The following is a 115,343-nucleotide window of genomic DNA, read 5'->3' on the forward strand; positions in this document are numbered from 1 at the left end:
TCATCTCGACCTGCACTTCAGTTTTCTGGGCAGTTTCGGCAGATTTCTCTGTGAAAACCTCCTCTTTGAAAACATTGATGTGCTTCTCCTCTATCGGTGCGTTTTGTGCATCAGCATCCTGCGAGATGATGAAATCGTCTTTCACTTCTGTGTTAGGCACGTTTTCAACAGGTTCCTCTTCCATCTTGGTGCGGTTAGCCTTAGCTGTGAACACAGCATCAATATACTGTGGTTCTTTACGCAGTTTTTCCAAGCTAGTCTTAGAAGCCACCTGCTGGCTTTCCTTCTTGGAATAGCCCTTTCCGACTCCACCTTCAACACCTTCGAGTACAACCTGATAGGTGAAAATCGGGCTACCATTCTTGTCTTTTTGCTGGTCTAGCATAACGAAATCCAGCTTCACGCGGTTTTTCTGGCTCCATTCGATGAGTTTGCTCTTGAAGTTAACCTCCTTATAAGCCACCTTATCGATGTTTATCATTTGTGCCAGAATACGTTTCTGCATAAAATACATGCAGGCATCGTAACCACGGTCCAGATAAATGGCACCTACCAAAGCTTCGAACGCATTTCCTCCCATATAACTGTTATGAGAAGAACTGTGGCCATTAGAAAGAATCAGCTGGTTGATGCCCATTTCCTGTGCCAGTTTATTCAGCGTATCACGCTGCACTAACTTGCTTCGGGTATTGGTAAGAAATCCCTCACGCTTGCCAGGGAAATGCTGGTACACGATATCTCCTACTACAGCATCCAAAACCGCATCACCCAAGAACTCCAACCGCTCGTTGTTCACTGGTTTTCCCTTAGAATTGCGGTGCATGATGCTCTTGTGCAACAGCGCCATCTTGTAGTAGCTGATGTCGTGAGGATAAAAACCGAGGATTTCATATAAAGACAAATAAAGCTCTTTATCCTTGCGGAAAGAGAGCTTTATCCTATCTATAAAATTATTCAGCATACTTCTTGAATACTACACAGCAGTTGTGACCGCCGAATCCGAAAGTATTACTCAATGCAGCACGAACCTCACGCTTCTGAGCTTTGTTGAAGGTAAAGTTCAAGTTGTAATCGAGCTCTGGATCATCATCACCCTCTTCGTGGTTGATAGTAGGAGGAACGATATCGTTCTTCACACTAAGAACACAAGCCATAGCCTCTACTGCACCAGCAGCACCAAGGAGGTGACCAGTCATTGACTTGGTAGAACTGATGTTAAGCTTGTAAGCTGCATCACCGAAGACAGCCTTGATAGCCTTAGCCTCTGAGATATCACCTACGTGGGTAGATGTACCGTGAACATTGATATAGTCAATGTCCTCTGGCTTCAGATTGGCATCAGCAAGTGCACGCTCCATAACGAGCTTAGCACCAAGACCCTCAGGATGAGATGCTGTGATGTGATAAGCATCGGCACTCTCGCCCTCACCTACCATCTCAGCATAAATCTTCGCACCACGAGCCTTAGCGTGCTCAAGTTCCTCGAGAATCAAGCAACCTGCACCCTCGCCCATAATAAATCCATCACGGCTTGCGCTGAACGGACGTGAAGCATGCTCTGGGTCATCATTACGTGTTGACAATGCATGCATAGCATTGAAACCACCTACGCCACAAGCGCAGATAGCAGCCTCTGCACCACCGCTAACGATGATGTTTGCCTTACCCAAACGAATCAGGTTGAAGGCATCAGCCAATGCATTGCTTGAAGAAGCACATGCAGATGTAGTAGTGTAGTTTGGTCCGTGGAATCCAAAGTGGATGGAAATCTGACCAGAAGCGATATCTGCAATCATCTTAGGGATGAAGAATGGGTTAAACTTAGGACCATTCTCCTCGTGAGTACCATAGTACTTCACCTCATCCTCGAAAGTCTTGATACCACCGATACCTACACCGAATACAACGCCAACGTTGTTCAAGTCTTCCTTCTCAAGATCGATATTAGCATCCTTTACACCCTGCATGGCAGCAATCATAGCCAACTGGGTATAACGGTCAAGCTTGCGAGCTTCCTTACGATCAATCCAATCATTGATGTTCAGGCCTTTAACCTCGCAAGCGAACTTGGTCTTGAAAAGGGTTGTATCGAAATGAGTAATAGGCGCAGCACCGCTCTTACCTGCAAGGAGGCTCTCCCAAGTTTCCTCAGGAGTATTACCAACTGGAGTCACAGCACCGAGACCTGTTACAACAACTCTCTTTAATTCCATTTAGTATAATTTAGCTGCTAAATTACTTAGCGTTCTCCTCAATGTAAGAGATAGCGTCACCTACAGTAGCAATCTTCTCAGCCTTATCGTCTGGAATAGAGATAGAGAACTCCTTCTCGAACTCCATGATCAACTCTACAGTATCCAAAGAATCTGCACCAAGATCATTTGTGAAGCTTGCCTCTGGCTTAACTTCAGCCTCATCAACACCGAGTTTATCAACGATAATTGCCTTTACTTTGCTTTCAATTTCTGACATAATTGTAACTTTTAAAATGTTTATAAATCAATTTCTAATTAAAAATCTGGGTGCAAAGGAACACTTTTTTTTTGAGATAAACAAATATTTTGGCGAAAAAAGTGCATTATGGTGCACAAACACCCCCTAATTGTGCATATTTTTGGCATTTTTTTCCTTTTTTGTTGGTCGTTTCAGATTATTTTGTTACTTTTGTACGGTATTAATTAAACATTTAAATCCATTATGACATTTACAGAAAAAGCCAATAAGATATTTAATCAGGCGATAGCCGATTATCATATCAAAGACAACATTGATACACCAATCAATAATCCATATCAGGAAGGTAGCATCGAGAACTGCCTTTATCTGAAGTGCTGGATTGACACTGTACAGTGGCATTTCGAGGATATAATCCGTGATCCTCAGATAGACCCAGCTGAAGCACTCATATTGAAGCGCAGAATCGACAAGAGCAACCAGGACAGAACAGACCTCGTTGAGCAAATCGATACTTACTTCCGCGAAACATACAAAGACGTAAAGGTTCTGGATGATGCACGCATCAACACTGAGAGTCCTGCATGGGCTGTTGACCGCTTAAGTATTCTTGCCCTCAAGATTTATCACATGAAGGAGCAGGTGGAACGCCCGGAAGCTTCGGCTGAGCACAAAGCGAAATGCCAAGCCAAACTGGATGTACTCCTGGAACAGCAGGTAGACCTTTCTACAGCTATCGACCAACTCTTGGAAGATATCGAGGCTGGACGCAAATACATGAAGGTTTACCGACAGATGAAGATGTACAACGATCCTTCAACCAATCCTGTACTCTACAAGAAATAAAAAAACAGAATAGGAGAGCGCATATACCTTATTATATAATAAGAGGTATGGCTCTCTTTTTTCACCTTATAATATATATAGAAGAAAAAACGATGAAAACTGAGCATATCCTGGTAATTAGATTTTCAGCCATGGGCGATGTAGCCATGACCGTACCTGTAATTCAATCTTTGGCCAAACAATACCCGAAAGTAAGAATTACTGTGCTCAGTCGTCCCTTTGCCCGTCCTTTCTTTGAAGACTTGGCTCCTAACGTTGGCTTTATGGAAGCTGATATCAAGGAGGAATACAAAGGGGTGAAAGGACTCAACGCACTCTATCGCCGATTGATAGCCAAACAGTTTACAGCAATTGCCGATTTACATAGCGTGCTGCGTTCCGATTATCTACGTATGCGCTTCAACCTGGATAACTTCAAGGTTGCACATATTGACAAACATCGCAAGGGAAAACGTAAGCTGGTAGCTTCTAATGGTAAAAAACTTGTGCAGCAACCTACATCGTTCCAAAACTATGCTGATGTTTTTGCACAACTTGGATATCCTATCCACATGGATTTCACATCTATCTATGGGGATGGAAAACAAGGAGATTTAAGTATCTTACCACAGGAGGTATTCGGAGTAGGAGAGAATGCTATCTCACTAGAAGACAAGCGCATAACAGAGCCGTGGATTGGTATTGCTCCCTTCGCTGCACACGAGGGAAAAATATATCCGATACAACTGATGGAAAAAGTTATCCAGCGACTTATCCACAATCATCCACACGCTCATATCTTCCTTTTCGGTGGAGGCAAAGACGAAACACCAGTGATGAACGCCTGGGCTGAGAAGTATCCACAACTCATTAACGCTTCTTCTCATCTTAACGGATTGAAACAGGAACTCATCCTGATTAGTCATCTGCACGTTATGGTGAGCATGGATAGTGCCAATATGCACTTGGCATCGCTTGTTAACACTCCTGTAGTAAGCATCTGGGGAGCTACCCATCCATACGCAGGTTTCATGGGCTGGCATCAGGATCCTGCCAATGCCGTACAGCTTGACTTACCTTGCCGCCCTTGCAGTATCTATGGTAACAAGCCTTGCGCTAGAGGAGACTTCGCATGTATGAAGAATATCTCTCCTGAACTGGTAACAGAAAAAATTGATTCTGTTTTGAACAAAAGATAGGAAATCAGAACTTCTATATATAATAATATATCTGAAACCTATATATAAATAGGTATAGAATAGAAAGAAACAGATGAAAATCCTATAACCAAAACCAACCATATAAATAACTCAGACCAGAGAGCAGAATATCTTGATGGATTTCTGCTCTTTTTTGTTTTCCACAAAAGCGTGGATAAGTGTACGGAAAACCCCAATAATAACTTTTTAATAAGTTTGTAAATATCCACACATACCTATCTCAAACTAACGAAAAGAGGATATCCACATAGATATTATTAAGTTTTTAGAAACTTTTTCGCAGTTTTTGACCGAAAAAAGATATAAACTTATTAACTTTGCACCGAATTGGGGAAATGTTGATAAACCGGTTAATGCATTAAGAGACAAGAAAAAGATTTCAAAGGCCTCTGCGGATAACCTGGATTGAGACTTGGATAACGAAATACGCAATTTTTTATGCAGAATGTTATCCACTTATCCACGGCATATCATCATCTCTATATTCTCTTTTTAAAAAAATAAAAAATAAGAAATATAATATGAATGTTATGGTGAAAAAAGAATGGATTGAGAAAGGATACGTTGACGAACCCGTTGACGAAGCCTTGGACTTGAAAGCTGAAATCAGAAAGCTTTGCAAGGAGAAAGATGCTATTATCCTCGCCCACTACTATACGGTAGGTGAGATTCAGGACATCGCCGACTTTGTTGGCGACTCTCTGGCTTTGGCTCGTAAAGCTGCAGAAACCGATGCCCAGGTTATGGTTATGTGTGGCGTGCACTTCATGGCTGAGACATGCAAACTCTTGAGTCCAGACAAAACCGTGATCTGTCCTGACTTGGATGCTGGTTGCTCGCTTGCTGACAGCTGTAAGGCTGAGGATTTGAAAAAGTACAAGGAAGAGCACCCAGGATACAAGGTAGTGAGCTATGTAAACACCACAGCTGCTGTGAAGGCGCTGACTGATTGTGTCGTGACAAGCGGTAATGCTAAGAAGGTGATTGACAGTTTCCCACAGGACGAAAAAATCATCTTTGGTCCAGACTATAATCTCGGTAACTATATAAACAGCGTTACAGGCCGCAATATGTTGCTTTGGAACGGTGGTTGCCATGTACATGAGAAATTCTCTGTAGAGGCTATAGTTAAACTGAAGCAGAAGCATCCTGAGGCTGTTGTGATGGCTCACCTGGAGTGTAAGGCACCAGTACTTGCTGTAGCCGATGTAAAGGGCTCTACAGCCACCATGTTGCATTATGCCCAAGAGCATCCTGAAATCAAGGAGTATATTATCGCTACAGAGGCTGGTATCCTGCATGAGCTGGAGCGTAATTGTCCTAACGTATTTTTCTATCCCGTACCTCCAGAGGTAAGCGAGGGTGGAGTAGGTTGCAGCTGCAACGAGTGTGAGTATATGAAGATGAATACGCTCAAGAAGATATACAATGCATTGAAATTTGGTTGGCCAACAGTTGAAGTGGCTCCTGAAATAGCGAAAAAAGCAGTCAAACCAATAGAAAAGATGTTGTCACTATCGTAGGATGATGTGGTGAAAATTATAAGATTAGTGGTGAAATTTGTTTTTTTTGTGGGTAAAAAATCATATTTCGCTACCATAAAATATAGAATTTACGACTTTATAGACAAAAATCGTCGTATCTTTGCATCAGTTAAAACAAACGGACGTTGTGAAACGTCATTTCATCATCTTTTACTTATACAAATAATATTAGAAAATTTAATCTAATTATAAAGATAGAGCGTTCAAGTGATTTGAATGCTCTATTTTTGTTTATCAACATTTTCCTTTGATGATATTCTTATTTTCCCTTATTGGATAAGCAGTTTTTGATAGAATGCTTCATATCTTTCAGCAACCTTGATGTAGTCGTGATGCTTGTTGATGTATTCGATGCTTTGCTGCTTGAGTAAAGGAATAAGTTCTGGATGCAATACAAGGTGCTCCAGTTCTTGGTAAACGCTTTCGTAGTTAGGAAGTACATTGATGATAGGGCGTAGTTTATCCTCGTGTATAATCTCATAATTTTCAGGTTCTCCGCCACCTATGCAGATGATTCCTCTTGCCATTGCCTCCAGTGGATTCATGGATGGTGTGTAGCTGTAGAGTTGGTCGAGTATAGCATCGCTTCCATTCATTATTTTTACATATTCTACAAAAGGGATGTTTTCGGCTATCTGGAGTTCCGTTTTGTCTGGATATTTCTTTGCAATGGCTTGTGCAGCCTTCAGCATGATATCGGTGCCCTTATATTCGCTTCTGCTTTTGTTGATACCGATGAAGAGTTTTACCTTCTTGGGAGTATTCAATGGTAAGACCTGATGATTTTCCACATGAATATACGAGTTGCTGTTTTCTGAAGTTATAAATTGCGGTTTGATAGGAAAGGGGATAAACGTGGTTTTCTGTGGAAAACTAGGTTGATAACATACCCAGTATTCATACAGTCCTGTCACGATTCCGTCGCAGTCTTCAGCTATCATGCGGTTTAGACGTTCCTTGGCAGTACCCAGCCAGTCTTTCTTTTCTTTTTCAGCATCAGCAGTGATGCGCAATTTCTCTCCCATGTTAAAATCGCTGTATCTCAATGGCTTATCATTGCAACATACTTTTACCCAATAGTAATCCATGCCATATCCCCCCAATATCACTTTCTTGTTATGACGGCGCAGATAGCGATAAATAGGGAAGATACGCTCGGCCTTCAACTCCAAGAACATAGGGTTGATAAGTTGCACGATGTCATATCCACGCAGTTTATGCACAATTGTGTATAACTTCAGTAAAAGTAAGATTCCGCCCAGCTTTCCTGGACGTCGAGCCATGTTGAAATCTCGTGGATAATTCTTCCAAAAGTCACCATTGGATACTACAGTAACTTGATGCCCCAGCTTCCGGAGTCCATCGGCCAGAGTAGCATGTACATTACTGTATTCTCCCATTAATAGTATTTTCATATCAGCGAAGTCTTATTTCTTAATGAAAAACAAGAGGGTTATTCTTCCAACATAAGTACCTATCATCTTTCTGAACATAGTATATTTCTTGGTATAATCCTTGTCGGGAAGTGGATAAAGTCCATGTTGTCTTAGTTCAGCTATGGTTCTATTGAGGGCTATCAAACTATGTTTCATCCTGATGTTGTTGTAGAGATAGTCCATAGTGAGTTGGGCTATTCTGCGATTGAGAGCTTGGCGCTCACCAACAGGGATGGCATCTAGCTTGCTTTGCAGTTTGAGGATAACCTGCAGGTTATTGTTCATGCGCAGATTTACCATTTCCTTATCTATCTGATGGCTCACAGAGTCTGGGTTTTCCCTGTAGAAATAAGCAGCAATATCCATCTTGAAGATTCTTTCGGCACGCAGGAACAGCTGAGGGGTAAATTCCTCATCTTCTCCATATACGATGCCTGGAGTAAACTGGAGGCTACCGATGATGTTGTGTCTAAATATATAGGAACAAGCAGATCCGTGCAGATTGTGCTTATTTAAATATTCCGTTCCTGAGATAGGAGTAGGGAGTTCGTAGGGAACTTCCTCTTTAGCCTTGCTATTGGCAAAATTGAAGGTAACTATATCTGGTTGGTGGTATCTAACGATATCCAGACAATGTTCATAGGCAGTTTGAATCAGATAGTCATCACCATCCACAAACTGTATAAAGTTACCTTTGGCTATTTGAATACCATAGTTTCGAGCCACACTAACTCCCTGATTAGGTTGGCGCAGATAGATGATATGCTGCAAGTACTCTGCCATTTCGTCGAGCGGACAGATGTCGCTGCCATCATCTACCAAGATGATTTCTCTCTCCTTGGCATTTAGTGAGAGCTGGAGAATGCTGTCAATGCATTCTTTGAGATATTGGATAGGCAGGTTGTAAGTGGTGATGATAAAACTTACTAGTGGTGCCTGTATATCTTGTGTATAAGTCTGTTGAGTTTGCATAATCTTTTATATCCTATAATTAATAATAACTTGAGTTTTAGAGAATTGATTAGTCTTTTGTTATTTATCAACTTGGTATATTTGATAAGTGGAGCACAATTCTCATATTTTCCCGATACTTCGAAGAGATCCATCAAAACATTTAATATCTGCGTCAGATAAATGTTGATAGAAAGTTGATATTTCTGCATAATATCATCTCGATTACCTATTGTCTTGAATGTGTGGATAAGTGCCATGCTCTGTCCTATGTATAGACTTAGCAAATCTTCGTATTTGGCGCTAGCTGTTATTCCCTTATTGTTCCAGTAATATAGATAGCAGCCTTTGTTGGTAACTCTTATCTTTACTTTCTGTTGGAAAGTTCCTTCCGTAGGGATTAGACCTATTAGAAAGGGGATGGTTTGTACATCCTCAAAGGTTTTGCCTTTTGGAAAGTAGACGTTCTTGAATAAGCATCTTCTGAATATTTTGTTGCAAGCATAGGTATGAAGGTATCCTTGTTCATTGAGCCAATATTCCCAGCAGTTGTTGTAATTGCGAGGAGTGAATGCCAGCAGTTGTTCTTTGTATGGATGCCCTATTCTTTCCATAATGGGATATTCCAAAACATCTGTTTCTGGATATTTGTTGATTTCGTCCATCAATGCTTGCAATGTGTAGTTTTGGATAGCATCATCGCTGTCGATAAAGGTGATATACTTTCCTTTGGAATGCTTGATTCCTGTATTTCTAGCATCGCTTAATCCGCCATTTTTCTTATGGATAGTAGTTATTCTCCTATCTTTTTGCGAATATTTGTCGCAAAGCAGAGAGCATTCGTCATCTGATCCATCGTCTACGAGGATTATCTCATAGTCGGTGAATGATTGTTGCAAGATACTCTCTATACATCTATCAATAGTGTCTTGCGTTTGATATACTGGTATGATGATACTCAATTTCATAGATGCAAAGATAGTTATAATTCTTTGAAAAAGATACTATTTTCTATAGTTTTTTCTTATAATTGTTGAGTTTGCTATTTATCCACATAATACAGTATGCTGAGAGCATCATGACAAATGGCATATAGGGAGCCTTAAATCTTGTTTCGCCCTGTACTAGCAAAACTAGGCTGAGCGTACCAAATATGGGTATAAATAAAGGCAGGAATCCCTGTTGCCATAACTTTTTATAGATGACGTAAACTCCGCCAAGCAAAGCTGTCAGTAAGATAAGATAATAATAAACAGTACATAATAATGCCAGGTATTGAGCATTGCTCAGATTGCCTATTTCTTGTATGATATTTCTGTAGGGTAATACTATATAGTTATCTTCAGCTTTTTGCTTATTGGGTAAGAATGCTGCCATATTATCTATGTCGTTCTGATACATATAATATAGTCTATATGGAATCTTTGAAAGATATTCCATTTTATGGTTCAATAGCCATGGTATGCATCTTTGCTTCCAAATCTCACGACATTCAAAACAAGTTTTGTCTTGCATATTTTCTATATATCTAGGTGTGCCTTTTTTGAAGAGAGGTTCACCAAAATGTGGATCAGGAGTGGCGCCACTATAGGCATCATCTGCCATATTATACCAGAATGATTCACATTGATATACAAAGTAGCCTGTTCGGTGATAGCATTCTGTGCCAAACAATATTAGCATACTTCCACATCCTATTAAGAAAGGAATGTTTTTCTTCCATATCTCTTTTCTTTGAAATAGGAGGATATAGATGAATAGGGAAATGATGAAGAGTACTGCTATAGGGCGAAACCAGTTGGCCCAAGCCATGATAACGCCCGAAAGGATGAGTGTGTATACTTTGTTTTTGCTCAATAGAATATATAGTGAAAGCAAAGCCAAGAATATCATGGGTATTTCACTAAGCAATGTGGTGGATTGCCCCCAGTTGTTGGGATATAGAATATATATAAAGAGTGTAGCAATGGCTATTTTGTCATTGCTTATATATTGGGCAATTTTGGCTATCAGCCATGCTGTCAGAGCTTTACATATACACATCAAAACAAGTATCGGATAGAAACTACCAAACAACCAAAGTGAAAATACTATTAAGTTGATGGAGCCAATGTTCCATATAAAAGGAGTGCCCTTAATAAGAGTACTACATGGATATGCTTCTCCTTGATGCAGGCATACTTGGGCATATTCCAAATATCCATCTGTATCATTCGTTGGAGTATAGCCAAATATGGCTAGAATGATAAGCAGAAAAACCAAGTATGCTATGGTTGCGATATTGATGATTCTATTATTGCTCATTTGATATACTTTTTACCATTTATGATGTAAACTCCTTGTGATGGGATTTTGTCTAGTCTTTGTCCTTGTATATTGTATATGTATTGTTTTGCTTGATAGTCTAAAATTGTATTATTGATACCTGTAGATGCAGGAAGTAAAGATTGGTCTAGATAGGCTAATCTAGCTTCTATCCATAGATTGATATATGATATTTCCTGCTCAAAGTTTAGTTCATTACCATTCAGGTCGGTATCTTTGCTCCATCTATTTTCTTCTCTTTTGGCTGCGCCACTTTGAGCTAACTTCCGATAGTAGCTATTATATCTATCTAGTAAAGCGCTCAAACTCAATTTGTCTTGTCTCAACTCTTTATATCTGAGAGCTACTTTTTCCTTAAATCCATCAACATTAAGTGATAAGAGTCTGTTATAGATATAAAAGTTCATGATGGCTAAGTTATTATCTGGCTTAACATAATCTGGATGAAGTGGATTGGTAGACCAATTACTGCCTACTGTTGCGTCCAAATCCCATACAGCCAGTGTCATTTTCTTGTCTTGAGCTTGGTCATAGATAGCCCAGTATATATTCTTGCCAGTATTATCTACAGCATTGGTAAATTGCAGGAAGATGTAATAGTCTATAAGAACAGGAATGTCGAAGTATTGGGCAACTTGTGATTTGAAAGTATCGTCATCACTAGTTGCCACAAAATCTATAGCCTGAAATAGTAGGCTGTAGTCGGTAGGACATACATCTTCTATATCTGGATATTTTACCTCGAAGGCATTCCATGTTTCTGAGTTGTTGTCATATTCACCTTCTGTTCCCCAGAACAAAGCATTTCCCCATTCGCTGGCTTTCCAAAACATACCATGAAACTCTTGATTTTTGTTATCATATTTTTTTAGTTTCATTTGCTTTCTGTCCATAGCTTCTGTCAGCGAATAGATTCCTGCATATTGATGGTTGAGAATCACCTCTACTACTTTTCCATTAACCGCACTTTGTGCCTTTGGTTCCTTGTCTGCATAATAAGGCTTGGTGCTCATATCTTGCCATATCTCGGTAGCTATTCTGTTTCTCAGCCTGAACAAGTCTATTTGTCCTGCATCTAAAATCCAGTTGTTGTCTTCTCTTAGTCCAAGGAATGATATATCCTTGCTTTTTCCTTTTTCGTTTAATGTCTTAATTTTATAGTTTCTTTTATGTCTGTCATAATAGTTTGTGGATCCTCCTCTCCATTTTGCTTTGATGAGAGAATGTTCACTATTTGCTGATGTGGGCAGCATGATTTCTATGCTACCATTGGCATAATCATATCCAAAATCTCCCGCTAAGTTGATGATAGGGAGAGATGTAAAGGTAATATATGAACTAAAGGTAACTTCATTTCTTTTACCATTCAGTGAATATTTCTTGCCACCTTCTATATTCTTAAAGGTGTAACTGTCATTCACAGGAATATTATCAATAGATATTTCTGTCCAGAGAGAATCTTTTTCTAGAGTAATATCTGATTGAAAGTCAGTTTGAAAACTTTTTTCCCCAATACTGATGAGATAAGTATTGGTTGATGCGTCATATACTGCTTGGTGTCCATTCACCATAAATTGGGCATGCATTGTTATAGTCAGCATGCAGAATGTATAGAGACTAATTATTCTTTTCATAATGATGTTTTTAATTTATGATTATTTAATGACTGTTACTTCTTCTTTGTTTACTATCCAAACAGCTTTATAGCCATGTTTTATTTTATGGTTGGCTATACTATAAGCTATTTCTTTAGCCTTATGAGTTCTGTCGATGGTAGTATCGTTTACGTATTGGGGCCATTTGTATCCTGTGGCATGCCAAATAGACCTTCCCCAACCTATAGTTTCATCTTTTGGTACGCAGAAGGATGAGTACTTGGGATAATCATCTTTTATCAATATGCAGTATGCTTTATCCACAGGTTTTCCTGTCTTTTGAACGATGGCTTGTGATATGCTCTTTTCAGGAAGAGAAGTTTGCCATGCGTTATACCAATGGTGAATATCTACAATGGCTGCAGATAAAATATATAAATATAATAAGGTAGATATCTTTTTCTTTGATAACTGACTTTTCTCTATTAAGTAGGCCATAATAATAGCAGCTATGCCCAGTGAGCCATAAGCGTTCATGATGGTCATGCTGATGAGTAGATTAGGAGATACTACTAGAGTGAAAGCTGCCAATAAGCAAAAGATGGTCTTACCTTGCCATATATTTTTGTTTTTCCACAATATTATCATAAGTGGAAGAGACAGGAATAGAGTTAATGTTGCCACAAGAAGATTTCTGCTAGGCTGATGTACAATGCATATATAATCAGCAGAAAACCATGTATATCCTATCCAAGTAACAAATCCTTTAATACGGCTGTGTAGGCTGACTATATCATCAGCATAGCTGGCATTGATAAATAGGTTATGGGGAATGGTGAGTCTTATCACGCCATATATGATGGCAATGGCTAAGCCTATCATCAAGTCTTCCCTTAATGTTTCTTTCTCTATTTTTAGGAAGGCAAAGCTTACGATAGGGGGAATAATGGCCCAGGCTATGCCATTGTCCTTGAAGGCTGCTGATAGATAGACGCAAATGGTCCATGCTATATATTTATATTTGTTGTTGATACTTAAATATAGATATACAGATAGGATTCCAAAGAAATGTGCAAAACTTTGGTTGGTAGCATCGCAACTAAGGATATTTCCTAGTACACAGGGGGATATATAGAAAAATATGGTGGCGATATTTCTGGATATTGGCTTAAATCCTAGCTTTTGTATGATAAGATATACCATAATCATACTTCCTATATGTGAGGTGAATACAAGGATATGATTCAAGGTAGGAAAAAACTTGGGGCTTAATCCATTGACATAGCCAATGAGGGCATCTCCTGGTCGCCAAGTCATTCCATAAGGAAGAAAATATTGTAGGAAATTTGGATCTCTGTTGGGAGCCGACAAAGTTGTCCAATCATCAAATGTTGGTAATATCTGCAAAATTCCCAATAAGATGATTGGTGCGCTTATGATGATAAATGTTATGAATCTTTTGTTATTATACATTGTTATGTGAATTATTAAGAGCCGATTATAATATTTCCAAGTTTTGACTTTTGCAAGATGTATGTGATGAACCAAGATATGCCAAGGCTCATAATGAATAGCACGATGGGATAAAGGATGTAATGCTCCATAGATTGCTGTCCTAGGGTGGAACTATTGGTCTCCAGTATGATGATATGGTGTATGATATATATACCCATCGCATATTTATCCAGTTTTAATATTCTTTTTCTGCCTACCAGCTGTGTTTCATTTTGTTTGCTTAGGATGGTGATGCAGATAATGAGGAGGAGGCTCAATCCTGCGAGTATGAATTTGTTGTTGTCTAATACATACTCTAGTGCAAATAGAAGTGAGCATGCGATTGCTGTATAAGAAGCAACCTTTTTCTTTATGATGTCTCTTTCTAAGATGAAGTATATATAATAGCCTATGATGAAATAGGGCATATATCTAACAAAATAACCTATTCCCATAAAGGGAGTCGGATTATAATAGTTGATAATACAACACGCTGAATATAAGGATATAAGTAAAATGTATTTGCTCCAATGAGGAATTTTATTGATGAAATGGAATATGATAAAGGCTTCAAATAAAAAGAATAAGTACCATAGATGTGATATTCCACATAGTAAATATGTCAAGTCCCATTTTTGAATGATACAGATGAGTAAGCCCCACACGATATATGGTATAAGGAGGCGTTTTGTCTTTTTACAGATAAAGGAACACGAACTTTGGTATCTGCCTGAGCAACTTAAATGTCCGTATAAATATGCACTCATTAGGGTAAAAATGGGTATGTGGAAATATACCAATATATGGGATAGATGATACCATGTGGGTACTGTTTGCCAAGAATATTCTTCCCCCCATATATTGCTATAGCCGCAAAGGCAATGATAAAATACCACGATTATCATTGCCCATATTTTTATATAACTTACATACGTCAGTTGTCTCATTATTACTTTATAATAGCTATTTTGCAGACAGTGCCTTTTTCTACATCATTAGTGGCAGTAGCAACCATATATATGCCACTGGCTACTTTTTTCCCATTAGCATCACAACCATTCCAGGTGTATGTACCGCCATTACTCTTGCCTTCATTTACTATCCTACCATTCGAAGTAAGTATCTTGACATCGGCGTTTTGGCTCAGTCCTACTATGGTTATAAGTCCTGTGTAGTCAGGTTTTACAGGATTAGGATAAGCCCACACATTATCAGAAGTCATGCTTTCGTTTGGAGTACTGGAGTCAGACATATATGAGCATAGACCTTTGTCTGTTCCAATAAATACTTCGCCCGTTTTTTCATTGATGGCGATAGATTCTATTCCGTTGGAAAGCAGAGGACTATTAAGTGTGGTGAAATGATGTATTTCTGATAGATTATCCTCACTGATAAGATATATGCCATTTTTTTTGGTACCAAACCATTTGCGGTTGGCTCCATCTACAGCTATACAAGAAACGTCTATTCCACTCAGCAGATAGTCTGCATAGTTAGTGCCATCATTTCTAGGTACTTTCACTTGGGTAAATGTTGGTGCAGATGCTGTTATCTGGTTAGGATCTAATAATAAAGGACCAGCACTGGTGCCTATCCAGATATTGCCATCCTTGTCTTCTGCTGCGCATCTCACAGCACCTACTGATACTTCTGTTCCATCTTCATTTACAAAACTAGTGAAAGCGTTAAGTCTTTCTTCCGAATAGTCTTCAGAAAACTGATAACAATAGAGAGAAGGTACAATCCAGTGGTTATTGACAAACCATAAGAGGCCTCTGCTATCAATCAGCATATTTCCCAATAAGCCAAGACTCTTATTGGTAAAACCTGCATCGTCAAGTTTCATCAAGTCGGGTAGCTGATGGCTTATCCATTGCTTATCTTTAGTAAATTCTATAAGCGATTGAGTCGGAGCTTGACTATTCAGCATCCAAAGATTGCCCTCTTTGTCAAATTTCACTCCCGTTATGAGCTCGTATTCTTTGCTTCTGTTATTATATCTTTCTATTGGAGAGTTCTCGTAGTTATAATAGTTTTCGAAGTTTCCATTTTTGTATTCGTAGAGACCATTTCTGCCTCCTACAAAGATATGACTTGTATCAGTAGGGTCATAGTCCAGACATTCCAAATTTTCATAAGTTACATTTGTCTTAGAGCTTATGTTGTCGTCTGGATAGATGTTCCATTCTTCATTCTTTAGCATCTGGATACAGCCTTTTCTAGAGATGCCTACTGCAAATCCACCATCACAAGTATACAGTTGATTGTTGGCAAACTTCATGAAGCCAAAATAGTTATACTTTGGTCCTCCAGGATTCAGCGTGCTTACCATCTGCTTGAGTTCGCTCTTGTCTGCTTGCTGTTTTGCAGCATAGCCTCCCACCTTGCTCCAGTTGTTCTTATCGAGCAAGTTAACTGAGAGGGGAGCGCGATATTGACCATCTGTTTGGCTATAGGCATAGATGCAATTATCCTTGATTTCGCACCAGTTTACCTTGAAGCCTAAGTTGTATGTATCGCTGATTTCTCCATCTGCCACGTTTACTTTTACGATGCCGAAACCATTGCTCATGTAGGCATATTTGCCGTTTACATAGATATCATAGATGGTCTTGTCGCCTGTGGTAGAGGCATTATAGTAATCTGCCAGATTGGTAACCTCATAATTACTCGTGTTCATGAGGTCGATGTTGGAGTTGCTATAGAGGATGAGCAGGCGATGGGCAGCTTGGCAGTAGGCGATGTGCTCGATGTCGCAATCGCTCAGATAGTCTATCTTGCTGAATGTCTGGATGCTCTGGTCGTTCTGATTGTAGACATATAGGTTGTTGGAAGCCTGGACAAATACCAGGTTTCCGGCTAGTTCTATCTCCTGTACGTCGTGGTACGCCATGTAGGCTTTCCAGTCGCCTATGGCTGCTTGCAGTTGTACTACCTGAAGCAGCAGCGCTATGATGATGACTGATATCTTCTTGTTCATATTGGGTTATGCTACGTTTTTATATGTTTCTGTCTAAATGTATATAGTATAATAACTTATATATATTAAACCAGAAAATGCTGGGTTTATTGCCTGTGAGCCTAGCTTTTATTGGCAAACTGAGCAGGGGATATAGTTTTTGGCAGAATGGATAGAGATGCCAGCGTTTCATTTTCAGGGCATAATCCAGTACTTTGGAGTAGCCCTGCAGTTCTTCCTTAAACTGGTTGAGGGTGCGCAGGCTCTCTTCTGTCTTATAGAGGAAACTCATGTTGCCGATGAAATTCTCATATCCCAATGTATTGTCTATATGCAATATCTTGATTTGGTTTTCTTGGAGCGTTTTTCCCCATAGCACGTCTTCGTAGCCATAAGTGATAAATCGCTCATCCAGTGGATATTGCAGCATAATGTCTTGCCTTACCATAAAGTTGGAGGTATGGAAATCTCCGTATGGATTGGCTTGGCGCTGCTTGTAGTCAGCATTCTGGGTACCGATGCACTCAAAGATGTAGCGCAGATTGTGTTGGTATTTCTCATCGTTTCGCTTAATCTGGTATCCACCATAGATAACGTCGCTTTCTTCTGATTGCAGGTATGTGGTAAGATATTGAGGATGAATTACTTGCATATTGCTATCTATGAACAGCAACCAGGGATGCAGGGCTTCTTCTGCCAGAAAGTTGCGGATGGCAGCCCTGCCCACGTTCTTTTCTCTTTCGATATAGCGGCAGTAGGGTAGCGAGCGTATCTCGCGGTTTTCATAGATGGTGAGGCGGTCGGTGCTGCCATCGTCTGCCACCAGGATTTCGTACTCGAAATCGGGCAATGCAGCGGCTTGAGCTTGTAAGGACTTTACAAGCTCAAGGCATACATTATTATATGTAGGGATTAGTATCGAAAGAGAATTGATCATATTATTTCTTCAGATATTCCACGAGTTTCTTCACGGCTCTGGCTCTGTGACTGATGCCGTTCTTGATTTCCTCACCCAGCTCAGCAAAACTCTGGTCATATCCTTCCGGAACGAAGATTGGGTCGTAGCCGAAGCCTTCGGTACCATGCTTCTCGGTGGCGATATGGCCGTTTACGATACCCTCGAACTGGTGAATTTTCTTGATGTTGGTGCAGCCGCAAGGACATACATTCTGCTTTTCGATGTAGCAGATAACGGTGCGGAAGCGGGCTTGGCGGTTTTCTTTACCATCCAGTTCTCTCAACAGCTTAGCCATGTTAGCCTCACTGTCGTGGTCGGTACCCTCAGCATAGCGGGCACTGTGAACGCCAGGGGCACCATCAAGTGCCTCTACCTCCAGACCGGTATCATCGGCAAAGCAACTTACGTGGTAATGGTCATAAACATACTGCGCCTTCTGCAAGGCATTCTCTTCCAAAGTGTTGCCTGTTTCTGGAATATCCACATCGCATCCTATCTCCTTCAGCGATACTACCTCGTAGCTGCTGCCCAGGATGTCGCGAATCTCCTGGAGTTTATGCTGGTTATTTGTTGCAAAAACTATCCTTTTCATAAGTTTATAATTTATAGTTAATAGTTTATAGGGTATTCTTGCAATAGTGCTTCTTGCTATACGGCGAAGCCGCTATAAACTTTTAACTTTTAATTGTTTTAATGTCTTTATCTTTGATTTTCACCTTCATTTCATCAAATCCCTCGCCATACACACCGATGACAGCACTCTGACTTACAAAGGCATTCGGGTCGATAATCTTGACGATACGGAAGATGGTGACGCTCTCGTTCTTCTTTGCCAGGATACAGAGCACCTTCATCTCGTTGCCCGTGTACCAGCCATGGCCATCGAGAATGGTTACGCCATGATCCATCTGCATACCGATGGCATTGGCTATCTCCTGATATTTCTTGCTGAATATCATAAACTGCACACTTTCTCGCTTGGCATTCATCACATAGTCGAGTACCAGGTTTTCTATCACCATCGTACAGAGACCGAATACTACCTTTCTAACAGCGTCTATCGTGGTAAACTCTGGTTTTGCATTGAAGACGAAGAATGAACTGCCCACGATAAGGAGATCCACGAAGATAAGCACACGGCCCAGCGAGATGTTGTGATATTTGTTGACGATGGCAGCAATGATATCCGTTCCACCTGTACTTCCATTATGCAGAAAGACGATGGCGAGTGATAAACCCGTAAACAGACAGCCGATGATGAGCGACATGAAGTCCTGTCCCTCTCCCAATATCTGCACCATCTTGCCATCTTCACCTATCATCCAGTCTTGCGCCAGAGCCAGGAATAGGGAGAGCATGATGATGGCATAGATGGTCTTCACCATGAATTTGAATCCCAGAATCTTCAGCGCGGCAAGCAGCAAGGCTGCATTGATGAGAAAATAAGACAAATAGATAGGTATCCCCGTGCCGTAGTAAATCACGGCTGCGATACCCGTTACGCCACCCGTTACTATCTGGTATGGAAGCAGAAAGATGGTCCATCCAAATGTGTAAAGCAAGAGTCCAAGGGTAATGTAGAAATAATCCTTGCACTCATTCTTAATTGTTTGACTGATTGCTATTTGCATAATATTTTCCTTGTATTTTAAAGCACAGAAGGTCGCCCATTTTTAGATGAGACGACCTTCTGTATATTATCAGTAAATTACTTTTTCAACACAACGTTGACGATCTTCTTCGGTACGATGATTACCTTCAATACGTTGAATCCCTCCAAATACTTCTGGCTCTTCTCGTCTGCCAATACCTGCTTCTGGATTTCCTCGTTAGGAGTATCCACAGGGAAAGTCATCTGGAAACGAGCTTTACCGTTGAAGGAAATGGTGAGCTGCATGTCGTTCTCCTTCAGATACTGCTCATCATACTTAGGCCATGCTGCATCGCAAACGCTGCCCTGCTCGCCAAGTGCTGCCCACAACTCTTCTGCGATGTGTGGAGCGAATGGAGCGATGAGGATGACGAGATCTGTCAGGAGTTCCTTGTTGCGGCACTTCTGCTGACCGAGTTCGTTCACGGCAATCATGAAGGCTGAGATAGATGTGTTGTAAGAGAACTTCTCGATATCCTCGCTTACCTTCTTGATGAGCTTGTGAACGCTCTTCAGGCTCTCTGGCTTCGCTGCCTCGTCGGCTGAAGGAAGGAAGTTGTCGGTGCGGTTCTCGTAGAACAGACCCCAGAACTTCTTCAGGAAGCGGTGACAACCGTCGATACCATTGGTATCCCAAGGCTTGCTTGCCTCTACAGGACCCAGGAACATTTCGTAGAGACGCAGGGTATCAGCACCATACTTCTCGACAATCATATCTGGATTTACCACGTTGAACATACTCTTAGACATCTTCTCGATAGCCCATCCGCAGATGTACTTGCCATCCTCCAGGATGAACTCAGCGTTCTGATACTCAGGGCGCCAAGCCTTGAATGCCTCGATATCCAAAACATCGTTGCTTACGATGTTTACATCTACGTGGATAGGAGTTACGTCGTAATCCTTCTTCAGATTCAAACTTACGAATACAGGAGCCTTGTCGTGGTCATCGCTGTTGATGCGGTAAACGAAGTTAGAACGGCCCTGAATCATGCCCTGGTTCACCAGCTTCTGGAATGGCTCTTCCTTGCAGCTTACGCCGAGGTCGAACAGGAACTTGTTCCAGAAACGGGAGTAAATCAAGTGACCGGTAGCATGCTCGCAACCGCCTACGTAGAGGTCCACGTTCTGCCAGTACTCATCAGCCTCCTTGCTTACGAGTGCCTCATCGTTGTGAGGATCCATGTAGCGCAGGTAGTAAGCAGATGAACCTGCAAAACCTGGCATGGTGTTGAGTTCCAGTGGGAATACGGTCTTGTTGTCTACGAGGCTCTTGTCAACCACCATTTTCTTCTCGGCATCCCAAGCCCACTTCTTAGCGCGACCCAATGGTGGCTCGCCAGTTTCTGTTGGCTTATAGGTCTCAATCTCAGGCAATTCGAGTGGCAGGCACTCCTCTGGAACCATCTGTGGCATTCCGTCCTTGTAATATACAGGGAATGGCTCGCCCCAGTAGCGCTGACGGGAGAAGATGGCGTCGCGTAGACGATAGTTTACCTTTACTCGGCCGATGCCCTTCTCGGTAACAAACTTCTTGGTAGCTGCGATAGCCTCCTTCACGGTGAGTCCGTTCAGAGAGAAGCCATCCATGCTGCTCTTGCCTGCTACAGGTGAGTTGGTTACGATACCTTCCTTGGCATCGAAGCTCTCCTCTGAAACATCAGCACCCTCGATAAGAGGAATGATAGGCAGGTTGAAGTGCTTGGCAAAGGCGTAGTCACGGCTATCGTGAGCTGGCACAGCCATGATGGCACCTGTACCATATCCAGCCAATACATATTCTGAAATCCATACTGGAATTGCCTCGTCAGTGAATGGATTGATGGCATAACTTCCTGAGAATACACCGGTTACGCTGTGGTTAGCCATACGGTCCAACTCGGTACGCTTCTTCACGTAGTCGAGATATTTCTCCACCTCTTCCTTCTGCTCGGCAGTAGTTACCTGCTGAACATATTCGCTCTCTGGAGCCAGAACCATGAAGGTAACACCAAACATAGTATCGGCACGGGTGGTGAAGATGGTGAACTTCACGTCGCTGTCCTTTACAGAGAATACTACCTCTGTACCCTCAGAACGGCCAATCCAGTTTTTCTGGGTTTCCTTGATACTGTCGCTCCACTGGATGGTCTCCAAACCGTCGAGCAATCGCTGAGAGTAAGCAGATGTTCTCAGGCACCACTGCTGCATCTTCTTCTGGATTACCGGATAACCGCCACGCTCACTTACGCCGTTTACTACCTCGTCGTTGGCAAGCACAGTACCCAGACCTGGGCACCAGTTTACCATCGTCTCACCGAGGTAAGCGATGCGGTAGTTCATCAGAATCTGCTGCTTCTTCACGTCGTCGTAGCTGTTCCACTCCTCGGCTGTGAAGTCAATCTGCTCGTTCTGAGCCACGTTCAAGTCAGCAGAACCCTTCTCCTCGAAGCGCTTGATGAGCTTTTCGATAGGCTGAGCCTTCTGGCAGCCGTTGCAGAAGAATGAGTTGAACATCTTCTGGAAAGCCCACTGAGTCCAATGGTAATACTTAGGGTCGCAGGTACGAACCTCGCGGTCCCAGTCGAAAGAGAAGCCGATTTTGTCGAGCTGCTCACGATAGCGGTTGATGTTGGCTACGGTAGTAACCTCTGGGTGCTGACCAGTCTGGATAGCATACTGCTCTGCAGGCAATCCGTAAGCATCGTAACCCATAGGGTTCAGTACGTTAAATCCGTTCAAACGCTTGTAGCGTGCATAGATATCGCTAGCGATATAACCAAGTGGGTGACCTACGTGCAAACCTGCTCCTGATGGATAAGGGAACATGTTGAGTACATAGAATTTCTTCTTGTTTTCATCCTCTGTCACCTTGTAGGTCTTGTTCTCGACCCATTTTTGGTGCCATTTCTTCTCGATTTCTCTGAAGTTGTATTCCATTGTTTTATCTAATAATTATGTTTCTTTTCTTAAATATAATAAGGTATACCCCTATTCAAGGTGCAAAATTACATTTATTTTGGCACATAACAAAATAAAATGCAAGTTTTTTATGAATTTAATGTCTTAGCATGCACACACTTCATGTTCTTTTCCAGCTGGGCGGTAGAGCTGGCTCCTACCAATACGCTGGTTACACCTTTCTGCTGCAATATCCAGGCAAGTGCCATTTCGGCGAGTGTTTCGTCTCTTTCTCCTGCTTCTGCGTTCCATTTCTTGAGCTGTTCCAGCAGTTCTGGAGTTAGAGCAGAGTGTTTCAGAAAATGCTCTTTTGCCATACGGCTGTCTGCCGGTATTCCGTTGAGATATCGGTCGGTGAGAAGTCCCTGTGCCAGAGGTGAGAACGAGATGAAACCGATGCCGTTTTCTGCGCAATAATCTAAGGTTCCATTCTCTTGTGGCGCATGGTCGAGCATGTTGAGTCTGTCCTGAAAAATGAGCAGCGGACAGTCGCGTTCCTTCAGATATTGGTCAGCAAACTTCAGGGCTTCCAGTGGCCAGCGGCTGATGCCGAGATAAAGAGCTTTGCCTTGCTTCACGATGTCTACCATGGCTTGAAGAGTTTCTTCGAGCGGTGTGCTCGGATCGTAGCGGTGGCTGTAAAAGAGGTCAACATACTCGAGATTCATTCTCTTGAGACTCTGATTCAGACTGGCCATCAGATACTTACGGGAACCCCAGTTTCCGTAAGGACCTTCCCACATATCATAACCTGCTTTGGTTGAGATAAAGAGTTCATCGCGATAGGGTTTGAAATCATCTTTCATCAGTCTGCCCATCGTTTCTTCCGCACTTCCGTATGGAGGTCCATAGTTGTTAGCCAGGTCGAAGTGGGTAATACCATGGTCGAAGGCATAGTGAGTGATGGCACGACTTCTTTCGTAAGAATCTACCTCTCCGAAGTTGTGCCAGAATCCCAAACTTATTTTAGGCAGCAAGATACCACTCTTGCCGCATCTCTTGTAGAGCGCTTCTGCATCGCTATAGCGATTGGCGTCAGCATGATAAATACCTTTAATGTCCATTATTCCTTATATTTTTTATTACGGCGAAGAGCCAGAAACTCTTCACTCTTCACCGGTATGTGGTTAGGAGCCTGTCGGCTCTTCCTATTCTACATCGCAAAGGTAATAAAAATATTCAATATAATCGTTGTATTGAATAAAAATTATATTTTTTTCGATATGGAAGAGTAAGTGGGGATGTAGTAAAGGTCGATATAGAGATTGGTTATGGAAAAAACATTCTGTTTATATGTTTGATATACTTTATCAAAATACATTTTTAAGGACGACTTTTTGTGATTTTCTACACTTTTAAGGACGACTTTTTGTTGTTTTATACATTTTTAAGGACGACTTTTTGTGCTCTTTGAAATAAAAAATGTATCTTTGCATTCAGAAATATCAAATAATCAGATAGTTATGAAGAGAAATGCCATCAAATACCTCTATCAATGGAAAGCAAGCAACGACCGAAAGCCGTTGATTATGCTTGGAGCCCGCCAGGTTGGCAAAACCTGGCTGATGCAGGAATTTGCCAAAGAGGCCTATACCCGTAGTGCGTATGTAAACTTCGAAGACAATGAAATGCTCCGGGAAGTTTTTGCACATGACTTTGATATTCCCCGTATTATCAATAGCATACAATGGAGTACAGGAGTTTCTATTGATGAAAATACGCTTATTATCCTTGATGAGATACAAGAAGCACCCAGGGGTATCACCGCATTAAAGTATTTTGCAGAAAAAGCACCTCAATATCATGTCGTAGCTGCAGGTTCATTGCTCGGAATTGCGATGCATCAGAATGACTCTTTTCCTGTAGGTAAGGTAGATTTCATGCATTTATATCCCCTTACATTCTTTGAATTCCTGGATGCAATCGGTGAAAGCCGTATGGTAGAACTGCTGATGTCAAAGGATTGGAATATGATAACCATGTTCCGGAATAAATTTGAGGAATGCCTGCGACAGTATTATCTGGTCGGGGGAATGCCGGCTGTAGTACAGTCTTTTGCCAGCGAGGGAAATCTGTCTGAAGTCAGAAGCATTCAAAAAGGAATCCTTGAAGCGTATGAGCGTGATTTTTCCAAACATGCTCCGGCCATAGAAGTTCCACGTATCCGAATGGTATGGAAATCCATCCCATCCCAGCTTGCCAAGGAAAACAAGAAATTCATCTATGGTGCCGTAAAGGAAGGAGCCAGAGCAAAGGATTTTGAGCTCGCTATCGAATGGCTGAAAGATGCAGGGTTGATCTATAAGGTAAACCGCTGTAAGAAAGCCCTGTTGCCATTGGCTGCATACGAGGATTTTTCTGCTTTCAAGTTATTCCTGTCTGATGTGGGACTGATGGGAGCCATGAGCAATATTCCTGCCCAAAGCTTGCTGGAAGGAAATGTGCTGTTTTCAGATTTTAAGGGGGCGCTGACAGAGCAGTATGTCCTGCAGCAGCTTAAGGAGAAATCTTCCTTGTCTATCTATTATTGGTCGGCAGAAAATTCACGTGGTGAAATAGATTTCCTGGTGCAGGATGAAGAAAGAATCATTCCGATAGAAGTAAAGGCTGAGGAGAATTTGCAGGCTAAGAGTCTGAGGGTGTTTGTAGAGCGCAATCAGGGATTGAAAGGTATGCGCCTATCCATGTCACCTTACAGGGAGCAGGATTGGCTTGCCAATTATCCTTTATATTCTATATCTGCAATATTCGGATAATGATTATAGGTATAGTATGCAGATAATCAGCGCTAACGTGCTTTTTTCATACCGTTAGCGCAGATTATCCGCGAATAATTTGCGCTAACGGTATGAAAGATAAGTTTTAAATGATAATATAATCTTTTAGATGCCAAAATACTTGTTTCCGGGTAACAATGATAGCACCTTGCTGGTAATCACGCAGCACAGATAGGTAAGCAGAGCTATGCTGGGGATAGCTGCCCAAACAGGTATGAGCGGCTCTGCCTGGTTGCCATTCACAAAGAAACTGGCAATAGGAGCCAGAAAGAACATATGCATCAGATACATGCTGAATGAGAGGCGGGAAATGCCAGTAATCCATCGGGGTGCTTCTTTCTGCTCAATGCAGGTGAACATCAGGAAGGCGCCAAAGGTGGCCAGTAGCACGTTGGGCGTACAGAATTCCCACGACCATTCAAGTAGAGGCGTCTCTATGAGCTGGTTAGGAGTGCCCTTCCACCAGAATGACCAACCTGTAAAGGCTGCACCTATGACAAGACAGGTCAGGCCTATCTTCATTTTCTTAGCCCGATTCCAGGTAAGGTGCTTTCGGATGTAATGCGCCAGCACCAGATAACCCAGGTAGCCCGAGCAATACCAGAGCATTGTAAATCTATTCCAGAAACATTCGCCCCAAAGCTCGGGGGTGATAAATGTGTGAAGCCATGGGATGAAGGTTGAGAGAATGAAAATACCTATGAAGGTAAGTTCCTCTTTGGCTGTTGATTTTTCCAACCAGGGCGAGACGACAGGAATGATGAGGTAGAGTGAGATGAGTGGATACATAAACCACAGGTGTCCTGCCATAGGTGAGAAATTGAATGGCAACATCCACAGACCGTGCAAGGCCTCATCCCATGTCCATTGACCAAGCATGGCGGGGATGAAAGTATATAGAAGCTGAAAGACTATGAATGGTGGCAGGATGCGCATGAATCTCCGTTTGTAAAATGCATGCATCGTCAAGCCCTCCTTCATAGGCACGAGTAAAAAAGCACTTACCACCATAAACAGAGGCACGCAGATGCGACCTAAGGCTCCGTCGTAGAACGAGACCCAGAAGCGATTGCTCTCGTTGGCCAGCATCGATACATTGCCTGCCAATCCTGAGGCATCGGCAGCATAGAAGTTCTCGCTGGCATGAACAAGCATGACCAGAAAGCAGGCCACGACGCGGATGTAGTCAATAAAGACAATCTGTTTCTTTTCCATATTTTATCTATTTCTAAAAGAGTTATTTCACAATCACGGCAACATGATTCTGATATTTTGGGAACGATACCTTACCATCCTTCACAACGGACTTTAATCCTGTATAAAGATCAGTAACTTCTGTACCATCGGAAAAATATCCACTCACATTGATACCTCGATTCGGATTTGGTTTTACACGTATCACCACCGTTTCTTCGCCTAAACGCGCACAGGTGTGCACATCTATGGTAGCCTGTCTTCCGGTAGCAATGGTTGGGTGCTGCTTTCGGATGGTGCCCAGACGATGGAAGTGCTTGAACACCTCCTCATCAATGCTATTCCAGTTCATATCGCTACGGAAAGCCTGATTGCTATCCACGTTGAATTGGGCATCACTCAGACCACGACGAGTTTCATCTCCATAGAATACCTGAGCCACACCCGGAGTCAGCAATAATGTGGTGGCACAATCTATGATGTTGGTCATGTCGGTCTCTCGGTTGTACGAATTGTTTAGATAACTGAACGGATGCCAGTCAACGTGAGCCGACAGGCTATCTGCATACTGCTGCCATGTATAGACGATGTTGTCGAGGTCGCCATGTTTCGGAAAATAGAAATTCACCATGCTCTGGAAGCCAGCTTCGGCATAATCTTTCTTATAGTCGATAGATGCGTAGTCGAAATCTCCTGTAAAATAGATTTTGTCTGTCCATTTGGCTGCAGGATCCTCGGGGTGAGCCTTACGCCATTTGCCCAAAGCCACATTGCAAGCATCATAGAGCTGACGCCAGCGAGGTATATGTGAATACTCCACAATGTCGCATCGGAAGCCATCGATTCCAAACTCCTCAACCCACGAGGCAATCCAAGCCACCATGTAATCTGATGGAGCCCATTTGTGGTCTTTACGCAGTTTGCGAGCCGATGGGTTGACCCACGCATCGTTGCTCTTACCCTCGCGCTTCCATTTTTTCTTCAGAAAATTAGGAATCTTCACGCTTTCGGTCTTCTCGGTCTTTACATCTGGCAGATCGTAGAGCGACATGGTAAGCGGATCGGTCTGGTCCCAGCCCTCGTCATTCATTCTGATCCATTGGCGGGTCCACCAGTCTTTCCAGTTGGCACACTCCCCATACCATTTAATGTAATCCAGGTCACGTCGGTGTTCTACAGCCTGCTTTTCGTTCATACCAAAGGCATCGGCATAGCCACATTGTACAGCATCGAGATAGGTAGGGCAGCCTGGATCGTTCAAATTAGCACCTAGCATCACACGGATGCCCTGAGCGTGAAGGGTATTCACCAGTTCTCGCATCTCTTCGATTGTGCCATAGTTTTTATCCATCTGGGTATAGTCAAGCGGATAATATCCGTGATAGCCGTAGTGAGGAAAATCGTTGATTTTGCCCGAACCTGCTATCCATCCATGCAGCTGTTCATATACATCGGTCATCCATAACACATCGATGCCCATCTGGGTGAAATACCCCTCACGCGCCTTTTGCAGAATACCCTTTAGGTCGCCACCATGAAATGTAGCTGCATTCATCTGTTCGCTACCATAATCGACCTTGCGACCATAATTTACATCGTTTGATGTTTCGCCATTGGCAAAGCGGTCTGTGACAAGGAAATACACCGTAGCGCCACGCCATGAAAAGTTGTCTGCAGCTACTGAATTTACCGAAAAAGTTAATGCCATCATACAGATAGCAAGAGAGAGAAAAAAGCGTCTCATAATCTTATTAATATGTTAGTTTATACTATATTGCATCCGTCCGTATTTCTACAGTCGTCATAATCCGGGTGCAAAGGTACGTTTTTTTCTCACCTTTCGCAATAGTGATTTTTCATCATTTTTGTGGTAGGAGCCCTAATCTTCGGGCCACATCTATAGCCTCGGTTGTGTTTTTGCAATGTAACTTGTGCATAATATTCTGTCTGTGATTATTCACAGTATTTGCACTGATACACAGCTGGTCAGCTATCTGCTTGCTGGCTAATCCCTGGCGTATTAGCTCTAGTATTTCACACTCACGGCCAGTGAGCAAGCCGTGCATTATGATGTTCGACTCTTTGACCAGCGTGTCGTCCATCGAACAGATAATTCCCGTCGGGCCAGCATTCTCTTTGATTACATTATAAAGGCAAAGCGTCAGCAGCAGGTTGCCCGAATCGTCGTAATCCAGATAGAAGATTCTGTGGCGGAGCGTAAGATAATTGCCTTGGCTTGTCTCAATGCGCACCAGATGCTGCATATAGTAGTTCGGACGCTGGTTTATGGGCTGCTGCATGATGAACGAATGAAATTGAAGCTCGCGTGTGATTTTTTCTGTGACATCATCGGGGTGAACATGGTCGAGCACCTTCTTCTCCCAGATGGAATCCACCTCTTCATTGGTCTCACCAAGTCCCATGGCTCGTCCCAGTCTGCCATAGCAGATGTAACATACATCAAGCATCATGTTGCTTAATACCACGAGAGCATTTTCAACCGATGCGTAGTTTTCGGCCATTCTCTTAGCCGAGGCATACGCCTGAGTATATCTCTCTTTGCAGCTGAAATCATGCTTAAGCAGTTTTTCATCCAACTGCTTCTGCTTTTCAATTTGTACCACATTCAAACGCTGATACATTGATTCGCCCATCTTCTTATTCTGATTCATATCCTTATTCTTTTTACATCATTTCTCTCTTAAACCAAAGCTCGAACACGCAGTCGGCGATGAAGATGCCATCCTTCTCCAGGGTGATCAATTCCTTGTCGATGAGGGCTTTCTTGATGCGGTCGATGTTGGATTTGCTGCCCAGCGGATAGGTTTCTGCTACTGCCTGGGCGGTGAAGCCGGAGTGAACGCCACTGCAGAGGAGGCGCAGAAAGTTGAGCTGATAGGTGGTTAAGCCCTCGGTTTGCTGTACGAAGAGACCATGACATTGTTGCAGCAAGGCGCTGATGCCGCTTTGCAAGGTTTCTTCGTTTACCTCTTTCTCGGTCTCAGCCATCACGTTCCATGCCAACTGTTGCACATAAGAAGAATAGTTCTTTACGGTTTCACAGATTCTTGTAGCAAAATCCTTAGATATGCTCTTGCCGTATTTCTCGAATCGCGAGCAGATGAAAGGTACCCAATATTCTGTAGGAATGCAATCCAAGTGCAGCATCTCGCCAAACATATAGAAAGGCATGCGTCGGTTTTGGAAAATGTTTTCCATCAGATGCTTCTTGCTTCCAAAGAAGCAGTATGATACATTCTGATGATGCTGCCAGGCACCACGCAAGCGTTTCTGCACCGTCAACGAATCTGGAAACTCTCCGATTTGCTGGAATTCGTCGATGCAGACTACCAGGCGGATTCCCTTTTCCTGAGCTATTCTTTCCGGAAGATTCAGAATATCTTCTGGGGAATAGTCCTTAGGAGTAATTCCCAGGGATAAAGAATATTCGGATGTAGGATCCGGACTAAAAGAGATTTTTGGTGAAACTCTTACCAAGAACTGCTTAATGTTTTCCACGACTTGTTCCAGTTTATTACCCATAGATTTCATAATGGCTTCTGCGAAGCGATTATAGAAATCATATTCGCTTCGGCAATCGTAGATGTCCATATACACCACTTTAATCTTTGGGTTGTCTATTTCGCCTATTACCTTTTTAACGAGAGAAGTCTTGCCCATGCGTCGGGGAGAGATGAGAATGACGTTGATGCCATGCTCAAAGTCTGCTTTCATGCGCTTGGTTTCTTCTATTCGGTCGGTGAAGTTGTTTCCGGCAACCGACATACCATATACGAATGCCTTTTCCATTGCTGTTTCTTTTTACTTGATTACGGATGCAAAGATAAGCAAAAAAAACAAAGTTCACAAGGTTGTGGACCACAAACTTGTGAACTTTTAATATTATTTTGTAAATCAGGCATTTAAATGTGAGGAGAATTTACAGGCCAAGAGTCTGAGGGTGTACTTTGTCTCATTAAATAAACAAATCGTTCATCGTAATCTGTTTCTGTACGATGTCGCTATGTTTGTTCTGTTTCAATCCGAAAGAAGTAATCAATGTGAGAAGAAGCGATTTGGAAGTCTTTGTCTCTTCTGTGAAGATACGCAGTTTCTCCAGCAACTTCTCCTCATATTCCTTGCTGATTTCGAATTCGCTCTTGTAGAACTTCATCTCACAGATGTTGATGGTTTCATCTTTCCGGTCTATCAGCAAGTCTATTTGAGTTCCTTTTTCTGTGTTGCTGCTTCTCCATGAGCAAACCAAGGTTTGTACTCCCGAAATTCCCAGGGCGTGCTTGATTTTGTCTATATGGTTTAGACAAAGCATCTCGAAAGACAAGCCAGCCCAAGTATGGTATAGCTGACTGTTCTGGGAGGATGACCAGAAACAGGAATCCTGATACTTGTTGTGTCTGATGAACCGGAAGTAGAAGAGCGTATAGAAATCTACTAACTGAAATAAGGTGTTTCGTTTTTGGCGAATGTCGGAAGTCATCTTGTTGGCTGTACAGAATGGTTCATACAGACGTATGAATCCGCATTGTTCCAGTTCTTCCAGTACAGTAGAGAAGGCTCCGTTATCTTTTCCTCCCGATGCCTTGACCAGTTCCTGTCGGGTCATACCCATTCCTTTGGTAGCAAGGGCAGTAACCACGGCGATATGGTCGGCTGATTTCTTAAACAAAGCTCTGTATAAATCGTTGAACTCATCTTTCAGTTCTGCATTGTCTGCGAAAAACAGCTGGTCGATGTTCTGTGCCAGACTTTTCGATTTATCCATCATAGACAGATAATAAGGTATTCCTCCCATAACCATATAGCATTCTGCTATCTGTTTTCGGCTGTAGCCGAAGTGGTAAGCCTTGAAGTATTCTTCGCATTCGTGTAGGGTGAATGGTTTTACAATCAGATGATGGGTCAGTCGGTTGTGTAAGCCACCACGGTTGCGAATCAGGTTGTTGATCATCCAGGAGGTGGCGGAACCGCAAACGATGAGTTTGATGTCGTTGCGCAGTACAGCCCAGCTATTCCAGAAGTTTTCCAGTGCAGGTATGAATCCCGATTTGGCGGTATCCATCCATGGTAATTCATCGATGAATATTACTTTCTTGCCTTCCGGAAGTGTTTCTATGTATTGTGATAGGGCATAGAATGCCAGCAGCCAGCTCTTGAATGTCTGCAGAGTGGTGGAGTGGGTATATTTTTGCAGGGCAATGCTGAAGTTGACAAGCTGTTCGCCTTTGGCAACTCCATTCATTCCTGTCATGAAGAAGGCAAAATGGTCCTCTACGGCTTTTCTGATGAGAAAAGTCTTGCCTACACGTCGTCTTCCATAGACGGCGATAAACTCTGATCTATTGGAGTTTATATATTCATTGAGCAGTTTGAGTTCTGCTTCTCTTCCTATCAGTCTCTGTTCCATATCTTTCGTTATTTTCTGCGCAAAGATATAAAAAAATACCCATTAGCGCAAATTATTCGCGGATAATCTGCGCTAATGATATAAAAAAAGCACGTTAGCGCAGATTATCTCGGAAGGCGTTCTTCCTTATTTTACATCATTTCCTTCTTAAACCAAAGCTCGAACACGCAGTCGGCAATGAAGATGCCGTCCTTCTCCAGGGTAATCAATTCCTTGTCGATGAGGGCTTTCTTGATGCGGTCGATATTGGATTTGCTGCCCAGCGGATAGGTTTCAGCTACAGCCTGGGCGGTGAAACCTGAGTGGACGCCACTGCAGAGGAGGCGCAGAAAATTGAGCTGATAGGTGGTTAAGCCCTCGGTTTGCTGTACGAAAAGACCATGACATTGTTGCAGCAAGGCGCTGATGCCACTTTGTAAGGTTTCTTCGTTTACTTCTTTCTCGGTTTCTGCCATCACGTTCCAAGCTAGTTGCTGCACGTAGGAAGAATAGTTCTTTACGGTTTTACAGATTCTTGTAGCATATTCCTCAGATATTTTCTTTCCGTATTTCTCGAATCGGGAGCAGATGAAAGGCACCCAATATTCAGTAGGAATGCAATCCAAGTGCAGCATCTCGCCAAACATATAGAAAGGCATGCGTCGGTTTTGGAAAATGTTTTCCATCAGATGCTTCTTGCTTCCAAAGAAACAGTATGATACATTCTGATGATGCTGCCAGGCGCCACGCAGTTTTTTCTGAACCGTAAGAGTATCAGGGAATTCTCCAATTTGCTGGAATTCGTCGATGCAGACCACCATGCGGATTCCCTTTTCCTGAGCGATTCTTTCCGGAAGATTCAGAATCTCTTCAGGGGAATAGTCCTTTGGTGTAATTCCCAGAGATAATGAATATTCGGATGTAGGATCTGGACTAAAGGAGATTTTTGGTGAAACTCTTACCAGGAACTGCTTGATGTTTTCTACTACTTGTTCCAGCTTATTACTCATAGATTTCATAATGGTTTCTGCAAAGCGATTGTAGAAATCATATTCGCTTCGACAGTCATAGATGTCCATATACACCACTTTTATCTCTGGATTATCAATTTCGGATATTACCTTTTTGACGAGTGAAGTCTTGCCCATGCGTCGGGGAGAGATGAGAATGACGTTGATGCCATGCTCAAAGTCTGCCTTGATGCGCTTGGTTTCTTCTATTCGGTCGGTGAAGTTGTTTCCGGCAACCGACATACCATATACGAATGCCTTTTCCATTGTTTTTTTGCTTGATTACGGATGCAAAGATAAGCAAAAAAAATGAAAGTTCACAAGGTTGTGGACCACAAACTTGTGAACTTTTAATATTATTTTGTAAATCAGGTATTTAAAAGCTATTTTTTATGCATAAAACAAGCCTGAATCAGAGGCTTTTCTTATCAAACACACCATTCATCGTGATGCAGAGATGCTGGAACTTGCTGAGGAGCTTGTCTGACCATTTCGTCATGTTGTAAAGGTCCTTGATTTCCTTAAACTTCTTTTCATCCCATTGCGGATAATCTATCTCTGAGAAATAACGGCGGTAGTCGCGGAGATTGTCGCCCGAGAAATGGAGATAATCGTCAATGTCGCCAAACCATTCGGGAGTCATCATCTGGGTGGCAAAGGCTTCGAAGTTCTGATTGTCCTGAAGCATGCAGTTGTGATTCAATACACACCATACGCAGAACCAATGGTTCTTGCGGGTAACAAATTTCAACATATTGGCTATCTGAGCCTTCAGATTCTGCATGTCGATGTATTTGCCGTCTTTTACTTTGTAGAAAACCTCGTTGGGAAGGGTTTCCGGAATGCCTTCGGGATGTTCCAAATCGTAGATTTCCTGCTCGATGATGTGCCATTTTACGGTGGCTGATACCAGCTTGAGATATTCTTGTGCTGTAAAATTGACGTGGGCAAGCTGGGCGCCCAGCAGTTGGGTGTCTCTTATATATTTCATAAAGTCGAGGCGCAGATTTTCCGGTACCTCGTCTTTTAGCGTTTTTCTTACTTCCAGCAATTGACTGACGGAGAGCTGCTTTCCGTTGTTGTCATATTCCAGGGTTGTAAAGTATCGGTCTATGTCGCTGATGCCCTTTTGTTCTTCCTGATATTCCTGTAGCGACATTTCGAAGAGGCGGGTGGTCTGCTCTTCGCTCATGGCGAGGTTGGTAAAATGGCTCAGCTGGCGGAAGTGGAGCATCAGATAACATGCCATGCTGTAAAGCTGGAAGAGATTCCAAAGGCGCTCTACGGGTTTTACGCCGGGGATATGAGTGGGTTTTACCTGGCGTAACAGTTCTTTCTGGAGTTTGGTTACTTCGTTTACGTCGATAGTACTTCCTTTGCCAAGTTCATCGGTTTCGAAAAAATCGTTGAGTTTCGGCAGGATGCGGGTCATATCCAGCGGCGCCACTTTCATCCGTTTTCCTTCTATCTGTTTTCCCTTTTTCATGTCTTCCATGATATGCGCCATCAGGGGTGTAAACTTCTGCATTACGATGATGCTGATGCTTACTTCGTGGGTTTCGTTCTGCTCCTTTCGCTGCTTGGCTATGTCATTGTGCTGCAGTACCATATCTTTCTCTGCCATATAGCAGAGCCGGGTGGCTTTAGTGCAGAGCGAACGGATATCGAAGGTAAGTTCCTGCGGACTGTAATCTTCCCATGCATCTACCAGAATGCTGAGCATTCGGCAGAAGTTGTCGAGCTGTCGGTCGAAGACTTCGTAGCTGAATTCTATTTCATCTTTATCTTCATTCATTGCAGTTTGTTTTTAAGAAAACCTTATTTCCGCAACACTATAATTTAATATTTTTATAAGCACCTGAGCAACAATAAGTTGCTCTGGATTTTGGCATATCAGAAATTTCACTTATCTTAGTGTTGCTTTTTAAAACAAATAAAACTCTGAATGACATGGCAAAAATACAAATAAAATCTGAGAAACTCACTCCTTTTGGAGGAATTTTTTCTATTATGGAGCAATTTGATTCTCTTTTAGCTCAAACCATAGATTCTACCTTGGGATTGAGATGCACATTGTTTGGTTATCAATATAGCGAGATTCTACGTTCTCTGATGTGCGTATATCTTTGTGGTGGCTCATGTTCGGAGGAAATCGTAGATATGGTAGAGGCTTATTGCAGGCATTTTTATATTCGTGCCAACAGATGCTCTTCTTTCTACGATTCCATGTTTACCTTGACTGGATGGAAAACTGTTGAAATCAACGGTATTGAGTTTGAGTTGAATTCCATCCTTGTTGAGAAATGGAAAGGAAAACCGTATCGTCTTGTCATACAGAGACAAAGGCGAATAGATGGAGACCTTGACATTTGGGAAGGCGAATATACCTACAGATGTATACTGACTAACGATTACAAGTCGAGTGCAAGAGACATCGTGGAATTCTACAATCTTCGTGGTGGCAAGGAACGCATCTTCGATGACATGAACAATGGCTTTGGCTGGAATCGATTGCCAAAATCGTTCATGTCACAGAATACTGTATTCCTGCTTATGACAGCTCTCATCAGAAACTTCTACAAAGCTATTATGCAGAGATTGAAAACCCATGAATTTGGATTGCGTGCCACCAGCAGAATCAAGACCTTTGTTTTCAAGTTCATCTCTGTTCCTGCGAAATGGATTAAGACATCACGTAGGCATGTATTGAACATTTACTCAGACAACAATGCTTATGCCAACCTGTTCAAGACAGACTTTGGTTAAAGACCATGCTTTTCTGGTTAAACCAGCGTATTACCTCAAGTCGCTTTATGGGGTAAGGGGATTTTGTGTCTGCGACATTTCTGTTGTGCAAGAAATATGTACAATAAAATGAATTTTGTCGCTTTGCAAGCAAAATCCCACTAAACCCTATAGGTTGCGGATTTGAGGGAAAGAAGAAATGTTGGAAGCCATCTATGGCACAGTTGAGAGATTGGAGCAGAAAGTCGATGAACTTTCTGCTTCACCAAAGAACGCAGGAGCGGAAACAGTTTTCAGCCCTGCAAGTGTTGACACAAGCAAACTTGAAAAAGCCATCCTTTCTGTATCCGCAAGAGAAGAGGAAACTATTGGCAAATTAGCAAAATTAAGAGAGGCGATATGCGTCTATATCGACCTTACCAAGAAAGAAGTAAGCAAAGAGGAACAGCGAAGTAAGCTCTTGTTTGATACCATTAATCAGGTGAAACAAGAACTGAATGACACATCAAAAGTTGTGCAGGACAAACTTCACGCAATAGGTTACACACCTCAAAAGAAGGTTGTCACCCACCGCTTAGAACCAACTTCAAAGTATGTTCTTCTTTTCATCGGGGGCTTGGCTCTATCCCTTATCTTCTCTATTTGGGGCAATTTCACCCAATGGCGAGAGCACCAAGATTGGGAGGAGGCAGACTTGAAGTATCGGGCATTGAAGATGGTTCTTCCATCTGACGACCCAAATGTTCGATACATCGAAAAGAACTTCTCTGTATGCCCTAATAAAGAAGTTATTGAGAATGTGAGAACTCGTGTAAATATTTATGAGGACTCAATTCGCTACCATAACGAAATGATACAGATGGCAACAATTAAGGATAGCATGGCTAATAGCCTATTTAAAGAGGCGAATGAAATTAAAAAGAAAATTAATAAGAAATAATAGACAACGGTCATCGGCTACAAGCGCATCCTTCGCTTCGATAAAGTAAAGACGAACGGTCTCCGTATCGTGTTTGATAGTGCAAGAACTTGTCCATGCATCAGCAACATAGCAGAATACTGACTTTTCATTAACTCTCAACTGTTCATTCGTGTCCGTGATGCCACTTGCTTGACATTGCGGACACTTTTTCTTTTATGGTAGCTATGAAGAGGAAATTGATAATTATAGCAGTTTTGGTTATCTCACTTGTTGTATCTTATATCTTATGTGAAACGAAACAAAATGATGCCGATATATTGATCCTGTTAAAGTCGAAGAATATACGGCAGTCTTAGAAAACAGTGTTGACTTGGATTCCATTGCAGGAACATATTGCGGTGTATTGCCTCCTAATGTTGAAACAATACTCACGCTAAATGCAGATGGCACCTATCGTTTGAAGCGGAAATCTGCAAACGAATCGGATAGTTGTGAAGTGTTGAATGGCATCTTCAAAGTAATTGACGGCAGTATTTTGATGCTTGAACATCCGTCAAGTAGTGACAACATATTTTATAAGGTGAAGAATGACAGCGGTATTATTCTGATAGATTCGTTTGGGAATGAGCCAAAAGCAAGAGACTCTAAATTATATATCTTGAAAAAATAAAATGGACTTCATTTTTGAATTAATATCAGAATATAGTTACATATACATAACTTATATCGTATTATTGCGTTAAAAAATAGCTTTTCCTCAGAAAAATCTTACATAAAATATATTTTTATCAAGGATTTGCTCTATTTTTGCAAGTAGATTTAGTAATTAACATAATTATGGTGTATATGAAACTTAAAAGATTATTAAAAATCACAGTTTTTGCATGCTTACTATTTTCTGTTGTGAGTTGCCAAAATGATTCGCCAGAAGAAGTGATGTATAGCAAAACTTCAATGGAGCAACAGACAGAACAAAAGTTGCAATGTCTTTATGAAATGTATAAAGACAAGCCTATTCAGTCTCTTTTCAATACAACACGAGCAACTCGAGAAGTATTAAATGGAGAATGTGTTATCGGTGCGATACAATATTGTGGAAATCATTTTAACGAGAACATCTCAAAGAATGAAATTGTGAGATATTTCGGAGACAAGGTTCAAAGAGACGAAAATGGCAACATCACAGGAATAGCCTTAAATACGTCTGATTGGGATGCCGCATTAAACAATTGGTTTACGGCTACATATCCTTATAGCCAAGCTTACCTGATAAAAGAAATAGCCAATGGTAAAATAGCTTGCTGTAGATTGGGGAGTGATAGAAGTCATGCCGTTGTTTTATTGGGAGTTGATGCAGATGCGGGGAAATTCATATATTATGATCCTGTTCTTGGTGGCGAAAATAACAAGGCGGCTTTTACTGAAATATATGATCCTAGAATTATTACAAAAAAGTAAAATGTATAGCTTAGAAAGATGCAGTTGAAACTCTATATATTTTAAACCAAAGAGTCATGGATGTTATAAAAATATCCAGGACTCTTTGATTATTTATAAGAATACTTAAACTATTTCATCAATATAGGTATGTCATAACTTCCATAACCAATAATTTCAACATCTGTAAGAGGATGGATCGGGGTCAGTGAACCTTGTATTTTATACTGAAAATAAATGGTGTCTGTTTGTTGAAGTTTATTAATTCGGATATTCTTTACTTTATCAAAAGCCTCCAATGTTGCACTCTTGAATTTTTTATTGTTGCAATCCACAACTTTTCTTTTGACAACATTTCCCTTGTTATCTGTTTTATATTCAATAGCAACAATTGCCTCTTGGTTACTGGCTTGAAGCTTTATAGGATATTTACAGATATGGCTTAATTTTGATACAAGCAACTGCTTATCTTCACAACTGCGATACCCTTGAGCACTGGCTTGTAAAAATAATAATACCGCTATAATAATCAATATTTTTTTCATACCCCTTAATTCCGCAACACTATAAATTTTAACTTTTATAATACCCTGAGCAACAAAAAGTTGCTCAGGATTTTGCCATGTCAGAAATTTCACTTATCTTAGTGTTGCAAAATAAAAACAAACAAAATTCTGAATGACATGGCAAAAGTACAAATAAAATCCGAGAAACTCACTCCTTTTTGGGGAATTTTTTCGATTATGGAGCAATTTGATGCTCTTTTAGCTCAACCCATAGATTCCACCTTGGGATTGAGATGCACTATGTTTGGTTATCAATATAGCGAGATTCTACGCTCTCTGATGTGCGTATATCTTTGTGGTGGCTCATGTATTGAGGATGTTACAACTCACCTGATGAAACATTTGTCTCTTCATCCAACTCTTCGCACTTGCAGTGCAGACACCATATTACGTGCTATCGAAGAACTGACTTTTAAGAGCATCACCTATAAGTCTGCTTCTGGCAAATTCTATGATTTCAATACTGCAGACAAGATTAACTGCTTACTGGTCAATGCCCAGCTTGCTACTGGTCAATTGAAATCCGGTCAAGAGTATGATTTATTTTCGGATTATGCAAGGATATGCATCTGTTTTTCCTCTTTTTTCCCCATACTTTTCCCCGTAGCCCCCTTGTTTCTTCCCTGATTTCAGAAAAGTAGCGGGAAGGTGGCGGGGAAAATTTGGAATCGGCGAAGGGAAGTATTAACTTTGCAATCGAAAACAAAAGAGCGGCGAAATGCTGAGCCATGAATGAGCTGAAACTCTTCACTCTTCACCTGAAGCCCGGAAATGCCCATAAACAGAGGGGTTTCGGGGGGTGAAGAGATAGAGACAACTCTTCACCCACTCTTCACCACTCTTCACCTTATTATATATAAGGGCAAAAAGATGATTATTATTAACTAAAAAAATTAATATATGAACAAAGTTACAGCTTTATCGTCATCAGATAAGATGACAAACGAAATTTCTGCACTCTCTCTTGTTGAGAGTTTTCTCGATGAGTATTATCTCTTCCGTAGAAATGTGCTAAGTGGTAAAACCGAGTATTTCACTCTCTCAAAGAATGAGGACGAAACTGAGGAGCCCGTAGAAGAGGAACCGGAAACCGGCGGGGAAGAGGAGGAATCTTCTGACTCAACCTGGAAGGTGCTGACTCCGGAGGCTTTCAATTCCGTCGTCCGTCATGCCAAGCGGTTGGGTGTGGGAGGCAAGAAGTCGCCCCGACAGGATATTGAGGAGTTCGTACGTTCTGAAGAGGTTCCGGAGTTTGACCCTATCAGGGAATATCTCGAGAACCTGCCGGAATGGGATGGTAAGAACCATGTGGCTGAACTCTTTGGCAGGATTCCGGGGCTTACAAGTGAACAGTTGGGATGGTGCGCCACCTGGCTCCGTTCGGCTGTCGCCCACTGGTTGCAGATGGATATGTTTCATGGCAACGAAACCACTCCTGTGCTTATCGGCAAGCAGGGTTGCGGCAAGAGTACCTTTGCCTATCGCCTGCTGCCGGATCATCTGCGCCAGTATTTCCTCGACCACATCAACTTTGCCAATAAGTTTGACTCCGAGATGGCGCTCACTCATAATCTCTTTGTCAACATAGATGAGTTTGCGAATATGGGACCATCGCAGCAGGGCAAGCTGAAGCAGATGCTTTCGAAGGTGAAGGTGAACGGGCGCCCTATCTTCGGCAAGTGTCAGGATGATCGTCCGCGTTATGCTTCCTTCCTGGCAACTACCAATGATGAGCATCCGCTCTGCGACCCTACGGGTAGCCGTCGATTCGTCTGTCTGCACATTCCGGCAGGTGAATATATCGACAATGGTTCACCCATCATTTATGACCAGCTTTATGCACAAGTTATGTATGAGCTTTGCCATAAGAAGACGCCTTACTGGTTTACCAATGCCGAGGTGGATCGTATCCAGAAGTGCAATCTTCCTTTCTTCAAGGTAGATGATTTTGAATCGATGCTGAAGAGCTGCTTCCGTGTTCCTGAAGATAATGAAACGGGCGAATGGCTTATCTGTTCGGATGTTTTCGAGGTTCTGCACGAAAGATTTCCGATGCTGATCAGTAATCTGAGTACCAAAATTCGCATCGGCCAGTCGCTCAAACTCCTGGGGTGCAAGATGAAGCATACCAAGAAGGGTCAGGCCTATCTGCTTGTAAGAATCTGAATATATAGCTAAGCGGCAGATGGGTGAAGAGTGGTGAAGAGTGGGTGAAGAGTGAGAAACAACTCTTCACCCTTCGAATCCCCTCTGTTTATCGGCATTTCCGAGGGTTAGGTGAAGAGTGAAGAGTTTTTCGCAGTTCCTTTCTTAAAATTCTTTCTCAGGCTTTTCCGATAGCTGTCTGACTAGAACAGCCCACTGTTCTCATAGCGGCTAGTTGGCTGTCTGTGGTTCGCCAGTTGGCTGTTTGCCGATAACAGCCTCTCAATCTTTCGAAGAAAAAATTATTTATCCAACTAAAAAAGTAATGAGTATGAACAATATTTCAATCCATTCCATTGATACGGTATGTCTCAAGGAGACGTGCCCGGTACATCACCTTTGTGCTCGTTTTGAGCGTTATCAGAAGTTGCGTAAGTCGGAGAAGGTATTCAGTATTCTGAACCCGGACCATATAGCCTGCAGCGAGCAGGGCTGCGCCTATCGTCTTCAGAAGAAGATCATACGCATGGCACGCGGATTCCGCCGCATGTTCGGCACGATACCTTCTGCCAATACGCCTCATTTCTGGCACTTTTCGCCCTATATCAGCGAAAGCACCTATTGCAAGGCGAAGCGCGGCGCCATCCTCATCGCACCCGATATGCAGCAGAAATTACTGCGTCTCTTCGAGCAGAATGGCGCCGATATCAGCATCGGTTTTGATGAATATGTAGAGCAGGAGGGCTATGAAGAAGTAGATACCGCAAACTGTAAAAAAATATAATTTTTGCCATCTTTTAGCGGTAATGAAACAGATTTTTATTACTTTTGTTTTCTGAATTTTACAACTAAACAATAAGAAATAGATTATGCGTGTTATTATCGAAAAAGATTATGAGAAGCTGTCAAAGTGGGCAGCTGATCATGTAATTGAAACAATTAACAGATTTCAACCAACTGCTGAACGTCCTTTTGTTCTGGGTTTGCCAACCGGTTCTTCACCTCAGGGCATGTATGCCAATCTGGTAAAGGCGGTAAAAGAAGGCAAGGTTTCGTTCAAGCATGTCATCACCTTCAATATGGATGAATATGTAGGTTTGCCGGAATCTCATCCTGAGAGCTATCACTCTTTCATGGCTGCCAATCTCTTCAATCATATCGACTGTCCTAAGGAGAATATTCATATTCTGAACGGTAATGCCGAGAATCTGGAAGAGGAGTGCCGTCATTATGAGCAGATGATAGAAGAAGCGGGTGGCATCGACCTCTTTATCGGTGGTATCGGTCCTGATGGTCATATCGCTTTCAACGAGCCATTCTCTTCTCTAACCTCCCGCACACGAGTAAAGACGCTCACTACAGACACCAAGATTGCCAACTCCCGTTTCTTCGATAATGATCCTGAGAAGGTACCTAGTCTGGCTCTGACCGTAGGTGTGGGTACCGTGATGGCTGCCCGAGAGGTAATGATTCTCTGCAACGGTCATAACAAGGCCCGCGCCCTGCAGGCTGCCATCGAAGGCCCTGTTACCCAGGCTTGGACCATCAGCGCTCTGCAGCAGCACCAGCATGGCATCATCGTTTGTGATGAGATTGCCTGCGATGAACTGAAGGTGGGTACTTACCGCTACTTCAAGGATATCGAAAAGGATAACATCTAAGTTATCTGATGCCTATAAAAAAGAATAAGGATGATGACTATTCGTCATCATCCTTATTTTCTGCTATTACCTGAGGACCGCGAACCTTGTCCTTGAGTCCCAGACCTTTCTTGATTTCAATATTTACTCCATCGCTCAAACCGGTGGTTACCTGTTTGCGCTCATAAGTCTTCTTCTTGTCGCTACCTTTTATGATATATACAAAGGTAGAATCGCCGCTAAACTCGATGGCACTCTCCGGAACGGTGAGTACATGGGTAGCCTTTGCCAGTACAATCTCGGCATTGGCGCTGTAGCCTGAACGGATTTTGCCGCCCTTGGTAGAACGGATGGCTGCCTTTACCTCAAACTGGTTGGCACCATTGTTTTCTACAGCCTTAGGAGAGATATACTCCAGGTTAGCTTCGAAGTTGAGGTTCTGCAAGGCTCCGATGGTAATCTTCATCGGCATTCCTGTAACGAGACTTCCCACTTCGGTTTCATCAATATTGCCACGGAAGATGAGGTCGTTCATGTTGGCCACACTGGCGATGGTAGTACCATCGTTGAAAGTGTTGGCAAGAATCACCGAGTTACCCACCTTGACCGGAATATCGAGGATAATGCCCGAGATGGTAGAACGGATGAGGGTGGAAGAAGCGCTGGCATTGCTCTTGCTTACACCATCGCGAACTACTTCGAGCGCATCCAGGGCGGCAACCTTCTCCTCCTTTGCCTGTTGTAACGACTGTTTAACCTTATCAAACTCATCGGCGCTGACCAGCTGTTTCTTGTAGAGTTGTTCCTCGCGTCCATAGTTTACCTGTGCCTGCTTCAGGTTAATCTCTGCAAGGCGCACGCGTGCCTGAGCCGAACTGAGCTGTCCCATATCCGGAATCACCTTTACCTTGGCGATAACCTCGCCCGCCTGAACATAATCACCCGCTTCTTTGCAAATCTCGGTGATGATACCGCTAATCTGAGGCTTTACGCTCACCTCGTTGCGAGGCTCAATCTTGCCCGTGATGACGGTAGTTTTCAAAACATCAGCCATCTTAGGAGTAAACTCAGTATACTCCACAGGCTTAGGCTGCGATTTCTCATAAAGGAACACGAAGGTTCCGATGAAGATCAAGGCGACAATCGCCGCAACAATCAACTTTGAATACTTTTTCATATCGTAAGTTTAAGTGAAGAGTGAAGAACGAAGAGTGAAGAATTCAATTGCTTTACTTTCGTCTTTCATTCTTATTTCGTTAATATTATTATTATCAAGAGTTATCATTTATCAGGAGTTATCATTTAGAGGACAAGTGAATTCTTCACTCTTCACTCTTCGTTCTTCACTCCTATTCGTCTCTCATCGCATCTACCGGTTTGATGCTCATCGCTCGCCATGCAGGGGCGAGTCCGGCTAGGCCGCCGAGAATGCAGATGAGGATGGCTGAAGAGATGGCCGTCCAGAAATCTACCTGGAAGTGGGCGGTAAGAATGCCGTCCTTGGTACTTCCTACTTCCAGCATCTGCAGGATGGCAACACCGAAGAGAATGCCGCTCATGCCGGCTACCAGGGTGAGAAGAATACTCTCTGAGATGATTTGCGAAAGTATCATCTTAGGCGTGGCTCCGATGGCTCGGCGGATGCCTATCTCGGTGGTTCGCTCCTTTACCGTTACCATCATAATGTTGGAAACTCCGATGGCGCCGGCAAGAAGGGTACCGATGCCTACCAGCCAGATGAGGAAGTTGACGCCCTTGAACAGGTTGTCGAGCATCTGGAAGAGAACTTCGGTATTGAACACCATAATGCCCTTTTCGTCCGTAGGGTCTATGCTGTGGGCTCTTGCCACGGTTTCTCTCATCCGCTGGGCAATGCTGCTCATCACTACGCCCGGTTTGCCGGTGGTGGCTATGATGTCTACTGCCTTACCCCGGTTATAAGCGCTGCGCAAAACCGATTGGGGCAGGGTGATGGTTTCATCGGCACGACCGCCGAAATTGATGCCGTTGCCCGAACGGTAATCTACGCCTATCACCATATAATAGGTAGAGTCAACTCTTACACTCTTGCCGCACGGATCACCGCCGCCAGGAAAGAGATTCTTGTAAATCTGTTTGCCGATGACGCAAACCTTGCGCTGCTGGCGCACATCCATCTCGTTGATGTATCTGCCGTAAAACATTTTAGGCGCAGAAACCTGTGCGTAGTCAGGATTTACGCCCTGGGTGCTGCCGCTGAATTTCTTGTCGCCAAACACTACCGACTTGTTGCCGCCGAAGAGCAGCGGAGTAATGACATCGAGTTCGGGCACCTGGTGGCGCAATCTGTCCAGGTCTTTCTCTTCCATCTGCCAGGAGCGCCCCTTGTTGAATCCCTTGTAGGGTTTGGTGGTGTTCTGCGCCCAGATGATAGCGGTGTTGGTGGCAAAGCCTGTGAAGTTGTTTTGCAGCATCTCCTTCAGTCCCTGTCCGCCACCCATCAGGGCGATGAGCATAAACACGCCCCAGAACACGCCGAAGCCCGTAAGCAGACTGCGGCTCTTGTTCCTCGTGATGGTGTCGAGAATCTCTTTATATGTATCTAAATCTAATCGCATAATAATAATTTATAGTTTATAGTTTAGTTGATAGTTTAGAGTTAATAGTTTATAGTTTATAGGGCAATCTGGCTAAATGGCGTAGCCGCTATTAACTATTAACTGTTAACTATTAACTAAACATTACTCCGCTCTCAGCGCTTCTATCGGTCGGATTCTTGCAGCCTTGATGGCTGGGATGAGTCCGGCGATGGTGCCTGCGATGACGATGGTGATGGTGGCGCCGATACAGGTGCCGATGCCCACCGTAGGGTTCACAAACATGGCGGCTTTAAACAGTCCGGTATCTATGGTGGTGTGGCCGATAGTTGCATCCATGATTTCGTTTGCCGCCACGCCACATACCATTCCGATGTAGCCGAAGAACGAGGTGATGATGATGCTCTCGGTAATGATGAGCTTCAGTATCGACCAAGGCTTGGCGCCGATGGCTTTTCTTACGCCAAACTCTCGGGTTCGCTCCTTCACGGTGATGAGCATGATGTTGCTTACGCCCACGATTCCGCTCAGCAGGGTGAACAGACCCACAATCCAGAGGGCTGTCTGCATGATGGCGATTCCCTGGTTCATCTGGATATTGTCCATGTATCGGTTCCAGAGCCAGATGGTTCGTTCGTCATCAGGTGCTGCCTGATGGTTGTTGTTGATGCTGGCGCGGTAGTTCTTTTCAAACTGCTTATTGTCCTCCCTGGTCTTCAGGTTCTTGATGGTAAACTCCAGACTTCCCGCATCATCGCCCTTGGCGTAGATGGTCTTTATGGTGGAGTAGGCGATGAAGGCTTCGGTATTGTTGCGCGATTCATCATCCTTGTAGATTCCTACCACCTGGAAGTTGAGGTTGCTGATCTTTACGTTCTTGCCCACCAACGAACGGTAGTCTTTGCAGAGTTCCTTGGTCTGGCTTCGGCTCAGCACCACATTCTTGCGCTGCTCCTTCATATCGATTTCGTTGATGAATCGTCCGGCTATCATCTCCGTCTTGTCGATTTTGGGATGTGTAGGAGCCACACCCACCAATGACTGGCTTGCCACATAATTATCACCATAGTTGATGTTCACGTTATACTGTTCCAGTCTTCCACCCACATCATCTACGTACTGGCCGTAGGTCTTGTTACTGATGAGGATATCCTTGTCGTTGAGCGTGATGCTTCTGCCTTCCTTCAGTCCCTTGTAAGCCTTGGAGGTTTCGCCCGGGAATACTCGCATGGAGTTGGCTAGGAATCGGGTGCTTTGCTGCAACTGGGCATTAATCAGTCCGTTGCCTGCACCCAGCAGGAATATCAGCATGAAGATTCCCCAGGCAACGGCAAATCCCGTGAGCGAAGTGCGGAGCTTGTTGCGCTTCGACGTACTCCAAACCTCTGAGAGGAGTGAAGAGTGTAGAGTGAAGAGTGAAGAATTCATATGCATTGTGTATTGTTTTAAAAATTAATAACCCCGAAGAGATGTCAGAGAAAGACAATTGGATTCTTCACTCTTCACTCTTCGTTCTTCACTTACTTTACGTAGTCTTTCGATACGAGATGATGGTCTCTGTTGTCTTCGATGCTTCCGATGAGTCCGTCCTTGATATGGATAACCTTATCGGTCTCGTTGGCTACACCGCTTTCGTGGGTTACCACCACGATGGTCATTCCCTCTTTCTGGTGCAGTTCCTTCAACAGGTCCATCACTTCCACGCTCGTTTTGGAGTCGAGGGCTCCGGTAGGCTCATCGGCTAGGATGATTTCCGGTTTGGTGATGAGGGCACGGGCGATGGCTACACGCTGCTTCTGTCCTCCCGACATTTCGTTAGGATAATGGTTGGCCCATTGCTTCAAGCCCAGTTTTTCTAGATATTCCATCGCCAGTTCGTGGCGCTTCTTGCGGCTCACGCCTTGGTAGAAGAGTGGAAGCTCTACGTTTTCCACCGCCGTCTTGAACGAGATGAGGTTGAACGACTGGAAGATGAAGCCGATCATCTTGTTGCGGTATTCGGCAGCACGGGTTTCCGAGAGGTCTTTGATGAGCACATCATTGAGTCGGTATTCGCCCGTATCGTAGTTATCGAGAATACCCAGTATATTTAATAAGGTGGATTTTCCCGAGCCGGAAGCACCCATGATGCTGACGAACTCGCCACGTTCGATGTCGAGGTCGATGCCCTTCAGTACATGGAGTGGCTGAGCACCCTGGTAGGTCTTGTTGACGTCTTTTAGATGAATTAATGACATGTTACTTTCGTTTTATGGATATCAATTTAAACCATTAGACGCTTGCAACTTTCAGAAAGTTGCAAGCGTAACTCTTTTTTTAAAACGTTATCCTTAATTCCGCAACACTTTGATTTAACTTTATTTATAAGTACCTGAGCAACAAAAAGTTGCTCAGGATTTTGCCATGTCAGATTTTTCACCTATCTTAGTGTTGCAAATCAAAATATGTATCAAACCCGACAGACATGGCAAAGGTAGCAATTAAATCCGAGAAACTCACTCCTTTTGGAGGAATATTTGCAATGATGGAGCAATTTGACTCCACATTGTCATATGTAATTGACACAACCCTCGGTCTAAGATGCAGGCTGTATGGTTATCAATACAGCGAAATCATCCGTTCTCTCATGAGCATCTACTTCTGTGGCGGCTCATGTATTGAGGATGTCACAACTCATTTGATGCCCCATCTCTCGCTTCATCCGACACTTCGTACCTGCAGCTCTGACACTATCCTCAGAGCGATAAAGGAACTGACGCAGGAGAACATTTCATACACGTCAGATACGGGTAAGAACTACGATTTCAATACGGCTGACACCCTCAATACCTTACTGCTCAATTGTATGTGTGCAGCTGGTCAGCTGAAAGAGGGTGAGATGTATGATGTTGATTTCGACCACCAGTTCATAGAAACAGAGAAATATGATGCAAAGCATACATACAAGAAGTTCCTTGGTTATCGACCAGGTGTGGCGGTTATTGGAGATTTGATTGTCGGCATTGAGAACAGCGACGGCAACACAAACGTCCGTTTCCATCAGAAGGACACGCTGAAGAGATTCTTCGAAAGGTTTGAACAGAACAATCTTGTTATCAATCGTTTCAGAGCTGATTGCGGCTCGTGCTCTGAAGAGATCGTGGAAGAGGTTGCCACCCACTGCAAGACCTTCTATATCCGTGCCAACCGCTGTAGTTCGCTCTACAATGACCTCTTCGCTCTCAGAGGCTGGAAGAGGGGAGAAATCAACGGCATTGAGTTTGAGCTGAATTCCATTCTTGTAGAGAAGTGGAAAGGCAAGACATACCGGCTTGTGATTCAAAGGCGGAAACGGATGGACGGTGAGCTTGACCTCTGGGAAGGAGAATACACATACCGCTGCATCCTGACCAACGACTACGAGCCTTCCGTAAGAGAGATTGTCGAGTTCTATAACCTCCGCGGAGGAAAGGAGCGCATCTTCGATGACATGAACAATGGTTTCGGATGGTCCAGATTGCCCAAATCCTTCATGGCAGAGAACACAGTGTTCCTTCTTCTTACAGCACTTATCCGTAACTTCTACAAGGTCATTATCCAAAGACTTGACGTAAAGAGGTTCGGACCCAATAAAACAAGTCGCATAAAAGCGTTTGTCTTCAGATTTGTCTCTGTACCAGCCAAATGGATCAGAACATCAAGGTGGTATGTGCTGAATATCTATACCTGTAATAATGCTTACGCAGATGTATTCCAGACTGATTTTGGATGACGACTACAACTTATGGGTATGATACTGCGTATTGTCTCAAGTCGCATTGTGGGGTAAGGGGGTATTGTAGGCAGAAGTGGGTATTTCAGCCTCAATTTATCTAATAATTCAGTAATGAGAGAACGTGTACACGTAAATAGGACGATGAAGGACTTAGTTGCGGATTTGAGGCTTATGAAAAGCGTATTGCTTTCTCAATACATGCCGTTCCTCTTCGCTCAGCGACAGGAAATAGGCTTTCCATCCCGGACAGAAATTGATGTGCCATCGCCAAAAACGACCCAACAATGACTTGGGTGAACGGTCGTATCGCCGCCTCAGTGGGCACTGCTGACAGTTATGTTTCTTTTCCAATACTTTATCTATTTATCTTTCGTAAAACTCTCGTGGCAAAAATAAGGATTATTTTCAGTGATCAAGCACACAGTTCATTAAAAAAGAGAGGATTTGCTAAGATTCAGAATAACGACGAGCCATCGACCCCAACGGGAGTCGAACTTCAAGTAACCGCACATGATACAATGTGCGGGTCGAAGTGCCTTCCCAATCCACGACCCCAACGGAGGTCGAACCTTTCTACAGATTATATGGTTCGACCCCGTTGGGGTCGGATGTATAGGAGTCATCTGGCCATCCGCAAGTCTTTGACATTGCGGTTAACGGGGGTGAGACCCTTTTCAGGGTCTGTTTGTTTGCACACCTTCATTCTACATAAACGGCTAAATTCAAATATTAAAAGCGTTTACATATTGCAACGTATTTATCTGTTATGCTCCTATTAAATTGTTCTATATCCTTATACTTTTCAACTAAATCCTTTATCACAGGCGCATTTAAATCGACGTTTAGGGTATATTGAACAAAAGCACGTAGCATCTCATAATTATAATTTACTCAAGTTTCGGATTTAGGTTGAGAGGATAGATTTGGGCATAAAAAAGGCTTTGAGGATTTCCGTATGTCACGGAAATTTAGTAATTTAGAGGTGCCCAAACAACTAATTACAATCACTCAAAGCCATGAGCAAAATTACAAAAATTCCATCGGAGATCCGCAACTTTTTCACGGGAAAACGAATCAATCCCGCATTTTCCAAGTTTATGACCCTCCTTGAGGGGATGAGGATTTCAGACAAAGATCTCGGAGGGAAAAAACGTGAGAACTGTCAGCTTACCAACCTTCAACTTTTCCAGATCATATTGATTCTGCCGTTTATGGCCGTCCCGGGTTTTTCTCATTATGCCGGATCGTCAATCTCGAAACTGTTCGGGGGTAAGAAGGACCTACTCTATTCGTTTATGGCCAAGGACAATATAGACTAGCAACATCATCTGGCACATCGCCTGTCATCTCATCAAGGCCGTGACCATAAGGAAAGACTATCAAAAGAGCCATCTTCCGGCAGTGCTTATTGTGGATGATTCCGACCTGCCGAAGACCGGATTGAGGATGGAGTGTATTGGCAAGATATTCTCGCACGTGTTTCAGCGGTGCATTCTCGGCTACAAGCTGCTGGCCCTGTGCTGGAGCGACGGCCGCTCTCAATTTGTCGTGGACTTCTCGATTCACGGCGAGAGAGGGAAGGTCGATGGCAAGGAACAAGGTCTTACGGCCCGGCAGCGCGAGAGGCGCTACAACCGCAAGCGTGACAGAGACTGCCAGACCGAAAAACGCAAGGAAGAGTATTTCGTATCCAAGCTTGAGCGCCTGAAGAGCATGGTGAAGAGACCATTGGAGGATTGTTCGCCGATATATATGAAGGCGTACACGAGCTCACCGTCGTGGAAAAGATCTGGTCAATCATTATTGATGTAATAGCAATCGTGGCTGAGATTTTTACCATTGACGAGAACGAATTGATGGAGCAAATTATACGGGATAACCGCAGGTTCAAGGCCATGCAACTGATCGCTCAGACTGCATAAAACCTAAATCCGAAACTTGAGTAAAATACATAACTGTAATAATCTACTACTAATCCTTAATTCCGCAACACTATAGTTTAACATTATTTATAAGTGCCTGAGCAACAAAAAGTTGCCCAGGATTTTGCCATGTCAGAATTTTCACTTACCTTAGTGTTGCGAAAAGAAGACAAGCAAAACTCTAATATGACATGGCAAAGATACAAATAAAATCTGAGAAACTCACTCCTTTTGGAGGAATTTTTTCTATTATGGAGCAATTTGATGCTCTTTTAGCTCAAACCATAGATTCCACCTTGGGATTGAGATGCACTATGTTTGGTTATCAATATAGCGAAATTCTACGCTCTCTGATGTGCGTATATCTTTGTGGCGGCTCATGTATTGAGGATGTTACAACTCACTTGATGAAACATTTGTCTCTTCATCCAACTCTTCGCACTTGCAGCGCAGACACCATATTGCGTACTATCGAAGAACTGACTTGTAAGAACATCACCTATAAATCTGCTTCTGGCAACTCCTATGATTTCAATACTGCAGACAAGATGAACTGCTTATTGATCAAAGCCCTGCTTGCTACTGGTCAATTGAAATCCGGTCAAGAGTATGATTTTGACTTTGACCATCAGTTCATTGAAACAGAGAAGCATGATGCAAAACCAACCTACAAGAAGTTCCTGGGCTATAGTCCAGGTGTGGCAGTCATTAACGACATGATTGTCGGTATTGAAAATAGAGACGGCAACACAAACGTGCGCTTCAACCAAAGAGAGACTTTGGAAAGAATCTTCAAGCGACTGGAGGCATCAGAAGTATATATATCCCGTGCCCGCATGGATTGCGGCTCATGCTCGGAGGAAATCGTAGATATGGTAGAGGCTCATTGCAGGCATTTTTATATTCGTGCCAACAGATGCTCTTCCTTCTACGATTCCATGTTTGCCTTGACTGGATGGAAAACTGTTGAAATCAACGGTATTGAATTTGAGCTGAATTCCATCCTTGTTGAGAAATGGAAAGGAAAACCGTATCGTCTTGTCATACAGAGACAAAGGCGAATAGATGGAGACCTTGACATTTGGGAAGGCGAATATACCTACAGATGTATACTGACTAACGATTACAAGTCGAGTGCAAGAGACATCGTGGAATTCTACAATCTTCGTGGTGGCAAGGAACGCATCTTCGATGACATGAACAATGGCTTTGGCTGGAATCGATTGCCAAAATCGTTCATGGCACAGAATACTGTATTCCTGCTTATGACAGCTCTCATCAGAAACTTCTACAAAGCTATTATGCAGAGATTGAAAACCCATGAATTTGGATTGCGTGCCACCAGCAGAATCAAGACCTTTGTGTTCAAGTTCATCTCTGTTCCTGCAAAATGGATTAAGACGTCACGTAGGCATGTATTGAACATTTATTCAGACAACTATGCTTATGCCAACCTGTTCAAGACAGACTTTGGTTAAAGGCCATGCTTTTCTGGTTAAACCGGCGTATTACCTCAAGTCGCTTTATGGGGTAAGGGAATTTTGTGTCTGCGACATTTCTGTTGTGCAAGAAATATGTACAATAAAATGAATTTTGTCGCTTTGCAAGCAAAATCCCACTAAACCCTATAGGTTGCGGATTTGAGGGTTATTACATACACCTTATTATATATAAGGCAAAAACAGAAGCTATAAATATATATTTGAGGATGAATAGTGTCATCATATCTTTATCTTTTTGAGATTCTTCTCCAACTCTTCCTTCACTTCATCGATGGAGATGTCGAGAAGCTGCATTTGTCGGGCGAGTTCCGGAAGTCTTTCTTTCATAAACTCCTTTTTGCGGGTTTTCTTAATCTGCTTCTTGGCTCCAGCGGAAACAAAGTAGCCCAAGCCTCGCTTGTTGTAGATGATCTCTTCGGTGGCAAGCAGGTCGTATGCCTTCACGGCTGTGTTGGCATTTACCTCCAGCAGCACGGCATATTCCCTGACGCTCGGTATTCGTTCGTCTTCCTTATATTTGCCCGCCAGAATCTCATCGCTCAATCGCTCGGCTATCTGTACGTATATTGCTTTATCGTTACTGAAAATCATAACACTTTGGCTTTAAAGTTTTATCATTCTTATCGATTTCTTCTTTTCATACTTCTCATATTTCTCTTCTTCTCCTAGATGTTTATCCACTTGTTGCAGATTACCTGCATGCGGGTGAAGAGCTTATAGGATGCCCAGAGGCAGAAGGCTGCCAAAGCAAGGAATACGACCGACCAGAAGATTGCCAGGCAGATAGAAGTGCCTGGATTATCATGGTTAAGATGGGTGTAGAAATCGAAAACTCCCCATTCTTCGAGCTTGCTGCCGCAATAACCTACAATCATGAAAATGATAATACCTGATACGGCTGTCAGGATGATAGGCTGTTTGCGGAAGAAGGTGCCGCCTAGCAGAGTGAAGGAGTAAATCATGATGAGAAAGCTCCATCCAACCAGGGCTGCATCTATTTTACATTGCCACGCTAAGATACTGATAGGGTTGTTACAGGTGGCATCGGTTGCGGCTTTGTATATTTGACTTAGAGAACTTCCGATGATGCTTGCATGGTAACCGGGAGTCATGAAGAAGCTCAATATAAACTGCACGAAGTCGCCTATAAGCGTAGCAATCACCATGATGAGGATACTGCCTACACTCATCATCAGGAAACGTGCTGCATATTTCTCCAGATTGTTGGCCGGCAACATCATAAAACTCTCACGTTGCAGCTTGGTCTTCATATTGCTAAAGATGTTGCAGGCAGATATGAAGAAAAACAATATGACAATAGCGGCAAGGAATCCTGTCATTCTACCTTCGTAGTAATTACCCAAATCTCCTCCTTCTACTATAAAATGGCTATGAGGGAAAGAATAAAGCATGGAAATGGAAAGCATGATGATGCCGATAGCCAATCCTGCGATACTGCAGAAATAGCTTTTCCTGTTGGTAAGCAAATCCCAACGCAGCACCATTCCGAATCTATGTAAATCAAAAGTCTTGTTCATAATCGTTGTTATTTAAAGATGATTTTATATTTTTTCTAATTCTTGATGAACCTGATGGATAACGCTTACTCTGTAAGTTTTCCGCCTATCACTGCATTGAAGAGCAATTCCAGGTTCATCTGTGTTTCCTGCTCACCCTCCTGTCGCTTGCAGATGGCGGCATTGCCCTGCAGGGTTGGCTCGGCGTAGAGCACGGTGTCGTCCATTTCCTGTGGGTTGCGGTACTCGAAGGTGTATTTCCCGCAGATGTCTGAAACCGATGCATCGAGCAGGAGCTGGCTCTGGTTCATGATGATGATGTGGTCGAGCAGTGACTCTACATCGTGCACTTGGTGAGTTGAGATGATGAGGGTGCGGTCTTCCGTCATGTTGTTGGCGATGACCTTACGGAACTGGCTCTTCGATGGGATGTCGAGACCATTGGTTGGCTCGTCCATCAGAAGAAAGCGGGTACCCGTGGCGAGTGCGAAACTCATGAATACCTTCTTCTTCTGTCCCATCGAGAGTTCGTTCAACTTGAGAGAGAGTGGTAAATCAAAATCCTTGAGGCAACGGTCCAGCACTTCCTGCGAGAAGTTAGGATAGAACTCCTGGTTCATCTTCACGTAGGTGGCGAGGGAAACGTTGGGCAGTTCAAACTCTTCGGGCACCATGAAGATGTCCTTCAGCATCTCGGCTTTGCGGTCTTGTGCCGAAATGCCATCCACGAGAACGGTACCTTGTTGCTGGCGGAGCAATCCGCTGATAAGATAGAGCAGGGTACTCTTGCCTGTACCGTTCTTACCAAGCAAGCCATAAATGTTGTTCTCCTTGAGTTCCAAAGAGAAATCTCTAAATACAAGGTGCTTGCTACCTGGGTATCTGAAATCAATGTCTTTAATCTGTATCATAATCTTTGATGTTTTAGTGTACTACTTCAATAGAACACTGCAAAGGTATGCTTTTCTGCGATAAGTTCCAAACTTTTGGGCAATTATTTTTAGACTTTAACGTATTGTTAACAATTCCACCTTATTATATTATAAGAAGAGTATGATATGGATGAATGTCTTGTAATATAGAGCATTATAAAAAAACAAAGGCATCAGAAAGCGAAAACTTCCCGATGCCTTGATGCTTTTTATTAAGTCGTTTAGATATATTTCATCAGAATGTCCCAAACTGCAATGATGTGGCAGATACTACCAGCTAAAACGAAGAAATGGAACACGGAATGCATGTATTTCTTCTTGTTGATACTGTAGAATACGGCGCCCGTAATGTAGCAGACGCCTTCGGCAATAATCCACCAGACTGTGGCGGTGGATACGGAGTCTATCAAAGGTTTAAAGGCAACCAGTACCGACAATCCCATGCCTACAAAGCAGATGGTCTCCAGGTTGCTGTGATCCTTGAGTCTGGCAAAACTCATGATGGTTCCGGCAATGGCGCAAGCCCAGATAAAGATAAAGAGGCTCCATCCCCAATATCCCTGGTCTCGCATCGCAATGAGCGTGATTGGCGAGTAAGAACCGGCAATATGCCAGTAGATGGCGGCATGGTCCCATTTGCGTAGTCGCTCCTTCCATTTGCTCCAGGCAGAAACTGCATGGTAAACCGTTGAGGCGATGTAAGACATCAGCATACCGAACAGATAGAGGATAACTCCCGCCGTAGCCCATCCGTTATGCATCGTAAAACACCAATATAAGAAGATGGCTCCCACGACAAAGCCCATCAGGATACCTCCTGCATGCGACCATGAGTTCCAAAGTTCTTCTTTATGACTGAAATGTATCTTTAGTTTCATATCTCTATATATCTTTTCGTTACACATTCTGCTGATTTTGAAAAATAGGGCATTCAAGCCACTATACCTAAATCGTTATCAGCTATAACATTGCAAAGATACTAAGAATTTCTTAAAGTGGACTATCTTTTAGGAATTCTTTCGATTTCGGGAGTGTTTTCTTTGCTTTATTTGCTGATTGTTTGTCCTTTTCTGCTTTCTTCGAAAAATAAATCAAAAAAGTATTGGAGTGTATTGGATTTTTTTATAATTTTGCGATGTGAAAATGAGAAATCATCTCTCACAAAATAGAAATTGTAAACGCAACTAATAACTTAGAAAGGTAATATGAAGTTAAAATCAATTGCACTTATATTGATGACTGTCGCACTTCCGGCGATGGCAGAAAAAGTATCTGTAAATACAAAGGGTATGTCGCTCATTCTCGATGTTGAGAATGGAAAGCCTGCCCAGTATATCTATTTCGGTACTAAGTTGAATCCTAACGATTTGCAGAATTTGAAGGTCGCTACTGGTGGCCGTATGGATGCTTATCCGACTTACGGACTGAATACTCCAGCTGAAGCGGCGCTTGCCATGCGCCATAGTGATGGTAATCTTTCAACTGCTCTCGTGGCTACGGGCTGTGATGTGAAGAACGAAAGAAATGCTTCTGTCACGACCGTCCATCTGAAAGATCCTGTATATAATATAAAGGTAGACTTGAAGTATCGTGCATACAATGATGTTGATATGATTGAGGCATGGACCGAGATTCTGAATGGTGAAAAGGGTACTGTTACCCTGACTACCTTCGCATCGGCTATGCTTCCTATCCGTCGTGGAGATGTTTGGATGAGTCATCTTTCCGGTACTTGGGCAGCAGAGGGACAGTTGAGTCATGAAAAACTGCAGCCAGGAGAATTTGTAATCCGAAACAATGATGGTACCCGCAATTCGCATACCGATCATGCTGAAGTCATGTTCTCGCTCGATGGTAAAGGACAGGAAAATGCGGGTAATGTTATTGGTGCAGCCTTGGTTTATAGCGGAAACTATAAACTGAAGACGGTTACCGATGATACCGAATATCATTATTTCTTTGCCGGTATTAACGAACAGAACTCTGAATATCATCTTAAGAAAGGTGAGACTTTCAAAACTCCTGCACTCGCTTTGACCTATTCAACACAGGGCTTGAGCGGTGCAAGTAGAAACTTCCATAAATGGGGACGCAAATATATCTTGGCACATGGAGATAAGGAGCGTGATATCTTGCTCAATTCTTGGGAAGGTGTTTATTTCGACATCAACCAAAAGGGAATGGGCCAGATGATGGCTGATATCCATAGTATGGGTGGTGAACTCTTCGTAATGGATGATGGATGGTTCGGAACCAAATATCCTCGTGTTACTGATAACTGTGCACTAGGCGACTGGGTGGTTGATACCAAGAAACTTCCTAATGGCATTGAAGGCTTGCTGAGCGATGCCAGGAAAAACCAGGTAAAGTTTGGTATCTGGATCGAACCGGAAATGACCAATACTACCAGTATGCTCTATGAGAAGCATCCTGATTGGGTTATCAAGGCTCCTAAGCGAGATGCTGTTCTGGGTCGTGGTGGTACCCAGCTGGTGCTCGATCTCTCTAATCCAAAAGTACAAGACTTTGTTTTCGGTGTAGTAGACAATTTACTTACTAAATATCCAGATATAGCCTACATCAAGTGGGATGCCAATATGGCCATTATGAATCATGGCAGCCAATACTTGTCTGCAGCAGATCAGAGCCATCTCTACATCGCTTATCATCAGGGATTTGCGAAGGTTATCGACCGTATTCGTGCTAAGTATAAGGATGTGGTGATTCAATGTTGCGCAAGTGGCGGTGGCCGTGCCAATTGGGGCATGCTCCGTGGTTTTGATGAGTTTTGGGTAAGTGATAATACGGATGCCATGCAGCGTATTTATATGCAGTATGGAACCAGCTATTTCTTCCCAGCCATCGCCATGGCAAGTCATATCTCTGCTGTGCCAAACCATACCGTATTCCGCACTACTTCTTTGAAGTATCGTATTGATGTGGCTATGAGCGGACGACTTGGAATGGAAATTCAGCCAAAGAATATGACGGATGAGGAAAAGGCTCTCTGCCGAAAGGCTATCTCAGAATACAAGGAGATCCGTCCTGTTGTTCAGTTTGGCGACCTTTATCGTTTGGTTTCTCCGTACGATAATCAGGGCTTGTCTTCTATTATGTATGTTAGTGAAGCAAAAGACAAGGCTGTCTTCTATTGGTGGAAATTGGCAAACTTCTATAATGTTCATTTGCCAAGAGTTAAGATGGCTGGTCTGGATGAGAATAAGATGTATAAGGTAAAAGAACTTGATGTAATTGATAACAGGCCTCTTGATTGTGAGGGAAAATCTTACTCTGGTAAGTATCTTATGGAACATGGCTTGGAAATGCCGTATGTTCATGAGGTAGACTGGGGGAAGAAGAACGACTGGTCGTCTCGTGTTCTCTATTTGGAGGCAGAATAGTTTTCTGGTATCATTTTATATGTATATGCGCATGCTTGTGTGCCCACACGCAGATATGAGCGCGTGTATGTATATAATAAAGTGTTTGGTATCAAAATAAGTGCAAAATAAGATGTAAATGTTAAAATACTGTTAATTTCTAAACTTTTTCTTGGAAATATTTGGCGGTTTCGGAAAATGTTTGTACTTTTGCACTCGCTTTTGAGAAATACACTTTCTCTTAGCAAAAAAAGAAAGAGTTCTTTGAAAGATTTTACATAAACAGACAAGTAGTACAAGAAGCGGTTTTGGATTATACCTTATTATATATAGGGAATATGAAGAAACTGGGTAAAAGAAACGAACCGTCAAGCAATTGACAAGTCAGGTTTACTAAGCTTCAATAAACAAAAAGGATATTCGTCCTAAGTACAGACAACAAACAAACCAAGCCGCAAGGCTAGGTAAAAATGATATTTTACAATGGAGAGTTTGATCCTGGCTCAGGATGAACGCTAGCTACAGGCTTAACACATGCAAGTCGAGGGGAAACGATATTGGAAGCTTGCTTCCGATAGGCGTCGACCGGCGCACGGGTGAGTAACGCGTATCCAACCTGCCCACCACTTGGGGATAACCTTGCGAAAGTAAGACTAATACCCAATGACGTCTCTAGAAGACATCTGAAAGAGATTAAAGATTTATCGGTGATGGATGGGGATGCGTCTGATTAGCTTGTTGGCGGGGTAACGGCCCACCAAGGCGACGATCAGTAGGGGTTCTGAGAGGAAGGTCCCCCACATTGGAACTGAGACACGGTCCAAACTCCTACGGGAGGCAGCAGTGAGGAATATTGGTCAATGGACGAGAGTCTGAACCAGCCAAGTAGCGTGCAGGAAGACGGCCCTATGGGTTGTAAACTGCTTTTATAAGGGAATAAAGTGAGTCTCGTGAGACTTTTTGCATGTACCTTATGAATAAGGACCGGCTAATTCCGTGCCAGCAGCCGCGGTAATACGGAAGGTCCGGGCGTTATCCGGATTTATTGGGTTTAAAGGGAGCGTAGGCCGGAGATTAAGCGTGTTGTGAAATGTAGACGCTCAACGTCTGCACTGCAGCGCGAACTGGTTTCCTTGAGTACGCACAAAGTGGGCGGAATTCGTGGTGTAGCGGTGAAATGCTTAGATATCACGAAGAACTCCGATTGCGAAGGCAGCTCACTGGAGCGCAACTGACGCTGAAGCTCGAAAGTGCGGGTATCGAACAGGATTAGATACCCTGGTAGTCCGCACGGTAAACGATGGATGCCCGCTGTTGGCCTGAATAGGTCAGCGGCCAAGCGAAAGCATTAAGCATCCCACCTGGGGAGTACGCCGGCAACGGTGAAACTCAAAGGAATTGACGGGGGCCCGCACAAGCGGAGGAACATGTGGTTTAATTCGATGATACGCGAGGAACCTTACCCGGGCTTGAATTGCAGAGGAAGGATTTGGAGACAATGACGCCCTTCGGGGCCTCTGTGAAGGTGCTGCATGGTTGTCGTCAGCTCGTGCCGTGAGGTGTCGGCTTAAGTGCCATAACGAGCGCAACCCCTCTCCTTAGTTGCCATCAGGTTAAGCTGGGCACTCTGGGGACACTGCCACCGTAAGGTGTGAGGAAGGTGGGGATGACGTCAAATCAGCACGGCCCTTACGTCCGGGGCTACACACGTGTTACAATGGCAGGTACAGAGAGACGGTCCCTTGCAAAACGGATCAAATCCTTAAAGCCTGTCTCAGTTCGGACTGGGGTCTGCAACCCGACCCCACGAAGCTGGATTCGCTAGTAATCGCGCATCAGCCATGGCGCGGTGAATACGTTCCCGGGCCTTGTACACACCGCCCGTCAAGCCATGAAAGCCGGGGGCGCCTAAAGTCCGTGACCGTAAGGAGCGGCCTAGGGCGAAACTGGTAATTGGGGCTAAGTCGTAACAAGGTAGCCGTACCGGAAGGTGCGGCTGGAACACCTCCTTTCTGGAGAGACGAATTTCCTATAGAAGATTTAGGAACATGACTTAAAAAGTTCGCTTCTCTTCTTGTACGCACCATCTGTTTAATTAAATAAGAGATAGAGAATGTTTGGCAGAGATGCTACTCTTTACCAACACAGTCCTATAGCTCAGTTGGTTAGAGCGCCACACTGATAATGTGGAGGTCGGCAGTTCAAATCTGCCTGGGACTACTTCTTTACTTCTCGATTTGGGGGATTAGCTCAGTTGGCTAGAGCACCTGCTTTGCAAGCAGGGGGTCAACGGTTCGAATCCGTTATTCTCCACTCCAAAGGAAAAGGCTGGTATGAAGTATTTTACTTTTTTACTCTTTTACCTTTAAAAGATCTTTGACATATTGACACAAGCAAAACTGTAAGTAATGAACTTTAGTTCAGACTAAAGTAAATCAAATCGCAAGATGAGATTTCACTTTGTTAGAATACAGCTGAAAGTATGAGCTACTTATTCGTTATTCGGAAACGAGTAACAAGAATACAGTCGTAAAGAAAGTAAGAAAGGGCGTATGGCGGATGCCTAGGCTCACGGAGGCGATGAAGGACGTGATAAGCTGCGATAAGCTTCGGGTAGGTGCAAATAACCCTTGATCCGGAGATTTCCGAATGGGACAACCTAGCCGTCTGAAGGACGGTTACTCTTACCAGTGTAAGAGAGCTAACGCAGGGAACTGAAACATCTTAGTACCTGCAGGAAGAGAAAATAAATGAATGATTCCCCCAGTAGTGGCGAGCGAACGGGGAACAGCCCAAACCAGTGGCGTCGCAAGGCGTGGCTGGGGTTGTAGGACCGCGACATTGTACTGAAATGGTGAGTGGAAGTATCTGGAAAGTTACATCACAGAAGGTGATAATCCTGTACACGAAGCCAGATCAGGCATAGCGGTATCCTGAGTAACGCGGGACACGAGGAATCCTGCGCGAATCTGCCGGGACCATCCGGTAAGGCTAAATACTCCCGTGAGACCGATAGCGAACGAGTACTGTGAAGGAAAGGTGAAAAGAACCCCGAGCAGGGGAGTGAAATAGTTCCTGAAACCATACGCCTACAAGCGGTCGGAGCACAGCAATGTGTGACGGCGTGCCTTTTGCATAATGATCCTACGAGTTACCGTCACTGGCGAGGTTGAGTGTCATGAGACACGTAGCCGCAGTGAAAGCGAGCCTGAAGAGGGCGCACAGTCAGTGGGGGTAGACGCGAAACCAAGTGATCTACACTTGGCCAGGATGAAGTCCCGGTAACACGGGATGGAGGTCCGCACCAATAAGCGTTGAAAAGCTTCTGGATGAGCCGAGTGTAGGAGTGAAAGGCCAATCAAACTTGGAGATAGCTCGTACTCCCCGAAAGGCATTTAGGTGCCGCGTCGGATGGTCACCGTGAGAGGTAGAGCGACCGATAGGACAAGAGGGCTTCACCGCCTATCGAGTCCTGACGAACTCCGAATGCTCACGGTCTGCAGTCCGGCAGTAAGGGGGCGGGTGCTAAGGTCCGTCCCCGAGAGGAGAAGAATCCAGACCGCCGTCTAAGGTCCCGGAGTTCTGCCTGAGTTAGTCTAACGAAGTCTGGTCCCTATGACAGCTAGGATGTTGGCTTGGAAGCAGCCATTCATTCAAAGAGTGCGTAACAGCTCACTAGTCGAGGGTCCGGGCATGGATAATAATCGGGTATAAGGCAGACACCGAAGGCGCGGGATAGCAATTTTAAAAGTATCGGTAGGGGAGCATACTCACAGCGTCGAATGGTGTACGTAAGTTATCCTGGAGCGGTGAGTAAAGCAAATGTAGGAATAAGTAACGATAAGGAGGGTTAGATTCCCTCCCGCTGTAAGACCAAGGTTTCCCGGGCAATGCCAATCAGCCCGGGGTCAGTCGGGTCCTAAGTCTAAGCCGAACGGCGATGGCGATGGCAGAGACGGTTAATATTCCGTCACTGCCGCATGGGGCGACGTGGAGACGGAGCAGTGAAACCACCGCGGGGCGACGGAAGTCCCCGTTGAAGGGTGTAGGCGTTGAGGATGGCAGGCAAATCCACCATCCGAGCTGAACCTGACAGTACGGAGTCCTCCTCGGAGGAATCTGATAGTGTGGGTAATCATACTCCCGAGAAAATCCGCTAAGCTTAACCCATGCGGCACCCGTACCGCAAACGGACACACGTGGTCGGGTAGAACATACTAAGGCGTTGAGAGATTCATGGTTAAGGAACTAGGCAAATTGACCCTGTAACTTCGGGATAAAGGGTCCTCGTGATGAGCGAGGCGCAGAGAATAGGTCCAGGCAACTGTTTAACAAAAACACAGGGCTGTGCAAACTCGAAAGATGACGTATACAGCCTGACACCTGCCCGGTGCCGGAAGGTTAAGAGGAGATGTCACTCGCAAGAGGAAGCATTGAATTGAAGCCCCGGTAAACGGCGGCCGTAACTATAACGGTCCTAAGGTAGCGAAATTCCTTGTCGGGTAAGTTCCGACCTGCACGAATGGTGTAATGATCCGGACGCTGTCTCAACCATGAGCTCAGTGAAATTGTAGTATCGGTGAAGATGCCGATTACCCGCGATGGGACGAAAAGACCCCGTGAACCTTTACTACAGCTTAGCATTGACCTTGGTCATCCGATGTGTAGGATAGGCCGGAGGCTTCGAAGCGGGAGCGCCAGCTTTCGTGGAGCCATCCTTGAAATACGGCCCTTTGGCTGTCTGAGGTCTAACGCGCAGTTGCGCGGACACTGCTTGGTGGGTAGTTTGACTGGGGTGGTCGCCTCCAAAAGCGTAACGGAGGCTTCCAAAGGTGCCCTCGGGTCGATTGGTAACCGACCTCAAAGAGTGCAATGGCATAAGGGCGCTTGACTGGGAGGCAGACATGCCGAGCAGGCAGGAAACTGGGGCATAGTGATCCGGCGGATGTGTATGGAAACTCCGTCGCTCAAAGGATAAAAGGTACTCCGGGGATAACAGGCTGATCCCCCCCAAGAGCTCATATCGACGGGGTGGTTTGGCACCTCGATGTCGGCTCGTCACATCCTGGGGCTGGAGAAGGTCCCAAGGGTTGGGCTGTTCGCCCATTAAAGTGGCACGCGAGCTGGGTTCAGAACGTCGTGAGACAGTTCGGTCTCTATCTATCGTGGGCGTGGGAGTTTTGAGTGGTGCCGTCACTAGTACGAGAGGACCGTGATGGACAGACCTCCGGTTTACCAGTTGTGCCGCCAGGCGCACCGCTGGGTATCTGAGTCTGGATTGGATAAGCGCTGAAAGCATCTAAGTGCGAAGCCAGCCGCAAGATGAGAACTCCATTGAGGGTCGTCAGAGACGATGACGTTGATAGGATGCAGGTGTAAAGACAGCGATGTCAAAGCCGAGCATTACTAATTGCCCGAACACTTTCTTTAAATAAGTTCATAGTTTCAGCTGTTGACTCTCGATAAAATCGAGAGGGACGGTGGTTCTTTACTGATAAATACAGTTTGCTTGTGTGCAAATACGTCATAACCCATTATCAGGTGGTTATTGCGGTGAGGTCCCACCTCTTCCCATTCCGAACAGAGAAGTTAAGCTCACTTGCGCCGATGGTACTGCAATGCAATGCGGGAGAGTAGGTAGCCGCCTCCTTTTATCAAGAGCCTCAGATTTCGAAAGATTTCTGAGGCTTTTTTTTGTTTTCTGCAGTTTTGCTTTCTTATCGCAGCTTTATCCCACAGATTACGCGGCTCCTTTTATCTTTTTACCTATTCGGTCCTGGATTTTGTAAATGTGTATAGATTCAAAATAAAAAAGAGGGTGTGTCATAAGTCTGTGACGCACCCTTTTTTTGTGTGTGTTTCTATATATTCTAGTTGAATCGTAGTCTTTCTTCACAAAGGGAATCTTATTATATTGTATAGAAACTTTACTTTTCTTGTTTTATCGATAACAAAACAGCCCCAAAGCTCACAAAAGGGCATAGTTATCCCTGACGATAAAACAACCAAAATTGAGTTTTATCGTTTTATACCCAAATATTTCTTCAAATTGAATCCCATTCCGAACAATCCTAGATCCATGTAAACCTTGTCCATTCCAAAATGCCTGAATCGCTTATAATGCATATCTGCCTTCATCTGCCCAAATACAGCTTCCGGCTCTATCGGTCGCTGGCTTCTGTGTTTCAAGCCCTCTTCAGACGTTAGTAGCAGGAAGGCTTCCTTTTTATATGCATTCAGTTTATGGTTGACATATATGGTTCTGTTGCCTTTGGATTTCTTGCAGAGACTTCCAAGCGGACATCCATCACATCGTTGTGCTCTATATAATGTAATGACAGACACATAGCCGGAGTCACTTTTCGTTTGCCGTTGTCCACAAGGTTCCATGTGTTGTCCCATGGGGCAGACATAATAGTCATCATCCCTGTTGTAGTAGAAGTTCGCTTGGTTGAAGGCATCCTCCTTGAAAGGCTTATGCTGTTCCTTGTGAAACCAGTTGTACTTTACATAACCCATCATTTCTTCCATCTCTAGGTACTCGTAGTTCTCCTCCGAGCCATACCCTGAGTCTGCGGTGACGCTCTTGGATTGCTTTCCATATCTTTTCTTGTACTTATCCAAAAAAGGCTTGAAGGTCAGGGTGTCTGTTGGATTGGGATAAAGGGCGAAATTCGTCCAATATTGATTCTCTGTCGCAATTTGAAGGTTATAGGCAGGCTTTGTCTGCCCATTGTTCATGGCATCTTCCTTGAGGCGCATGAAGGTCGCATCGGGATCAGTCTTGGAGTAACTGTTTCTCTCGCCCAGTATATCCAGTGATTTTTCATACTCGCACAGTTTGTCCGAGGCTTTGAACAAGTGATCTATCTGAGTATTTAGCTTTTGCTTCTCTCTTCCTGTAAGCTTTGCCTTAGGAAGGTTCTTAGCTTGCCTCTCACACAAACGTGCACTTCTCTCTACATCCTTGGCGGAAGTGGCTGGCTCGCTGTCTTCTTCCTTAATGTCACTCCCGCCATTCAGGCGAATTTGTTCTTTTATCTGAGCCAATGCAGCAGAGGTCTTTTCCAAGAGCTTAGCCCTGTTCTTTTCCACAGTCTTCTTCCATACAAACGTGTACTTGTTTGCTTTCGACTCTATCTTAGTGCCATCAACATATTGTTCCTCCAGACTAATCACGCCCTTTTCAACCAATATGGAGACGACTGCATCAAAATAAAAGTCGATGCATTTAATCATATGATTGGATCTAAAGCGGTTGATTGTTGCGAAAGATAATTGCTTACCTCCACAAATCCACATATAGCGAACATCGTATTTAAGTGCGTCCGCTATGCCACGACAGGAATAAACGCCATTGATATAGGCAAAAACAACTAAACTTAGAAGCATCTTCGGACTGTAAGGAGGAGCACCAATCCCATCATAGGTATCCATGAGAGGGTTGATGTCCATACTGCGAACAATACGATCCACCATACGAACTTTGCTGTCTTTTGGCACATAATCATCGAAAGAGTTAGGAAAAAAGCTCAATTCGTGCCGAGTTTCAGATTTTATTTGTATCTTTGCCATACTTAAAGAAGTTTTCTGCAAAGATACAAATCTTTTGCGGAAAGGCAAAGCCCGAGCTTGTGAAAGTTTGGGCTTTGTTGTAAATAAAAATGTTTTTTAAAGATTTCGTATCTGTGAAAAGGCAAAAAATAAAAAGGGGTGCGTCACAGACTTATGACACACCCTCCAATTTGATATTATTTGTTTTTACGGTGATTTCGTGTCTTCTGCTTTGACTTTTTCGCTTTGCTGGAAGAAGTATTAGCTGCAGGCTTTTCCTTGCGTACAGGAGCCGAATCGCCAGCTAGGGTGAAATCTAGTTGTTTCTTTTCCAAGTTGGCTTGCGCCACCTTGATGCGGATAGCATCGCCTAATTGATATTTATTATGGTGGCGACGACCAATCAAACAGAAGTTCTTTTCGTCGAAGTCGTAATAATCGTCAGCGATGTCGCGCATCGGAATCATTCCTTCACAATGGTTTTCGTCTATGGTAGCATAAATTCCGTAAGAAGTAATACCGCTTATATGGGCATCGAATTCCTCGCCGAGTTTATCTCCCATGAATTCTACCATCTTATATTTGATACTGTCACGTTCTGCATTCTGTGCAATCTGTTCCATTTCAGAGCAATGCTCACAGAGTTCTTCGTAATGTTTCTCGTTGGCACTTCTGCCGCCATCTGCGTACTTAGTAAGCAAGCGATGAACCATCGTATCCGGATAACGGCGTATAGGTGAGGTGAAGTGGGTGTAGTATTCAAATGCCAGTCCAAAGTGTCCGATGTTGTGAACGGAGTACTTTGCCTTCATCATGGCACGGAGTGCAACCATCTGGATGAGATTATTCTCTGGTTTGCCTTCGCAATCTGACATCAACTTGTTGAGACTTCTTGCTGTAGCGCCTTTTGTACCCTCTGTTTTCATCTTATAACCAAACTTCACAACGAATTCACGCAAGGTTTCCAACTTCTGTGGGTCCGGATTGTCATGAATACGATAAGGAAGCGTCTTTGGCTTCTTTCCTTTCTTTACCTTTCCGATACTTTCAGCCACCGTACGGTTGGCGAGTAGCATGAATTCCTCTACGAGTTTATTGGCATCCTTAGAGCGCTTGTAGTAGCAGCTTACTGGTTTCCCCTTTTCGTCAACGTCGAAATGCAACTCTTCGCGGTCAAACTTAACAGCACCATTTTTGAATCTTGCGGCACGAAGTTTCTTTGCCAGTCTGTCAAGCGTAATGAGCTGAAGTGCGTTTTCTCCTTGATAAGGATGTTCCTTTGTTTCTGCTGGAGCAGGTTCGCCAGTACCATCAATCACACCATTTGCTTCGAGGAGTTCCTGTACCTCTTCATATTTATATCTGCGGTCGCTCTCTATGACGGTATGAACGATGCGATAGTTCTTGACTTCGGCATTGCTGTCGAGTTCGAAGATGACGCTGTATGCAAGTTTTTCCTCATTAGGACGAAGCGAGCAGATAAAGTTACAGAGACGCTCTGGGAGCATCGGGATGGTGCGATCTACGAGATATACAGATGTTGCACGTTTCACAGCTTCCTTGTCGATGATACTGCCCTCTGTGACGTAATGTGACACATCTGCGATATGAACACCTACCTGCCAGTTACCATTCTCCAATCTCTGGATACTGAGGGCATCATCAAAGTCCTTGGCATCCTTCGGGTCGATGGTGCAGGTGAATACCTTGCGGAAGTCCTCTCGTTCTTTGTAATCCTGTTCTGTGATTTCGCCCGAAATCTTATTGGCAGCATCTTCTACATTCTTTGGATACTTATAAGGTAATCCATATTGAGCAAGGATAGAATTCATCTCAACATCATTATCACCCATCTGACCAAGAATATCAACAACCTCGCCAATAGGACTCTTGTTTTCTCCATCAGGCCACTCAATAATTCGTACCACTGCCTTGTCATCGGTCTTTCCTCCCTTTACTTTTCTTCTAGGAATGATGATGTTGTGAGCAAAGACATCGCCAGGTGTCACGAGGTAAGCCAGATCCTTATCTACTTTCAGACGTCCTACGAAGGTATCTTTAGCGCGTTCAAGGATTTTGTTGACTTGTGCCTCCTTGATGTGATTCTTACGGCGAGCCAGGAAGGTGAATTCCACCCTGTCGCCATTAAGTGCTCCCATCGAATTACGTTCAGAAACGAAAATAGGCTTCTCGCTATCATCAGGGATAACAGAGTTTTTGCCATTTGCCTTTCTAACGAATTTACCTTCCATCACCTGTATGCTTTGATTCAGGCGATAAGAATTATCACTTACCTTAGCCAGGTAGTCATCCCATGCCATTTCCTCCATAATGTCAATCGCCAGCATCTTGAGCGGATGTGTAGTGAGACGGAGGGAACGGAATATCTCTTTAAAGCTGAGCGTTTCGCCCGGTCTTTCGGCAAAGAATTCCTGCAGCATCTCAGTGAGCTGCGCTTTGTTCATTCTTTTGCCACCTTTTTTACCTTTTCCCATAAATTATGACTATTATTAGTTTTATAAGGCAAAGAAACAAAAAAAAAAGGAGAAAACAAAGTTTCTTGGCATCTTTTTTCGTTTTTTATTAAATATGTAACAAAAAGGACACTTGTTTCGATTTTTTTTTCATAAGTTGCGTCGCATGCCGCCTTCATCATGCCGTGGTGGGCATAACGGTACACAGCTTCTCCACATCCTCTTCGAAAGTCTCACGATTCAATGCCTTGTTCTTGAATGCTGACCGATAGTTGTAGATAGTGCGAGGCATATAGAACAACAGGGAGGCAATCTCGGAACTGTCCTTAACGCCCAATCTGATGAGGGCAAATATGCGCAATTCGGTGGTGAGTCTCCTGCTATGTGCTGGTTTCACTTGTTCTTCTGGTTTGAGCAAGGCATTGAACTCTTCTATGAACGAAGGATACATGTCGAGGAAGGCGGTGTCGAACTGTAGCAAGAAGGTGGCTGAGTCCTCGTCTGACAAGCGTGAGGAGGAAGTCATGTTGAGCAAGTCGTTTCCTTGTCCCACTTTGATCTTTCGGTGTACCAATAATTCAAACTTGCTCAGTCGGTCAATGAATTTGGCGCATAGGTCGATATACAGTTTCGCCAATCGCTCGCGTTGCTTGTTGGTGTCTGTCAAGCGTGTGTTGAGCAAGTTGAGTGCATCGTTGAGGCTTGATAATTGCGTGTTGCTGTCAGATAGTTCGATACGATGCTTGTGCAGCAACTTGTTTTGTTGTCTATAGAAGTAGAAAAGCACGAGCATGATGATGAGGAGGATGGAAATCCCCCACAAGGCAGCGCGCATCAAGTTGTTTTGTGCGGTTAGCTTCTCTCGATAGTTCTTGACAATGATAGGCAGCTTTTGCGAGATTTCGATGATGCGCAGTCGGTTGTTGTACGCCTTTGCGTCATCCATGGCAAAGTTGATGTAGCGTTCGGCTCTAGAAACGTTCTCGTTGTCTTTCTGATATAGATACATGGCAAAGTCTTGTAACGCAAGATTCTCGCGAGTGCAGTTCTTCAGGTCACTGATACATGCCTGTACGATGTACTCTTCGTATTTCTCGGGTTGATGATTTGCACTATAGTTGTTGGCTATGGCAAATGCCGCCATGGCATAGTAACGAGAGTTGACAGATACTTCCTTCAAGACACGAAAGTAGTGACTCAATGCCTTCTTGTCGTTACGTTCCACGTAAATGTAGTATTCTCCCAGGAAAAAATTGTAACGTTTGTCATTCTTGCTGAGCAGACCGACCGCCTGTTTCAGAAACTCAGCAGCTTTTTGTCTGTACTTGGGAGCGTATGTTGCGTCATGGCAATAGTCAGACCAATACATATATATATAATACTTCGTGATAGTATAGTCAAAGGAAAGAGATGGAGTGAGCGAGGAAAAGTCTATCTCATTGAGCAGAGACATAGCCTCTCCATAAAGTCCACCGATGGCAAGCAGTGATGCTTTTTCTATTCTGCTTTTGTCATGGTAGAACTGGTTGGCGGTCTTATCAGCCAACTCTATGGACTTGTCAACATACACCATGGCGGAATCAAACTGATAAACGTAGTATTCATTGAATAGCTTGTCATAGATAGAAAGTAACGTGGCGGTGCTCTTGTCCTTGTCCATGATTCCCTTGTAGGTGTTGATACTAGCCTCCTTTTGCTTGAAGATTTGGGATCTGTTGTCTAAAAGGCTATCTAAAGTAAAAGAAAGTTTCTCGTTTCTTGTTGCAGACAAATGGCAACAAGAACATATCAATATGAATGTTATAATAATTCTTTGCATGGTAATCTCGCTTCTTAAAATTGTGTGCAAATATACAAAATTATTTTTGGGTAGCCAAATAATAGGCTGTGTTTTTATGAAAAAACACTTATTACCGCAAAATCCCCTCCAAAGACGAATGTACTTGATACGAATTTCCGATTATTTGTATGTTGCTCATTATCATGGGAATAAGGGATTTGTCATCATTCGTTTTTGTACTAATCGTGTACTTTGCCGCATGATGGTAGTAGATTATGACTATCTTTGCAGCATCTTTTAACAAAAATGGAATTATCTAGCCATCAACTAAATGTTTGAATTATGAAGAAACCTTTCATTATGCTTATGATGAGTAGTTGCTTATTGTTAACTCCTTCCATGGCACAAGTTGTGGTCAATGATCCTGTAGCAACAAGTCAGGCTGTCATTACTTGTGGCAATGCTCGTTTTACGGTTCTTACTCCGGAGATGATAAGAGTGGAGTATAGCGATCAAGCGAAGTTTGAGGATCGGGCGACCTTCACCATTGTCAATCGTAAGTTGGATGCGCCTCAGTTCACCAAGAGTGAGGATGACACCTATTTATATATAATGACATCCAACCTGAAGCTCAAGTATCGCAAGGGAACTGATCCACGCACCCTTCCAGCCTCTTCAGCCAATCTTACCATCGCTATAACAGGTAATGGTGTTTCTACAGTTTGGTATCCTGGCAAACCAGATCCACTGAACTTAAAAGGAACTTGCCGTACATTGGATGGTCTGATGGGCGATAGCAAGCGTTCGGAAATGGAAAGTGGTTTGGTTTCTCGCTCTGGTTGGGCTGTGATAGACGATTCATGGGCTTCACCTCGTTCTGATGGAGGACGTTCTTATGCCTTGTCTCCTAATAGTGATATGGGGTATCCTTGGTGGACACAGCGTGCAGACAATCATGCCATGGATACTTATGTGTTAGGATATGGCCATAATTACAAGAAAGCTCTTGCAGACTATACCAAGATTGCTGGTAGCATCCCTCTGCCACCTGATTATGTGTTCGGTTACTGGTATAGTAAGTATGCTTCTTATTCGGCAGATGATTATCGCAACATTATGAGCGACTTGAAAGCCAATAAGATACCTACCGATGTGATGATTCTCGATATGGATTGGCATTGGAATGGAAATGCTTATAGTCAGTCGGAAGGTCGTGGTGGTTGGACTGGTTGGTCATGGAACACCAATCTCATACCTAATCCAAAAGGTCTTCTTTCCGAGATGCGCTCACAAAATTTTAAGACTGCGCTCAATTTGCATCCTGCCGATGGTATCAATCAGATAGAGTCGCCTACTTATTTCGCTGCCATGAACAGTGAATTAGGTAGCAAGTACCTGAATGACAATCGTGACAATATAAATTGGAGCTTGGATTATACCGATTTCACCAAGTCGTTCTTTAAGAATATAATCCGTGACCATGAGAGCGAGGGTGTGGATTTCTGGTGGATAGATTGGCAACAATATCTTACCAGTCCGTATACCAACTCGTTGAGTGAGACTTTCTGGTGTAATTATGTCTTCTTCAATGAGGCTGCCAAGCGTGACAACCATCGTCCTGTTATCTTCCATCGTTGGGGAGGCTTAGGCAGTCATCGTTATCAGATTGGTTTCTCGGGTGATGCCAATATTAGTTATGAGGCATTGGCTTTTGAACCTTATTTCACAGCTACGGCATCTAATGTGGGCTATGGATATTGGGGACATGACTTAGGAGGCCACATGTTCTCGAACGAGGAGTTGGTAAACAATCCTAACTTGGTGTTGCGATGGATTCAGTTTGGTGTGTTTACTCCTATATTCCGTACTCATGCTACCAGCGATTCTCGCATAGAACGCCGTATTTGGAAATTCTCAAATTTCCCAACCATCTTGGAAGCAGTTCGTCTGCGTTACTCTCTCTTCCCTTATATATATACCATGGCGCGTAAGACCTATGATACTGGTGTGTCAATCTGTCGTCCATTGTACTATGAGTATCCTGAGGTAGAAGAAGCATATACATACGATAATGAGTATTTTTTTGGTGATGATATCTTAGTGGCACCTATCACTGAGAAATCTGATGCAAGAGGTATCACGATAAAGGATGTATGGTTGCCAGAAGGAAAATGGTGGAGTGTGTCTACTAATGAATTGATAGAAGGTCCTCGTTTGGTTACCATGTCATTCACAGATAAGCAGATACCTTATTTCTATCGTCAGGGAGCATTGATTCCTAACAATCCTGCAGACGTGATGAATGTTACGGAACGTCCTTCGCAATTGGTGCTCAACATAATTTCTGGAGAGAATGGCAAAGGTTCCATTTATGAGGATGATGGTGATAATCCTGATTATTCATCTAATTATGCAGAGACTATGCTTAGCCAGAGCTTTGATGGGCATGTAGGTGAGTATGTCATTTCTCCTCGCAAGGGTACATCTAAGGAGGCTCCAAGTAGTCGCTCTTATAAATTGTTGATATACAATACAGATAAGCCATTGTCCGCTAAGGTGGATGGAATGCAAGTTACTTTCACTTATAATGCGGAGAGTAAGTGTACTACGATTGAGGTACCTTCTGCAAGTTGCTCTATGGGGCATCGCATAGAAGTGGAGTATGCCACAAGTTCTGCTGTGGCAAGTATCACGGCAAATGATGCAAAGATAGCTTATGACAGTGCCAGCACAAAGTTTATCGCATCTGCCCAATGCTCAAAGAAAATATTGGTAGAGTAATCAAGATAATTATCATAAAATAATTATACTATCCAAATAATAATTTAAAACAATTAAAAATGAAGACATTCCTAAAAAAGACAATTGCACTGGCATGTTTTGCCATGCTGATGCCTCTTTCGCTTCTTGCGCAAGATGTTCTGAAAGTGCACGGAATCGTTACTGACCCTTCGGGTGAGCCCCTGATAGGTGTCAATGTAAAGGCTGGCTCTTCTAGTGTGGGAGCAGTTACTGATTTGGATGGAAAGTATTCCATCGAAGTTTCACCTAAATCTACTCTTACCTTTTCATACGTAGGTTTTGAGACTGTCGTTGAGTCGGTGAAGAACCGCAGACAGATGGATGTCACCATGAAGGAGAGCTCTGATGTGCTCAATGAGGTGGTGGTTATCGGTTATGGTACTATGGACAAGAAAGAGCTTACTTCTGCCATTTCTCACGTAAGCGAGAAAGACTTCCTCACCATCAGTTCCCCTGATGTTTCCATGATGATCCAGGGTAAGGTGTCGGGCGTGAGCATCACCAATACCGCGGTGGGCGACCCAAACAATCAGGCAAGCATCCAGATTCGTGGTGTCTCCTCTCGTGCCGCAGGCAATGGTCCTCTGATTGTGATTGACGGTGTGCCAGGTGGCAACCTCACCAACATCAATCCTAATGACATCGCTTCTTTCGACGTATTGAAGGATGGTGCAGCCTCTGCTATCTATGGTACTCGTGGTTCCAATGGTGTCATCTTGGTAACGACCAAGAAGGGAAGCAAGGACGGCAGAACGCACGCTTCTTACTCTACCTCTTATACTTGGAACACGATGGTGAAAGACCTGAAGATGATGAACGCTCAGGATTTCCGTGATGTTCGTCTGGGATGGGGTGACTCTGGCGTTGACCTCGGCGGTAATGTAGATTGGCTTGATGCCGTCAGCCGTACGGGTACTACCATGCAGCATACCCTGACCCTCAGTGGTGGCAATGACAAGAGCAACTATCGTGTGAGTGCCGATTATCGTGATGCCAAGGGTATCGACCTTCGTTCTCGTCGTCAGGAGTATGGCGCTCGTGCCAACATCATGCATACCACCAAGGGTGGACTCTTCACCATTACTGCCAATGTCGCTCCTCGTGTCATCTACAGCGACAAGGCTGATTACAGCGTATTCAAGGATGCTCTTGAGGCTAACCCAACTACTCCTTTGATGGATCCAGATAATCCGATTCGTTATTATAATTTCAAGGGTCAGGTTGTGGGTTCCAATCCTGTGGAGCGTCAACTCTTGGAGACCGATAAGGATGATATTCGTTTGATAGACTGGGATGGTACCGTTAAGTTGAACCTCTTGCCTTTGTTGGCAAAGAATGCATCTGGCAATCATCATCTCTCTACACAGGTGATGTTCGCTGACCATCAATATACTCATGATGCCTCTTGGTTCCGTCCTTCTACCAGCACCATTGCCATCGAAAGTGGTCGCGAAGGTGAGGCTAGTCGTTCTTCCAGCAAGGAGAGCCAGTATGTAGTAGAGTGGCTCAACAACTATAGCGGTAGTTTCGGCAAACACAATGTGAAGGCTATGGCAGGTTACTCTTACCAGTATTCTCAGTATTCTGGTTTGAACGCATCCAACAAGGATTTCCCTAATGATGCTCTGGGTCCAGACAACTTGGGTGCTGGTGAGTTTAATAAGGAAGAAGGTGAGGTAAACATGGGCAGTTACAAGAACGATGCCAAGCTCATCGCTTTCTTCGGTCGTGTAAGCTACGACTTCGCTGGCAAGTATATGTTCACCGCTTCTCTTCGCCACGAGGGCTCCTCTAAGTTTGGTGCTAACCACAAGTGGGGTAACTTCCCAGCTGTATCAGCTGGTTGGCGTATCTCTGAGGAGAAATTCATGAAAGGTATCAAGTGGATTAATGATTTGAAGCTTCGTGCCGACTATGGTGTTACTGGTAACCAAAACTTCGATAGCTACAAGTCATTGAATACCATGAATGGATTTGGCTACTATATATATAATGGTAAGTTCTTCCAGGTTTGGGGTCCAGCCAAGAATGTGAACCCTGACTTGATGTGGGAGAAGGGTAAGAACTGGAACGTAGGTATCGACTTCTCTTTGCTCAACAATCGCATCTATGGTTCTTTGAACTACTTCAACCGCAAACAGCAAGACTTGTTGGGTGACTACAAGGTATCTGTTCCTCCATACCTCTTCGACAATACATTCGTCAATGTAGGTACGATGAAGAACTACGGTTTTGAGTTTGACCTCAATTTCCGTCCAGTTACTACCAAGGATTTCTCTTACGACTTCAACCTCATCGGTTCTACCATGCAGAATAAGTTCGTAAGCTTCAGCAACTCCCAGTTTGTAGGTCAGGACTATTATGATGAGGTAGGTACTTCTGATCCATATCCTTACTACAACTTGCAGCGCATTGAGAAAGGCGAGTCTATCGGTAACTTTTATATGTGGAGATATGCTGGTCATACAGAGGATGGCGAGTGGTTGGTCTATGACAAGAGCGGTGACATCATCCGTGCTTCCCAAGCAACGGCAGACGACCGTGTGAAGGTGGGCAATGGTTTGCCTAAGTTTACCTTGTCTTCCAGCCAGAACTTCCGCTACCGCAACTTCGACTTGTCGTTGTTCTTCCGTGGTGCGTTTGGATATGACATCTTCAACATCCACGATTTCTATTATGCCAACCGCAACTTCACTGGCAACCGCTTGCAGAAGGCATACGGCAAGAACTTCAAGATTTCAGGCAATGCCAACCCTGTGGTTTGTGATTACTTCTTGGAGAGAGGTGACTACTTGAAGCTCGACATGATTACATTGGGCTATACGCTCAATTTGCAGAAGTGTCGTTTCATCGACCGCATTAGAGTATATGGTACTGTAAAAAACGTGTTCACCCTTACCAAGTTTAGCGGTGTAGATCCTTCTACCTATCAGGTGAACGGACTCACCCCAAGTGGACAAGGTTCTCGTGACTACTATCCATCTACCCGCCAGTTTATCATTGGCTTGAACGTAGATATCTGATAATCATCTAAAAATATAGAAACAATGAAAATATTCAATTATATTGTATCTGCTGCTTTTGGTACACTTGCCATGACAAGTTGTACTGATTTGAGCGAGAAGCTCTACGATCAGGTGGCATCAGAGAACTATTATAATACCAAGAACGATGTGGTCAGAGCCACATTCCGTCCTTTTGAGCATGCTTACTGGAGCATAGAGAGTCGTCATGTGCTCAACGAGCTTACTGCCGACCAACTGATTACTCCTACCCGTGATGGTTGGTGGGATGATGGTGGAAAATGGCGTAGATACCACTATCATGAGTATAATGTAGAGGACGGAGGTGATTGCCAGACCGAATGGAATGGCTGCTTCCAGGGTATCATGCAGAGTTGTAAGGTCATAGAGGACTTAGGTACGCTTTCTTTTGAAAAGTTCGGTTTCTCACAGTCTGAGTTCAACAACCTTACAGCCCAGTGCCGTGTGTTGCGAGCATGGTTCTACCTTCGTTTGCTCGATGGTTTCCGCAATGTGCCATTGGTGACCACAACCACTGGCGCTTCCATGAAGCAAGTGGAGCCTAAGGTAATCTACGATTTCATAGAGAGCGAGTTGAAGGAGTGCTTGCCACTTCTTGTTGAGAAGACAGAGCTTGGAACAAACTCTACCCTTCAAGGTCAGTGGACCAAGGCAGGTGCAGCCGCCTTGTTGGTTCGTCTTTACCTCAATGCCCAGGTATATGTGGGCGAGGATCATTATGCCGATTGTGCCCAAGTGGCTCAAGACATCTTGGATGGCAAGTATGGCAAGTATCAGGTAGCTGACCGTTGGGATGCCGCCTTTGATTGGGACAATGATGCCTGCGACGAGGTGATCTTCGGATTCCCTGGTTCCCCAGGTTATAGCCATTGGCAGTATGATGGCGATACCTATAACTGGACTGTTCCTGCACGTGCCAACTATTATCTCAACGATACCAAGAACAAGGCAGGTGGTCATAACACGAAGTATGCAGCTTCTCCAAGCTATGCGCCTAACGGTACGATGTATAAGTACGACTTGGGTATGCCTATCCAGAAATTCAAGAAATATCCAGACGATGAGCGTCTGAAACTCTATCGCAACTTGGGTAACAGCAAGCGTGAGGGTATGTTCTTGTATGGCTACTTGGAGTATAAGGATGAGAATGGAGCTACCAAGCGTGTAAAGGCACCAGAGGTAGATTATGAGTTGTATATCCGTGATGCAGTGGGCAAGTTCCAGAGCACTCCTCCTACCAAGTGGCTATCTGCAACCTCTTCCACCTTGCGTGATGGTGACCATAACTCAGGTTGGCACTTTGTGAAATATCCTCTTTATAGCGACGATGATGAACATCAGTTGGAGAGCGATTATACAGAGATTCGCTTGCCAGAGATTATCTACTCGCTTGCTGAGTGCAAGATTCGTCAAGGCAAGACCGAGGAGGCAGGCAAGTTGCTCAACAGCGTGCGCAAGCGTAATTATCCTGCTGCTGATTATGAGGCGTATCTCTATGCGCCTGAGGGCAAAGCCAAGCTTGACCTGGACGAGATGCTCGATGAGTGGGGACGTGAGTTCTTCGCAGAGAGCCGTCGCCGTATCGACCTCATCCGCTATGGCAAGTTCTCTTCTGGTACCTGGTGGGACAAGACTCCTGATGCCGACAAACATACAGAGATTTGGCCTATCATGCGTGATGTCTTGAATGCAAACCATGAGTTAATTCAGAATCCTGGTTATAATAAGTAAACCATTTTATTAAGATACGATTATGAAACGAAATATTCAATTGAAGCAATTCAGCCTCTGTCTGTTTGTTTGCACGCTCTTAATGTCGTTGCTCACAGGGTGTGATGGTGAGAAAGACTTGAAGATTATTGATGGCAATCTGCCTATCAAGACTTCTACATTGTTCATGGTGGGCGATGCTACGCCTAATGGTTGGAGTATAGACGATCCTACACCTTTTACTCAAAATGCAGATGACCCTATGCTCTTTACTTGGGAGGGCACTCTCAACACAGGAGAAATGAAACTTTGTCTTGTAGCTGGTAGTTGGGACAATCCGTTTATCCATCCAGTCAATGACCAAGAGACAATCTCTAAGTCAAATGTTAGTGGACAGACTTTTGCGATGTGGGCAGGCGACCCTGATAACAAGTGGAGAGTTACAGATGCTGGTAAATATCGTCTTACGTTTGATATGCGCAATTGGACCATGTCTACCGAATACCTCGGTGAGAAAGAAAAGCCAGCTGTTGAGCCTATATCTTTAGAGCACCTGTATATTATCGGAAGCGCTACTCCTGGTGGCTGGGAATGGGAACAGGCAACTGAACTTACGAAGAGTTCTGACTACATCTTTGTATACGAAGGAGAATTAAAGACAGGTGAATTGAAATTTAGTGGCGAAAAAGATTGGGGTGCTTCCTTCATCCACTGCCCTTCAGATGGTGTCAAGATTAACAAAAATGGTGTAGAGGATGAGAAGTTCGAATATTACGCTGGTGGTAACGACAACAAGTGGAAAGTAGAGGTACAGGGCAAGTATCGCTTAACCTTGGATCTTGAGCACTGGACCATCAACTCAGAGTTCTTGGGTGAGCTTCAGAAAGAAACACATATCTATATGATAGGTGATGCTACCGCAGGTGGTTGGGCTTGGGAAAAGGCGCAAGATTTTACCCAGGATGCATCTAACAAGGATGTATTTACATGGGAAGGTCAACTCACGAAGGGTACATTTAAGATGAGTGAGGAGAAAGATTACAACGCTCCTTTCTATCGTCCTTCTTCTGCCAATGTCACAGTAGATGCTAGTGGAGTTTCGGCTTCAGATATGGTCTTCACGGCAAGTCCTGACGACCAGTGGAAAGTAACAGAGGCAGGTACTTATCAAATCACCATTGACATCAACAACAGAACGATAAAGGTGGTAAAGAAATAATCAATTAAAGCGATTAGAACAATGAAAAAATCAATATTATTTTCCTTGGCGATAGTTGCCGTTTCTCTGTTTGGCTCTTGTGCCAATGATGTGGAAATGAACTATCCTTCTACTCACAAGCTATCCAACCTTCCTGTAGTGGAAGGTGTCCACGATGGTGTGAAGGCTCCTCTCTATTGGAGTGTATATGAGTATTGCATGTTGCAAAACGCTAAAGGTGTAAGCAACAACGATATGGATCTTACCTCCGACCAATGGGATGAACTTATCGACTATGTGGCCACCCAACTCAAGCCATCAGGCTATGACATGATTTGTACGGATGGTTTCATCCCAATGCTTTCCGAGGATGAGAGCGGTTATATGACCCATTATGGTTCTCAGGCTCTTAAGGACATTGCAGCCAAGTGTAAGGCGAAGGGCTTGAAACTGGGTGTCTATGACAATCCTCTCTGGATTCATGGTCCAAGAGAAACCAAGATAGAAGGCACGGAATATACCTTCAACGACCTCTTCTATAATGGCGAGAATAAGGACAAGTTGTCTCATCCTACTGCCAAGGACATGGATTTCTCTTGGGCTGTAGCCGAGAATCCCGGTTGCAAGGAGTATATCGATGGCTTCTTCAAGCATTACAAGGAGATGGGTGTAGAGTTCATCCGAATGGACTTCCTCTCTTGGTATGAGGATGGACAGGATCGCAACATCGGTGTCACTGGTCGTGGCTATGGTCGCGAGAGCTATGCGCTCGCCATGCGATACATCGCCGAGTCTGCCAAGAAATATGGTATCTTCACCTCACTTGTGATGCCTCACTTGTATGCCGACGCACAGGTAGAGAGCCTTTATGGTAACATGATTCGTATCGTGGCAGATACAGGTACTGGTGGCTGGTGGCACTGCTCTGCCCAGGACAAGGGTAAGTCTTATCGCACATGGCCTAACTGCATGAATATGTTTGATGGATTTACCTATTGGTCGCATATCAGCGGTCGCAACAAGGTGATTCTCGATGGTGACTTCATTCGCCTCAATACATTCGATACGGATGCAGAGAAGCAGACGGTAGTTTCCTTGCAGTTGATGGCTGGTGGCCCAGTCGCAGCCTCCGACCTGCCATCTACGATTGGCAATGACATGAAGTATTATACCAACGATGAGTTGCTCGCCCTCAACAAGGATGGTTTCGTGGGCAAGCCTCTCAGCGACAAGCTCAACGACAAGAACAATGAGATATGGTATGGACAGATGACCAATGGCGACTATGTGCTTGGTATCTTCAATCGCAATGACAACTCCGACCAAGTGACAGTTGATTTCAGTACGCTTGGCATACAAGGCACCAAACAAATCCGTGACCTTTGGGAGCATGAGGACGAAGGCAGTGGCTCTTCTATCACAGCTACTATTCCTGCTCATGGTTGTAAGATCGTAAGACTCAAGTAAAGTATATAATTTACCTAATTTTGTATCACAATAAATGAAAAGTAAACTGAATAAACTATGTGTAACGTCCCTCTCTCGTCTAGAGGGGCTGTTACCTCACCTTTTGTTAGGTTGCATGATGCTCCTTACTGCAAGTGCATCTGCCCAGAAGGTATCGTCTCCAGATGGTAACCTGAGTGTGGAGTTCTCGCTTACAGGCGATGGCGTTCCAACTTATCAAGTGTCATTCAAGGGAAAACAAGTCATCAAACCCAGTACATTGGGCATTGAGTTGGCTGAGGAGAACTCCTTGATGGATAAATTCCGCATCAACAAGACTTCTACATCTACCTTCGATGAGACATGGCAACCAGTATGGGGTGAGGAGAAAGAGATACGTAACCATTACAACGAACTTTTCGTTGAGATGGAGAAGCCTTCCAATGGTAGGTTTATGAATCTTCGTTTCCGTGTCTATAACGATGGTGTAGGTTTCCGCTATGAGTTTCCTCAGCAGCAGTTCCTTCCTTATTTCGTGGTCAAGGCAGAGCATACGCAGTTTGCGATGATTGGTGACCATAAGGCATGGTGGATTCCTGGTGATTACGATACTCAGGAATATGACTATACAGAATCAAAGCTTTCAGAAATCAGAGGTTTGTTGCAAGGAGCCGTGAGCAGCAATGCTTCGCAGACCATCTTCTCGCCTACAGGTGTGCAGACCGCTCTACAGATGAAGACAGCCGATGGTATCTATATCAATATCCATGAGGCAGCTTTGGTGGATTACTCTTGCATGCATTTGAATCTCGATGACAAGAACCTCGTGTTCACCTCTCAGCTTACCCCTGATGCACAAGGTAACATGGCTCACATGCAGACCCCATGCCATACTCCATGGCGTACCATCATGGTAGTGGACGATGCTCGCAAGGTGCTTGCCTCTCGCCTTATTCTCAATCTGAATGAGCCTTGCAAATATTCAGATACTTCATGGATCAAGCCTGTCAAGTACATTGGTGTTTGGTGGGAGATGATTGGTGGTGGCAAACAGTGGTCTTATACATTCGATTTGCCTTCTGTCAAACTTGGTGAGACTGATTATACCAAGGTAAAGCCTCATGGTCAGCATCCTGCCAATACACAGAATGTAAAGAAATATATCGATTTCGCTGCCAAGAATGGCTTCTCTCAGGTGCTTGTCGAGGGCTGGAACATTGGTTGGGAAGACTGGTTTGGTCATAGTAAAGACTATGTGTTCGATTTCCAGACTCCTTATCCTGATTTCGACATTAAGTATCTCAATGACTATGCTCACTCCAAGGGTGTGCGCTTGATGATGCACCATGAGACGTCAGCTTCTGTGCGTAATTATGAGCGTCATTTGGAGGCTGCCTATAACTTGATGAATAAGTATGGCTACAATTCGGTGAAGAGCGGATATGTGGGTAACATCATTCCTCGTGGTGAGCATCACTATGGTCAGTGGCTCAACAATCACTATCTTTATTGCGTAACCGAGGCTGCCAAGCACCATATCATGGTCAATGCTCATGAGGCTACTCGCCCAACAGGTCTTTGTCGTACCTATCCTAACTTGATAGGCAATGAATCTGCTCGTGGAACAGAATATGAGTCTTTCGCAGGCAACAAGGCTTTCCATACCACTGTATTGCCTTTCACTCGTTTGCAAGGTGGTCCTATGGATTATACCCCTGGTATCTTGGAGGGCGATATGAACAAGATTGATCCAAGCAAGCATCATCATATCAACTCTACCTTGGCTCGTCAGTTGGCATTGTATGTTACGATGTACAGTCCATTGCAGATGGCAGCTGATATCCCAGAGAACTATGAGAAGTATGCAGATGCCTTCCAGTTTATCAAGGATGTAGCTATCGACTGGGATGAGAGTCGTTATCTTGAGGCTGAGCCTGGTCAGTATATTACCATTGCCCGCAAGGCTAAGGGCGAAGACAAGTGGTTTGTTGGTTGTACAGTGGGTGAGACTCCTCATCAGTCTACCCTGAAACTTGATTTCCTTACACCGGGCAAGAAGTATGTTGCTACAATCTATGCCGATGGCAAGAATGCAAGCTACAAAGCCAATCAACTGTCATACGTCATCACTAAGCGTGTGGTAACCAATAAATCTACCCTTAAACTGAATGCTGGTGCAGGTGGTGGTTATGCCATCAGTCTCATGCAAAAGTAAAAAGATAGATATATTTTTCTCCCCATACCTATACCTTATTATATATAGGGGTATGGGGAGTTTATGTTCATCATCCTTATAAAATCGTTTTTATGAGAAAACCTTTACTCCTCTTCTTGCCTAAACGTATGATGGTGTTGGCATTGCCCCTCATGCTTTCCCTTTGTAGTTATGCTGCCACAGTTACTTCGCAGTTGTCTGTCAATATGAAAACCGACAAGGCTTGCTATGTACCAGGACAAACTGTTACGTTTGTGGCAGAAGGGAATATTCCTTCTTCGGCCAAGGTGCGTTATCGTTATGGTTCCCATGTGCTTCTTGTCCAAGACTTCTCAGAGGTGACTAAGAGTAAGCAGTGGACTTGGTTGCCACCATCTACCGATTATCAAGGTTATTTGGTGGAATTGTATACAGAGGGCAGTGGTGTGGAAAATATTCTTGGTACGATAGCCGTAGATGTTTCCAGCAATTGGAAACGTTTTCCACGTTACGGCTTTGTCGCTGACTTTGATAATTACAGCAGTACAGTCGATAAGAACGCCAACATCAAGAGCGAGATGGCATATCTCAATCGATTGCATATCAATGGTGTGCAATTCCAAGACTGGCAGTGGATGCACATCGACCTGTAAAATTGAATGGTGATGGTTCGCTCACCCAATGGTATACCGATATTAGCAATCGATGTGTAGGCGTGGAATATGTCAAGAACTATATTGCCACACAACATGCTTACGGCATGAAATCCATCTTCTATAACCTTTGCTTTGGTGCATGGAAGGATGCTGCAAACGATGGTGTGAAGTCTCAGTGGGCTTTGATGAAGAAGGATGGTAATGGCAATTATTATCAAGACTATCATGGACTCCCTTCTTCTTGGGCAAGCAATATCTATCTGCAAGTACCGGGCAATGGCGATTGGCAGCAATATATGGTGGAACGAAACAAGGAAGTGTATGGCAATTTTGATTTCGATGGTTTTCAGATAGACCAGTTGGGGTATCGTGGTACTGTGTATGACGCCAATCATCAAAAGGTAGATTTGCCTTCGGGTTATGGCTCATTCATTGATGCCATGAAGCAGGCTCATCCCGAGAAGTCCTTGATTATGAATGCAGTGTCGGGATATGGAACCGAGCAAATCGTCAATAAGAATGTGGATTTCTGCTATAATGAGGTATGGGGAAATGGCAATGGATATGGTGGTGCGCCAGAAGACCAGTTTGCCAATCTCTATGACATCATCGCCACTAACGATCGCTTGAGCGACCATCAGCATCCTACGGTCTTTGCAGCCTATATCAATTACGACAAGGCTGACAATGGCGGCTCGGGCGACCACATGGTCAATACGCCTGGTGCCTTGCTTACCGATGCGGTGATGTTTGCCTTGGGAGGCTCTCACTTGGAGATGGGCGACCACATGCTCACTCGTGAGTATTTCCCAGCGGCTCCTTTGGCGATGAGCGATGAACTGAAGACTGCGCTCGTAAGGTATTACGATTTCCTGACAGCTTATCAGAATTGGTTGCGTGGCGTGTCTTCCAAAGCTGCTTATTCGGCTCATGTGAGTGTGAATGGCAATACGGTGAAGGCATGGCCTCCACAAGCAAACTCCATCGTGACGTTCGCCAAGACCGTGGGCAACAGTGATGTCGTTCATTTCCTCAACTTCTCCAACACCTCCGACCTTTCTTGGCGAGACCTCAATGGTACTCGCCAGAAACCAACCCGGAAGGACAACTTGGCTGTAACCATCCAAACCAATCGTAAGGTGTCTAAGCTATGGGTAGCCAGTCCTGACACTCATGCAGGTGCGGTGCAAGAACTTTCGTTCGAGCAGATGGGCAATCAACTTACCTTTACACTTCCTTCCCTGGAATATTGGACGATGGTGGTCATGGAAGGCGAGAGCCAGGTTTATCTGACGGGTGAGGCTGTGAAGAAAGATGGGTATGGAGCCTACGACCTATCGCAAGCCATACCTTTGAATAAGGCAAGTGGGGGCAACGTCTATAAAACCACGGTATATCTGAAAGGAAACGAGTTGTTCAAGTTTACTGATGGTCGTGATTGGGGATATTGCAAGAGCTATTGCTCGGAGTATGAGAATTATCAATTCAACTCCCATATTCAGTTGGCTCACCTCTCCACTTTTGGCAAAGATTACAAGTTTTGTGTGCCAGAGTCGGGCTATTACGACATTACCATCAACCTGGATAGCATGCGAATAGTGGTAAAAAAAGCCGATCCCATGGCGATAGAAGGCGTAACGGCGGATGTCGCTGCCAACAAAGACCATGCTCCTTGGTATTCTTTGGCAGGTGATCGCGCTCCCAATCCTCATAAGGGTATTTATGTGAAAAAAGGCAGGAAGGTTATTTTCAAGTAACAGGAGCCGATCAGAACGGAAATAGAATATTAATTAATAATTAACAACTTAGATTATGAAGACAACTATTACTAGATTTTTGATGTGCTGCATTTTGTTTGCAGTTAGTTTTGTGACCTCTTTCGCAGCAGATAAGCTGATTCTCATAGGAGATGCGGCACCTGATGGTTGGGCATTGAACAATAGTGTGGCGATGCTGAATCAAGGCAATGATGTATGGAAAGTTACCGTACAGTTGAAAGCCGATGAAGGCTTCAAGTTTTTGACAGATACAGACTTTGGTTCATTCCAGTATCGTGCTGGTGACAGCGATGTAATGCTTTCAGACGGTGTGGCAGCCACGCTTTATGATTCAGGCGAGAATGCCAATGACAACAAGTTCAAGGTATCAGAGGCAGCCAACTATGACGTAGTTTGTGACCTTACCAACAAGACAGTGACTGTAACTAAGTCTGCTTATCAGGAGCACGCATTGCGCTATGCTGCCTTATGGATGGTAGGTGGTGCTACTCCTGGGGGCTGGTCTATCGGTGATGGTGTGCAGTTGAACCAGCATGAAGATAATCCTTTGGTATATTCTGCTACCACATGGTTGACAACAGGTGAGTTTAAGTTGGCTACTAATAAATATGCTGATTTCGGACAGTCTATGTTCCAAAGAGATGCTGCTGATGCTACCAAGATGGTATTGGGTGGCGATGACAACAAGTGGAACATCACCGAGCCAGCCACCTATGATGTAGAGGTGAATGTCGCAGACATGACAATCTCTCTCAAGAAACACTATGCCGACTTTAAGGCAGATTGCATGTTGATACTGGGTGATGCTGTGAAGAGCGGCTGGGATATGAGCAACAGTGTGGCAATGTTGGAAGGTGAACCAGGCGTATGGACTGCTACCGTTTACTTGGCTGCCGACCAAGGCTTCAAGTTCTATGCCGAGAACGACATCTTCAATGGCTTCCAGTATCGTGCCGCAGGTGAAGAGAATGTAACATTGGCAGAAGGTGCGGCTACATCTTTGGTTTCTTCAGAGGTGAATCGCAATGACAGCAAGTTCCAGGTGGCTGAGGCTGGCAACTATGTCATCACTTGCGACCTCAATGCAGGAACAATCACAGTGAAGAAGGCTGACTATCAGGACAACGAAATCGTATATGCAGCTTTGTGGTTGGTTGGTGATGCTACAGAGAATGGCTGGGATTTAGGACAGCCTGTCGTATTGGCTCAGGATGCTTCCAACCCAATGGTTTATACTGCCACTGCTGACTTGAAGGAAGGTGAGTTGCAGGTAGTAGTCAACAAGTTTACTAACTATAATTCTGATGTCTATGTAAGCGATGCAACAGATGCCACCAAGGCTATTCGTGTAAATAAAGATAGTGAGAAGAATAACTGGAAGATTACCGAGGCTGGCAAGTATGATGTGAAGTTGAATGTGCTTGACAACACCATGTCGATTATCAAGAATGTTCCTTCTGTTATCTCTTCTGTCAACGCCAATGGGGAGCAAGCTCCTGTAGAATATTACACATTGGAAGGTATGCGTGTGAACCAACCAGTAAAGGGTATCTACATCATGCGCCAAGGTAATAAGGTCGTAAAAGTAAGTAATAAGTAGTTAGCATAATTTGCTTGGTTTTAGGTTAAGGTATGCCATGTCGGATGGCATACCTTTTCCGTATCTATAACTCATACTTGGGGGCAAATATTCTTATGTATGATAAGATGGATGAGTCTGAATATCCTTATTTCTTCGTTACAACTGTTTTCTATAATGGTATGATGACGAATAAGGGTATCTATCAAATGCCGATCATGAATGGTGAGACGACGGGACAATATGGATTGCCAGTGGCAACTTGTGGCGCAAGCCGATATGCCTTGTCTGATAAAAGTTCGTTTGGTGGCTCTTTTGGGATAGTACAAATCACAATCTGACAACATACGATTGGAATTTGGTCACTTGTATGCTATGAACTTCAATGATGAGAATATGAATGAAATAGAACTAAAACCTGAAGGCATTGGCTCAGGTGAGAATATCGTCTTTGTGGCAAACCAATTTTGGAATGTGTCAGGCAGTAGTGACGATAAGTTCAACTATTTGATTGTTGGTACCCAAAGCGGCGATAACTATAAGTTGTATTTCTATAACATCAATGGTGGTGCTCCTGATGGAAAACCTTTGATGAAAAAGGAAGGAAAAGGAAAGGTAAAATGTATCAGATTCTTGAATACAAAATATTCAGGAGGTGGTATGGCCTCTACTTTGGATTGTAATGCCAATGACTAATCATATTCTCGGTCAGTGGAACGTGATCAAATAAAATCTCTCTCTTCACGGACGTGCGCTCCATCCCTATGGCGTACGTCCGTTTTTATTCTCTGCGATGCTCCGAGAAATCGCAATATGTCTTCTTCTCTTGTCCTACATGTTACAATACTGTTACAACTTGAAATATCGGTAACAAATATTTCGTAATAACGGAAATTCTTATTATATTTGCAACCGAAACGTAACAAACATTTCCACAAATACAAATGAATATGGATACAAGTCAATATCTTGTGATTTTTTTTCAGATTCTCGGTTCTTTAGCTTTGCTCATCTATGGTATGAAGGTGATGAGTGAGGCCTTGCAGAAGATGGCAGGATCTCAGTTGCGCCACATTTTGGGTGCTATGACAACCAACCGATTTACGGGAATGCTTACAGGTACCTTTATTACCTGTGCCGTTCAGAGCTCCTCAGCAACTACCGTTATGACGGTTTCTTTTGTAAATGCAGGTTTGCTGACCTTAGCCCAAGCAATTTCCGTTATTATGGGTGCCAACATTGGTACTACGTTTACGGCATGGATTATGTCGTTGGGTTATAATGTAGATTTAACGATTGTCGTATTCCCTGCGTTCTTCCTCGGCATCATGCTGATTTATAGTAAGAAGCGCCGTTATTTCGGAGATTTCCTTTTTGGTATCGCCTTCCTCTTCTTCTCGCTCGTTCTGTTGAGTAGTGCGGGTAAGGCTCTTGATCTGGAACATAATCCGGCGGTTATCGATTTCTTTGGTTCTTTTGATACGAAGAGTCATTTCACGATTGTAGTCTTCCTCCTGATCGGTACGCTTATAACCTGTATCGTACAGAGTTCGGCAGCTGTGATGGCCATCACCATCTTACTCTGTTCTACGGGTGTACTTCCTATCTATCTGGGCATAGCCTTGGTAATGGGTGAGAATATCGGAACTACCGCTACAGCCAATCTTGCCGCTTTGGGTGCCAATGCCCAGGCTCGTCGTGCAGCCTTGGCCCATCTGGTATTCAATGTCTTTGGTGTAATCTGGGTTCTCTGCCTGTTCTATCCATTTGTAGATTTCGTTTGCTCTATCGTAGGGTATGATCCTGATGGTGGTATGTCTGCGGCACAGAAGGCAAAGTTGTTGCCAATTGTTCTGGCGATGTTCCATACCTGTTTCAATGTTTGCAACACGGGCGTTCTGATTTGGTTTATCCCACAGTTGGAAAAAGTTGTCTGCAAACTTATCAAGCCTAAGGCAGATAAGGAGGATGAAGATTTCCGTTTGCGCTTTATCCAGGCTGGCATCATGAAGACCCCAGAACTTTCTGTCTTCGAGGCACAGCAGGAAATCGGCAGTTTCGGCGAGCGCATCCATCGTATGTTTGGTATGGTGAGAGAGTTGCTGGAAACTCAGGATTCCAAGACTTTCGACAAACTCTATGAGCGTATTGAGAAGTATGAGGGTATTTCTGATAATATGGAGATAGAGATTGCCAAGTATCTTGATCAGGTGAGCGATGCTCATCTGAGTGATGATACCAAGGCGAAGATCCGTGCGATGTTGCGTGAGATTTCTGAAATCGAGAGTATTGGTGACAGTTGCTTTAATCTTGCCCGCACCATTAAGCGCAAGGGTGAAAACAAGGAGGAGTTTACTGCCAAGCAGAGTGAAAACATTCATCAGATGTTTAAGTTGGTAGATGAGGCGCTGACTCAGATGAACTATATGTTTGCTCATGAACGCCATTCTATCAGTCTCAACCATACGTACAATATCGAGACTGAGATTAATAATTATCGTACTCAGTTGAGAAACCAGAACCTGGATGATGTGGATAACCATCTTTATACCTATGGTGTAGGTACATTGTATATGGATATCATTCAGGAATGCGAAAAACTGGGTGATTATGTGGTTAATGTCGCCGAGGCCCGTATGGGAGTCAGAACATCTGAGGCTGTGTAATGCAGAATGTTATTGATAGAAAGAAATTAAAGTAATAAAAGCAAACGGGGAAGTTTCAATGGATGCTTCCCCGTTTGCTTTTGTTGTTTATATATTCTGAATGTTTTTATTTTTCCAATATTTCCTTCAGTTCCTTCATACCATCTGAAGCCCCTTTCATGATGTGCTCTATCTTGTAATATCCATTGGTATTTACGGCACCCGGGTCTATCAGATAGATAGGAATGTGAGGCTTGGTATATGAAATCAGACCTGCAGCAGGATAAACGTTGAGTGAGGTTCCGATAATGACGAAGATATCGGCTTGCTGTACAGCTTCGGCTGCCGGCTCAATCATAGGAACGCTTTCGCCGAAGAAAACGATAAATGGGCGCAACAGGCTTCCGTCTCCAGCTTCGGTTCCCGGTTTTACCTCGCAGTCATCCTCAGGTAATTCCTTGATGTAGCGATAGTCGTAAGGGTCTCGTGAAGAGCAAACCTTTGATAGTTCGCCATGCAGATGGATTACATTCTTGGAACCTGCCTTCTCATGCAGATTATCTACATTCTGGGTGATTACCGTCACATCGAAGTCTTTTTCCAGTTCCTTGATAAGTTTATGTCCCTCGTTAGGTTGCGCAGCATAGAGTTTATGGCGCAACATATTATAGAAGTTTGTTACTAGGGTAGGGTCAGCTTCCCATCCCTCATGGGTAGCTATCTGTTCTACAGGATAGTTTTCCCATAATCCATCATTGCCACGAAAAGTTTTGAAACCACTCTCCACAGACATGCCTGCACCGGTTAAAAATACGAGTTTCTTCATCTTATCACGTTTTAATTATTCATATTTTCTTAATCTTTTTATTAAGAATGCACAAATTTAGCAATTTTTCTGCAAATAACATCGTTTTAAGCGAGAAAAATGTTATCTTTGCACTCGTTTTAAGGACAAAAAGTACATTTTAAGATTATTAATACATTATTATAAATAAATTTTATGGATAAAGTAAGTTATGCTTTGGGCATCGGCATCGGTCGCCAGTTGGCTTCTATGGGTGCAGAGAGTTTGAATATTGATGATTTTGCACAGGCTGTAAAGGATGCCATCGCCGGTAAACTTCAGCTCGGCGAGCAGGAGGCTCAGGAGTTGGTACAGAACTTCTTTGCAGAGCAGGAGGCTAAGGCTCAGGCTGCTGCTGCCGAGAAGGGCAAGGTTGCTAAGGAAGCTGGTGAGAAGTTCCTCGCCGAGAACGGCAAGAAGGACGGTATCATCACTACTAAGAGCGGTTTGCAGTATCAGGTTTTGCGTGAAGGTAATGGCAAGGCTCCTAAGGCTACCGATCAGGTTGAGTGCCACTATGAGGGAACGCTTATCGACGGTACTAAGTTTGATAGCTCTTACGACCGTGGTCAGACTGCTACCTTCCCATTGAACCAGGTTATCGCTGGTTGGACAGAGGGTCTTCAGCTCATGACCGAGGGTGCCAAGTTCCGTTTCTTCATCCCTTATCAGTTGGGGTATGGTGAGCGTGGTGCAGGTGCATCTATCCCTCCATTCTCAGCATTGATTTTCGATGTAGAGCTCGTTGCCGTTAAGTAATCTGTTAGTAGATATATTTAAACGAAGTAAAGGCAATTCTGGAATATAATAGATAAAAATAAAATTTAAAATATAAAATAAGGAAATGAAAAAGTTATTTTTCGGAGCCCTCGTGGCTTGTGCTGCTGCTACATTCGTAGGTTGTGGCAATTCTACTCCTAAGGCAGATCTCAAGACTGATGTAGATACTATGAGCTATGCTATGGGTATGTCTCAGACTCAGGGTCTGAAGGAGTTTATGGTAGAGCGCATGGGCGTTGATACTGCTTATATGGATGATTTCATCAAGGGTCTTAACGATGGTGCCAACGCTGGTGACGACAAGAAGAAGGCTGCTTACTATGCAGGTATCCAGATTGGTCAGCAGATCAGCAACCAGATGGTTAAGGGCATCAACCACGAGGTATTCGGTGAGGATTCTACAAAGTCTATCTCTCTGAAGAACTTCATGGCTGGTTTCATCACAGGTACTACAGGCAAGAAGGGCTTGATGACTGTTGAACAGGCTGCCCAGGTAGCTCAGGCTAAGATGATGGCTATCAAGGCTAAGAACATGGAGAAGGAATATGGTCCTAACAAGGTTGCTGGTGAGAAGTTCCTCGCTGCCAACAAGAAGAAGCCAGGAGTTGTTACTCTGCCTTCAGGTGTTCAGTACAAGGTAATCAAGGAGGGTAACGGCCCTATGCCAAAGGATACTTCTATGGTTAAGGTTAACTACGAGGGTAAGACAATCGACGGCAAGGTATTCGATTCTTCTTTCAAGCGTGGTCAGGCCGTAGATCTCCGTGCTAACCAGGTTATCAAGGGTTGGACTGAGGCTTTGGTTCACATGCCAGCAGGTTCTGTTTGGGAGGTTTACATTCCTCAGCAGTTGGCTTATGGTGAGCGCGAGCAGGGTCAGATTAAGCCATTCTCTGTATTGATCTTCAAGATTGAGTTGATTTCTGTAGGTGGCAAGTAATTTTTGTGGGAACTCATTTTTATAGAGGACTTATAAATGAAGAAAATATTAATGACAGCACTCGTCCTCGTGGCGGGTGCTTCTTTGTTTACAGCTAGTGCTGCAAGCAAGAAGAAGGTTAAGAAGGCGGCTACTCTTGTTGAGTTGAAATCATCAGCCGATTCTTTGAGTTATGTAGCTGGTATGAATGCCACTCGTGGTCTGATTCCTTATATCCAGCAGAGTTTTCAGGTAGATACTGCCTATATGGAGAATTTCCTTCGTGGTTACAAGGATGCGCTTGCCATGGGTATCAATCCTAAGACCGTAGCTTATTCTGCAGGTATGGAGGTTGCCAAACTGGTAGAGAAGCGTGTATATCCTGGCACAAAGGAAGAGTTGAAGAGCACAGGCGATTCTATCAGCCATGCTATGTTCCAGAATGGTTTTATCGCAGCTTTGGCTAATGATACAACATTCTTTACTACTAAGGCTGCTGCCGATTTCCAGAAGGAAGCTTTGGCTGGTGCCGGCGAGAAGTTCCTTGCTGCTAATGCCAAGAAACCTGGTGTAAAGGTGTTGCCTAGCGGTTTGCAGTATAAGGTGATTACCGAAGGTCATGGCGAGGTGCCTAAGGCTAGCGATGAGGTAGAAGTTATCTACGAGGGTCGTCTGATTGATGGTACCGTTTTTGATGCTACATCCAAGCATGGTGGCAGCAAGACTGACAAGTTCCGTGCCAATGGCTTGATTAAGGGTTGGACAGAGGCGCTTACTCTGATGCCTGTGGGCAGTAAGTGGCAGGTTTACATTCCTTACGAGTTGGCTTACGGCGAGCGTCAGGCTGGTCAGATTCCTCCATACTCTACTTTGGTGTTCGATCTTGAGCTGGTTAGCATCGTAAAGCCAGAGGTTAAGCCAGAGCCAGCAGACGAACAGAAAGAAGATGCAGCTGCAGTAAAGAGTGCCGACAAGAAGGTTGTTAAACCTGCAGCCAAGAAAGCTGCGCATTCAAAGAAGAGAAAGTAATTACGAAATTCATGTCATCAAGTAATTACTACTAAAATATAATAAGGTAAGAGCCAAGGATAGAATGCTATCTTTGGCCCTTTTTGTTTCTTTTACGTTTGTGTTTGTTGCTTTTGTATAAATAACGAAAAAGCGAATCTGATAATTCTCTTATTTGTATTATCTTTGCAGAAGATAAACTGCACTCGGCATAATATTCAAGCAAGCTTGATATTCTGCGCTCGTTTGCATTATCTTTGCACATGATAATAAACAACTTCAATATTTTAACCTAAAATAAAATGATGAAACAAATTACAACAACCGTATGTGCTACTGTGCTGATGGCTAGTTGCAGTAACATAAACAATACGGAACAGCAAGTGAACCAACAGGTAGATGAACTCTACAGCAGAATGTCACAGCCAGAGCGTATCGCTCAGTTGAGAAGTGGGTATATGGATGAGCTTTTTGATGCGGAAGGCAATTTGGATACCGTCAAATGCAAGCAGCTCATTCCTTATGGTATTGGACATTTTTCTCAGTACGCCAGTCAGGAATTGGTTGATGCCAATTTCTTGCGAAAGCGTGTAGCTGTTGTACAAGATTGGTTGATGCATCATACCCCTAACGGAATCCCGGCTCTTTTTCACGAGGAAGTTCTTTCGGGTATCAATACGCAAGATGCAACAGTCTATCCACAGCAGATAGGTCAGGCTTGTTCGTTCAATCCAGAGTTGGCAGAGCTCAAGACTTTGCAGACAGGTACTGCTCTTCGCAAGATGGGTGGCGTATTGTCGCTTTCCCCTATGGTAGACGTCTGCCGTACTCCAAGTTTTAATCGTCTGGAAGAATCATACGGTGAGGATGGCTATCTTTCTGCCGTTATGGGTACTGCTTTTGTCAAGGGTCTTCAGCAGGGCGACCTCAAGAAGGGAGTGGGAGCTTGCTCTAAACACTATCTGGGATATGGTGGTGGCGGTGATGCTGATGAGAAGGAGATGATGGAAGATATCCTTTTGCCTCATGAGACGATGATTCGTCTGGCAGGTTGCAAGGCTTTGATGCCGGGTTATCATGCTGTTCATGGTACCAAGTGCGTGGCAAATAGTGAGATTCTCAACGATATTTTACGAGATTATCTCGGATTCGATGGAATGGTGGTGAGCGATTATACTGCCATTGACCAGTTGCCGGGACTAGATACTCCTCTTCAGAAAGCTGTGGCTGCTATCAATGGTGGCAATGATGTTGATTTCCCTAGAGGCGAAAACTATCAGTATTTACAGGAAGCCTTGGATAAGGGACTTGTTAAGAAAGAAGTCTTTGAGCGTGCTGTAAAGGATGTTCTGCGTTATAAAATTCGTGCAGGACTGATGGATAAAAATCCATATCTGTATAGTACGGAGGATGTAAAGCTTGATACTAAGGAAGAACGGCAGACGGCTTACGATATAGCTAGCCAGTCTATTGTCTTGTTAGAGAATAAAGGTGTTTTGCCTCTTGTGAAGGAGGCTGATGTTAACAGCGCCAAGCAGGTTAAGAATATCTTGCTCACGGGTCCTAATGCCAATTCCATTTGGGCGATGTGTGGCGACTACTCTTTCCCTTCTATGTTCTATTTCTGGCAGAGTTGGAAGAAAAAGTGGGATGATAGCCACTTGCCACATATCGTTAAATTGCTAGAGGCAATGCAGGCAAGTAAACCTGAGGGTATTAATATTAAATATTCTCGTGGTTGCGACTGGACAGAGGAGATAGAGACCAAGTTTGAAGAGTCTGGCGATAAGCGTGCTTGGGAATATCAGCTCCTGCATCGCAAGGTTGATTCTGGCGAGAAGGCAGACAAGGCAGAAGCTTTGGCGATGGCAAAGGAAAGCGATGTTATCGTTGCTGCTGTAGGGGAGAATGTGATGCTCTGTGGTGAGAATCGTGAGCGAGATGGTCTCAAACTTCCTGGTAAGCAAGAGGAATATGTTGAGGAACTCTTAGCTACAGGCAAACCTGTAGTCCTGGTAGTCTTCGGCGGTCGTGCGCAGGTTATCTCCAAGATAGCTAAGCGCTGTGCAGCAGTCATCCAGGCCTGGTATCCAGGTGAAGAGGGTGGTACAGCTGTGGCTGACATTCTTTATGGCAAGATTTCACCATCAGCCAAGCTGAGTGTCAGTTATCCTAATACTGAGGTTTATGAGCCTATCTGCTATAATTATTCCATCCGGCAGGATGCCCGTGTAGAGTGGCCTTTCGGTTATGGATTGAGCTATACAACCTTTGCCTATAAGAACTTGCAGGCAGTTAGGGAACTCTCTACTGCTTCAGAGTCGAGCAATATCTACTTTGAGGTTACCAATACGGGTAAGGTTCGTGCCGATGAGATAGCGCAGGTATATCTGTCGCCAACTCAGAGCAACCAGCAGATTCATCCTATCCAGTTGCAGGGCTTTGCCCGCATCTCTCTCAATCCTGGCGAAACCAAGAGAGTATGCATCAGGTTCTATACTGATCAGTTTGGTTATTATTCTCATCGAGGCAATCGTCAATGGAACATAGCTCCTGGAACGTATGAACTGAAGATTGGAGCCTCTTCTCAAGACATTCGTCTTAAGCAGCAGATAGTTTTGACGGGTGATAAAGTGGTGAAACCTTTGCGTGATCATTACTTCTCCGAGGTTATCAGATAAGCGTATGATTTTTCTACTAAAAGTAGCAAAATGCCAAGGCTTTTGGTTAAAAACAGTATAAAAAACAACAAAATGCACGAATATTGCAAAATATTCGTGCATTTTGTTTGCAGTTTCAATAGATTTTATTAATTTTGCTATCTGGTATAGAAAAGTACCTTATAAATAGAATAATATAAAACAAAACGAAATGGAGAAAATAGACAATCTAGACAGAAAGATTCTCGGCATCCTTTCCAAGAATGCCCGTATTCCTTTCAAAGACGTAGCCGCAGAATGTGGCGTGTCTCGTGCTGCCATCCATCAGCGTGTTCAGCACTTGATGGAGGATGGTTTCATCACCGGTAGCGGTTTTGATGTAAACCCTAAAAGCCTGGGTTATTCTACCTGCACTTATGTAGGTTTGAACTTGGAGCGTGGTAATATGTATAAAAAGGTGGTAGAGCGCTTGCAGAACATTCCTGAAATCGTAGAGTGCCACTTTACAACCGGTTCATACACCATGCTGATCAAACTTTATGCCCGCGACAACGAGCAGCTCATGGATCTGCTCAACAATAAGCTTCAGGCTATCCCTGGTGTGGTTTCTACCGAAACGCTTATCTCTCTTGAGCAGAGCATCAAGCGTGAGATTCCTGTACTTCTCGATGAAGATTAATAAGAGTCTCCATACCTGAGTACGATTTTTAGAAGATCTTGAATCATTATTTATTGAAAGATAAACAAATGGAAACATTTGACTTAGAGTCGCATCTCCAGGATGCATACTCTAGATTTCCCGAAGCGAAGCATCAGCCCATAATTGGCCTTACTGCCAATTATGAAGGTATCGATGCTACGCTTCGCGACCGTTATTATAAGCAGGTAATAGCGGCTGGCGGTACGCCGGTTATTATTCCTCCTGTTGCCGATGCTCAGGTCATCGTCAATACCCTGGAGCATCTTGATGGATTGATTCTGACGGGTGGCGGCGACCATAATCCGCTGTGGATGGGCGAAGAGCCTTCTCCCCGTCTTCACAACATCAATCAGGAACGTGATGCTGCCGAACTGATGATTACCCGATTGGCTTTCAACCGCCAGATTCCGATGCTTGGCATCTGCCGGGGCATCCAGACCCTCGCTATTGCGCTGGGCGGAAAGGTGTGCCAGGATATCAAGCAGCTGGTAAAACACAGCCAGGATGCCGACCGTACTGAACCTACCCACATCGTAGAAATCAGGAAAGATTCCACCTTATTTAATATATATAATAAGGAGAAGATCTTTGTCAACTCGTTCCACCATCAGGCGGTAAGCGAGCCAGGCAAGCATCTGCGCACTATCGCCAAATCTTCCGACCATATTATCGAGGCAGTAGAGAGTAGCGAATATAAGCAGATTCTCGGTGTGCAATGGCATCCGGAATGGCTGGAAGAAGAAGGATTGAAGATTTTCCAATGGCTGGTTAATCAGGCTAACAACTTTTATGCAGCCAAGCAGTTGCATAAGCGCATCCTTACGCTCGATACCCATTGTGATACTCCGATGTTCTTCCCTCAGGGCATCAAGTTTGATCATCGCGATTCCCGCATCCTGGTTGATCTCCATAAGATGACCGATGGTCATCAGGATGCTACCACGATGGTAGCTTACCTGCCACAGCCTCAGATAGGCGAGAGCTTCAGCAGCAAGGTGGCTTTCGATGTAAAGGGACCTGCGCAGTATGCCGACCTCATCTTCGACAAGATAGAAGAGATTGTGAGCAAGAACAGCCAGTATCTCAGCATAGCCCGCACTCCTGCCGATCTTTATAGCGATAAGCGGAATGGCAGAAAGAGCATCATGCTCGGCATCGAGAACGGTCTCGCCCTGGAGCACGATATCAGTAACGTGAAGCATTTCGCCCAGCGCGGCATCGTTTATATCACGCTCTGCCATAATGGTGATAATGATATCTGCGATAGTGCCCGCGGCTGCAATACCCATAATGGTGTGAGCAGTTTTGGCGAGAAGGTGATTCAGGAGATGAACCGTCTGGGCATCATGGTAGATTTGAGTCATGGTGGCGAGAAGAGTTTCTACGATGCACTTGATATCAGCCAGACGCCTATTGTCTGCAGCCATAGCAGCAGCCGCGCGCTCTGCGATGTGCCTCGCAATCTGACCGATGACCAGATGCGTGCTCTCGCAGCAAAGGGTGGTGTGGCTCATACCACGCTCTATCACGGATTCCTGCGTAAAGAGGGTGAAGCCGACATCATGGACGCTATCGCCCATCTTGAGCATGCCATCGATGTGATGGGTATCGACCACGTAGGTCTGGGTACCGACTTTGATGGAGACGGCGGCATCCGGGGGCTCGCCGACTCTTCTGAACTCATCAATTTCACCCTCCAGTTGTTGCGCCGCAAATATAGCGAGCAGGATATTATCAAGATTTGGGGAGGCAACTGGCTCAGAGTGATGACGCAGGTGCAGAAATTTGGAAAGTGAAGAATGAAGAGTGAAGAACGAAGAAACAACGTTCGGCGGCCAAAGGGAAAGCCAATTCGATAGTTATTAAGTAATCATAAAGTTCAAAGTAAATACGATGACGAAGAAAATGAAGATAATTTTAGGCTTGGTAGTAGCTGCCGGAGTGGTAGCTGGAGCTATCAGCTATAAGAATGCCAACACCAGTTCGCCGGAAATCCAGGAAGTAGAGGAAGCAGAGAAGCTGAATCCTGTAGGTCCTGCCTTTAATGCCGATTCGGCGTTGGCTTATTGTGCCGCACAATGCGATTTCGGTCCTCGCGTCATGAACAGCGAGGCGCACGACAAGTGTGGCGAATGGATAGTGAGCAAGTTCAAGCAGTTTGGTTGCGAGGTAGAAACCCAGAAGGCTGACCTCAAGGGCTATGATGGTACCATCCTGAAGAATACCAATATCATCGCCCATTACAACCCGAAGGCTGAAACCCGCATCTTGCTCTGTGCCCATTGGGACAGCCGTCCTTGGGCCGACAACGACCCCGACAGCACCAACTGGCGCAAGCCTGTAATGGCAGCCAACGATGGAGCCAGCGGAGTAGCTGTCATGTTGGAGATAGCCCGCCAGCTGCAGGCTGACAAGAAGCTGAATCCCAACATCGGCGTAGATTTCGTATGTTTCGATACCGAAGACTGGGGAACACCTCAGTGGGCTGATGTTCAAGACGATGGCGATACTTGGGCATTGGGTGCCCAGTACTGGAGCGAGAACAAGCCTGAGGGATATAATCCACGTTTCGGAATCCTCCTCGATATGGTGGGCGGACAGGGAGCCAAGTTCTATCGTGAGGGCATGTCTATGCAGTATGCCGGTGGCATCGTGAAGAAGGTTTGGGCTGCAGCCCGTCAGGCTGGTTTCGGCTCTTACTTCCCTAAGAGCGATGGCGGAATGATTACTGATGATCATATTCCGGTCAACGAGAAGGCTAAGATTCCTACTGTAGATGTGATTGCTTATTATCCGGACTGTCAGCAGAGCAGTTTCGGTCCTACCTGGCACACCGTGAGCGATGATATGGCTCATCTAGATAAGAATGTGCTTAAGGCGGTTGGCCAGACTATGATTCAGGTGCTTTATACTGAGGAATAGGTGGGCATCCCATTCGAATATAAAAGGAAATGTTCCTAGGAAAAGTTGTTGCTTTTCTTAGGAACATTTCTTTTTTCAGTCTGTTTAAATCTTCGTTCATCGACGTTGAACCGCCGTTCAACGTCTATGAACCGCCGTTCAACGACGCTGAACGGACATTCAACGTCGATGAACGGAGATTTCTTCTGCTTGTATCAACAAAAAAACTTAGGTATAAAAGCAATTCCTATTGACTGGAAATGCTTTTATACCTAAGTGTATGGGCTTTCTGAATAAGATGAGCTGGTTAAATCTGCCCCGATTCTACCTGTCTTACCACTCTTTCTGTTAATCTGTCAACGCCGTTCGGGTCGTACTTCTTGTTGAGGCTGGCACCGAAGAGGCTTGCAAATGCCTGATAGAATCCGGCACGGATAGGACCCAGGAAGGCTTGGATAAGATGATAGGATGAGGAATTGCATTCGCGATACACCAGTTTGATGCAGAGTTTACCTTGTGCATAGGTGAGTTTCTTCATTCTCGGGGTATATTCCTGTTTGATACCTTTCTCTACCAGTTTCATGTGGGCATCTTTTGCCTTCTTGTTAGGCAGCGTTTCCAGATAATCACCCGTTTCGATGATAATCTTTCTTACCTCTTTGGCTATCGGCAGCACCTTCTTGATGTTGTATACCAAACGGTTGTAAGCCATTCGCTCCTTGGCGTTCTTGAATACTGGTTGTGGATAAACGTACACGTTGTTCACCTGAACATATTGTACGCTGTCATGATCCAAGAGCACTTTTCCTACCTTCACCATCGGTTCAAAGGTAGGGGCATCCATGTCCACCTCCCTGTCTTCAGGGTTGTCGCCATCGGTCTGCGCCATGGTTTGCAGGGTGATACAGAAGAGCATCGCCAGTAAAAAGTATATTTTCTGTTTCATGTAAATCTCCTCAAAGTTCTTTGTCCAGCTCCTTTTCTTCGTGGAGCTTCTTCTATATATAAAGAGGTGTAAGCCCCTTTGTGTTACTAATTACGCCGCAAAATTACAGATTATTTCTCAAATTGAGAAAGATTCTTGGCTTTTTCTTTCTCTTTTTCATATTTTAGCAGTAACTTTGTCTTAATTTAATAAATGAAGTGCCTACTGCAGATGAAGCATGCTCATTCCATAACATCCCTCTTGTTGAAACTGTTTCTCGTAGGCAGCTCCCAAATCTTCTGTGCCTCATGGGCTCAAGCCCAATCTTCCTCTCTTTCAGAACTGGGCGCCGTGCCCGAAGATTCTCTTTCCGCTTCGCCACCCTGGCAGCAACTGCTGTCCGACCTTTCTGCATCCGAAGATTTCGAGCATGTAGCCTGGCAGGACTATGAAGAAGATTTGGAGGAGATGGCACAGCATCCCGTCAATCTGAATACGGCAACGAGAGAAGAACTGGAGCGCATGCCGTTTCTTACTGCATCGCAGGTAGAAGACATCCTGTTCTATATTTACCGCTATGGCCAGTTGAAGAGTATGAGCGAGCTTACCCTGATAAGCAGTATCGGTTGGTACCAGCGCCAGCTGATGAGTTGTTTCTTCTTTGTGGCCGATGACGGGAGCAAGCCGGCTTTTCCCAGTCTTAAAAACATCGCCCAGTATGGCAAGCACGAAGTGATGGGCATGCTGAAGGTTCCTTTTTATGAGCGCAAGGGCGATGCGAGCGGAACCGGCGGCTATCTGGGTTATCCTTACAAGCACGGACTGCGCTACCAGTTTCGCTACGGCAATTCCGTCAAACTGGGATTCGTAGCTTCTCAGGATGCCGGCGAACCATTCTTCGGAGGCAGGAACACGATGGGTTACGACTTCTATTCCTTCTATCTTCAGGTAAAGAACCTGGGCAGATGGAAGAATATCACCCTGGGCAGATACAGACTGAACGCAGGATTGGGACTGATACTCAATAATGATTTCGGCTTCGGCAAACTCTCAGCCTTAACCTCCTTGGGCAGATCATCTTCCTGCATCATCCGCGGTCATTCTTCCCGTTCTTCAGCCAATTATCTGCAAGGCGCAGCAGCCACCTATACCTTATTTAAAGGACTGGAACTGACCGGCTTTCTTTCTTATCGCCAGATAGATGCTACGCTTTCTGCTGACGGCGGGGGCATCAAGACCATTCTGAAGACCGGTTTGCATCGCACGGTGAATGAGATTGCTAAACAGAAGGTAGCATCCAATACACTTGTGGGAGGCAACATCAGTTACCGGCATCAGGGCTGGCACATCGGAGGTACAGCCTTTTATACCTCTTTCTCCCTACCGCTCACGCCCAATAAAACCCAGCTTTACAAGCGTTTTGCTCCAGAGGGGAATGCCTTCTGGAATGCCAGCATCAGCTATGGTTACATCTCCCATCGCCTCACCCTCTCTGGCGAGACGGCTACTGGCGATTGCGGTTCCATAGCCACGCTCAATGCAGCCTCCTATCTCTGTTCCGACCATTTCACGCTCATGGCTCTCCACAGGTTCTATTCTGCCCGTTACTATTCTCTCTTCAGCAACAGCTTTTCCGAGGGGAGCGATGTGCAGGATGAAAACGGCGTATATCTGGGCTTTACCTGGATTCCTGCCCATCATTGGAGCATCACAGCCTATAGCGATTTCGCCTATTTCGCCTGGCCTAAGTATCAGACTCGGGAGAGTACTCAGAGTTGGGATAATCTGGTGAATATTCTCTTCCAGCCCTCCAGAGTCCTGACGGTAGGAGGAAGGTTCCGTTATAAGGATAAGGCGGGAACCACGACCGGCCGTCTGCGCCTCTATGCCACAATAGTCCAAAAACGATGGAGCGCCAAAACCAGTTTAGACTATACGATGAGCCAGGCGGAAAGCACGATGAAGAATGAGGGCGATGAGCTTAGTAAAGGCTATATGGTGAGCGAGCATATAGGATGGGAATGGAAATGGAAGAAGCAGTTGAAAGGAACGTTGAGAGGCTGCCTGGGCTATTTCCATACTTCCGATTTCGCCTCCCGTATCTACGCTTATGAGCCTGGTCTGCTCTATCAGATGAGTTTCGGCAGCTACTACGGCGAGGGCATCCGTTACGCCTTGGTGGCACGCTCAGAGATAGGTTCCCATCTGCTGCTTATCGCCAAATTGGGTACAACCGATTATTTCGACCGCTCTCACATCTCTTCTGGTTTGCAGGAAATCTCCCGCTCTTCACAATCCGATCTGGAGATACAGGTAAAGTGGAAATGGTAAGAAAGAATGGAGAAAAACGGGAAAAATATATCAAGAATAAAAAATATTAACCGTTTTTCTTGTTTAAATAGAAAAAATGAGTTACTTTTGCATCTTGAATAAATACTGGCTTATAAATGAAGATATTGATAGTTATCCCTTGTTATAACGAGGAAGAAGTGCTGCCTAAGACCTTAGATGTGCTGGGGGCATTGATCAGAAAAATTAAGAAAGAGACTGATGCCGACACAGAACTGCTGCTTGTCGACGATGGCAGTCGTGACCATACTTGGCAGATGATTTCGGATGCTGCCAAGGAGCATGGGTATGTGCATGGCATCAAACTGTCGCATAACCGGGGCCATCAGAATGCGCTTTGGGCAGGTATGGAAGCTGCGGTAGACCATTGTGATGCGATGGTAAGTATCGATGCCGACCTGCAGGACGATGAGAATGTTATTGTGGATATGGTGCGCCAGGTGCAGGAAGGCAAGGATATCATCTATGGTGTGCGCAAGGAGCGCAAGACCGATACCTTCTTCAAGCGCTTTACCGCCCAGGCTTTCTATAAACTGATGCAGAGTGTGGATAAGGAGACGGTTTACAATCATGCCGATTTCCGCATGATGACCAACCGCACCCTAAAGGCGCTGATGCAGTATCCTGAGCGCAATCTTTTCCTCAGAGCCATCGTCCGCCAGTTGGGTTTTCGAGAGGGGTTCGTCTATTACGACCGCAAGGCTCGTGAGGCGGGTGAGAGTAAGTATCCGTTTACCAAGATGCTGAGTTTCAGTATAGATGGCATCACTTCGTTCTCCGTGGCACCATTGAAGTTTATCACCTTCCTGGGTCTGGCGATGACTTTAGTAGCAATCATCATGATTATCTTTGCCTTGGTAGAATATTTCCAGGGCAAGACCATTCAGGGCTGGACCTCTATGCTTGTTTCCATGTGGTTTATCGGAGGCATCATCACCACGGGTGTAGGCATCACGGGTGTTTATATCGGCAAGATTTATACCGAGGTGAAACGTCGCCCACGATACTTCATCGAAGAAAGAGTATAATCTTATCGAAGAAAGAAAATAAGAAGAATATCAATTTGATAGATACAAAAATAGCATCGGTACTTATAATCCCGATGCTATTTTTGTATCTAATCACTAATAATTAATCACTACTCATTTGTTAAGTGCAATATTGGCACTAGTCTTCACGAATCGGTAGAAACCTACCTTGTTGTGCCATTCTACCGTCTTTCTTACTTCCCAAACCTTCTGGAAGGTGTAGTCCTTGCCGAATTTCTCAAGGAAATCAGGCATGTCTTCTTCCGGAATCATCAGTACACCATCCTGTGGCAATACCTTGTCAAACTGCTGGATCTTATCGCCCAGATAGAAGTTGAGGCTGAAGAAATGCAGCATATCTACCGACATATAAGAATAGAGTTTGCTGGTATCAAACTTCTTCTCGATAACTGGCGCCAGATGCTTATCGGTCTTCGTGTTGAGCACAGGTGGCTGCAGACTGGAGTCGAGCATCAGGAAGAGACCCACGATGGTGGCAAGGGTATATGAAACAATATTGCCTGGATTCTTCTTCTTGAGTGCTCGGAAGATGAGGTAAACTCCCCCCAAAGTGATAACCATAAAGATGCTGCATGGGATGAGCAAATCGTTGTTTTCGAGCGCATGGAGCATGGCGATATTGTCTATGGCATGCTTGCCGTGGAAGATGCTTTCTGGCACCCATCCTTTTTTTACCACCAGCAGGGCGATATTGAGAATCAGGGTTATCGAAGCAATCGCCCCGGCATAAACCTTCAAGGCTCCCATCTTCTCCTTCATCATCCAAACGATGTATTCGGCGATGAGATAGGCCATGAACGGATAGCATGGCAGCAGATAAACGCTGCGCTTGCTCTTTGGGATGCAGTAGAAGAAGAGTACCAGGAGGAAGGCGAGCCAGGTGAACACCTGCAGCGGAGTAGCCTTCTTCGCATTCTCAAGGAAACGGGTCTTCGAGAACTTCTTCCATGGCAGAATGAAGAGCGAGAACAATAATAATAAGGTGTAAGGCAACCAGCCCGTGATGAGCGTGAGAAGGTTGTACCACGCTGGGTTCTCGTGCGATTCGTATGCCATCTTGCCCATGAATCGGTCGATGTTCTCTTCCTTCACCAGGCGCAGAAACTCATCGCCGCCTTGCAGATAGGCTGCATAATACCAGCAGAAAGGAATAACGAGCGAGAGCAGGGCGGTTAGAGCCATGCGCCATACGATGCCCCAGAAGTTCTCACGCTGGGTAAGCATGAATACGCCCATCACAAAGCAAGGCAGGATGATGCCCACAGGACCTTTGGTAAGCGTAGCGCCACTCATGCAGAGGATAGCGAGCCAAGGCAACTGGTGCTTTCCTTTCTCCCACCAGCGGTAGAGCAGATACATGGCTCCCACCATGAAGGCGGTGTTCACCATATCTACACGGCAGTTCATACCCGCACGGTGCACCTCGAAGGCGGTGAGCGTGAGGATGGCTGCGATCAGGCTGGTTTGTGTATCCTTGCGCTTGGCATAGAATACGAAGCCGCCAATGGTCATCAATACCAGCGATACGGCTGACGGCAGGCGTGAGGTGTACTCATTCACATGGCCGATGAAGAGGCTGAAGAAGGCGATGCACCAGTGGAAGAATGGCGGTTTGTAAGGGATATCACCTCCGTTGTTGATAGGCAGAATCCAGTTGCCATGTTCCAGCATGGTGTAGGCAACCACCGCTTCGCGCGGTTCTCCTTTGGTATTGAAATCTGTGAGTCCAAGGAATGGAATCATCATCACGATAGCCAGGATGATGATGAGCCATAGGGCTTTGTTGTACTTGATGTTCATGTCTTATCGAAGTCTTATTATGTTATTTTGGCTGCAAAGTTACATATAATTATTTGTTTATAGACAGAATAAGGCTAGAAATTTTGCTTTTATTGGGATATTATTAACTTTGCACCCGATTTCTAAAGTAGAATAAAAATGAAACGATATTTTAAGGCTTTTGGGTATCTCCTTTCGGTGCATGTATTGGCATTGCTGGTGATGACTCTGTTCAGATTGGTAGAATTCATCGCCCTGCATGGCATGATTGTAGATGTAGAGGCGAGTAGGGTAATGGCGTTTGTCAAGGGTGTATGGTTTGACAATGTCATAGCTTGTTATATTTCGGTATTGCCTGTGGCTGTGCTCCTGATAGCAGCCAGCCTGGGGTGGTGTCATCGCCGTTTGCTGCGTGGCATCAACATCTGGTAGTATGCTCGGCATGAGCATTGTCTAATGGGTGCAAGTCCCTAGTAAGCCCTAATAGCGGGAATTACCTAGCCAATGTCAAGGGTGTCCATCGTGAGTTGGAATCTGAAAGAAGCCGGCGGCAAACATCTGACCTAACGTACAGAAACTTCATACAAGGCATATGACCGTGGATTAGATTGCTATACAAATCAAAGTCCCATAGCTATTCGGAACGGTTGGTGTAAATGAAGTGGGTATAAGATGGAAAGACAATGCCCTTATCCGAGGAGGTCTCACGGACTTGTCGAATAGCTATGTTGCGAAAGGCAAGGAGTGAGTCCACTTGAAAAAGTCATTTTTACGAAAACGTGCCATTGATTGTCAATAAGTTACAAAGATAAAAATATGATTCTGGACTTTTTCAAGTGGGCTCAGGAGTAAAGCTAGCCGTGAGAAGTCAGCAGATGTCATAGTAGTGTGCTTTTCGATATAGCGCATGAAGGACAGAACCTATATTAAACGATAGTAATTGAAACATACCTTATGAAAGTAAGAACGCAGAAAACATTGGCAGAAGTTAATGGCTGCCCCCAAAGAGCTAGGACGGAATCCGAATGGTATGGGGTAGCGCAGACTTTCATGTGGATGTGTGAAGACAACATCGTGGAAGTACCATTCGACAAGGAGCACTTGTTGGAGCGAATCCTTAGTCCCGATACCCTGAACCAAGCCTACAAAGCGGTGGTTCTCAACAAGGGATGCGGCGGTATCGACAAGATGTCTTGTGAGGAACTCCTCCCTTGGCTCTTGGCTAACAAGGATTCTCTGATACGTTCCTTGCAGGACGGTTCATACCGTCCGAACCCAGTCCGTCGAGTAGAGATACCGAAGGACAATGGCAAGAAGCGCCTGTTGGGCATCCCCACCGTGGTTGACCGATTGGTGCAACAAGCCATCAACCAAACCTTGACACCCATCTATGAGCGACAGTTCTCGTCACGGAGTTACGGCTTCCGCCCAAGGCGAGGATGCCACGATGCACTTAGGGGAGCGCAGAAGATAATCGACAATGGCTATATATACGTTGTCGATTTAGACTTGGAACGCTTCTTCGACACGGTGAGTCATAGCAAACTCATAGAAATCCTAAGCCGAACCATCAAGGATGGGAGGGTTGTCAGCCTTATACACAAATATCTTCGCAGCGGTGTGATAAACAAGGGCTTGTTCGAGGCAAGTGAGGAGGGAACTCCCCAAGGAGGACCGTTGAGTCCACTGCTGAGCAACATCATGCTCAACGAGTTGGACAAGGAACTCGAACGCAGAGGTCTCCCCTTTGTTCGTTATGCCGATGACTCAATGATATTCTGTAAGTCCAAGCGAGCAGCAATGCGAGTCAAGGAGTCCATCACCAAGTTCATAGAAGGTAAACTATACCTCAAGGTGAACAAGGAGAAGACTGTCGTCTCGTATGTGCGTGGTGTGAAATCCCTCGGCTACTCCTTCTATGTATCCAAAGGCAAATGCCAACTGACTGTGCATCCCAAATCCAAAGCAAAGATGAAAGCCAAACTAAAGGAACTTACGAATCGGAGCAATGGATGGGGATATGAAAAATGGAAGCAAAAGCTAGAGGAATACATACGAGGATGGGTGGGGTACTATCATCTTGCAAATATGAAGCAACTGCTCCTTGAAACGGACAAATGGCTGCGCAGACGAATACGCATGTGTATATGTAAGTCTTGGAAGAGAGTCAAGACGAGAATTGCCAACCTCGTAAGGTGTGGTATAGATAAATACCAAGCCTATATGTGGGGCAACAGCCGTCTTGGGTATTGGCGTGTAGCAGACAGTCCTATTTTGAAAATGGCTATCAGCAATGATAGTCTTCGTAAGACAGGGTATGTCACGCTGATGGGTTCGTATCTCGAATGGCACCCAAAGTAGGAACCGCCGTATGCGGAACCGCACGTACGGTGGTGTGGGAGGTCGGTGAATGCGAAAGTAGGAGGTAAATGCCTCTTATGAGTAACATTTACCTCCTACCCGATTATATATAAAAAATTGAGGTGTTATGCTTCATGCTGTCTTACACCCATGCGGGCCTCTACTACGTTTACTACATAGTCGCCGAGCTTCTCGCATTCCTGGATGATATCCATATACATGGTACCGATGGCGTAGGTATAGAGATGGTTGTTTACATCGTTGATGTTCTGGCTCTTCAACTGATTGCGATAGTTGTTGATTTCGTTCTCGATGTTGAAAGAGAGGTTGGCATCGTTGTCTCCCTTATGACCTACGAGGGTGATGTTCATCTGGGTAAGGGCATTGTCGGTAAGCTCCATCATCTGATGCATGTGCTCATACTGTGAAGTGATGAAGTCTTCCTTGCTCTTGAAACGGCGGTTCAGCGTGCGGGCGATGTTGAAGCAGCTGTCACCGATACTCTCTATCTCAGAAATCTCGCGGAGCATGGCGCGGATTTTTGCCTTGGTCTCGTCAGAAAGATGAGAATCGCTCACCTGGTCGAGATATTTGGCAATCTCTATCTCCATGTTGTCAGAGATGCCCTCGTATTTCTCGATGCGGCTATAGAGTTTTACAAACTTTTCTTCATTGGTCTCGCCAAGAAGCGTCTTCACCATACCGAACATGCGCTGGATGCGCTCGGCAAAACAATGGATTTCCTTCTGTGCCTCCAAGACAGAGATTTCCGGTGTCTTCATGATACCGCTCTGGATAAAGCGCAGGCGGAAGTCGTCCTCATCGGCATTCTTCTTAGGACGGATAATCTTGCATACCAGCTTCTCTATCTGTGGAATGAACCATACCAGGATAAAGGTGTTGGCGAGGTTGAAGGTGGTATGGAAGGCGGCAAGCACAAAGGATAGCTTGGCTGCATTGGCTACGAAATGAGGATCAGTCTTCTCCATGGCATCGTCGAAACCTACCCAGCCGCAAACCAGATGGATGAACGGGTGGAATATGCAGAGTATCCAAAGCACACCGAAGATGTTGAACACCATGTGCGCCATCGCCGCTCTCCGGGCCTGGGTATTGGCGGTGAGCGCTGCCACGTTGGAGGTTACGGTTGTACCGATATTCTCACCCATCACAAGCGCAATGCCCTGATAGATTGGCAATACACCGGTAGAGCAGAGAATCATCGTAATCGCCATGACGGCTGCCGAACTCTGCACGCACATAGTGAGTATACTACCGATAATCAGGAAGGTGATGGTAGTTTGGAAACTGTGAGGGTCGAAACTTGCGAAGAATTCAAGAACTGGCTGATTATGAGCCAGATCCATGTCGATACCGGTTTGGCGTAAAGTACCCAAACCGAGGAACATAAAGGATATACCGAAGATGAAGTCGCCGATAATCTTGCGCTTCTTGCTGTAAATCAGGATGATGGCGATGAAGAACGCCGGCCATACAAAATCTGTGATGTTAAACGAGAAACCGGCACTCATAATCCATGCGGTGAGCGTGGTTCCGATGTTGGCGCCCATGATAACGGAGATAGCCTGGGCTAGGGTAAGGAGACCTGCATTAACGAATGATACGGTCATCACCGTTGTGGCTGTAGAAGACTGCACCGCTGCGGTGATGAGCGTACCCGAGAGGATGCCCGTCAAACGATTGGTGGTCATTGTTCCTAACACATGGCGGAGCTGTGGTCCCGCCATCTTCTGCAAACTGTCGCTCATGGTCTTCATACCGAACATCAGTAGGGCGAGTGCTCCAATAAGCTTAAAAAATATCCAAATCGACATATAATAACTTAATTAATGTTGTCAAATACATCAAGTTTCCGAATTTCTTCGTAACTTTACACTCTGTAGGCGTCTCTCTTCTTAAAAGAGTAAGCCGGTGCTCAAAAAGCACCTTCGGGGGCTTCGAGAGCTGGTAGATTAGTTTAATTTTGTAACATAGTTTTAATACAAATGAAACAAGTAATTCAAATCCGTTGCAAAAATAATAAAAAATCTCAGAAAGTAGAAATCGGAAGCACACTTTTTGATATTTTTTCTGCATTTGACCTCAAAATGACCCATGGACCGGTGTCTGCAAGGGTAAATAACAAGGTTGAAGGCATGCATTATCGTGTTTATAATTCTAAAGATGTAGAATTTCTTGATATGACTTCTTCATCCGGTTCGCGTGCATATACCCGTACCCTCTTCTTTGTTCTCTGCAAGGCGGTACAGGACATTTATCCTGCTACAGATGTGGTGATTGACATTCCCGTATCGAATGGTTTTTACGTAGATATCCGCCTGGGCAGACCTGTTGTAGATGAAGATGTGAACATTATCCGCCGTCGCATGCAGGAGATTATCGATGCCAGGATGCCGATACGCCGGTTCACCGTGCCTACCGAAGAGGCTGTGGCGCTGTTCCTGGAGAAAGGGGATATAGAAAAGGTGAAACTGCTCAAGACATCGGGCTCTATCTATACTACCTATTATAAAATAGGTGATTATGTGGATTATTACTACGGCACGCTGCTCACCAATACCTCGCAGCTCTATCTCTTCGGGCTGGAGAAATATTATGATGGCATGCTCCTGCGCATTCCTTCGCTCAAGAACCCGGATGTGCTGGGCGAAATGACCCGACAGGACAAGATGTTTGAGATATTCAAGGAGCATCATCGCTGGCAGAGTATCCTGGGCATCAGGACTGTAGGCGATTTTAACCAGGCGATAGATGCCAATCATTCTACCGACATCATCAATATCAGCGAGGCGCTGCAGGAGAAGAAGATTGCCAAGATTGCTGAGGAGATTGCCAGCCGCAAGGGCGTGAAACTGGTGCTGCTGGCAGGTCCTTCTTCTTCGGGCAAGACCACTTCGTGCAAACGCCTGAGCATACAGCTTGCCGTAAACGGATTGAAACCGCTCCAGATTTCGCTTGATGATTATTTCGTAGATAGGGAAAAAACGCCGAAGGATGCTTCGGGCGAATATGATTATGAGAGCATTTATGCCCTGGATCTCGACCTGATCAACGAGCAGTTCAATGCCCTCTTCCGTGGTGAGGAGGTGGAATTGCCGAAGTATGATTTCCAGAGCGGAAAGAGTAAAAAGAGCGGCAACAAGCTGAAGATGAACGATAACAATGTACTGGTGGTAGAGGGCATTCATGCATTGAACCCAGAGCTGACGGCCCACATCCCACAGGAGCAGATATTCAGAGTATATGCTTCGGCGCTGACCACGATTCTTCTGGATAATCACAATTATATCCCGACGACAGACAACCGTTTGCTCCGCCGCATCATCCGCGATTACAAGTATCGGGGTGTCTCTGCCCAGGAAACCATTCATCGCTGGCCTTCGGTAAGGGCGGGTGAGAACAAGTGGATATTCCCATTCCAGGAGAATGCCGATGCGATGCTCAATACGGCGATGCTTTATGAGCTGGCTGTAATCAAGACGCAGGCAGAGCCGCTGCTGCAGCAGGTTCCGGAGAATTGTGAGGAATATGCTGAGGCTTACCGGTTGCTTAAGTTCCTGAAATACTTCAAGGGTATACCTTATAATAATCTGCCGCCTACTTCGCTTCTGCGAGAGTTCCTGGGGGGCAGCTCGTTCCATTATTAAAGGGTAGCTTATCAAAAAAGTCCAAAGATAGTTTTCAAACCAGATTTCTTTCTTTGGACTTTTTCTTTAAAGACTATGGCTCTATTATTTGGTATTGTAATTTGATGTTTGGCTTATCCTCTCTGTCGATAAGATATGCGACATTCCATCTTTGCATCACATTTGTAAAGTTCTGTTCTATATGGATGGATAGAATTTTGCAACTTTCTGTTGACGCCAAGGAACTCTCTAGTTTGGCTATCCCATGTGTTGATTCTCCTTGTATGTAGATTAGCGTGTATTTTAGAAAGTTCACTTCTGGTAGTTCTATTTTTGTGTCAGGCTTTGCGCTACTTACACAATTCTTGAAATACTTTTCAAAGTCATCTTTCGTATTTATGGTAAGAATCTGATTGTCTGGAGTCTCTATCATCGCATCGGTAGGAATCTCATACTTTCTATATGACGCAGTATTTTCATCGTTGTTAGAACAACTTGCCATTAATGTTAAAATGCAGCTTAATATTGCTGATATTATTGTACTTCTCATAATCTTTTTCATACGTTTGGCATTTTTGTTAATAATTAAATTATGGGTGCAAATATACAAGATTAATTTAAAACGAACTTTGTCTTATGTAACAAAAACTTTTCCTATTTTATTGTCTGTGCGCTTGACGATACGATTTTTGTTCTAAAAGAGCGCACTTATAATAATCTGCCGCCTACTTCGCTTCTGCGAGAGTTCCTGGGGGGCAGCTCGTTCCATTATTAAAGGTTTTATCTATCGGAGATAAGTTGGCTGTTTGAGTAGGACAGCCAACTGGCAGAAGCCGAACAGCCGACTAGCGCCTTATCCGCTAGTCGGCTGTTTGGGTTTGGCTATTGGCTAGTTTTCAATCGCTAGTCGGCAATTTGTCTTTAACAGTTCTCGGAACTGGTTTTATCTGATATCCTTTTAAGTGTCTGATTTGCTTTTTTAGGCGATAGACGAAAAACTCTTCACTCTTCACCAAAAGCTCCGAATCCCCTGTGTTTATCGGCATTCCGAGGGGTGAAGAGTTATTTGTATCTCTTCACCTACTCTTCACCACTCTTCACCCTTCAGTTCTGGCTGATTTGCAATTCTCCTATCTGTCTTTCGCATCTGTTTCCGTTCCTGTCGGTGAAGAGTGGTGAAGAGAGGGTGAAGAGATACAAATAACTCTTCACCCCTCGGAATGCCGATAAACACAGGGGGTTCGGGCCGAAAGGTGAAGAGTGAAGAGTATTTCAGAGTATAGTTGCTATACTTTTTATAAAGCGTACGAATTTATAAAGCCTGCGGCTTAGAGCTTGCTGCCATAGCACAAGTCGCCGGCATCGCCGAAGCCTGGCACGATATACTTATGCTCGTTCAAGCCTTCATCAATAGAGGCACACCAGATGGTAGTCTTGTCCTCAGGGAAGGTCTTCTTGACGTGCTCAATACCCTCAGGTGCAGCGAGAACACAGGCAATGTGGATATGTTTAGGATTGCCCTTGGTGAGGAAAGCCTTCATGCCCATCTCCATGCTGATACCTGTGGCAAGCATAGGGTCGGCAATGATGAGCACCTTATCCGTAAGATCAGGTGTGGCGAGGTATTCGATATGTACGCCCACCTCAGTATGCTCCTTGTTGGTATACTCGCGATAAGCACTCACAAAGGCATTGCCAGAGTGGTCGAAAATATTGAGAAAACCTTCGTGGAAAGGAAGTCCGGCACGGAAGATCGTACCGATGACAATCTTTTCGGTAGGAAGATTGACCTGGGCTACACCGAGCGGTGTTGTCACCTCAGTCTTTTCGTAATTAAGAGTCTTTGATATTTCAAAGGCTTCATACTCACCGATTCTCATAATATTGTTGCGGAAGAGCAGTCGGTTCTTTTGATAATCGCAGTCACGCATCTCTGCCAGATACCGGTTGATGATGCAATTGTGCTCGCTCAGATTATTTATCTTCATATAGCTGTAGTTTTTCTGCAAAGATATAATAAATCTCGGAAACGGCAAAATGTTTGGGCAATTATTTTCTCTCTGGAGGAATGAAAGAACATGTTACTATCTTATTTTTCTTCAAATATCCTCTTATATATAAATAGGTGTAAATCTCTGCTTGTTTTTCTCTAAGCAGAGATTTTTTGCAAAGTCAACGTGGCAAATTTCAGATGAAATCTTTCGTTTTTAATTTCTTTAACCTAAAAAGATTTTAAAATACATTTTTTATGCATGAGAATCTTTGCTATAAAACATATTTTTCGTAACTTTGCGGCGATTTAGGAAACGAACAAATATTTCACAACTTAAATACATTTAAAGTAAAATGGCAAAGTTAGATTTGACAAAGTATGGCATTACTGGTGCTACAGTAATCGCTCACAATCCTTCTTACGAGAAGTTGTTCGAGGAGGAGACAAAGGCTGGTCTCGAAGGTTATGAGAAGGGTCAGCAGACAGAATTAGGTGCAGTTAACGTTATGACTGGTATCTACACAGGTCGTTCACCTAAGGATAAGTACATCGTAATGGATGAGAACTCAAAGGACACTGTATGGTGGACTACTGATGAATATAAGAATGATAACCACCCAATGTCTGAGGAGGTTTGGGGTACAGTTAAGGATCTCGCTGTTAAGGAGCTCTGCAACAAGAACCTCTATGTTGTAGATGGTTTCTGCGGTGCTAACAAGGATACTCGTATGGCTGTTCGTTTCATCGTTGAGGTTGCTTGGCAGGCTCACTTCGTAACAAACATGTTCATCCGTCCTACAGCTGAGGAGCTCGAGGCATTCGAGCCAGACTTCGTTGTTTACAACGCTTCTAAGGCTAAGGTTGAGAATTACAAGGAGCTCGGTTTGAACTCTGAGACTTGTGTTGCTTTCAACGTAACATCTAAGGAGCAGGTTATCATCAATACATGGTATGGTGGTGAGATGAAGAAGGGTATGTTCTCTATGATGAACTACTTCTTGCCATTGAAGGGTATGGCTTCTATGCACTGCTCTGCTAACTGCGATATGAACGGTGAGAATACAGCTATCTTCTTCGGTCTTTCTGGTACAGGTAAGACTACATTGTCTACAGACCCTAAGCGTAAGTTGATCGGTGACGATGAGCACGGCTGGGATGACAATGGTGTATTCAACTTCGAAGGTGGTTGCTACGCTAAGGTTATCAACCTTGACAAGGAGTCTGAGCCAGATATCTACAACGCTATCAAGCGCAACGCTCTCTTGGAGAACGTAACTGTAGCTGCTGATGGTAAGATTGACTTCGCTGATAAGAGCGTAACAGAGAACACTCGTGTTTCTTACCCAATCTTCCACATCAACAACATCCAGCCAGGTTCTTCTGCTCCAGCTGCTAAGCAGGTTATCTTCCTCTCAGCTGATGCATTCGGTGTATTGCCTCCAGTATCTATCCTGACTCCAGAGCAGACTCAGTACTACTTCCTCTCTGGCTTCACAGCTAAGTTGGCAGGTACAGAGCGCGGTATCACAGAGCCTACTCCAACATTCTCTGCTTGCTTCGGCCAGGCATTCTTGGAGTTGCACCCAACAAAGTACGCTCAGGAGTTGGTTAAGAAGATGAACAAGAACAACGCTAAGGCTTACCTCGTTAACACAGGTTGGAACGGTACAGGCAAGCGTATCTCTATCCGCGATACACGTGGTATCATCGACGCTATCTTGAGCGGTGACATCGACAAGGCTCCTACAAAGCAGATTCCTATGTTCGACTTCAAGGTTCCAACAGAGTTGCCAGGTGTAGCTACTGAGATCTTGGATCCACGCGATACATACGCTGAGGCTTCTCAGTGGGAGGAGAAGGCTAAGGATTTGGCTGCTCGTTTCATCAAGAACTTCGCTAAGTATACAAACAACGAGGCTGGTAAGGCTCTCGTTGCTGCTGGTCCACAGCTCTAATTCGACATTTCGAATTTATACTAAATATGGAATCCCGTTTCTTGCAAAAGAAGCGGGATTTCTTCGTTTTTACGCCTCGAAATCACTAAAAAACTTAAAAAATGCGTCTAAAATGAATAATTTGCATAATAATAAGGAGAAAAGGTCGAGTTTTTAAAGAATTCTCAGTAAATTTGCAGCTAAAAATAAAATAGGATAGAATGAAAAGGAAGTTTTTTGCTTTCATAGCGCTGATTACAGCTACGCTCTCGCTCTCTTCTTGCTTGAGCAGCGATGAAACAACAGTAGAATATACACATGATACAGCCATCACGGCTTTCTCGTTGGGTAGTCTTGACAGATATACCAAAACGAAGGCAGGTAAAGATACCTTGCTCAAGGCTAATGTGACGGGCTCTGACTATAAATTTTACATAGATCAGGCACAACGCTTGATTTATAATGTAGATTCCTTGCCTTGTGGGGTGAGGGATACTGCCATATTGGCTACTATCAGCAGCAAGAATAGCAGCCCTATTCTCCTGATGGATATCAACAAGACTGATTCTGTCGCAGCATACTATTCAAGCTCTGATTCCATCAACTTCTCAAAGCCTCGCTTTATTAGAGTTTACAGCAGCGACTACTCTGCCTATGCCCAGTATAAGGTTACCGTAAACGTACATAAGGAGTTGCCTTATGAGTTTAAGTGGCATGAGCTGGCTCAGAACAACAGTCAGTTGGCAGCATTCTCTGATCTGAAGGCTGTAGCTTGTGGTGATGACATCTATGTATTCGGCAAGACTGCCGAGGGTACTCAGGTGCTGAAGTCAGCCATCAATGATGGCAGCGCCTGGTC

At 44.3% G+C, this 115,343-nt stretch carries 82 protein-coding genes, 2 tRNA genes, 3 rRNA genes and 2 pseudogenes (2 of these 89 running past the window's edge); 47 read left to right on the plus strand and 42 right to left on the minus strand.

Annotated elements, in window-relative coordinates; genetic code table 11:
- The 3 genes in view from rnc to ONT08_RS06040 are tightly spaced (at most 22 nt apart) and all read right to left on the minus strand, a layout consistent with a single transcriptional unit that may run on beyond the window.
- Positions 1–961, minus strand: the 5' portion of a protein-coding gene (gene rnc / locus ONT08_RS06030) for a ribonuclease III (protein ID WP_264959482.1). It extends 122 nt beyond the left edge of the window; the window shows 961 of its 1,083 coding nt (coding positions 1–961); its start codon is at positions 959–961; the stop codon falls past the left edge of the window.
- The gene (gene fabF / locus ONT08_RS06035; RefSeq protein ID WP_006848241.1) at positions 951–2,213 is read right to left on the minus strand and encodes a beta-ketoacyl-ACP synthase II; all 1,263 of its coding nucleotides are present in this window, start codon (positions 2,211–2,213) and stop codon (positions 951–953) included. The genes rnc and fabF overlap by 11 nt, the downstream gene beginning before the upstream one ends.
- A 22-nt stretch (positions 2,214–2,235) precedes the next feature.
- Entirely contained in the window at positions 2,236–2,472 is a 237-nt protein-coding gene (locus ONT08_RS06040; protein ID WP_006848240.1) for an acyl carrier protein, read from the minus strand.
- 225 nt (positions 2,473–2,697) lie between these two features.
- Between ONT08_RS06040 and ONT08_RS06045 the strand changes: the two genes are divergently transcribed.
- From ONT08_RS06045 to nadA, 3 genes are all read left to right on the plus strand, one after another.
- On the plus strand, positions 2,698–3,300 hold the full coding sequence (locus tag ONT08_RS06045; protein ID WP_117728224.1) for a DUF4254 domain-containing protein: 603 nt from the start codon (positions 2,698–2,700) through the stop codon (positions 3,298–3,300).
- A gap of 92 nt (positions 3,301–3,392) precedes the next feature.
- Positions 3,393–4,478, plus strand: coding sequence for a glycosyltransferase family 9 protein (locus tag ONT08_RS06050; RefSeq protein WP_117728226.1), 1,086 nt, complete (start codon positions 3,393–3,395; stop codon positions 4,476–4,478).
- Between the two features lie 551 nt (positions 4,479–5,029).
- Positions 5,030–6,022: a quinolinate synthase NadA gene (gene nadA / locus ONT08_RS06055; protein ID WP_118200887.1), complete on the plus strand. Its 993-nt coding sequence runs from the start codon at positions 5,030–5,032 to the stop codon at positions 6,020–6,022.
- 290 nt (positions 6,023–6,312) lie between these two features.
- Here the strand turns inward: nadA and ONT08_RS06060 are convergent, their stop codons facing one another.
- From ONT08_RS06060 to ONT08_RS06115, 13 genes are all read right to left on the minus strand, one after another.
- Positions 6,313–7,458: a glycosyltransferase family 4 protein gene (locus ONT08_RS06060; RefSeq protein WP_118200879.1), complete on the minus strand. Its 1,146-nt coding sequence runs from the start codon at positions 7,456–7,458 to the stop codon at positions 6,313–6,315.
- A 12-nt stretch (positions 7,459–7,470) separates the two neighbouring features.
- A complete protein-coding gene (locus ONT08_RS06065; protein WP_118200878.1) occupies positions 7,471–8,451 on the minus strand; it encodes a glycosyltransferase in 981 nt (326 codons plus the stop codon).
- Positions 8,406–9,398 (minus strand): glycosyltransferase family 2 protein, encoded by a 993-nt coding sequence (locus ONT08_RS06070; RefSeq protein ID WP_118200877.1) that lies wholly within the window; start codon positions 9,396–9,398, stop codon positions 8,406–8,408. Before ONT08_RS06070 ends, ONT08_RS06065 begins: the two co-directional genes overlap by 46 nt.
- A gap of 43 nt (positions 9,399–9,441) precedes the next feature.
- Positions 9,442–10,734, minus strand: a complete 1,293-nt coding sequence (locus ONT08_RS06075) for a glycosyltransferase family 39 protein (RefSeq protein ID WP_264959483.1) — start codon at positions 10,732–10,734, stop codon at positions 9,442–9,444.
- Positions 10,731–12,389: a CotH kinase family protein gene (locus ONT08_RS06080; RefSeq protein WP_264959484.1), complete on the minus strand. Its 1,659-nt coding sequence runs from the start codon at positions 12,387–12,389 to the stop codon at positions 10,731–10,733. The genes ONT08_RS06075 and ONT08_RS06080 overlap by 4 nt, the downstream gene beginning before the upstream one ends.
- Before the next feature lie 21 nt (positions 12,390–12,410).
- On the minus strand, positions 12,411–13,823 hold the full coding sequence (locus tag ONT08_RS06085) for a hypothetical protein (protein ID WP_264959485.1): 1,413 nt from the start codon (positions 13,821–13,823) through the stop codon (positions 12,411–12,413).
- A 14-nt stretch (positions 13,824–13,837) separates the two neighbouring features.
- Positions 13,838–14,791 (minus strand): acyltransferase family protein, encoded by a 954-nt coding sequence (locus ONT08_RS16485; protein WP_118200874.1) that lies wholly within the window; start codon positions 14,789–14,791, stop codon positions 13,838–13,840.
- 2 nt (positions 14,792–14,793) lie between these two features.
- Positions 14,794–16,824 carry a two-component regulator propeller domain-containing protein gene (locus tag ONT08_RS06090; RefSeq protein WP_118200873.1) on the minus strand — a complete coding sequence of 677 codons (2,031 nt, stop codon included), beginning with the start codon at positions 16,822–16,824 and terminating at the stop codon, positions 14,794–14,796.
- A 19-nt stretch (positions 16,825–16,843) separates the two neighbouring features.
- Positions 16,844–17,740 carry a glycosyltransferase family 2 protein gene (locus tag ONT08_RS06095; RefSeq protein ID WP_203068636.1) on the minus strand — a complete coding sequence of 299 codons (897 nt, stop codon included), beginning with the start codon at positions 17,738–17,740 and terminating at the stop codon, positions 16,844–16,846.
- Position 17,741: 1 nt separating this feature from the next.
- Complete coding sequence (locus ONT08_RS06100; RefSeq protein WP_264959486.1) at positions 17,742–18,353, minus strand: non-canonical purine NTP diphosphatase; 612 nt, start codon at positions 18,351–18,353, stop codon at positions 17,742–17,744.
- Positions 18,354–18,435: 82 nt separating this feature from the next.
- Entirely contained in the window at positions 18,436–19,392 is a 957-nt protein-coding gene (locus ONT08_RS06105) for a YitT family protein (protein ID WP_117586061.1), read from the minus strand.
- A 77-nt stretch (positions 19,393–19,469) separates the two neighbouring features.
- On the minus strand, positions 19,470–22,331 hold the full coding sequence (leuS, locus tag ONT08_RS06110; RefSeq protein ID WP_264959487.1) for a leucine--tRNA ligase: 2,862 nt from the start codon (positions 22,329–22,331) through the stop codon (positions 19,470–19,472).
- A gap of 110 nt (positions 22,332–22,441) precedes the next feature.
- On the minus strand, positions 22,442–23,416 hold the full coding sequence (locus ONT08_RS06115) for an aldo/keto reductase (RefSeq protein ID WP_264959488.1): 975 nt from the start codon (positions 23,414–23,416) through the stop codon (positions 22,442–22,444).
- A gap of 399 nt (positions 23,417–23,815) precedes the next feature.
- On the opposite strand from ONT08_RS06115, the gene ONT08_RS06120 reads away from it, so the two are divergent.
- A complete protein-coding gene (locus ONT08_RS06120) occupies positions 23,816–25,108 on the plus strand; it encodes an ATP-binding protein (RefSeq protein WP_118416276.1) in 1,293 nt (430 codons plus the stop codon).
- Positions 25,109–25,234: 126 nt separating this feature from the next.
- Here the strand turns inward: ONT08_RS06120 and ONT08_RS06125 are convergent, their stop codons facing one another.
- From ONT08_RS06125 to ONT08_RS06155, 7 genes are all read right to left on the minus strand, one after another.
- Positions 25,235–26,344 (minus strand): acyltransferase, encoded by a 1,110-nt coding sequence (locus ONT08_RS06125; RefSeq protein ID WP_117728249.1) that lies wholly within the window; start codon positions 26,342–26,344, stop codon positions 25,235–25,237.
- Positions 26,345–26,366: 22 nt separating this feature from the next.
- On the minus strand, positions 26,367–28,067 hold the full coding sequence (locus tag ONT08_RS06130) for an alpha-amylase family glycosyl hydrolase (protein ID WP_117728251.1): 1,701 nt from the start codon (positions 28,065–28,067) through the stop codon (positions 26,367–26,369).
- 115 nt (positions 28,068–28,182) lie between these two features.
- Positions 28,183–28,995 carry a response regulator transcription factor gene (locus ONT08_RS06135; RefSeq protein ID WP_117728252.1) on the minus strand — a complete coding sequence of 271 codons (813 nt, stop codon included), beginning with the start codon at positions 28,993–28,995 and terminating at the stop codon, positions 28,183–28,185.
- Between the two features lie 13 nt (positions 28,996–29,008).
- Positions 29,009–30,133 (minus strand): AAA family ATPase, encoded by a 1,125-nt coding sequence (locus tag ONT08_RS06140; protein ID WP_118416917.1) that lies wholly within the window; start codon positions 30,131–30,133, stop codon positions 29,009–29,011.
- Between the two features lie 166 nt (positions 30,134–30,299).
- Positions 30,300–31,748 (minus strand): AAA family ATPase, encoded by a 1,449-nt coding sequence (locus ONT08_RS06145; RefSeq protein ID WP_117729812.1) that lies wholly within the window; start codon positions 31,746–31,748, stop codon positions 30,300–30,302.
- A 131-nt stretch (positions 31,749–31,879) separates the two neighbouring features.
- Positions 31,880–33,004, minus strand: a complete 1,125-nt coding sequence (locus tag ONT08_RS06150) for an AAA family ATPase (protein WP_264959489.1) — start codon at positions 33,002–33,004, stop codon at positions 31,880–31,882.
- Between the two features lie 145 nt (positions 33,005–33,149).
- Positions 33,150–34,532, minus strand: coding sequence for a hypothetical protein (locus ONT08_RS06155; RefSeq protein WP_264959490.1), 1,383 nt, complete (start codon positions 34,530–34,532; stop codon positions 33,150–33,152).
- Between the two features lie 155 nt (positions 34,533–34,687).
- Here ONT08_RS06155 and ONT08_RS06160 point away from each other — a divergent pair, with 155 nt between their 5' ends.
- The 4 genes from ONT08_RS06160 (at position 34,688) to ONT08_RS06175 (ending at position 37,862) form a co-directional block, all read left to right on the plus strand.
- On the plus strand, positions 34,688–35,503 hold the full coding sequence (locus ONT08_RS06160) for a transposase (RefSeq protein WP_264959491.1): 816 nt from the start codon (positions 34,688–34,690) through the stop codon (positions 35,501–35,503).
- A 178-nt stretch (positions 35,504–35,681) separates the two neighbouring features.
- Positions 35,682–36,422 (plus strand): hypothetical protein, encoded by a 741-nt coding sequence (locus ONT08_RS06165; RefSeq protein WP_264959492.1) that lies wholly within the window; start codon positions 35,682–35,684, stop codon positions 36,420–36,422.
- A 352-nt stretch (positions 36,423–36,774) separates the two neighbouring features.
- The gene (locus ONT08_RS06170) at positions 36,775–37,074 is read left to right on the plus strand and encodes a copper resistance protein NlpE (RefSeq protein ID WP_264959493.1); all 300 of its coding nucleotides are present in this window, start codon (positions 36,775–36,777) and stop codon (positions 37,072–37,074) included.
- 176 nt (positions 37,075–37,250) lie between these two features.
- On the plus strand, positions 37,251–37,862 hold the full coding sequence (locus tag ONT08_RS06175; RefSeq protein WP_264959494.1) for a C39 family peptidase: 612 nt from the start codon (positions 37,251–37,253) through the stop codon (positions 37,860–37,862).
- A 110-nt stretch (positions 37,863–37,972) separates the two neighbouring features.
- Here ONT08_RS06175 and ONT08_RS06180 read toward each other — a convergent pair whose 3' ends face one another.
- Entirely contained in the window at positions 37,973–38,479 is a 507-nt protein-coding gene (locus ONT08_RS06180) for an energy transducer TonB (protein WP_264959495.1), read from the minus strand.
- A gap of 45 nt (positions 38,480–38,524) precedes the next feature.
- Between ONT08_RS06180 and ONT08_RS06185 the strand changes: the two are divergent.
- The 4 genes and pseudogenes from ONT08_RS06185 to nagB all read left to right on the plus strand — a co-directional run.
- Positions 38,525–38,962 (plus strand): annotated as a pseudogene (locus tag ONT08_RS06185) (IS1380-like element IS942 family transposase); the annotation flags it as partial.
- Positions 38,963–39,307: 345 nt separating this feature from the next.
- The gene (locus ONT08_RS06190; RefSeq protein WP_118065459.1) at positions 39,308–40,573 is read left to right on the plus strand and encodes a VapE domain-containing protein; all 1,266 of its coding nucleotides are present in this window, start codon (positions 39,308–39,310) and stop codon (positions 40,571–40,573) included.
- A 310-nt stretch (positions 40,574–40,883) separates the two neighbouring features.
- Complete coding sequence (locus ONT08_RS06195) at positions 40,884–41,336, plus strand: DUF6078 family protein (protein ID WP_154481687.1); 453 nt, start codon at positions 40,884–40,886, stop codon at positions 41,334–41,336.
- An 85-nt stretch (positions 41,337–41,421) separates the two neighbouring features.
- Entirely contained in the window at positions 41,422–42,213 is a 792-nt protein-coding gene (gene nagB, locus ONT08_RS06200; protein WP_118201349.1) for a glucosamine-6-phosphate deaminase, read from the plus strand.
- A 37-nt stretch (positions 42,214–42,250) separates the two neighbouring features.
- On the opposite strand, the gene ONT08_RS06205 is transcribed toward nagB, so the two are convergent.
- From ONT08_RS06205 to ONT08_RS06220, 4 genes are all read right to left on the minus strand, one after another.
- Positions 42,251–43,369, minus strand: a complete 1,119-nt coding sequence (locus ONT08_RS06205; RefSeq protein WP_153084936.1) for an efflux RND transporter periplasmic adaptor subunit — start codon at positions 43,367–43,369, stop codon at positions 42,251–42,253.
- Between the two features lie 172 nt (positions 43,370–43,541).
- On the minus strand, positions 43,542–44,789 hold the full coding sequence (locus ONT08_RS06210) for an ABC transporter permease (protein ID WP_264959496.1): 1,248 nt from the start codon (positions 44,787–44,789) through the stop codon (positions 43,542–43,544).
- Positions 44,790–44,912: 123 nt separating this feature from the next.
- The gene (locus tag ONT08_RS06215) at positions 44,913–46,202 is read right to left on the minus strand and encodes an ABC transporter permease (protein ID WP_259297525.1); all 1,290 of its coding nucleotides are present in this window, start codon (positions 46,200–46,202) and stop codon (positions 44,913–44,915) included.
- Between the two features lie 86 nt (positions 46,203–46,288).
- Positions 46,289–47,005 (minus strand): ABC transporter ATP-binding protein, encoded by a 717-nt coding sequence (locus ONT08_RS06220; RefSeq protein WP_006848206.1) that lies wholly within the window; start codon positions 47,003–47,005, stop codon positions 46,289–46,291.
- 227 nt (positions 47,006–47,232) lie between these two features.
- Between ONT08_RS06220 and ONT08_RS06225 the strand changes: the two genes are divergently transcribed.
- On the plus strand, positions 47,233–48,519 hold the full coding sequence (locus tag ONT08_RS06225) for an IS1380-like element ISBaov1 family transposase (protein WP_264959497.1): 1,287 nt from the start codon (positions 47,233–47,235) through the stop codon (positions 48,517–48,519).
- A 153-nt stretch (positions 48,520–48,672) separates the two neighbouring features.
- Here the strand turns inward: ONT08_RS06225 and ONT08_RS06230 are convergent, their stop codons facing one another.
- Positions 48,673–48,873 (minus strand): hypothetical protein, encoded by a 201-nt coding sequence (locus tag ONT08_RS06230; RefSeq protein WP_007837439.1) that lies wholly within the window; start codon positions 48,871–48,873, stop codon positions 48,673–48,675.
- Positions 48,874–49,538: 665 nt separating this feature from the next.
- On the opposite strand from ONT08_RS06230, the gene ONT08_RS06235 reads away from it, so the two are divergent.
- The 3 genes from ONT08_RS06235 to ONT08_RS06245 all read left to right on the plus strand — a co-directional run bounded on the left by ONT08_RS06235 (position 49,539) and on the right by ONT08_RS06245 (position 51,922).
- On the plus strand, positions 49,539–49,841 hold the full coding sequence (locus tag ONT08_RS06235) for a hypothetical protein (protein WP_007664625.1): 303 nt from the start codon (positions 49,539–49,541) through the stop codon (positions 49,839–49,841).
- A gap of 91 nt (positions 49,842–49,932) precedes the next feature.
- Positions 49,933–50,334 carry a hypothetical protein gene (locus tag ONT08_RS06240; protein ID WP_165364460.1) on the plus strand — a complete coding sequence of 134 codons (402 nt, stop codon included), beginning with the start codon at positions 49,933–49,935 and terminating at the stop codon, positions 50,332–50,334.
- Between the two features lie 301 nt (positions 50,335–50,635).
- Positions 50,636–51,922, plus strand: a complete 1,287-nt coding sequence (locus tag ONT08_RS06245) for an IS1380 family transposase (protein WP_264959274.1) — start codon at positions 50,636–50,638, stop codon at positions 51,920–51,922.
- Positions 51,923–52,165: 243 nt separating this feature from the next.
- Here ONT08_RS06245 and ONT08_RS06250 read toward each other — a convergent pair whose 3' ends face one another.
- The 4 genes from ONT08_RS06250 to trhA all read right to left on the minus strand — a co-directional run bounded on the left by ONT08_RS06250 (position 52,166) and on the right by trhA (position 55,273).
- Positions 52,166–52,537, minus strand: a complete 372-nt coding sequence (locus ONT08_RS06250; protein ID WP_264959498.1) for a GntR family transcriptional regulator — start codon at positions 52,535–52,537, stop codon at positions 52,166–52,168.
- A gap of 74 nt (positions 52,538–52,611) precedes the next feature.
- Positions 52,612–53,484 carry a hypothetical protein gene (locus ONT08_RS06255; protein ID WP_264959499.1) on the minus strand — a complete coding sequence of 291 codons (873 nt, stop codon included), beginning with the start codon at positions 53,482–53,484 and terminating at the stop codon, positions 52,612–52,614.
- Between the two features lie 65 nt (positions 53,485–53,549).
- A complete protein-coding gene (locus tag ONT08_RS06260) occupies positions 53,550–54,374 on the minus strand; it encodes an ABC transporter ATP-binding protein (protein WP_264959500.1) in 825 nt (274 codons plus the stop codon).
- A gap of 242 nt (positions 54,375–54,616) precedes the next feature.
- Positions 54,617–55,273, minus strand: a complete 657-nt coding sequence (gene trhA / locus ONT08_RS06265) for a PAQR family membrane homeostasis protein TrhA (RefSeq protein WP_117695654.1) — start codon at positions 55,271–55,273, stop codon at positions 54,617–54,619.
- Positions 55,274–55,600: 327 nt separating this feature from the next.
- Here trhA and ONT08_RS06270 point away from each other — a divergent pair, with 327 nt between their 5' ends.
- From ONT08_RS06270 to rrf, 6 genes are all read left to right on the plus strand, one after another.
- Positions 55,601–57,796, plus strand: a complete 2,196-nt coding sequence (locus ONT08_RS06270) for an alpha-galactosidase (protein ID WP_264959501.1) — start codon at positions 55,601–55,603, stop codon at positions 57,794–57,796.
- Between the two features lie 459 nt (positions 57,797–58,255).
- Positions 58,256–59,787 (plus strand): 16S ribosomal RNA (locus ONT08_RS06275).
- Between the two features lie 134 nt (positions 59,788–59,921).
- Positions 59,922–59,995: transfer RNA gene (locus ONT08_RS06280), tRNA-Ile, on the plus strand.
- A gap of 19 nt (positions 59,996–60,014) precedes the next feature.
- A tRNA-Ala gene (locus ONT08_RS06285) sits at positions 60,015–60,088 on the plus strand.
- 219 nt (positions 60,089–60,307) lie between these two features.
- Positions 60,308–63,205 (plus strand): 23S ribosomal RNA (locus tag ONT08_RS06290).
- Positions 63,206–63,312: 107 nt separating this feature from the next.
- Positions 63,313–63,425: ribosomal RNA gene (gene rrf, locus ONT08_RS06295) — 5S ribosomal RNA — on the plus strand.
- Together the 16S, 23S and 5S rRNA genes with 2 tRNA genes alongside form the textbook arrangement of a ribosomal RNA operon.
- Before the next feature lie 368 nt (positions 63,426–63,793).
- On the opposite strand, the gene ONT08_RS06300 is transcribed toward rrf, so the two are convergent.
- From ONT08_RS06300 to ONT08_RS06310, 3 genes are all read right to left on the minus strand, one after another.
- On the minus strand, positions 63,794–65,350 hold the full coding sequence (locus tag ONT08_RS06300) for an IS1182 family transposase (protein WP_118200255.1): 1,557 nt from the start codon (positions 65,348–65,350) through the stop codon (positions 63,794–63,796).
- A gap of 176 nt (positions 65,351–65,526) precedes the next feature.
- Positions 65,527–67,824, minus strand: a complete 2,298-nt coding sequence (gene rnr / locus ONT08_RS06305) for a ribonuclease R (protein ID WP_264959502.1) — start codon at positions 67,822–67,824, stop codon at positions 65,527–65,529.
- A gap of 157 nt (positions 67,825–67,981) precedes the next feature.
- Positions 67,982–69,574: a DUF6377 domain-containing protein gene (locus tag ONT08_RS06310; RefSeq protein WP_264959503.1), complete on the minus strand. Its 1,593-nt coding sequence runs from the start codon at positions 69,572–69,574 to the stop codon at positions 67,982–67,984.
- A 351-nt stretch (positions 69,575–69,925) separates the two neighbouring features.
- Between ONT08_RS06310 and ONT08_RS06315 the strand changes: the two genes are divergently transcribed.
- The 10 genes and pseudogenes from ONT08_RS06315 to ONT08_RS06365 all read left to right on the plus strand — a co-directional run bounded on the left by ONT08_RS06315 (position 69,926) and on the right by ONT08_RS06365 (position 88,656).
- Positions 69,926–72,364 carry a glycoside hydrolase family 31 protein gene (locus ONT08_RS06315; protein ID WP_254977117.1) on the plus strand — a complete coding sequence of 813 codons (2,439 nt, stop codon included), beginning with the start codon at positions 69,926–69,928 and terminating at the stop codon, positions 72,362–72,364.
- A 59-nt stretch (positions 72,365–72,423) separates the two neighbouring features.
- Positions 72,424–75,408, plus strand: a complete 2,985-nt coding sequence (locus ONT08_RS06320; RefSeq protein WP_264959504.1) for a SusC/RagA family TonB-linked outer membrane protein — start codon at positions 72,424–72,426, stop codon at positions 75,406–75,408.
- Positions 75,409–75,432: 24 nt separating this feature from the next.
- A complete protein-coding gene (locus tag ONT08_RS06325) occupies positions 75,433–77,160 on the plus strand; it encodes a RagB/SusD family nutrient uptake outer membrane protein (RefSeq protein ID WP_264959505.1) in 1,728 nt (575 codons plus the stop codon).
- Positions 77,161–77,182: 22 nt separating this feature from the next.
- Entirely contained in the window at positions 77,183–78,358 is a 1,176-nt protein-coding gene (locus tag ONT08_RS06330) for a SusF/SusE family outer membrane protein (RefSeq protein WP_264959506.1), read from the plus strand.
- Positions 78,359–78,379: 21 nt separating this feature from the next.
- The gene (locus tag ONT08_RS06335) at positions 78,380–79,804 is read left to right on the plus strand and encodes an alpha-galactosidase (protein ID WP_264959507.1); all 1,425 of its coding nucleotides are present in this window, start codon (positions 78,380–78,382) and stop codon (positions 79,802–79,804) included.
- 115 nt (positions 79,805–79,919) lie between these two features.
- Complete coding sequence (locus ONT08_RS06340; protein ID WP_264959508.1) at positions 79,920–81,998, plus strand: glycoside hydrolase family 97 protein; 2,079 nt, start codon at positions 79,920–79,922, stop codon at positions 81,996–81,998.
- Positions 81,999–82,204: 206 nt separating this feature from the next.
- Positions 82,205–84,390, plus strand: a pseudogene (locus ONT08_RS16490) (glycoside hydrolase family 66 protein).
- 55 nt (positions 84,391–84,445) lie between these two features.
- Positions 84,446–86,011 (plus strand): SusF/SusE family outer membrane protein, encoded by a 1,566-nt coding sequence (locus tag ONT08_RS06355; RefSeq protein WP_264959511.1) that lies wholly within the window; start codon positions 84,446–84,448, stop codon positions 86,009–86,011.
- A 375-nt stretch (positions 86,012–86,386) separates the two neighbouring features.
- Positions 86,387–86,686, plus strand: a complete 300-nt coding sequence (locus tag ONT08_RS06360; protein WP_254974266.1) for a hypothetical protein — start codon at positions 86,387–86,389, stop codon at positions 86,684–86,686.
- 254 nt (positions 86,687–86,940) lie between these two features.
- Positions 86,941–88,656, plus strand: a complete 1,716-nt coding sequence (locus ONT08_RS06365) for a Na/Pi cotransporter family protein (RefSeq protein ID WP_264959512.1) — start codon at positions 86,941–86,943, stop codon at positions 88,654–88,656.
- Positions 88,657–88,762: 106 nt separating this feature from the next.
- Here the strand turns inward: ONT08_RS06365 and ONT08_RS06370 are convergent, their stop codons facing one another.
- On the minus strand, positions 88,763–89,461 hold the full coding sequence (locus ONT08_RS06370) for an SIR2 family NAD-dependent protein deacylase (protein ID WP_006848157.1): 699 nt from the start codon (positions 89,459–89,461) through the stop codon (positions 88,763–88,765).
- Positions 89,462–89,635: 174 nt separating this feature from the next.
- Here ONT08_RS06370 and ONT08_RS06375 point away from each other — a divergent pair, with 174 nt between their 5' ends.
- From ONT08_RS06375 to ONT08_RS06405, 7 genes are all read left to right on the plus strand, one after another.
- Positions 89,636–90,238 carry an FKBP-type peptidyl-prolyl cis-trans isomerase gene (locus ONT08_RS06375; RefSeq protein ID WP_006848156.1) on the plus strand — a complete coding sequence of 201 codons (603 nt, stop codon included), beginning with the start codon at positions 89,636–89,638 and terminating at the stop codon, positions 90,236–90,238.
- An 85-nt stretch (positions 90,239–90,323) separates the two neighbouring features.
- Complete coding sequence (locus ONT08_RS06380) at positions 90,324–91,199, plus strand: FKBP-type peptidyl-prolyl cis-trans isomerase (RefSeq protein WP_117693208.1); 876 nt, start codon at positions 90,324–90,326, stop codon at positions 91,197–91,199.
- Between the two features lie 36 nt (positions 91,200–91,235).
- Positions 91,236–92,207 carry an FKBP-type peptidyl-prolyl cis-trans isomerase gene (locus ONT08_RS06385; RefSeq protein WP_118086038.1) on the plus strand — a complete coding sequence of 324 codons (972 nt, stop codon included), beginning with the start codon at positions 91,236–91,238 and terminating at the stop codon, positions 92,205–92,207.
- 281 nt (positions 92,208–92,488) lie between these two features.
- Positions 92,489–94,867, plus strand: a complete 2,379-nt coding sequence (locus tag ONT08_RS06390) for a glycoside hydrolase family 3 C-terminal domain-containing protein (protein WP_264959513.1) — start codon at positions 92,489–92,491, stop codon at positions 94,865–94,867.
- Between the two features lie 190 nt (positions 94,868–95,057).
- The gene (locus ONT08_RS06395; protein WP_006848151.1) at positions 95,058–95,525 is read left to right on the plus strand and encodes an Lrp/AsnC family transcriptional regulator; all 468 of its coding nucleotides are present in this window, start codon (positions 95,058–95,060) and stop codon (positions 95,523–95,525) included.
- Positions 95,526–95,593: 68 nt separating this feature from the next.
- On the plus strand, positions 95,594–97,342 hold the full coding sequence (locus ONT08_RS06400) for a membrane dipeptidase (protein WP_264959514.1): 1,749 nt from the start codon (positions 95,594–95,596) through the stop codon (positions 97,340–97,342).
- Positions 97,343–97,439: 97 nt separating this feature from the next.
- On the plus strand, positions 97,440–98,468 hold the full coding sequence (locus ONT08_RS06405) for a M28 family peptidase (protein WP_006848149.1): 1,029 nt from the start codon (positions 97,440–97,442) through the stop codon (positions 98,466–98,468).
- A 286-nt stretch (positions 98,469–98,754) separates the two neighbouring features.
- On the opposite strand, the gene ONT08_RS06410 is transcribed toward ONT08_RS06405, so the two are convergent.
- The gene (locus tag ONT08_RS06410; RefSeq protein WP_117587705.1) at positions 98,755–99,393 is read right to left on the minus strand and encodes a DUF4294 domain-containing protein; all 639 of its coding nucleotides are present in this window, start codon (positions 99,391–99,393) and stop codon (positions 98,755–98,757) included.
- 192 nt (positions 99,394–99,585) lie between these two features.
- Between ONT08_RS06410 and ONT08_RS06415 the strand changes: the two genes are divergently transcribed.
- Both ONT08_RS06415 and ONT08_RS06420 read left to right on the plus strand, forming a co-directional pair.
- Positions 99,586–101,703 (plus strand): helix-hairpin-helix domain-containing protein, encoded by a 2,118-nt coding sequence (locus tag ONT08_RS06415; RefSeq protein ID WP_264959515.1) that lies wholly within the window; start codon positions 99,586–99,588, stop codon positions 101,701–101,703.
- Between the two features lie 116 nt (positions 101,704–101,819).
- Positions 101,820–102,749 carry a glycosyltransferase family 2 protein gene (locus ONT08_RS06420; protein ID WP_153080140.1) on the plus strand — a complete coding sequence of 310 codons (930 nt, stop codon included), beginning with the start codon at positions 101,820–101,822 and terminating at the stop codon, positions 102,747–102,749.
- 114 nt (positions 102,750–102,863) lie between these two features.
- Here ONT08_RS06420 and ONT08_RS06425 read toward each other — a convergent pair whose 3' ends face one another.
- Positions 102,864–104,570 carry an ArnT family glycosyltransferase gene (locus ONT08_RS06425; RefSeq protein ID WP_264959516.1) on the minus strand — a complete coding sequence of 569 codons (1,707 nt, stop codon included), beginning with the start codon at positions 104,568–104,570 and terminating at the stop codon, positions 102,864–102,866.
- 138 nt (positions 104,571–104,708) lie between these two features.
- On the opposite strand from ONT08_RS06425, the gene ONT08_RS06430 reads away from it, so the two are divergent.
- Together ONT08_RS06430 and ltrA are read left to right on the plus strand one after the other, a co-directional pair.
- Positions 104,709–104,981 carry a hypothetical protein gene (locus tag ONT08_RS06430; RefSeq protein ID WP_254974276.1) on the plus strand — a complete coding sequence of 91 codons (273 nt, stop codon included), beginning with the start codon at positions 104,709–104,711 and terminating at the stop codon, positions 104,979–104,981.
- Positions 104,982–105,503: 522 nt separating this feature from the next.
- The gene (gene ltrA, locus ONT08_RS06435; RefSeq protein ID WP_264959517.1) at positions 105,504–106,910 is read left to right on the plus strand and encodes a group II intron reverse transcriptase/maturase; all 1,407 of its coding nucleotides are present in this window, start codon (positions 105,504–105,506) and stop codon (positions 106,908–106,910) included.
- Positions 106,911–107,035: 125 nt separating this feature from the next.
- Here ltrA and ONT08_RS06440 read toward each other — a convergent pair whose 3' ends face one another.
- Complete coding sequence (locus ONT08_RS06440; protein ID WP_264959518.1) at positions 107,036–108,745, minus strand: Na/Pi cotransporter family protein; 1,710 nt, start codon at positions 108,743–108,745, stop codon at positions 107,036–107,038.
- Between the two features lie 171 nt (positions 108,746–108,916).
- On the opposite strand from ONT08_RS06440, the gene ONT08_RS06445 reads away from it, so the two are divergent.
- Positions 108,917–110,578, plus strand: coding sequence for a nucleoside kinase (locus ONT08_RS06445; protein ID WP_264959519.1), 1,662 nt, complete (start codon positions 108,917–108,919; stop codon positions 110,576–110,578).
- A gap of 73 nt (positions 110,579–110,651) precedes the next feature.
- On the opposite strand, the gene ONT08_RS06450 is transcribed toward ONT08_RS06445, so the two are convergent.
- Complete coding sequence (locus tag ONT08_RS06450; RefSeq protein WP_147337084.1) at positions 110,652–111,107, minus strand: hypothetical protein; 456 nt, start codon at positions 111,105–111,107, stop codon at positions 110,652–110,654.
- A 504-nt stretch (positions 111,108–111,611) separates the two neighbouring features.
- On the opposite strand from ONT08_RS06450, the gene ONT08_RS06455 reads away from it, so the two are divergent.
- A complete protein-coding gene (locus ONT08_RS06455; RefSeq protein WP_264959520.1) occupies positions 111,612–111,761 on the plus strand; it encodes a hypothetical protein in 150 nt (49 codons plus the stop codon).
- Positions 111,762–111,885: 124 nt separating this feature from the next.
- Here the strand turns inward: ONT08_RS06455 and upp are convergent, their stop codons facing one another.
- Positions 111,886–112,545 (minus strand): uracil phosphoribosyltransferase, encoded by a 660-nt coding sequence (upp, locus tag ONT08_RS06460; protein WP_006848107.1) that lies wholly within the window; start codon positions 112,543–112,545, stop codon positions 111,886–111,888.
- Between the two features lie 358 nt (positions 112,546–112,903).
- Here upp and pckA point away from each other — a divergent pair, with 358 nt between their 5' ends.
- Positions 112,904–114,505 carry a phosphoenolpyruvate carboxykinase (ATP) gene (gene pckA / locus ONT08_RS06465; protein WP_117587221.1) on the plus strand — a complete coding sequence of 534 codons (1,602 nt, stop codon included), beginning with the start codon at positions 112,904–112,906 and terminating at the stop codon, positions 114,503–114,505.
- Positions 114,506–114,705: 200 nt separating this feature from the next.
- On the plus strand, positions 114,706–115,343 hold the 5' end (the start) of the coding sequence (locus tag ONT08_RS06470) for a DUF6242 domain-containing protein (RefSeq protein ID WP_264959521.1). 730 nt of this gene lie beyond the right edge of the window; only the first 638 of its 1,368 coding nucleotides appear in the window; it begins with the start codon at positions 114,706–114,708; its stop codon lies beyond the right edge, outside the window.

Source organism: Segatella copri (genome assembly GCF_026015465.1).
GTDB lineage: Bacteria > Bacteroidota > Bacteroidia > Bacteroidales > Bacteroidaceae > Prevotella > Prevotella copri_E.

Coding starts and splice junctions, on each gene's coding strand:
- ONT08_RS06205 (WP_153084936.1), bottom strand. CDS start 43,369: ATGAAAAAGTATTCAAAGTTGATTGTTGCGGCGATTGTCGCCTTGATC.
- ONT08_RS06420 (WP_153080140.1), top strand. CDS start 101,820: ATGAAGATATTGATAGTTATCCCTTGTTATAACGAGGAAGAAGTGCTG.
- ltrA (WP_264959517.1), top strand. CDS start 105,504: ATGAAAGTAAGAACGCAGAAAACATTGGCAGAAGTTAATGGCTGCCCC.
- ONT08_RS06440 (WP_264959518.1), bottom strand. CDS start 108,745: ATGTCGATTTGGATATTTTTTAAGCTTATTGGAGCACTCGCCCTACTG.
- ONT08_RS06340 (WP_264959508.1), top strand. CDS start 79,920: ATGATGCTCCTTACTGCAAGTGCATCTGCCCAGAAGGTATCGTCTCCA.
- pckA (WP_117587221.1), top strand. CDS start 112,904: ATGGCAAAGTTAGATTTGACAAAGTATGGCATTACTGGTGCTACAGTA.
- ONT08_RS06330 (WP_264959506.1), top strand. CDS start 77,183: ATGAAACGAAATATTCAATTGAAGCAATTCAGCCTCTGTCTGTTTGTT.
- ONT08_RS06255 (WP_264959499.1), bottom strand. CDS start 53,484: ATGAACAAGACTTTTGATTTACATAGATTCGGAATGGTGCTGCGTTGG.
- ONT08_RS06045 (WP_117728224.1), top strand. CDS start 2,698: ATGACATTTACAGAAAAAGCCAATAAGATATTTAATCAGGCGATAGCC.
- nadA (WP_118200887.1), top strand. CDS start 5,030: ATGGTGAAAAAAGAATGGATTGAGAAAGGATACGTTGACGAACCCGTT.
- ONT08_RS06445 (WP_264959519.1), top strand. CDS start 108,917: ATGAAACAAGTAATTCAAATCCGTTGCAAAAATAATAAAAAATCTCAG.
- rnr (WP_264959502.1), bottom strand. CDS start 67,824: ATGGGAAAAGGTAAAAAAGGTGGCAAAAGAATGAACAAAGCGCAGCTC.
- ONT08_RS06225 (WP_264959497.1), top strand. CDS start 47,233: ATGGCAAAGGTAGCAATTAAATCCGAGAAACTCACTCCTTTTGGAGGA.
- ONT08_RS06135 (WP_117728252.1), bottom strand. CDS start 28,995: ATGAATCAGAATAAGAAGATGGGCGAATCAATGTATCAGCGTTTGAAT.
- ONT08_RS06390 (WP_264959513.1), top strand. CDS start 92,489: ATGATGAAACAAATTACAACAACCGTATGTGCTACTGTGCTGATGGCT.
- fabF (WP_006848241.1), bottom strand. CDS start 2,213: ATGGAATTAAAGAGAGTTGTTGTAACAGGTCTCGGTGCTGTGACTCCA.
- ONT08_RS06115 (WP_264959488.1), bottom strand. CDS start 23,416: ATGGACATTAAAGGTATTTATCATGCTGACGCCAATCGCTATAGCGAT.
- ONT08_RS06125 (WP_117728249.1), bottom strand. CDS start 26,344: ATGGAAAAGAAACAGATTGTCTTTATTGACTACATCCGCGTCGTGGCC.
- ONT08_RS06080 (WP_264959484.1), bottom strand. CDS start 12,389: ATGAAAAGAATAATTAGTCTCTATACATTCTGCATGCTGACTATAACA.
- ONT08_RS06090 (WP_118200873.1), bottom strand. CDS start 16,824: ATGAACAAGAAGATATCAGTCATCATCATAGCGCTGCTGCTTCAGGTA.
- trhA (WP_117695654.1), bottom strand. CDS start 55,273: ATGAAACTAAAGATACATTTCAGTCATAAAGAAGAACTTTGGAACTCA.
- leuS (WP_264959487.1), bottom strand. CDS start 22,331: ATGGAATACAACTTCAGAGAAATCGAGAAGAAATGGCACCAAAAATGG.
- ONT08_RS06430 (WP_254974276.1), top strand. CDS start 104,709: ATGAAACGATATTTTAAGGCTTTTGGGTATCTCCTTTCGGTGCATGTA.
- ONT08_RS06425 (WP_264959516.1), bottom strand. CDS start 104,570: ATGAACATCAAGTACAACAAAGCCCTATGGCTCATCATCATCCTGGCT.
- ONT08_RS06195 (WP_154481687.1), top strand. CDS start 40,884: ATGAACAATATTTCAATCCATTCCATTGATACGGTATGTCTCAAGGAG.
- ONT08_RS06120 (WP_118416276.1), top strand. CDS start 23,816: ATGAAGAGAAATGCCATCAAATACCTCTATCAATGGAAAGCAAGCAAC.
- ONT08_RS06165 (WP_264959492.1), top strand. CDS start 35,682: ATGTTGGAAGCCATCTATGGCACAGTTGAGAGATTGGAGCAGAAAGTC.
- ONT08_RS06050 (WP_117728226.1), top strand. CDS start 3,393: ATGAAAACTGAGCATATCCTGGTAATTAGATTTTCAGCCATGGGCGAT.
- ONT08_RS06105 (WP_117586061.1), bottom strand. CDS start 19,392: ATGCAAATAGCAATCAGTCAAACAATTAAGAATGAGTGCAAGGATTAT.
- ONT08_RS06365 (WP_264959512.1), top strand. CDS start 86,941: ATGGATACAAGTCAATATCTTGTGATTTTTTTTCAGATTCTCGGTTCT.
- ONT08_RS06210 (WP_264959496.1), bottom strand. CDS start 44,789: ATGCGATTAGATTTAGATACATATAAAGAGATTCTCGACACCATCACG.
- ONT08_RS06415 (WP_264959515.1), top strand. CDS start 99,586: ATGAAGTGCCTACTGCAGATGAAGCATGCTCATTCCATAACATCCCTC.
- ONT08_RS06400 (WP_264959514.1), top strand. CDS start 95,594: ATGGAAACATTTGACTTAGAGTCGCATCTCCAGGATGCATACTCTAGA.
- ONT08_RS06405 (WP_006848149.1), top strand. CDS start 97,440: ATGACGAAGAAAATGAAGATAATTTTAGGCTTGGTAGTAGCTGCCGGA.
- ONT08_RS06395 (WP_006848151.1), top strand. CDS start 95,058: ATGGAGAAAATAGACAATCTAGACAGAAAGATTCTCGGCATCCTTTCC.
- ONT08_RS06410 (WP_117587705.1), bottom strand. CDS start 99,393: ATGAAACAGAAAATATACTTTTTACTGGCGATGCTCTTCTGTATCACC.
- ONT08_RS06220 (WP_006848206.1), bottom strand. CDS start 47,005: ATGTCATTAATTCATCTAAAAGACGTCAACAAGACCTACCAGGGTGCT.
- ONT08_RS06250 (WP_264959498.1), bottom strand. CDS start 52,537: ATGATTTTCAGTAACGATAAAGCAATATACGTACAGATAGCCGAGCGA.
- nagB (WP_118201349.1), top strand. CDS start 41,422: ATGCGTGTTATTATCGAAAAAGATTATGAGAAGCTGTCAAAGTGGGCA.
- ONT08_RS06245 (WP_264959274.1), top strand. CDS start 50,636: ATGGCAAAGATACAAATAAAATCTGAGAAACTCACTCCTTTTGGAGGA.
- ONT08_RS06160 (WP_264959491.1), top strand. CDS start 34,688: ATGGCAAAAATACAAATAAAATCTGAGAAACTCACTCCTTTTGGAGGA.
- ONT08_RS06145 (WP_117729812.1), bottom strand. CDS start 31,748: ATGGAACAGAGACTGATAGGAAGAGAAGCAGAACTCAAACTGCTCAAT.
- ONT08_RS06065 (WP_118200878.1), bottom strand. CDS start 8,451: ATGCAAACTCAACAGACTTATACACAAGATATACAGGCACCACTAGTA.
- ONT08_RS06155 (WP_264959490.1), bottom strand. CDS start 34,532: ATGAATGAAGATAAAGATGAAATAGAATTCAGCTACGAAGTCTTCGAC.
- ONT08_RS06260 (WP_264959500.1), bottom strand. CDS start 54,374: ATGATACAGATTAAAGACATTGATTTCAGATACCCAGGTAGCAAGCAC.
- ONT08_RS06140 (WP_118416917.1), bottom strand. CDS start 30,133: ATGGAAAAGGCATTCGTATATGGTATGTCGGTTGCCGGAAACAACTTC.
- ONT08_RS06450 (WP_147337084.1), bottom strand. CDS start 111,107: ATGAGAAGTACAATAATATCAGCAATATTAAGCTGCATTTTAACATTA.
- ONT08_RS06040 (WP_006848240.1), bottom strand. CDS start 2,472: ATGTCAGAAATTGAAAGCAAAGTAAAGGCAATTATCGTTGATAAACTC.
- ONT08_RS06360 (WP_254974266.1), top strand. CDS start 86,387: ATGAATGAAATAGAACTAAAACCTGAAGGCATTGGCTCAGGTGAGAAT.
- ONT08_RS06385 (WP_118086038.1), top strand. CDS start 91,236: ATGAAGAAAATATTAATGACAGCACTCGTCCTCGTGGCGGGTGCTTCT.
- ONT08_RS06380 (WP_117693208.1), top strand. CDS start 90,324: ATGAAAAAGTTATTTTTCGGAGCCCTCGTGGCTTGTGCTGCTGCTACA.
- ONT08_RS06190 (WP_118065459.1), top strand. CDS start 39,308: ATGAACAAAGTTACAGCTTTATCGTCATCAGATAAGATGACAAACGAA.
- ONT08_RS16485 (WP_118200874.1), bottom strand. CDS start 14,791: ATGAGACAACTGACGTATGTAAGTTATATAAAAATATGGGCAATGATA.
- ONT08_RS06355 (WP_264959511.1), top strand. CDS start 84,446: ATGAAGACAACTATTACTAGATTTTTGATGTGCTGCATTTTGTTTGCA.
- ONT08_RS06070 (WP_118200877.1), bottom strand. CDS start 9,398: ATGAAATTGAGTATCATCATACCAGTATATCAAACGCAAGACACTATT.
- upp (WP_006848107.1), bottom strand. CDS start 112,545: ATGAAGATAAATAATCTGAGCGAGCACAATTGCATCATCAACCGGTAT.
- ONT08_RS06150 (WP_264959489.1), bottom strand. CDS start 33,004: ATGGAAAAGGCATTCGTATATGGTATGTCGGTTGCCGGAAACAACTTC.
- ONT08_RS06315 (WP_254977117.1), top strand. CDS start 69,926: ATGAAGAAACCTTTCATTATGCTTATGATGAGTAGTTGCTTATTGTTA.
- ONT08_RS06215 (WP_259297525.1), bottom strand. CDS start 46,202: ATGCATATGAATTCTTCACTCTTCACTCTACACTCTTCACTCCTCTCA.
- ONT08_RS06060 (WP_118200879.1), bottom strand. CDS start 7,458: ATGAAAATACTATTAATGGGAGAATACAGTAATGTACATGCTACTCTG.
- ONT08_RS06075 (WP_264959483.1), bottom strand. CDS start 10,734: ATGAGCAATAATAGAATCATCAATATCGCAACCATAGCATACTTGGTT.
- ONT08_RS06300 (WP_118200255.1), bottom strand. CDS start 65,350: ATGGCAAAGATACAAATAAAATCTGAAACTCGGCACGAATTGAGCTTT.
- ONT08_RS06335 (WP_264959507.1), top strand. CDS start 78,380: ATGAAAAAATCAATATTATTTTCCTTGGCGATAGTTGCCGTTTCTCTG.
- ONT08_RS06270 (WP_264959501.1), top strand. CDS start 55,601: ATGAAGTTAAAATCAATTGCACTTATATTGATGACTGTCGCACTTCCG.
- ONT08_RS06095 (WP_203068636.1), bottom strand. CDS start 17,740: ATGATCAATTCTCTTTCGATACTAATCCCTACATATAATAATGTATGC.
- ONT08_RS06375 (WP_006848156.1), top strand. CDS start 89,636: ATGGATAAAGTAAGTTATGCTTTGGGCATCGGCATCGGTCGCCAGTTG.
- ONT08_RS06175 (WP_264959494.1), top strand. CDS start 37,251: ATGAAACTTAAAAGATTATTAAAAATCACAGTTTTTGCATGCTTACTA.
- ONT08_RS06235 (WP_007664625.1), top strand. CDS start 49,539: ATGAGCAAAATTACAAAAATTCCATCGGAGATCCGCAACTTTTTCACG.
- ONT08_RS06130 (WP_117728251.1), bottom strand. CDS start 28,067: ATGAGACGCTTTTTTCTCTCTCTTGCTATCTGTATGATGGCATTAACT.
- ONT08_RS06085 (WP_264959485.1), bottom strand. CDS start 13,823: ATGTATAATAACAAAAGATTCATAACATTTATCATCATAAGCGCACCA.
- ONT08_RS06370 (WP_006848157.1), bottom strand. CDS start 89,461: ATGAAGAAACTCGTATTTTTAACCGGTGCAGGCATGTCTGTGGAGAGT.
- ONT08_RS06325 (WP_264959505.1), top strand. CDS start 75,433: ATGAAAATATTCAATTATATTGTATCTGCTGCTTTTGGTACACTTGCC.
- ONT08_RS06100 (WP_264959486.1), bottom strand. CDS start 18,353: ATGAAAAGGATAGTTTTTGCAACAAATAACCAGCATAAACTCCAGGAG.
- ONT08_RS06320 (WP_264959504.1), top strand. CDS start 72,424: ATGAAGACATTCCTAAAAAAGACAATTGCACTGGCATGTTTTGCCATG.